The sequence below is a fragment of the Salinivibrio proteolyticus genome (assembly GCF_027286365.1).
Lineage (GTDB): Bacteria > Pseudomonadota > Gammaproteobacteria > Enterobacterales > Vibrionaceae > Salinivibrio > Salinivibrio proteolyticus.
In genome coordinates this window covers 288,175-403,517 of the sequence record NZ_CP114585.1, presented here as the reverse complement: position 1 = coordinate 403,517, position 115,343 = coordinate 288,175, and the positions used below count along the sequence as shown (strand labels likewise).

Here is a 115,343-nt window from a genome sequence, read left to right as displayed (position 1 = left end):
ATTGGCGACATTAAACGCGTAAAACCCCTCGTCTGTATTGACCACCGCTTTAATCCGTTGGGCGTTGATGTTGCTTAATAGCCCATATAAAGCATCAAAGGGAAAGCAACAATGCGCGGCGAACAACCAGCCGCAGCTGACATAACCCTGCCCTTGGTTTTCTTTGCGGGTATAGGTATCGTCCGGGCCCAGAGCGAGTGTGGTCATCGGCTCGGCATCGTTGTGATGGTGATGATAATGCGCTTGACGGGCATGACGCGGTAACGCAAGCCACGCGGTCTCGAGCGCCCCCTGCTCAACGCCGGTTACCAAGCTTTTCTCGCCATCAAACGCGGCGACATAATTATGAAAGGTGGCGATTTGCGCCTCGCTACACTGATCAAGCTTGTTGGCCACCACCACATCCGCGAGCGCGATTTGATCATGAAAGTTTTGATTTTCACGATAGCGCACATCATCAATACAACGCGGATCCACCAAAGTAATGGTCGCGCCCAGCGACAAGGTGGCATCGAAAGGCGGCTGAGTCAGCTTACCAATAATGTCTTTAGGATGACCGAGTCCGGTCGGCTCAATCAAAATCCGATCCGGCTGCTCGGCGAGTAAGGTATTTAGCCCCACTGTCATGGGTAAGCCAGCCACACAACACATGCATCCGCCCGGCACTTCCTTTACCAACGCACCTTGTTCAGAGAGGATAGCGCCATCAACGCCCACCTCACCAAACTCGTTCACCAAGATAGCCCAACGCTCATGATCGGGTTTATTCGCTAATAAATGACGAATCGCCGTGGTTTTCCCCACGCCAAGAAATCCAGTGATAATGTTGGCTGCGATCTGACTCATGTTTCTATCCGCTCCTTACTTGTATCGGCGTAGTGTAACGGATTGCGCCACACTCGTCGCCTTTTGGTCACACGCATGGAAAGTGTCCATGTGCAGGTCAGTGAATGGCACAAAAAATGATGAAATATCATGCACTCACTGCAAGTGGTGATCATTACCAATAAAAGCTTGGTAGAATGAAAGGTTCGCTAACACACTTCTTAGGAGGAAGTATGCTGAATCCATCAACGGCAAAGTCGGTGATTGACCATGCCCTGTTTTTAGGCGCGGATTTCGCCGAACTCTTTGTCGAACGCCATCACTCAGGCAACGTAGAGCTGTTGTCTGGTGAGGTGGATAAAGTGAGCTCAGGGATTGATTTTGGTATTGGTATCCGGTTGTTTTTCGGCCATAAAGTGCTTTATGGCTACACCAACAGCCGCGATGAAGAACAATTGAAAAAAGTCACCAGCTTGCTGTGCGCGCGTGACAAACGCGATCAAATTGCCACCGCGGGACCGCTCAATTTATCCCATTTAAATGACAAGCACCCGGTGTCTGAACCGTTATCGTCGGATCAACATGTCGCCGATAAGGTGGCGTTCTTACGTCAAGTGGATGCTCGCATTCGTGCCGAGAGCGATAAAATCGCCCAAATTATTGGTCGTGTCGGCCAACGTGAGCAACAGGTCGAAATTTTTAACTCTCATGGCCTGCATGTCACAGATACCCGCCACTACACCCGTATTGCCGCCACGGCGGTCGCCACTAACGGCGAGGAGCAATCAACGGGCTTTGATGCCCCCGGCGCGCTCACAGGCTGGGAGTTCCATCAGGATATCGATCCGGTTGAGCTTGGCGAGCGTGTCGCACGACAAGCGCTGGTTAAACTCGGTGCCCAAGCCTGCCCATCGGGCGAAATGCCGGTGGTGATTGGCAACGGCTTTGGTGGAGTGATTTTCCATGAAGCCTGTGGCCACTTGTTAGAAACCACCTCGGTTGCGAAGCAAGCTTCCGTCTTCCATGACCAAATGGGCGCAATGATTGCAAGCCCTGTGGTAAGCGCGGTGGACGATGGTACCTTGGCGAATGCATGGGGCTCAATCAATATCGATGATGAAGGCATGGAAACCCAACATACCCAGTTGATCAAAGACGGTAAGCTCACCTCCTTTATGGTCGATCACATGGGGAGCCTGAAAACCGGTTATGCGCGCACCGGCTCTGGCCGACGTGAGTCTTATAAATTCGCACCGACCTCGCGGATGCGAAACACCTTTATTGAGCCCGGTAACGACAGCTTAGACGCCATGATTGGCTCCATAGAGCGTGGCATCTACGCAAAGAAGATGGGGGGCGGCTCAGTACAACCCGGCACCGGCGAGTTTAACTTTGCGGTCCAAGAAGCTTACTTGGTCGAAGACGGTAAGATCACCGTGCCACTCAAGTCTGCCACCTTAATCAGTACGGGGCCTAAGGTGCTTAAAGAAATCAGCATGGTCGGCAAAGATCTTGCCCTTGCCGCCGGTATGTGTGGCTCGGTGAGCGGCTCAGTCCCCACCACCGTGGGCCAACCTGCATTGAAAGTCGATAACATCCTAGTAGGAGGCGGTAACGCATGAGTGAGCAAACCATTAAAGCAACCCTAAGCGATGCCGTCGATCAGGTCCTCAGCTTGGTGAAACAGCAGGGTGCGCAAGCAGACGTGATTGCCAACGCCAGCGAAAGCTTGTCACTCAAAGCCGACCAAGGCGATCTCTCCGAGCACAAAGTCACCGCCGGTCAAGTGATCGGCGTGCGGGTGGTCAAAGGGGATCAAGTCGCCACCAGCTATTCAGAATCACTCGATAGCGACAGCCTTGCCAGCATGGTGAACGCCGCACTCACCAACGCAAGCTTTACCAAGGCCGATCCGGATCAGCAAATTCGCGCTGAAGGGCAGCAAATTGATCAGCAAGATCCTAGCTTACTGCAAGCAGATAACACCCCGATTGAAGACAAGATCGCGTTGGCGCTGGCCCTTGAGCAAGAGGTGGTCAGCCAACCCCGCGCAACGGGTGCGCCCTATAATGGTTACAGTGAGCAAACCCAATATCAGTTGCTTGCCAATACCTTAGGCACACGCTGCTATCACAGCGAACGTAGCTTTAGTTGCTACACCGCAGCACTGCTCAATCACGACGGTAAGCAAGCGATGCACCTCGGCGCGTCAGTGTCACGCCGCTTTGCTGATCTAGATCTCGCCCATGCGACCCAACTGGCCTACCAAACCGCTGACGCCTTGCTTGAGGGTGGCCCAGTGAAAACCGGTTCGTATCCGGTGATTTTTGAGCATGATTGTCTCAGCGAATTGCTGGGCGCCTTCGGCAGCTGCTTCTCCGGTGATGCTGCCAAGCGCGGAACCAACCCGTGGCGTGAAAAAGTCGGCAAGCCCGTTGCAGATAGTGCGCTTACCATCACCGATGTAGCAAGGCTTGATGGCGGGATGCGTATTAAAGCGTTTGATAGCGAGGGCTTTGCCACCGCCGACACGCCTTTGATTGAAAACGGCGTCTTAGTCGGCTTTTTACACAACAGCGCCACGGCGCAGCATTTTGGTGTTCCCCATACGGCTAACGCGGGCCGCAGCCCCAAAGGCGGTTTGGATGTCACTTCTCGTCATGATGTGATTGCCGCAGGTAAGCACAGTGATGCGGACGTGCATGCCGGTGAATACCTTGAGTTGGTATCACTGCAAGGGGTGCATTCAGGCGCGAATGCCATCAGTGGCGACTTCTCTTTCGGTGCAAGTGGGTTTGTTTGCCGAGATGGCAAACGCGTTCGTCCGGTTCGCGGGATAACGGTGGCTGGTAACTTCTATACCATGCTCAATGAGATAGAGGCAATCGGCAATACCGTGTTACCCAACTATGATGGCGCCTTCTTTGCGCCACGCATTCGCTTCGCCCGCCTATCCATCGCCGGCGAATAATGGCGCATTCTCTAAAGGCATCGGTTTAAGCTGATGCCTTTTTATTCTCAGTTTGTGCTTCAACACTTTGTACCGCGGGATTCATCTTTGCCGCCAAGTCGGTAAATGCCTGCATCGCCACGTCACTGGTAAGAATACGCCCGTGCCCCAACCCTTCGGTAGCTAGCACAGTCACATGTGGATAGTCAGTGGCTTTTTCAGTGACGGTAAAGGAAGCAAAACGGTCGTTTTTATCGTGGGCAATCACCACCGGATGACGGCGACGTGACAATTTTTCGAGCGGCTCAATGGTCTCGATCGGATAACCATGTTGATCACCCACTTCTCGGACAATTTCATCAAACAGCTTCAGTGAATACCCCGATTTTCGGACTGTGGCATATAAATTCTCGCGATAATTCAGCACAGGTGCGACCAAAAAGAGCGGTAAATCATCCATCTGCGGATGCTGGCTCTCGAGTACCGCGGCAGCGCCCATACTATGTGCAATGATCCCAGAAACATTATCAACTTGATCTAATACATCATTGATTGCCTGCACAAAGCCGGGAATGTGGCTCTCCTCTCCACCACTTTGACCGTGGGCAGGATGGTCAAATGCCACCGCACGAAAGCCCAGTGACGCGATATGCGCCATCAGTGGAAAAAACTGGCTGGCAGACCCCGACCAACCGTGCGTCAGCAACCAAGTTGGCCCAGCGCCAAGGCTATACATTTGCAACACCCCTTCTTGGCTTTGTACTTGCGCACGCACCAAGCCTTCCGGTTCTGGGTTTGCCATTGGACTGCGGGTTGGAGTGAGAAAGAGCTTACGTGCCACTTTTTTAGCATGACGAGGTGCCAAGCGATGATGACAACGGCTTACCGCTCCCACGAGCGCGCGTTTAGCGCTAAAACGACCCGGCGTTGAAAAATAGACTTTTCTGCTCATTTGCGATCCTTTACGTCAATAACACACCACTCCTAATGTTTGCTACACCAATCATCACGGCGTCTGGGGATTAACACACGTCGCCACCTTACCGGAAGCCTTGTCGTATTAATAGAACGAACACCCGTTTTAGAATAGGTTGACCTAATGCATACTTTCTATTGGACACTATACCATCAATAGTCGCGCAATCGTTGCGCCATATTCGATTTAGTTTTAACAAGTGCTTTTTTTATCTAATTGCACTGTGACATATGTCTTCATTATGTGCACCAGTCGGCATAAGATGCGAGGCAATATCGATCCATTAGCGACATCCGCGGGATCTCACGCTCAAATTATTATAATTCTCTAGATTGGAACGCCGACTATGACAGTTATCCTTTTAAATCTGATCGCTTTTGCGCTGTTGCTGGCGGTGCTTGTCAAATTGCACAAGCAACAAAAATCCTTATCCACACGTGTGTTTACAGGCCTCGGCTTAGGGGTCGCATTTGGTGCTGCCCTACAAGCGCTATACGGTGCCGACGGTGCAATCACACGCGAAACCATTGGCTACATCAATATTGTCGGGTCCGGCTACGTCAGCCTGCTTAAAATGATCATCATGCCGCTGATCACCGTGTCAATTATCGGCGCGATTTTGAAAGTGAAAGACTCTGGCTCGCTGGGCAAAATCTCTAGCCTGAACATCGGCATCTTGCTTGCCACGACCGCCGCCTCTGCGCTCATTGGTGTATTCGTGAGCAACCTTTTTGGTTTGTCGGCGCAAGATATCGTACAAGGGGCGCGTGAGATGGCGCGCGGTGCTGCTCTGGAGCAACGCTTGGGCTCAGTCGAAGACTTATCACTGGCGGATATGGTTATCTCTTTCTTCCCGCAAAACCCATTTGCAGATCTCGCCGGCAGCCGCCCGACGTCAACCATCGCTGTGGTGATTTTCTCAGCACTCGTTGGTATGGCTGGTGTCACCTTGTCACGTACTCAGCCTGAACTCGGCGAGCGTTTTGAACGCTTTATGGAAGTGGCACAAGAGCTTGTTCGCGCCTTGGTACGTATGATCATCGGCCTCACGCCTTATGGTATTTTGGCTCTAATGACCAAAGTGGTGGCTGGCTCAAACGTGAGCGAAATTCTTGAGCTGGCGAACTTTGTGGTTGCCTCTTATGTAGGCTTGGGTGCCATTCTGGTGATGCATCTGGTATTGATTGGCCTTGTCGGCATGAGCCCGATTCAATATCTGAAAAAAGTGCTCCCAGTGCTGACGTTTGCCTTTACGTCTCGTTCAAGTGCGGCCACGATTCCTCTTAATATCGACTCGCAAATGAAGAACTTGGGCAATGATCCGGCCAGCGCCAACTTCTCCGCCTCATTTGGTGCCACCATGGGTCAAAATGGTTGTGCCGGCCTGTATCCAGCCATGCTAGCAGTCATGATTGCGCCAACCATTGGTATTAACCCACTCGATCCGGGCTTTATCGCCACCTTGGTTGCGATTGTCACTGTGAGCTCATTCGGCATTGCAGGTGTAGGCGGCGGCGCCACCTTTGCGGCACTGATCGTGCTCTCAGCATTGGATATGCCTGTTGCGCTTGCCGGCTTGCTGATTTCTATCGAACCCTTGATTGATATGGGCCGTACTGCTGTGAATGTGAGTGGCTCAATGACGGCCGGCACTCTCACCTCGCGTTTAACCGGTGGCCAAGATAAAAGTGTTTTCGATCACCATGAAGTGGTAAAGCAAGACACGGCTAACGCCTAACGTTACACAACCTTGATTGAGATAATGCCACGCGTTTGCGTGGCATTTTTGTTTTTGCGTTACTCGACATATATAGCCACTCTATTCGCTGACTCAATCCCTTATAACTTGTAAGAATTTATGTCAGCGATTACACTCTGCCTCATTGTTAATGCAGGGACCTCCCTGCCCGTTGTGAGATAAAACATGAGTATTGAACAAACGCTTCAGGCACGCAGTGGCGGCCAATGTGAACTTTGCACCAGCCAAGACAACCTCTCTGTGTATGAAGTCCCGTACTCGCCAGACACCACAGCCAACAGCTGCGTATTGGTCTGTGGCACTTGTCATGATCAGCTTAACAACCCGGAAAACATGGACGTGAACCACTGGCGTTGTCTAAGCGACAGCATGTGGAGCCAAGAGCCTGCGGTTCAAGTGGTTGCCTATCGCCAACTTTCTCGTCTTTCTAGCGAAAGCTGGGCACAAGATAATCTCGACATGATGTACATGGAAGACGATGTCCGTAAGTGGGCAGAAACGGGGCAAGATATCGAAGAAGTCAAAGTGCTGGACGCTAACGGTGTCGCACTGCAAAAAGGCGACGACGTGACCGTGATTAAAGATTTGCCTGTTAAAGGCTCAAGCCAAGTGATCAAACAAGGCACCGTGATCCGTGGCATTAACTTGACCGACGATCCGACCCATGTACAGGGTAAAGTAAACGGCCAAACCATGTTTGTGATTGCGGAGTTCTGCCGCCGTAAGTAATCGACTTTCGCGCCTGTCGAATTCTATACGTAACATGCAAACCGACGCCATCAAGGCGTCGGTTTTTTTTCGGCTGACAAACCGCTGACAGAGTCATACAAAATTCCGCTAGTCGGTATGTGTCTCACGCACTATGATACGCGCCTTTCTCAATCATCTTGGAGTTACTATGAAAACGCGCGGTTGGTTCTTCTTGTCAGTGTTGCTGTTGGCCGGTTGTGCAACGCCTTACTCAACCGAGAAGAACTTTTGGTCATTCGGCATGGGCTTTGATGTGATAGCGGTGAGCCAAGACACGTGGCACATCAGTTTTGTGGGTAATGACTTTACCGACCGGGCCATTGCCCATAAATACGCCCTGCGCAAAGCCGCAGAGCTGGCACAAAACGCTGGCTATCCATACTTCACCTTAAGTGACGAGCAGCTACACGTTGACAATAAAGGCAGCCACGCCACATATAGCGAGCGTAAAGATAAGAAGTGGGATTACGGCTACGGCAATACCTCCACCACCAGCGAAACCACCATCATGGTAATTGCAAAAGGTTATCATCAAGCGCCTAAAACCGACGCCATGGTTTATCAAAGCGCCTTTATTTTACGGAGCGTTACGGTCGAATAGCGCGTGAAAGTGTGCATCATGGTAAGGCACTTGTGTTATTTTCGCCTGCTTGTACACCATGATGCTTGCGCTAGGTCAGTATCGATGGCATGACGAAGGGTGTATACTGCCGCCTCTTTGCTCATTGCCTCGCTCGATTATGTACAACGACCAATTTTTAATGTTGCTGGCTGTGTTTGAACGCGCCGCCCTTCTCCTTATGGCGCTGTTTTGGCTCACTCGCACCCACCTGATCCAAACCATTGTGCAGAAAACCCAGCGCCATCCGATGGAAACGGCGCTGATTGCCGCCTTGTTTGTGTTGTTTGCATTGTTCAGCACCTACACAGGTGTCAATGTAGATGGATCACTGGTTAACGTACGAATCATCGCCATCGTCGCTGGGGGCATTTTGTTTGGCCCTTGGGTAGGTGTGACAGCAGGCGTCGTCTCAGGTATTCACCGCTACCTGATTGATATTGACGGACCAACCTCACAAGCCTGTTTGATCGCCAGCATTATTGCTGGGTGCCTGTCTGCCCTGATCCATTATCGCGCCGATAAACAGCACTATGCCCGTTATGGCATTTTAGCGGGAATGATCTGTGAATCGTTGACCATGTTGCTGATTCTTTTACTGGCGAGTGACCAAGCTCTGGCTCAACACATTGTCGCGACCATTAGCTTTCCGATGATTGCGGGTACCGTCTGTATTGGCCTGATCATCCAACTGGTACAGTACATCGATGATGAAAAAGAACACCTCGCCGCCCAGCAAGCCAAACAAGCGCTGGATATCGCTAACCGTACGTTGCCTTACTTTCGACGCGGTGAAACACGAGGCTTAACCAAAGCGTGCAGTATTATTCGTAAAGACACCGGTGCCGATGCGGTTGCCATTACCGATACCGCCGATGTGTTGGCGTATGTTGGCATTGGTGAGGAGCAATATATTGATGCCCACCACCAAATTAGTCGCCTGACTCAGCAAGCGGTAAAAACCGGCGAACAAATCATCAGCAATGATCTCAACGTGCATGACTTTCGCTCTTTGTTGATCATTCCGCTTTGGGAAAATGGCGTCGTCACCGGGACTTTAAAGGTGTTTTATCGTCAACCTCACCGTATTCGTCGCCCGATGCAAGAAATGGCGATTGGTTTATCGCAATTGATTTCAACCCAGATGGAAGTAGCGCGCATACAAAAGCTTAAAGAAATGGCCAGTAAAGCCGAATTTGCCGCGCTACAAAGTAAAATTAACCCACATTTTTTGTTCAACGCTCTCAACGCGATCTCCAGCTTGATCCGGTTACGTCCGGATGACGCCCGTGGCTTGATTGCCAATCTAGCCGACTTTATGCGTTACAATTTAGAGCGCACACAAGATCTCATCCCTATTACGGATGCCATCAAGCAAGTCAAAGATTATGTGGCAATAGAGCAGGCTCGTTTTGGTGACAAACTTTCCGTTCACTTTGATATTGAAACGACCGACATTAATATTGCGCCTTTACTGATACAACCGCTGGTAGAAAACGCTATTCGCCACGGTTTTCAACCTTCTCGCCGTCCTTGTGATGTCACCATTGCAGTGCGGGCAATTGAACGCGGCGCAGAAATTAGCATTACAGATACCGGCGTGGGCATCGACCCAAATATCGTTGAACAGCTTTATCATGGCACCATCGACAGCCATCATATTGGCTTGATGAACGTTCATCAGCGCTTGATCTTACTCTATGGTCAAGGCCTCACCGTCGAGCCTCTTCATCCAGGAACGCGGGTATCATTTACAGTCGAAAACAAGGAGGCATAATGCGCGCTGTCATTGTTGAAGACGAATATCTTGCTCAAGAAGAGTTGAGATACCTCATTGAAAAGCACAGTGCTATTACTATCACCGAGAGTTTTGATGATGGGTTAGCAGCGCTTAAATATCTGCAGACCCACAAAGTGGATGTGCTGTTTTTAGATATCAACATCCCCTCCATTGATGGCATGTTGCTGGCGCGCAGTTTACACGCGGATGCACGCCCGCCCTTTGTGATTTTTACCACCGCGTACAAAGAGCATGCAGCAGATGCATTTGAGCTTGAGGCATTTGATTACTTGCTTAAGCCGCTCAATGAAACGCGCGTGAAAGGCGTGCTCGACAAGCTTGCTATCGCAGCTACTCCTGCTGATACCCTAACAGAGCAACGCCATACCTTGCATTTAATGCGCGATAACCGGATCCGTATTACCGATACCGCCGACATTCTTTACGCCGCGGCTAACGAAAAGACCACCTTGGTATATACCCCAGATGGCGAGTTCTATGTGCCCTACACCATCAGTGAATTGATGACACAATTGCCAGCCAACTTTTTCCGTTGCCACCGCTCTTACTGCGTTAACTTAGATAAAATCACCGAGATTGCACCGGGCTTAAACAGCACTTACCACGTTTTTCTTCCCGGTATTCCTCATCCCGTGCTGGTCAGTCGCAGCAATCTGAAGGCGTTTCGCGAACGCATGCAGTTGTAATTCATGCCATCTCGCTGCAGTTCATGCCCGCTAACTGCAGCTCATTTTATCTTTTTCACCTACTCTTGATGTGGGGATTCAGGGTCGTATCTTGGGGGTGTTCCCAATAGATAAAACCCTGGAGCGTTACCATGAACGCACGTTTATCCCCCGGCATGAAAACCCTGCTTGGCACTGTATTAGCCCAATTTGCACTTGGCTCTGTCTATACATGGAGCCTGTTTAATGCTCCCCTTGCAGCCCAACTTAATGAGCCTGTCAGCCAAGTGGCTTTCACCTTTGGTATTATGACACTGGCACTGGCACTGGCGTCTTCCGTTTCCGGCCATCTACAAGCACGCTTTGGCGTGCGCCGTGTAACTATCGGCGCAGGCTTATTGCTTGGCACCAGCCTTGCGCTAACCTCTGTTGTCGGCCAACTATGGCTACTTTATCTGACCGCCGGCCTTCTGATTGGCTTGGCTGACGGTACTGGCTACCTCATGACGCTCTCCAATTGCGTACGCTTTTTTCCAAAAAACAAAGGGCTTGCCTCAGCTTGTGCCATTGGCGCTTATGGGTTAGGCAGCTTAGGTTTTAAATACATCAATCTATACTTTTTAGCCGCAGGCGGTGCAGCACTCAGCTTTCAAATGTGGGCGGTTCTGGCCTGTGTCATGGTCGTGATTGGCGGCGCGCTGATGCACGATGCACCACAACAAAAAGCAGCTACAAACGCGTCTGAGACCGATGCACCTGCCGATTACACGCTCTCTGAGTGTTTTAAAACGCCACAATTTTGGCTGCTTGCCACGGTATTCGTCACAATTTGTATGAGTGGGCTTTATGTCATTGGCGTCGCTAAAGATGTGGGTGAACTTTATGTCCACCTTGATGCTGCCACCGCTGCGGAAGCCGTTGCCATTATCGCACTGGCAAATCTAGGCGGCCGTCTGGTGCTGGGTGTGCTGTCTGACCGCATGGCGCGCAGCAAAGTGGTTGGCTTAGCGCTGTTGGTCTGCGCCGCCGGTGTCGGCATGCTCCGCTTTATGCCACTTGACCAATACAGTTTCTATCTATCAGTTGCTTGTGTCGCATTCAGCTTTGGTGGCGCAATTACGGTCTTCCCAACCTTAGTCAGCGACTATTTTGGTATGAATCACCTCAGCCAGAACTACGGGTTTATTTATCTTGGCTTTGGTGTGGGCAGCTTTATGGGCTCTGTCATTGCAGCGCTATTTGGTGGCTTTGTCGCCGCGTTCAGTGTCATGCTGGTGATGATCGCGCTCTCGCTATGCATTGCCTTTACTATCCAAGCGCCGAAGCGTGATAACCAACCGGTCAATCACAGCTGGCAGCTTGAATCGTCAACCCATTAAGCGCTCGCCATCTCGACACGTTACCTCGCTCTGAACGCTTTCCGTGAATCAGGGCGAGGTATTTCTCTCTCCAATCTTCATTCTTATCTCCCCAGAAGAGACTCCCTTATTCACATAAAACTAAAATGTGACAGTGTCACTAGGGGGTAATTATTTACACTGTAAAGTCCCAGAGTGTGGCCGATATCTCCTTGCTTTATTGATCATTCCTTAACCCTTGCCTATTTTCAATGAACGGCAGATCGCCACTCCTCGCTTTTATATTAGGTTTTTGCATGGCACGTACGTTGTTTGTCACCCTACACAGCAAAGCCGCACTGATTTTCCTTCTCGGTATTGTTGGGATCATCTTTAGCAGCTTATTAGTGACTCGCTATTTCTTTTTGTTTGGTATTAACCATTTAGAAGACATAGAGATAACCCGTGCCAACCAGCAGGCAAAAGCTGTTATCCAACGCGTGGTTGATAATCAAGTTGAGTACGCCGTCGATTGGGCCTATTGGGATGACACCTATACGCTACTCACCAACGGGAATACACAATATGCCAGCCGCAATCTCGAGGCCGATACACTGATTTCACTCGGGTTGAGTATGATGGGTTTTGCTGATTTAGACGGTCGCGTGGTGGCGGCTCGGGTGCTTAATAACGATGATGAACGTGAGTTTATCCAACGCATTTATCAATCAGCCGCTATCCGTGAGCATATTTCGCAATCGCTGCCTGATGATGCCCTGACGCCACTTTCCGGCCTGCTAGAGATAGATAATCGCCTTTGGGTGATCAGTCTCAACCCCATTCGTGATAGCTCAGGCACAGCGCCAGCGGTGGGTTGGATGGTATGGGGCCAAGCGCTCACCGGACGTTTCCCATCTGCCTATGAGAACATCCTTACCGGCGACAACAGCCTGCTTGAAGGTGCAATTCTGAAACAAATTGAAACCAGCGAGCATATTGTTCGTACCGACACCAAGCTGACTCGCTACACCCCTTTGTACGATTTAAATAATCAGATTGTTGCGACCCTGAAAACCACCGAACAGCGGCGTTACTATCAAAAAGGTAGGCAAGTATTCCAGTATTTGATCATGACGATGCTCGCTATCACATCACTGATCGGCGTACTCGTTTTTATACTCTATCGCCGGAAAATCGCGAAACAGTTTATTTCCTTTGAGCGCGATGTCAGTGCCCTCCTCGGCGACGGCCCGTTACCGCACAAACGCAAAGACACATTCACCCATATTACCGAGCAAATTAAGGCGCTAGCGCACGCGTCATCAAAAACAGAACGCCAGCTCAAGGAAACGCTGTCGCGCTTCGATGCCTTGTACCACAGCCAGCACTTGGGAATGATTATCTTAATGGATGATCAAATTATCGATGTCAATCAAGCACTATTGGATTTATTGGGTTACGAACGAGAACAAATTACCAGCTTATCCATTCGTGATCTCTGCCGTAACGATGAGAGCACGCTTGCACGTCTTACGTCGCTCTATCAACAAGGTCCCCGTGATGTGACTCACTTTGAGACGGCCCTGCGCTGCTATAAAGGAAACACGCTACCTTGTGCCATTGAGGCAGTCAGGCTCGATGACGGAGAAAACAGCTCGCTGATGCTTTCCGTGAAAGACATTAGCCAACAAAAACAACAAGCAGAGCTGATTGAAACCTTATCACACTATGACACCCTATCTGGATTACTCAATCGCCCATCAACAACAGAAGCGTTGAACGCGGCATTGGCGAACCAAAAGGGCGTATTCGCACTTTATTTTATTGCCACACGTCTGAGAGAGATCTACGAGATTTATGGCCATCATGCCTATGACAGCATGGTGAAACACATTGCCGATACCTTAAAAGGACAGTTTGTTGGTGCCACCATAGGCCGATTAAGCGAAAACGAGTTCATTGTCTTTACCGACAAAAGCAATGAGCGTGACCTTGAGGCTCATGCCTGTCTTGCCCTCAAAGCCAGTGATAACCATATTGCACTGACCGATGCCGAGTTTGATATTGGCTTGAAAGGCGCGCTGATCGGCCCACACCTGCAGTTCCAGCACTTTGAGACCTTGGTACATTGCGGTTTTTACGCTATTGAACAAGCACGTACCGGTAGTAAATACCGCGTGGAGATCGTTGACGAACATATCGCACAGGCAGCGCAAGAAACCTTGGTGATCAACCGCAACCTTGTCTCTGCGTTAAAAAACAATGAGTTCACCGCCTACTTCCAACCCATTGTCAACGCCACATCCAACCAAGTGATTGGCTTTGAAGCACTGGCACGATGGCATCACCCCTCACTCGGTTTAGTCTCACCAGGTGTTTTTGTTCCTTTGGCAGAAAAACACAAATTAATCATTGAGTTGGATGAGGTTGTTCTCGAAAAAGCTTGCGCATTCTTACAACAATTACAGCAGCATTGGCGTAAAAAATCACAACATCGTCTGACCATCCACGTGAACCTTTCCAGTCCCCACTTTGGCGCGAGACGATTAGTGGACAATCTAAAACGCTTGATCAATCGCTATCAGCTTGCCCCGGGGCAACTGGTACTCGAAGTAACGGAAAGCATTCTGCTAGGTGCCGATAAAGAAACCATCAAACGAATGCATGCGTTAAAAGCGTTAGGCGTACAACTGGCTCTCGATGATTTCGGAACCGGCTACTCTTCATTCAGTTCTTTATGCAATTTCCCGTTAGATATCGTCAAACTCGATAAATCTTACATGAGCGAAATTGAAACCAATGATAAAGCCAAAACCTTGGTCCGCAGTATCATTAACATGGCACAAGAATTGGGAATGACCACAGTTGCAGAAGGCGTCGAAACCGCCTCTCAATTACGCATTGTGAATGTATGGCGCGTCGATGAAATTCAAGGGTTTTATTTCTTCAAGCCAATGAGTGCAGAGCAAGCATTAAACACCTTTGGTGAAAATGGTTAATTGTAAGAGCGAGAATAAGCCCGACATAAAAGCTATACTACTCGGCCGCTTTCTCTTCTTCTTGCTGATAAACAGGGTGTTTATACAGGGCAAGATCACGAACGAATTTTGAGCAAAATAGACCAGTTTGACGATCACTTATCGCTGTGATCATATACTCCCTTTTTGACGGGAGTTCACGATGTCCATCGATGCTTTTTCTCAGTACTTTTCTGTTATCCAAGACACACGACAATCAGCCAAAATTTCGTACCCTTTGTTCGATATCTTATTCCTAACGGTGTGCGCCACCATTGCTGGCATGGAGGGATGGGAAGACATTGAAGACTTTGGCGAAGCACACCTTGATTGGCTGCAAGATAAAGGCCTGTTCCTTCAAGGCATTCCCGTTCATGACACGATTGCCAGAGTGGTTTCTTCCATCGAACCTGACCAGTTTCAGGACTGTTTTTTGAAATGGATGCAGGCCGTCAACGTGCACGCTAACGGCGCTCTGATTGCTATCGACGGGAAGGTGCTCCGTAGCTCCTATAACCGAGTGTCACCGATCATGCAAAACTGATCCACTAACGATCATCGAAAACTGATCCACTTGGTATCATCCGTTTATTTTTTGTACGGGTGATTTATGTTAACCAAGGAGACATTTGTGGATATTCATGTTCACTTTGCACAAGGCCAAAGTATTCGTAAAATTGCCCGTCAATTAGGCATCTCTCGTAACACCGTAAAGCATCATTTGCAGCAGCATCAGATGCCCAATTACGCGCAACGAGCACAACCCGCGACAAAACTAGCGCCCTTTAAACCCTATCTCGTCCAACGAATTGAGCAGGCCAAACCCGATTGGATACCTGCCACCGTCTTGTTTGACGAGGTCGTCCAACGCGGTTATCCAGGCGGTATTGCTCAGCTCCGACGCTTTGTGTGTCAGTTTAAGCTTTGTTCCACTCCTGAGCCGGTTGTCCGTTTTGAAACGCTACCAGGGCAGCAAATGCAAATCGACTTTACCACCATTCGTCTCGGTAAACGGCCGCTCAAAGCCTTTGTCGCAACGTTAGGTTACTCGCGCGCCACTTTCGTCAAATTCTTTGATAACGAGCGTGCGCATGCATGGCAACAAGGTTTAAAAGAAGCGTTTGAGTATTTCGGTGGAGTACCCGAGCAAGCACGGAAAACGCATGAACATCCGCGTCACGAAAGGCTTCCCAGCACGGTCGCCAGGTACTCTTGGTCCATCGCGCACATCATTCGCTTGCGTTGAATACCGGCTTTGAAACTCTTCTCTTGCTTTAATAAATTCAGAACCATTTGCCTTATTCGTGCAAAAACTTCCGCTCGGTCATCGACTCTTATTCGGCAAGCATCTTCTTTTAATCCAACATCAAGTTGCCAGTGCATTGATTCAATTAACCAGTGTGAGCGCGTGGCATCATGAAGCTCTTTCGCTGTCAGTGCTTTTGAGCTTATATAATAGCGCACTGAAATATCTGACTCTTCGGCGTGTTTTCCCTCTTGTCGAACACTCACCATGATGCCCATCGTTTTTAATTCAGGCCAATCGTAAGCCAAATCACCTAATACACTTAAATCCGTATTAATCAGTGCACATCGTGTTTCTAAACGTCCATGCGATTTCTCTTGTGATGCGTAGCTATCACCATCAAAGTTTTGAAGCATTGAAGGACGGTAATAATTATCAAACGCTTTGTCTAACTTGCCTTGGTTTCCTTTAACAGCAAGCAAATAGTCGGCATTTTTATTAATGATTTTTTGTGCGATTTTTCGCTGACAACCCATGGTATCTATAGTAATTAAACACCCAGAAATGTCGAGCAATTCCAGCAGCTTAGGTATTTCAGTGATCTCATTGGTTTTACTATTTACTTTTGACTGTCCGAGGCATACACCATTTGCGGTTGCGAACGCATTAACCATATGAATCGCAGCTTGGTCTGTTGCTCGGTTATATGAACCCCTCAGTGTTTTTCCATCAATGGCAACTACTTCACCATCCGTTAATTCATGACACGATTTCATCCATTCTATGAAGGCTTTTTGTAATGCTTTTGTACTGATGGTTCCCATCACTCTTGCAATCGTATCTGCCGAGGGTGATGTTTTACCTGAGAAGCCAAAGCGTAATAAAAAATCACGCTGCTTACGTCCATAATCACTCATACCTTTCCAGGTATCATGACCAGACAGCACCGCACAAATCGTTATCAAAATAATATCTGATAACGTATGTTCAACTTTACCTTCTTGACGAATGTCTCTAATGGAAACGAAATGCATAAATGGACTTTTATCTTCTGTCATTTTTAATCTCCTAAACGTTAGGAGACCATTAAATCGCACTGAAAATGATCAACAAATTGATCCTTTATTTTCACTCATTTTAATTAATAAACATGGTTCAACGCACGATTTTCAGCCTTAATTGACAATTAAGTCATTAAATCGCTAGCCCAGGCATGCCGCGGATCTTCATGCGTTTTCCCTGCCCGAGCAAGTGCTGTGTGACAACGCTAAAGCGCTCATCAGTGAGCGAGATGCTTATGCACAAGGCGAACATAAGTTGCATGATGAGATGCTACAGATGTCGAAAGACTACGGCTTTAAGCTGGTTGCTTGTAAACCCTATCGAGCTAAGACCAAGGGGAAAGTTGAGCGTTTTAACCACTACTTAAAAAACAGCTTCGTTGTGCCACTTAGCGCCGAATTGCGCGCGCAAAATCTCGAGCTGGATGTACAAATAGCCAACGCAAAAGTCGGCCCATGGTTACAACGTGTGGCGAATCAACGCATTCATGGCACCACGTTAGCTGTCCCTGCTGAGCGCTTGCGAGAAGAAGTGAAACAGTTACTTCCTCTGCCAAAGTTCGTACAGGGTGCAAGCCAACACAAGTGTGCCCCAGATATCCGTATTGTGCCGCCACGAGAGTCCATCAATCTACAACATCCCATGAACGTTTACGAAGCGTTGTTAGGAGGTGACCATGCTACTGCATGAACAAATAGGTCATCTCTGTGACTCACTGAAACTCAGCTCTGTTGCCGCCTCTTGGCCATCGTTGGCTGAGCAATGTATTGCTCAAGAAAAGAGTTATGGTGAATTTCTACGCGCGTTATTGGAAAGCGAGCAACAACAACGAGACGAGCGAACCCGACAGCTTTTCAGTCGTATGGCAGGTTTTCCCGCGCATAAAGAGTTAAGTACGTTTGATTTTAAGTTCGCCACCGGCGTCCCGAAACAGCAGATACAAGAATTAAGTGCGCTGACCTTCATTGAACGTAATGAAAACGTGGTGCTACTTGGACCAAGCGGTGTCGGTAAAACGCATTTAGCTATCGGGTTGGGACTAAAAGCCGTACAGGCTAGAAAGAAAACGCGCTTTATCACTGCTGCTGATTTGATGCTGCAATTATCGACCGCTAAACGGCAAAACAAGCTGAAGCAATACCTCTCTCGCTCCGTGATGGCCCCAAGGTTATTGAGCATTGATGAAATCGGTTACCTGCCATTTGGACGAGAAGAAGCGAACCTATTTTTTAATGTGATCGCTAAGCGCTATGAGTATGGCAGCATTATTTTGACCAGTAATCTATCGTTTGGCCAATGGCCAAGCGCATTTGCCGATGATGCGACATTAACGGCAGCGATGTTAGATCGACTACTTCACCACTCCCATGTTCTGCAGTTAAGTGGTGATAGTTATCGATTGAAAGATAAACAACGCTCAGGAGCAATACCTGACTAAAAGGGTGGATCAATTTTGATTGATCGTTTTTAAGCTAAAAGTGGATCAGTTTTCGGTGATCGTTGACACCGAGAAGATAGGCAATCCACTCTCCACATGGTCAGTGCCTTTGCGACAGCGAATGGCGTGGTAATGGGCCAGGTTAAGACTCTAGACAAGTCGAATGAAATCACAGCGATACCCGAACTCATCAACCTGTTGGACATCAAGGGATGCTTGGTTTCCATCGATGCTATGGGTTGCCAAACAGGTATCGCCAAGCAAGTTGTTGAGCAAGGTGGCGACTATTTACTCGCAGTCAAAGGCAATCAAAAAGGCTTGGAGAAAGCGGTTCAAAAAGCCCTGGCACCGTTAGTTAAAATAAGCCCAGAATGCGACATTGAGCACGGGCATGGACGCATCGAAGCACGCGAATATTACGTCATGCCAGCGCAGAAACTGGCGATAGATTTCCCCGACTGGCAAGCGCTTCAAACGGTCGGTGTTGCTATTAGCTATCGCATTGACTCAAAGGGAGAAGAATCACTGGAATACCGCTATTACATTAGTTCAGCGACACTGACACCGGAACGATTTGCCGAGGCAGTTCGCGGTCATTGGGAGATAGAAAACCGACTCCACTGGGTTCTCGATGTGACCATGAATGAGGATGCGTGCCAAATTTATCGTGGGCATGCGGCGGAGATTCTCGCTGGCGTGCGTCACATGGCTCTTAATATGCTTCGGTTAGAGAGCAGCAAAAAGGCAAGTATTAGACGCAAGCAGAAGATGGCATCGATGAATGTTGCTTATTTAGAGCAAATTGTACTGGCCGGAATCAAAGGGTTGACTGAAATTTGAGCATACGTAATCTCGCCCTGGGTCACCATCCCTGTCTGACGGTTTAAGCGATATACACGTTTGCTTTTCAAAAAAGGCGCTAAAAAATAGTAGCCTTTACATACCAACTTGTAGTGACCCAAAATCAATAGACATGGCAACGTCCCATAGAGTGTTAATACGTAAGTACCTGTTGACCAAGTTTCTAACCTATCATCCCAACTAGCATATCCGAATAACAATGGATAGAGATAAATCAAATAAAACAATGGTAAAAACAATATTAATTGTATTTTCGCCAACCCCACTATTAAAAAATACAGATGAGACAGGCCTGATAGAGATTCACTATCTAAGCTATCTTCGGTCCAGAATGAAGGCTTTTCACTTCCTTCTGTCTCTTTTATTTTCGATGGTAATGTTTCTCGAGCAAGTGATAAAGCAATGGTGTCATTTGCCTTGGTAAAGGGGAACACTTGCCCTTTGGTTAGTAGCTGCTGCAAAAAACCGTGCGGTGGTTTTGTGGGTTGTAGCGACAGTTGCTCAGTGTTGTAGGCCATATCAGCTATCTGCAAAGATATTGATTTTTGGACCGGTGGCGGGCGATGTTTTTTGTTTTTCGGCTATTTCCGCTAGCGTCTTCTTGTAGGTTTCATCGCTCATATCCCGCCAGTAACGGGGGTCGCGGCCAGTCTGTTGATCATGGGCAGCGGTTACAGGGTCTTTGGCTCGGGCTTCTTCCAACACCAAAAGATCTGGCATCGGTTGACTCGCATCCATATAACGCTGGATCATATTCCACAAGCGCTGGTACTCCACCACTCGCTCGTTGGTGCCAATTAAGTTACTAATAGGCACACCCACAGAGTAAGGCTGATAACGATGAACTAGCATTAAGTTATAGTTTAGGTGGCCTTGCGGACTCGGTGCTGACATCAATACACAATCAAATTCTATAAAAGGATGCATAAAGCGCACTTTATTGCCACGCTTATACAAGGTCACCATCCCTGTCTGACGGTTTAGAACCTATCTCAATAGGTGTTGTCTGAGTAAATCAACACCTATTGAAAATACTGTAAATGAATTCGACACAATACCTAATCTCTGACGCCCTTTGGGCAAAAATTGAGCCGCTTTTACCAATCCACAAGACGAACCATCCTCTAGGAACACATCGAAAGAGAGTCGATAATCGTGATGCTATGAACGGCATCCTCTTTGTTCTCAGAACTGGTTGTCAGTGGAATGCGCTTAACGCGACAGGTATTTGTTCCTCTAGCTCTGCACATCGTCGTTTTCAAGAGTGGCGAGATGCAGGAGTCTTTGAGCGATTTTGGCAAAATGGCCTGATTTACGAAGGGGTTGATTGGAGTTCCATATCAATGGACGGGTGCCAAACTAAAGCACCTTTAGCTGGCTCAAAAAAACAGGTAAGAACCCAACAGACCGTGCGAAACAAGGCGTAAAACGCAGTTTGTTGACGGATGCGAATGGATTGCCACTGGCTGTTGTTAGCGATGGCGCAAACGTCCACGACATTAAGCTGGTACTTCAAACATTAGATGCACTAGAGTGTTATCGGCCGCCGCTGAAAGTACCTTTGTACCTAGACAAAGGTTATACAGGCCAGTGGTTACATGATGAACTGGTTGCTTTGAACTACATTCCCCATGTTCAATCACGTGCTGAAGAGGCCGCGAGCTTGAAGCAATCGGATGATTTTAAGGCTCATCGTTGGGTTGTGGAGCGAACTCATAGCTGGCTAAACCGTTATCGTAGATTGCTTGTTCGTTGGGAAAAGAAAATCGAAAACTACGAGGCCATGTTGCATTTTGCTTGTGGCCTCATTGTTTGGAATAAATCCCTTTTGGGATAGGTTCTTAAGCTATATACACGTTTGCTTTTCAAAAAAGGTGCTAAGGAATAGTAGCCTTTACATACCAACTTATAGTGGCCCCATATAAGTAAGCAGGGAAGCGTAAAATAGATAGTCACAGTATAAAAAATAACGGACCAATCCTCTAAACCCTCTCTCCAGCCACCAGAACCAAAAACCAAAAACAAAAGAATTAGCATGTAAGCTACTGGCAAAAAAAACATTAATATTACTTTAGACATTGTTAGTAAAAATGTATAAAACTGGGACCATCCGGATAACGCTTCACTATTTAACCTTTCTTCATTCCAGTATAACGATTTATTATCACCTTCAATATCCTTGAGGTAAGAGGGCGTAACCTCTCCAGCCAAAGATAGAGCAATGGTGTCATTTGCCTTGGTAAAGGGGAAAACTTTCCCTTTGGTCAGTAGCCGTTGCAAAAATCCGTGCGGTGTTTTAGCGGGTTGTAGAGATAGTTGCTCGGTGTTGAAGATCATATCAGCTATCCGCAAAAATGTTGATCTTTGGACCAGTGGCGGGCGATGTTTTTTGTTGTTCGGCTATTTCCGCTAGGGTCTTCTTGTAGGTTTCATCGCTCATATCTCGCCAGTAACGCGGGTCACGGCCAGTCTGCTGATCATGGGCAGCGGTTACAGGGTCTTTGGCTCGAGCTTCTTCTAATACCAACAGATCTGGCATCGGTTGACTCACATCCATGTAACGCTGGATCATATTCCAAAGACGCTGGTACTCCACCACACGCTCGTTGGTGCCAATTAAGTTGCTAATAGGTACACCCACAGAGTAAGGCTGATAGCGATGAACTAACATCAAATTGTAGTTCAGATGGCCTTGCGGACTGGGGGCCGACATCAATACACAGTCAAATTCAATAAAAGGATGTGTAAAGCGCACTTTATTGCCACGCTTATACAGCGTCACCATCCCTGTCTGACGGTTTAAACTATAAACACGTTTGCTTTTTAAAAAAGGTGCTAAAAAATAGTAGCCTTTACATACCAACTTGTAGTGACCCCAAATTAATAGGCATGGCAACGTCCCATAGAGTGTTTGTCCATAGAAGGCAGCTGATAAGTCATCCCATCTTTCGCTCCAGCTTCCATGACTAAACAATAGTGGATAAAGCAATATTAAATAAGCCAAAGGCAAAAAAAACATTAGTATTATTTTTGTCATAGTTAGTAAAAATGTATAAAACTGAGACCAGCCGGATAATGCTTCACTATTTAACCTTTCTTCATTCCAGTATAACGATTTATTATCACCTTCAATATCCTTGAGGTAAGAGGGCGTAACCTCTCCAGCCAAAGATAGAGCAATGGTGTCATTTGCCTTGGTAAAGGGGAAAACTTTCCCTTTAGTGAGTAGCCGTTGCAAAAAACCGTGCGGCCTTTTAGGTGGCTGTGGAATGATATTTTCGGTATTATATGCCATTAATTGCTACCAAATAATTGTTTTACGAGCATTAGCCACGTGTGCTTATTATTAATGAGTCTTTCGCCCAGCCCAGATCGCTATCATCATCTAGATTAAAACTGGGAACAGGGGGTCTAACTTTTCCCTCTTCAAGTTGCTCCAGCGTCAGTGCTGGAAAAATAGCCTCTTCGACTTTAAGCTGAGCCCTTGTAATTAACGCTGGCGAGTAGTGATGTTCATAAACTCGCCCAGAAAAAAAACGAGACTCCATATTTGTTTTGGGCACGCGTTGTTCATACTTAATAAAAAACGCATAGCCTTCGTCAGTTTTTTCTTGCTTTAATAGTGTTGAATTAGCCGAACTTATGTTGATGATCTCTCTCTCTTCTTGCCTACCTACACGACTAATCGTCACCGTTTTTCTTTCAACTGCTTGACGTGCATAAAAGTCGATATCAAGACTAGTTGGGTTTAGCAATGAGGCTAGGTTCGTATTCACATGAATAATATGTGTTGCGCCAAGCGCTTGCATACGGCGTTTCAGTTGTTCAGAAAAAGCTGTTTGACTCTCGAGATGATAACCTTTTGTAGATATTGTTAAAAACAAGCCTACCAAACATTCATACGCCGTTTTAGGCCCTTGCAGGTGTTGATAGTCTTCATTAGGCTCTTTAGCAAAGGGACCATTCGTCATCCAGTCTTCCAAGGGAGTATTTTTCCAAAACGAATAGAGTACTAAGCCTGCTACTGATAGACCTATACCTAACCAAGCCACTGGGCCCATACCAAATAGTATTGGTGCGCTGGTAGTAAATAACCCTGTTGCAACTGTGGTAACTAAGGCTCCTGTTGCCACCATTCCCTTGGCAATACTGGCATCAATATCATTGTTTTGCCATAGTCGAATCGCATCCCAGCCAGCAATCGCCGCGGTTAAAAAGCCTGCGGCAAGGCTGGCAGCGCCCAGAACGCTAACTCTTGCCACTAGATGAGATCTTCCCCCATCGAAGGTTATCGTACGTGCTAGATCGTCATAAAGAGTAAACGCCGTGACATTTGATACAGTCGCAAGGCGAGAGGCATTTTGTGTGTAAAGATTTGAGGCATGTACTGTGGCGATCCCTAAGTCTGCTAGGACGCTGAGCACTTGCGCCCTAGAGTAACCCACGTCCTTCCTTTTCGCTAAATTACTAAAATGTTGAGCATTAACCATCAGATTAACAAGCTCAATAACCGCAATAAAATAAGGAACACGTAACCCCTCGTAGGCATTGCTGGCCGTCTGGTTCACATTGTTTAACGCTCGGCGGGTGTTGGCTTGATTAAAGGCTTCTGCCACGTGGCTGTCTTCTGCTACCACAACCACTTTAAGTGGCAACTTAGGCCCAACTGCTGCGCGATTAACGCCGGGTATATCACTCGGCCTAAACGCATTTTTACCGGTTGAGGCCACCAGTTTCCCTGACGCATTTTCATACATACGTGCCATGGGTGCATTTTTTTGCTTAGTTTTTATGTGCTCTCGATCGGTATTACTTAGGCCCCAAGTCAGACCATGCCCTTCTACGCCAACGACGGTCCCTCTAAACGCCTTTCCGCCAACGGGCTGATAGGTAATGTCCCCCCACACCTCGCTATTTGCTGCTTTCATTAGCCGCAAAACAGGTGCATAGGCACTGTTAAATTCAATCACCTTCGCTTCATCAGCCAAATCTTGGCTCAATTCCAACAAGATTTCGTAATAGCCTCGAAGAATGCCATCTAGAGTATTCGCAACCTGTCGCACGGGGCCAAATGCGCCCTCTTCGTTGTTATTGGCAGACGACATAAAAGCAAGATCGAAGATGCGTAAATCTTCATCTTGAATATCCTGACCCTTTTTAAACCACAACGCCAATGATTCAGGCGTTGCCAACCCGTCGCCTAGATTAGCCGCCTCTGGCGGCTGCTCCAAACATTCGTCCAAGCTAACACTTTGTTCAGCAGGGAAGAGTATCGAGTGCAAAGCCGATCCACTATTGGGTAATAAAATGGCTTTTGCCGTATCGAAATAGGGAGACATCCTCCGGCTATCACAGTGAGATAGTTGGTCAAGCTTTTTCGTATTCGCACAAAGCGCAGATGCCGCTTCCCCTATCAGCTTGTGGGCTGCCGCTGCATTAATATCGTTGAGTGAACTAATATCTCGTATCACCTCAGACAAACGCGGTTCATCAATAATACTCTGCACGTAGCCTTGCAAATTTTCTATATCGGTACAGCATATTTGACGTTCTACGGTGCGTAATGTTCGATGAAAACGTCCCCCTAAGAAGGTATCCATACTGTCGTACGCGGCATGCGACGGGTTTTCATTCTCGCCAAACTTGGAAGGGACCACTAGCTTTTGCACGAACTCCGCGGATCGGTAGTGTGGTTGTTGGCTCATATCAACGTAAACTTGTTGCATGTACGCCACACCACTTCGCGCGAGGTAAGTATGGTGTCTAAGGTCAAAAAGCGGATCATCCAGCACGATGGCTCTTAAGTGACGTTGCTTGGCTTGAGCGAGATAGTCGTCTGTCGATTCCGCCTCCCACATTTCGCTCTCCCCAGTGTCGGGAGAAAGAATATCCATCAGTGCAGAGTGTCTGAGCCCATACTCGTAGCGGTGAGGTTGATGATCATAATACCGAAGCATATTCGGCGCGGACTCACCATCTTCCCTCATGGATTCAAGCTCTCCCTTCACCGTTTGATAGGTTTGATTAACCCAAGCGCCAGATAGATCACGATTCAGCTGCATCGGCTCGGCAAGAAAGAACTCTAGTTCAGGCGCCCTCACTCGCATAGCCGGTAACGCTGTGACTTTCAGTATGTCTGACCTATCAACCGCATTAAGACTGTCTAGCGGTTTAGCACGTTGCATTAAATGCTCTGGGTGTGCCTCAAGATAGTTCAGACGGGGCGCACTCCATTGCACTTCAGAAAATGCAATATGAACAACGGATTGCTCGTTTTTTGCTTTGGCGGGGATCCAAATCTCACCTAAGGGCATTCCTGTCGCCACACGTTCTTCATCTTTAAAGGGTTGATCTCGCCCCTCTCGATAACGATAGAGATGAACGTCTTTTAAGCACATTTCCCCGTCTTCAGGTGTAATGTGGATCTCTCGCCATGCTTTGTGGTTATAGAAGACATATAAATAACCCGCGCGAACAGGTGCCACACGGTCCGCATTGGTAACGGATCCCTGATATGACGGCAAAAGAGTGAGCGGAAGCACTGAGTGAACCAAGTAATCTTGTTCGTCTTGCTTTCTCTCTGTCACTGTTACATTTTCAAATAACGGTAGCTTAATGGGCCCATCGTCGGCATCCACTTTCAACCAGACGTTACGGTTTTCTTTCTCGTCGCTCCAATCCCAGCTGTATATCGTGGTGTCATCGAGTTCGGGGTCTACCTTCTTCTTGGCTTCAAGAGAAGGTTGCTGCGTCATGTCTGTTAGATCATAAAATTCAAAATCCTGCTCTGCTCCATGTTGTATTCCTGTTACTTCAATAAGAAGCTTTTTGCCATCGCATGCAGGCGCTGAAGAAAACTTATCAGACATTTAAATACTCCCTAGACACCCATTTCTCTAATTGTTCCACAATGCTCGTTTCAGTCTGTCCTGGTGCGATTGTTAACAATGCTTCGTCCAAACTGATCGCATTTTCATGTAGGAGAGAGTGAACCTTATTGATTAACGCTTGGCTCTCTATTTGATGCTTTGCACAAAAGTGGCTAACTGCTTTTTGTTTGGGCCAGTCAAACACGTCAATGCCTTGCGTTTCAGCCCATTGCTGTATTTCTTGCTCTGTGTGCTTTTCGTTCAATGCATCTTTCTGTGAATCCGTCAGCTGCCACAATGACGACGATGCTTCTACGGTATTTGCTCCGAGGATATGCACCCACTCAGGTTGTCGACTGTGTATCTTCTGGTAAACATAAGCCCCAGAGAGAATACCGAGCCAATCAGCAGTATCACTTGGTTCAGCGAGCAACAAAAAATAGCTTGCTACTGCCGGTACGTAGTAATGTAAAAAGCCTTTTCGCGCTGCTGAAAACTGCACTTGAAGGCGATTTCTTAACTGCGCGAGAACAGCGTCGAACCCTACCGTGTTTGGAGCAGAAAAGTATAAGGTCCTATCTTTGCATAGCTTATCGACAATGGGGTCATGCGCTCTCAAAGGAATAACAAGTGGACTACGCTCTATCATCACTGATAGCGGCGTCGATAAATAAAGTGGTTCAATATTGTGACCAGCAATAAGTCCATAAACCTCTTGATGCATGCCGTCATAGTCACTCACTAACGCATACCAGTTTATCGGCTCATCACCGTGTGTGGATGCTAGATGTAAGCTCATACGTTATTCCCACAGGGGCAGTCTGACAGCGGGCAACTACCGTCAGGTTGTTTAAGGCACGCTTGCGTAATAGGTGTTTCAGATTTAACGTCGGCAATAACTTGTTGCACCAGACTCGCCGTCGCTGGAACAGCGATAAGCGTCGGTGCCCCTTGCTGTGTTTCTGATGTGGTCATTACATCAACCGCTTGGATATCGGGGAGTGGCGTGGCTTCGGGATCGGCCAAGGCGTCGATAGTTTTGGGACACTTCGCCATTTGGCCATTAAAGCCTGGTCCACTGCCTGCGCTGCCGCCTGAGTTTAAGTTCACCGCGGCACCAGAAGCATGCACGCCTGCCGCATCCACTTTCACAAAGCTACCGCCGGCACTTAAGGTAACTTCTGCACCGGCTTCGATCACCAGTTTGGCGCCCGTTTTTAGGTGAATGTCACTCCCTGCTTCCACCGCATGAACCTTACCGACTTTATAGTGCTCACTGGCTTTGACGAGATTGGAGTGGTTACCACCAATACGGGTGCGACTCTCTCCCTCCACGGTATGATGCGCATTGCCCATCACACGATGAAATTGGTCGTTGTGCACCTGATGGTGATTGTCATGACCTATCTCGGTCACACGGTCGTTTTCTACCTCGGTATGCCAGTCTTTTTGGGCGTGTAAATACACTTGCTCACTGCCCGATTGGTCTTCGAACGTGAGTTCGTTATACCCCTCGCCTTGGTGGCTCTCACTGCGCCAAACCGTCTTGGTTTTGTTCGCGGGTAAGGTATAAGGCGGTACATTGGTCGCATGATACGTGCGGCCGGTGATAATCGGTTGGTCCGGGTCACCGTGTAAGAAGGACACAATCACTTCATGGCCAATACGGGGAATGGCCATCATGCCGTATTGGCTGCCCGCCCAGCCTTGGGCCACCCGTATCCAGCAGCTGCTTTTGTCATCGCCGTTGGAATAACGGTCCCACGGGAAGTGGACTTTCACCCGCCCGTGTTCATCACAAAAGATTTCTTCGCCATCCGGTCCCACCACGGTGCCTATCATGGGGCCATCCACTTGCGGTTTAGGCGTGGGGGTTGCACGCCACGGGGTGATGGCAGGAATAAGCATAAACTGGTTGTTGTAGGTGGTGGCGCCTTGGCCGCCCTCTTCTTCCAGTGCTTGTGGTTGGCTGCCTTGATGATGCACCCGCACCACTTGCCACGCTTGGTTCACGCTCTCATCCAGATGGTCGCTGATGGTAAAGCGATAGCCCGCGCGTAATGCCGGCTCATTGCTTTGGCCGTTGGCATGCTCGGCCTCACGGCGTAAGTACTCTAAGCGGGTTTGGTTAAACGCCTGTCCGGTGGCGTCGTCTTTAAAGCGGCCCGGGAAGTCAAAGTGCTCGTAGCTGTCGGTACGCTGGTAATCAATGCCATCGGCTTGCGCCGCTTGTTGGAAGCTGTAGCTTGGCTTTTTAAAGCTGTAGTCTTTTAAGGCCGTGTGACTAGGGCGTGCCGCGGTGTGGCGTGTCAGCCCATAGATATACGGCGTATCCGTGCGACCGCCGCTGACAGCATTATAGGGCACCGGGCTCTCAAGCTGGGGCAAGCTGTCGGGCGCATCAGTCACTATCAGGGTATGGGTGGTGGCATCGTGCTCATGGTGATACACCAAGCCTTCTTCTGCCGCTAAGCGGTGGAAGAACGCCAAGTCACTTTCACGGTACTGCACACAGTATTCGCGCTCGGCATAGTCACGGGTTAGCGAGAAGTTAACCTCCGTCACCCCCATTTCCGTGAGCAGGGTTTCTAGAATAGTCGGCACGGTTTGGTGCTGGAAGGTACGACTGTTTTGGCGAAGCGACAGGCGATACAGGGCGGGCACCAAGGTTAAGCGGTAGCGGGTAAAGTGATGACCAATGTCACCTTGGCTAAAGGCACTGGCGATACCCTGCACCCGTTTGACCAGCTCGCCATTACGCCACAGTGTCAGCTGCACCGGCTTATCGACCACTTGCTCTGGCGTGATGTCGGTATGGCGGCTCGCCAAGGCCACCTCATACTGGAACCCATACACCGGATTGCCATTCAGGCCAGCTTGGTGAGAGAGGCACTCGTCCCCTTGGTAGTCCACCACCACGAACGGTTGCGGGTCCAGCCCCGCCACGGTTAACGCTATTTGCAATGTCGCCATCTGTGTATCCTTCGCCCTGCTTGTTTACCCTGATACGTTCAGCCAGACCCTGCCGTCTGGCTCAACGCACCACAGCCCGCCCGTAAAGGCAGGCTGTTTGTGTCTTCATGTCGCCATGAAAGATTAGGCTTCGATAGGCTTGCGCCAGTCGTCTGAGCCTGAAGTGCCTGCGTTGACGTGGTCCCACGTGATTTTGCGGTAAGACATCGACACCGTCAGGTTCTGCGTAAAGTCTGACTTCGCCGGGTCTTGGCAATGAGGCATCTCGCAGTGAATGTCCACAATCGAGGCGCTTTCCAGCTTGGTGGTAAAGAAGTTTTCTTGTTTACCTTCAATCGACGTGCGGTACCACTTCAGCTCAACCGTTGACATCTTCTCGCCTGACGCCAGTGCGTTATAAAGCAACGGCACCGCTTTGTTGAGCGCAACGGTGAATTTAAATGGCTTGTGCACACGTTGGCCTGATGGCTGACCTGACTGAGGGTCAGTTGGTACCGTTACATTGTGGTCAAACTGTTGTACCAGCATCTCGTCTTCGTGGCCTTCAACAAAAGCATCACCGATAGAATCCGCGGTGCAGGCACCGGCAGTAATCAAACCCTGAGTTTCACCTTCAATCGAGATATAACATGGCGTTGGCATAATCGCTCCTTTCTTATTAATGGAAGAGGCTTTCCAGTCGGTGCCTCTGTTCGCCATCCCATATAGCGAAATGCATGCCAGCTTTTTTAGCCCTAAAATTCAGTACTTTACTCTCCCATTGACCAATTTTTTGCACGCCACAAGCAAGTTTTTGCTCGGCGAGGCAAGAAGTTGCTTTGCCTGCTTAATTATCATTCTCCGTGGTCACCTTGGCGGAAGCTTCATTCAACGCTTCGTTTAGCTCAGCCACTTTCCAGCTCAAATGATTGAGACGTTCGGTCAGTACCATTAATTCGTTGTTTGCCTTTTCAAACTCACCTTGCTCAATCAACAGGGTGACGTAATCCGCACGACCATAAATAGGCGATAAACTGATCGCAAAATTTTCGAGTGAACGTGTTTGCTTTTGTAGCGCCCACCAACGATTTTGCTCGGCAAGTAGCGCGATATTCGCCATCTTGGTCCGTACCGCTCTGAATTTATCAATGTATTTATTAGTGCTTTCCAGTGCCTCTTCTCGCTGCGTGTTATAAGCACTTAACAATACGCTTGATGCTTCATGCTCTCCGTACAACGTCGTGAGCGCATTAAGGTGCTGCGCAGCCAACACTTTGGGCGTTTCAATAGATTGATCGAGTTCTGACTCAATAGCTTGTTGATACATAGCAACAAATGCATCTTGCCAACGTGTCAAAGAAGACGGGCTATATCGTTGAGTAAACTCTTTCAGTGCACGTTCAGAGTTCAAGCTAGGTTGAGGACTGTAGGTAATAAAGGGGGTTTGGAAATACGGAATATAAGGGTAAGCAAGCCAAATAATTACCACTAGGATCGCACCAAACGCGCAAGCGAATACGTTCTGGCGACGGCTTTTCTTGACCGTGATGGTAGGGTTTTCCTCCTCATCACGTTTCTGCTGTTTCACGGCACTGTGTAAACGGGTTTCTATCCGGTCTATGTGCTCAAATAAAACGTAAGCAAGCCCTTCATAATCGACAACATGATGAGGTTGCTGCCGCTCTAAAACATGAAAGAGCGAATCGCAAAGTCGTTCGCAGCGATAGAGGTCACGCAATGCCTGTTGATCGGGCTTGATTTGTTTTAATTCGCTTAACACGCGCGAATTCACCCAATCAAGGGCTTCTTTACGCGCACGCGCTCGTTTCTCATTGACCTCAGTTTCATTATTTAAACATGCAAGCAGCAACTCTAAACCATTGGCAAATTCTGCCAATCCGCTGGTTTTTAGTGCTGCAACGGTAAAATAGCCACTGAGTAATAAATCAATCCCCTTATCACGTGCCAAGGCTTGGCAAGAGTCCTTCACACATGCCCAATCTGTGCCGCCTGATAGCGGAGAATGACGCTTGTTAATTTGTTCCCTAACCGCGTCGTAACGTTCGTCATCACGAATGCTTGATGAATCGAGTGAAATCTTAAAGGGTTGGTTATCTATTGAGATAATAAAAGGCATGTTTGGCTTTCCTGATAATGCAGGGGCGAGTCCCCTCGCCCCATGATCAGTTAGTAAAGGTTGCGTGAGAGTTTAAAGGACTTAAACAAACGCTGAGTGAATGGGTTAGTCGCGGCTTGCGCATTAACGCGGTAAATCATTCCGCCACCATCAACGTTGAATTGATAATCAACAGATGTCGCACTTGCCGATACGACCGCACCTTGATCGAGAAGACGGAATAATGCCCACGGACCACGTATCACAACACTGCGTGGAGACAAATTGGTTTTTGTCGGTACCAACGTCAACTTCGATGTTGCCGAGTCTCGCAGTGTATTCGGCCAGATCAGCTCTATACTGTCTCGCGGGCCGTGGCTATAGGTCACATATTGCCCATCAATATTCAACACACTACGACGCTTATTACTGCTCAAGCGAAGAGGTTCAACGGAGAAGCTAACATCTAAGATACCTTTGCGGTTGAAGAATGCTTCTCGAATCTTTTGTGCTTGACGGATCTGAGCAAGCAAGTCTTGGCGGATCAATGAACCGTCAATGCCGCTGTTACCCACAGAGATGTTTTCATCAATAAACATCTTAAGCTGGTTGTTATAGAAGCTATCCAAAGTCCCACCCGGCGCAAAGAAGCTCTCAAAGTCACTGAGTGATGCATCTTTACTCGCCTGCGGATTGAACGGATATCGATTAGCCAGCTTTTGTTGATAAGGACGATAAACATCTTGATACCAGCGAACTTCAAGGTGTTGAATCGCCGCCTGTTTTACAACATGCCAACTTTCATCTGCCAGTTTGTCGACCATGCCATCCAGCGGTTCTGGTAGGCCTGTCGCAATACGTTTTAGCGTATAAATAGGATCGGTGTTTACCAGCTTCACACGCGCTTTAGTTGCATCGAGCGCGGCCGTGCCGACGTCAGGCGCATCCTGAATAGACTTAAGGTAGCTCTTGAGTTCTTGCACGGACGCCAGTACTTCACTCAAGTAGGCAGGCTTGTCATTGACCGCTTTAACAAGGCTATTTAAGTCAGAAAACGGCGCTTGGATCTGAGACGCGACGTTATATTTTGGATTCTCTGCAATCGCGTCCTGCGCGTCTTCATCCAATCCCAGCCCTGATGCAAGCTGAGTATTGGTTTCCAACGTACGCAATAGGCGCTGTAGCGGTCCAACGTGACCGGTAAAGTTATCCAATACAGTAACGGCATCGTTGATATCACTGAAGAATTTCACGTCAATCTCATTCAGTGCCGTTCGCCATGTATTGGTGTAATCCGCAACATAAAGATCGCGAATCTTGTTCCTTAGCGCTTTCTTATCTGCTTCACTAAACTCCGCAGTTTCGGCTTCACCGAGTACCCAACTGTCGATCAACGCGAGGTCAGAAACGGATTGCAGTTTTGGTACAAAATACTCTTCAAAGCCTTTTTTAGTCAGCATTTGTGGAATATACAGATTTTCGCTGTTAACTACTCGTTCTTCAAAAACCACATCAAAAACGGGCCCTACCGAATTACGCAAGTTCATTGGCGCACCGAGTACGGTCTGAGCGTCGAGTTTAAGATTACGATAAACACGTTGATCGGTTGGCATGGTGCGCAAATCAGCTTGCGCGCGCGCAATCGTCATATCATAAGGACGCATAACCCGTTCTGCGACCTCATCGCCTTGTCGGCGCGCATCCGTCAGATCGGTATGACGCATCGCATAATCTAAGTGTCCTAACAAACGTTCTTGGATAGTTTTTTGCCCGGCAAACTCTCGTTGCCATTGCTGACTAAAATAATCCATTACGTAATCATGATAGCGACCACTCTTATCCACCATCATGCGATACACTCGCAACGCCACGAGTCTTTCCTGATCCGTTGTTGCTTGGTTAAGATCAACCACAGTATCCGCCATCAGCAGGGGTAAGAAACGGCTCTTCAATAAGTTCAAGTACGTTTGTTCAACCTTAGGCCCAATTACATGTCCCTGATAGAGACCAAAGTCAGAGATATACTTCGGTTTATCTCGGAAAAAACCAAATTCCAACGTGGCTTGTCGGATCTGGTTCAGCGGTTTCAATACTTCTTGTTGCGATGCTCCTGCCGCATTACTCGGAAATTGCGTCTTATACTGGTCGACTTTTGTTAGCACCGCATCCGCATGCGCGACGTTGGCAAGATAATAGCGATGCCACGTCCCCGCGAGCAGCACGGTTGCAATTGAGCAAGTTAACACCGACATGCCGATGAGACGTCGCTTATGCTTCGCCACCCGGAAGTTATCAGACGCGAGTCCTGCTTCTGGATAAATAATGTTGCTGAAAAGCCGTTGCGTAAAATAAACGGTCGAGTTTTTCGACTTCTGCGCTCGGTTCACCGCATGCGAGAGCCCATAACGGCGAGAAGCCGCATCATCAAAGGCATTGGTTGGGACACCTTGTTGATATACCGATGTGAAATAGGCCCCTCGCACCAGTGCGGATGTCGAGAACTGATCGCTTGCCAACGCTTCGTTAAAGAAGGTGGCCAATATTTCTTTCAGCCCTGCAATTTGGCGTGAGAAGCTGTATATCGCTTTGCGATCCTCAAAGTCGAGCGGTGTTGCCAATGCGTGAGGCACGATCGCATTTACCCTGTCGATAAAGCCACTGTATGCCTCATCAAACTCTTTTAACCACGAGTCTAAGTCATCCACTGAGTTTAAAGAGAAAGTAAACCCAAGCACTTCATCGCGCTGCTGCTTCGAATAATGCTTAAAGAAGGGTTCAAACCCATACAGTAAGTCGAGCTTAGTTAAGGCAATATAAACAGGCAATCGCGTCGACAGGGTTTCCATCAACTCGCGCAACCTCGCACGCAGCAAGTTAGCGTAAGCTTTACGTTCAGACGCTGTCGCCGTCGCTAGGTGTGATGCGTCTAGCGTCAGCACGATGCCATTAAGTGGACGACGACTACGTGTTTGTTCCAGCCACTTAACAAAGTGTAACCACAGACGGCGCTCTAATTCACCGTCGTTATTTTCATCTTTGTTGCCCTGAGTGAGTAGCTCGCCATCAGGGTCAATCAATACCGATTCATCCCCTATCCACCAATCAAATGAATATGGGTTTTCGCTTTTTTGCCCAGAGGCTCGCATCACAGACGAAAACACGAAGTTCTGCCCAGAGCGATTAATAAGACTGGTTTTGCCGGCGTTTTCCAAGCCCAGCACTAAGTACCATGGAAGTGCGTAAAGGTGGTTTCGCTTGTTCAAGTTTTGCTTCATGTTCGCAACAACTTGATCAAGCTCAGACTGTTGGCGCTCTTCGTATACTTGGATAGGGTCTTCGCGTAGCCGCTCAGCGTGCTCTTGCTCCGCTTTGAAACCTTGTAGCTTACGCCATTGCCAAACACCCCAAATCGCCAACGCCCCGAGTGTAATAAAGCCACTGCAGATCGCACGCGCCGCGATAGATGCAAGAGGCTTTTGCTCACCGAGTGTTAGCCAAGGACCTGCCCACCATATGGCGACATTAACAAGGATAAATATCGCAACCAATAAAATAGGAAAAGCCGCAAGCATTCCAGGCTTCAGCTTTTTCGCTATTTTGAAAAGATGTTTCCACATGAATTTTCGCCCTTAATCACTCTGACGTTGTTTTGCGTTCAAGTTGTTCAACCAAGCTGGGCTCCCAGTCGGTGACACTCATGGTCTTAATTTCTTGGTTCAAGGTTTGATACTGCTCTTTTGCCATGCTGTTTAGCTGGTTCGCGTGCAAGAGGTCGGCCGAAAGCATACGCCAGTAAAAGTGGTCTCTTGGCTCGTTTGCTGCCTGTAGCCCATCGTTTAGCATGGAGAGTGCAACGGCAATTCCACCTTCTTTCGCCAAGGCAAGTGCCTCTTTCTTTTTCTCCTGCCAATCGCCACTGACTGACTGGCCCCCACCTCTCTGATTCGCGCTGCCACTGGCCAACCAGTCTTTCACTGCATCAGAAACAAAGGGCTCTCCACCTTTAAACTGCAAATCTTTCAGCCCAGGTAAGCGCTCTAAAAATTGCGCCACTTCGGATTGAATGGCATCGCACCAATTTTGATGGCCCAGTTTTTGGGCAATGGTGTAACTCATTAAGTGACCATCAAACCAATACGGTGCCATGGTCAAACTTTGCTCGACCTGACGCCATAAAGCTAAATCGGGATGGCGCATTTTATCTTGATAGTCTTTGACACGGTCTTGCTGCATACCTCGCAGCAGCGTTTCCCCACCGGGTTTATGGTCGGGCAAAGCAGTGATGCTGTACCAGACGGCGTAGCGCCTTAATCGAATCGCCAGCGCCACCCCATCGCCTTGTTCAGCTAAGAACGAAGCGACCTTAAGCAGTGTCTGTTTAGTGGCTTTATCACTGGAATGATCGACATCCACGGATGATGTTGTCGGCGTCGTGCTGGTGCGCGAAGGCGTTGGTTGCTCTTTCGCCACCTCGTTTACGCGCTGACGCTCTTCCGCTTTGCGCAGTTCTGACTTGATACTTCCAACCACACTGCCGACGAGGTCATTCGTCAGCCCATTGTCTTCAATCGCTTTTTCCCATGCCTCGATAGCCTGATTGAGCTGTTCTCTATCTTGCGCATCGAATTGGCCAAAGTCGGTTTTATCGACCGCCATAGAAAAGCGCTGAGCCATTTGGCTAAAGAACTTGCGCCGCGGTAGATTGCCGCGTTTGCCGGGCGCTGGATGGCTTTGCTCCCAATAGTTCGACATGAAGCTCGCCATCACATCAAACGAGAGGATGAATCTCGACGGAGACGGTTGGTGGTGCAGGCACTGCAACAGGTATGCAAGCAGCTTGATGTCTTTTGTTTTTTCCGACAGCAGTTTAAGAACGCTATGCTCAACCTCATCCCACTGCACATCGCCGTGAGACAAGGAGCCAACTTTCATCATTTGATCTTCAACAAAATCAAACAATGGATCGTCAACCAGTCGCTCTCCAACCGGGTTCGCCGCGTCAATAGGTTGCGCGATACAACGCTTGTACTCTTTTAATTCCATCTTTACCAACCGCAACGTTCGCGTAATGCATGTATGGTGTTATTTAGCGGCGCAGTATCAAAGCGAAGGCCGTCTACATATCGCGAGTTTGAACGAATAACCAGTTGATCTTGGCTAGAAAGTGATTTCATCAATCGAATAGCCGGAAGTCCCCGAGAAGACGATAACACTACACCTACATCATCACTTCTCCAGTACTGGGTTTGACCTTGAGGGAACGTCATCTTCACTCGGCCATCGTCAATCGGTTCCGGCAACATCAGTTCGATGCGACTGAGGTTGTCGATACAACTCAGCATCAGTACCGGTTGCTCGCTTGCTTTAAAGCGCGTTCTTACATTGTTTGCTTGAAGGGTAATCCAAGCGCTACTTCCGCGCCCTTCCCCTTGCTCCGTTAATGACCAAGTTTGAGGCGCTTTGGCATTCGCAGCATCCATCGCTCTTCGCCACTGCTGCGGCTTTTGGGTAGCGTGCTCTTCTGCCACGTCGCTTGCGGACAATTGCGTGTTAAAAACACGATCAAAACACGCTAAACGGTCGAGTCGGGAAGGCACAACGCGACATTGCTGAGCCTGCTCAAGTTGCTTAACAGAGGATATTTCTGCCGCAGTAGAAGAAAACGATGCACAGAGAAGTGTTACCGATGCGGCCATTGCTAAGGCGTGATTATGCGTATTCATGGCGCTTTTATCTCTAATTTTCGACATTTATAAGTCAATGTTCTTCTCGGGATACCTAAGCTTTCCGCCACTTTGGCGGTATCACCATCAAACTGCGACAACCTATCCGTAATAATGCGCTGTTCAAAATCCATCAATGCTTGTTTCAGGTCGCCAATCGACGCAGCGTCGATATTCAGCACGCGGCTCGATGTCGATAGCCCATTAGAGTCACAAACGGAGCGGACATCATCGGTTGCTGGAGCCGGGGCTGGGGAACTGCTTACCGACATATTCAAGCGCGCACCAAAGGTTGCCAGTTTTATCGCCTCGCCATTTGCCGTTTGCGCGCAGGCATACTCGATTAAATGTTTTAGCTCGCGCACGTTACCGGGGAAGCTATAGCCAAGTAGCGCATCCAACGCTTGGAAATGAATATCACGGATGCTAGTGCCATGTTGCCGATTAAACTGTTGAATAAAGTGGAAACATAGCTGCCGTATATCTTCCTTACGCTGCGCAAGTGCTGGTACATGTAGCGGGTATTGCAGTAAGCGATAATACAGATCTTGTCGAAACTCGCCTGCACGCACTTTTTCAAGTAGATGAACATGAGTAGCCGACACCAACCGGAAATCTGATTGTTGCTCTTGGTGTCCTCCGACAGGTCGAAATGTTCCAGACTCCAGTACCCTGAGTAACTTTGCTTGCAAGCTCATTGGCATATCGCCAATTTCATCCAAAAAGAGCGTGCCGCCATTCGCTTGTGAAATAAGCCCTTCTTTATGATTCACGGCACCAGAGAATGCTCCTTTCACATGCCCGAATAGTTCACTCTCGAGCAAGTGCTCCGGTATGGCCGCGCAATTGATAGGCACAAATGGCTGAGTATTTCGGCTTGATAGATCGTGAACCGCGCGCGCGACCAACTCTTTACCGCTTCCTGTCTCTCCTTGAACGAGCACAGAGAGATGCGATGACGCCGCATTAGCAATTTGGTCACGAAGACGCAGCATAGGTGCACTGTCACCGATAAGCGTGGCAGACAAGCTCGCTGCTTGCTTTTGCTGATGCGCCCTTTTTTCGATATCCGAAAGAGAGGCTCTTAACGCTCTACGACGGCTCTCCTCGCCTTCCATTTCACTAAGTAGAGACCACTGATTCACAAACACATCCACAAATTGACTGAAACCTGGGTCGTCGTGCCACAGCGAAGATAGAGCATCGCTATCTCCCACTAGACAAACAACAAGCTTTGTATTCGTGTCACGACGTACCAAAGGATAAATATTGACGGCTTCAAACAAACCAAGCTCACCGACAAATTCAGCGAACGCTCGATTTGATTGCCAATAAACAATATCTTCCGCACCTAAATGCATAGGGACGACATTTTGAAGAACATGAGCAAAGGGGGTGTCAAAATCCGTTACCGACCAAGACGTATCCAATGCGTGGCAGACAAGCTGTCTGCCATCGCAACTGGGTGTGAGTAGCATTCCTTCGCGTAGCTTGAGCTCACCAACAACGATTTGGATAAAGCGAGACTGTAGATCGACAGTCCGCCTTTCCTTCGCTAGGTCAGTCACATAAGCCAGCCAATTACGCATTCTTACTCAACCTCGCCTTTAAACTCACCCTCTTCGGCGTATAAACGCACATGAGAGATATCTGATTTCTCAGCCAGTTTGTTAAGCAGAGATAGCGAAACAGGAGGCAATAACTGACCTTCTATAATCGCTTCCAGCATACGTGCCCCATTTTCACTGCGAGTCGCGCGCTGCAATATCTCGTCAATCAGGCTTTCATGAATATCAACCGTTGCGCCATAACGCTGAGCAAATGTCTGTTCGAGGTGAGTGAGTTTACCTCGCACGATATCGGCGAGTACGTCCTGGCCTAGTGGCAAGTAAGGTACGACTTCCATACGTGCAAGCAGTGCCGGCTTAAAGAAAGCCGCAAGTTCTGGATACAAGGCATTATCAAGGTTCGCTTGATCATCAGCATGATCAACGATCGTTTGATAACCGAGGTTCGAGGTCAAAAAGAATACGGTGTTTTGACAGTCAATCACGCGGCCTTCGCCATCTGCCAGTTCACCCTTATCAAAGGCTTGATAGAAGATGTTCAATACTTCTGGGTGCGCTTTCTCGACTTCATCAAGCAGTACGACCGAATAAGGCATTTTACGAATCGCCTCAGTCAGTACACCACCCTCGCCATAGCCCACGTAGCCTGGGGGAGAGCCAATCAAACGTGAAACCGTGTGTTTCTCTTGGTACTCCGACATATTAATCGTGGTTAAAAACTGCTTACCACCGTAGAGCTGTTGAGCAAGCTGCACAACGGTTTCGGTTTTACCCACACCGCTTGGACCAACCAGTAAAAATGCGCCTTTCGGTCGGCCTGAACGACGCAGATCTGCACGTGCTGTCAGCAAGTGACGATGAACACGTTCGATGGCAATATCTTGCCCTTTGATCGCCTTTCCAAGCAGTGTTGTCAGGTTGGTGATCTTGTAAAGCTCATCACTGTTCATCTGATCAACAGGCACACCTGTCCAATCAGAAATCACTTCAGCGACTTGTTCCGCATCCACGTGCGGGTGCATAAGACGCTCATCATGAGGAATCGCGTCAAGTGCCGCATATTTTTCTGACAGCGTTTTCGCGAGTGCGTCATAATCACACGCTTCATCCGCATCGTCACTGACATCAGCACTATCTTTGTCTAACAGCTTGGCGCGTAAGGATACAATTTCTTCTACCAACTCGCGTTGCTCATTCCAGCGTGATGAGAGAAGACGCTTTTCTTCTTCATCCGCCTGCTCCAAGGTTTCCAATTCATCGAGACGTTCCGTGTCTACCGGCTGGCCAATAAACTCTGCGCGCTTCAGCATCTCGATTTCTTGTTGACGTTGGTGACAAAGCGTTTCAAGCAACGCTAAGCGCTTCGGTGGCGTCGTCATGTTAATAGCAATCCGAGCGCATGCCGTATCTAGCACATCAATGGCTTTATCGGGGAGCTGTCGTCCTGAAAGGTAGCGAGCAGAAAGCTCTGCAGCCGCTTTTAACGCGTCGTCAGCAATAATAACGCCGTGGGCTTTTTCATAGGCACTACCAAGACCACGCATAATATTGACCGCTTGATCAACAGAAGGCTCTTCCAATTTCACCAGTTGGAAACGACGAGTAAGTGCAGGATCTTTCTCGAAGTACTTTTTATATTCTTTCCAAGTCGTTGCAGCAATGGTACTTAACTCACCTCGCGCCAGTGCTGGCTTGAGCAAGTTTGCTGCGTCACTACCGCCTTCTTGGTTTCCTGAACCGATAAGCGTGTGCGCCTCATCGATAAAGAGAATGATTGGGTTGGGTGCAGTCTTGATGCCATCGATAACCCCTTTCAAGCGTTTTTCGAACTCACCCTTCACAGAGGCGCCAGCTTGAAGTAGGCCTAAATCTAAGCTGAATAACTCAACGTGCTTAAGTTTTTCCGGAACATTTCCGGCTGCAATGCGCAATGCCAGACCTTCGACCATCGCGCTTTTACCCACCCCTGCATCACCTACAACAATGGGGTTGTTCTTACGACGACGGCATAAAATATCAATCATCAGGTTAAGCTCTTCCTCTCGACATAAGACCGGGTCGAGCTCGCCATTTTTTGCTTGTGCCGTAATGTTTGAACAGTATTTGTATAACGGAGATTCATTGCCCTCGAGAGAAGGCGCATGTTTTTTCGCTGCCGCATTTGTATCAACCGCCGTTTCTGCGGAATCAGCCACAATCGCGTTAAAATGTTTCTTTAGACTTTCACGATTAATGCCATCCAACAGCTTGGCGGCTGGACGAGAAAGGTAACGATCGGCGCGGTTAAGTACGGCATAAAATACAATACCCGAGCGCAATTCCGATTGATCCAATTCAGTCGTCGACAGCAACCAAGCCTCTTGCAATACTTCAACCAGTAGTGGGGAAAAGGCAGGATACGTGTCTAGTGCTTTGTCACGCTCATAGCTCGAAGAAAGCGCCTGTTTTAGTGCTTCAACTTCAACGTTCGCTTGTTTTACGATCAAACGAACATCAGAAAGCGGATTGTCCAGTAACACTTCGATGAAGTGTTCAATCAATACTTCTGGATGTTGCCTTTCAATACAGAGCGAGGCTGCTTGCTCTAGGGCAAGTTTACTTTGCTCATTCAATTTTGAAATTAGTGTAGATAATTCAATTCGAATCACGGGGACACCTAGTTATCTAAATAAAATACGTTATTGGCTAAAGCAGTTGATTCAGCTGGCTTAGCACATTCTCAGACTTTTCATGGAGTAAGTACGAGTAACCCGCAAAAATACCTGCCCAAAGCACGACGAAACCAGCGAAGACTGCCCATAAAGGCACCTGCTTACTGAGCGCATAACGCGTGTTGACAACATGATCACTCGCGTCTGCCAAGGCTTTAGGTTGCTCATCATCAAGGACCAAATCATGTAACCTTTTGATCACTTTCTCGCGCTGAGCATGCCCGCCATCAATGACTCGATATTTGCCTTCAAAGCCCAGGCATAAGCAGTGGTAAATAAAGATCAACAGCGGCTGATACTTTTCAGGTTCGCTTTCAAGACGACCTAAAATGGTGAACACTTTTTCTCCACCCCAGGTCTCGTTGTGAAAACGGGACAGCATTGAGTGCTCAGCCCAACATGTCGATGCTCCCCATGCTGTTCCCATTACCGCTTCATCGAGAAACGTACAAAGAATGTAGCGATATGCCATCAGCACAGCATGCTCGAAACCTTGTTCCGATAGCTCGATTTCAATCGCTTTAATTTCTTCGATCGTTTGATGGTAAATCTGCTCAATATTGCTACAGCTTGAGAGTGAACGAACACGTAGCGCAAGACCAAACAGTGGCGTTGCTGCATCCACCAGCGCGTTTGGGTTATGGCCCCGTAATTGAAACCAATAGTCTTGGTCGCTATCTATTTTCTCAACATCATCAAACAAAAGATCGTTGAAAACACTGTCTTCGGTTGCCGCCATGATCAATCCCTTATTGCCCAGAACTGAATATCTAAATCATCAAATGCTGCTGCCACATGGAATGCAAACCCACTTGAGTTAGAAAGCATCGCCCATGCTGCACTTTCTTTATCCAGCTGATAGTAGGTGTATCCCGCATGGTAAGGCAGTTGCCGTGGCGCCACGGGTAATGGAATCAGTGGGATGCCAGGTAACTGAAGTGAAATAAGCTCCCGTATTTTTTCCACAGAAGACACTTTGGTTTGCTGAGTAAACAGCCGGCGCAACTCATCCAATGGCATGCGCGCTTTCACAGCAACGATGAACTCCGCCGAACCCATCAGCTGCGGATCCTGAATTGGCGCAACCATTAAGCCGTAATTACGCTTATCAAGCTGAATTGACACCGCTCGTGGCTCCAGTACAACACTGAGGCTTTGACGTAAATAACGAATCACCGGCCAAAAGGACTCGCTAGGCATATCGTGGTTGTAGGCCGGCAACGTCGGTGCCAAGCGGCTTTCATCGGTGAATGTTGCTAACTCACCACACACCGAGGACAAACATTCATACAAACGCTCTGGATGTAAGCTACCCAAGGATGCCAAATGCTTCATTTGTGGCTGCAAACGATTTAATGAATGCAACAACATAAAGTCCGAAACGTCCGCAACACCGCCTTGAGAAGGAGAACTGATACGTTGAGCGATATTTTTGGCACGTTCGTGCATCAATCCCGCCATTTCATTAATAAACCGATGCAATGTAGCGTTACCGGCAACATTAAAATGACAGGGAATAAAGTCAGGATCGAGAACGACACTTCCATCTGGACGCTTTTCTAAGATACGAGCAACCGGAATAGATGCATAAGCACTACGGTCCTCTTTTTCGAGCATCAGTTGCAAATGAATCGGAGAAACATCTAGCGTGGTTGTATCACCTTGAACACTATGGACATCGCGCACGTCAATACGGCGGCTTTCATAGCGCCCCGACCCTTTATCGTCGGGCCAGTTAACTTCCATGATCGATTCACTACGCAGCGGGACTGCGAGATAAATCAACTGGTTAGATAGGGAGCTATCTTCAATTTCCAAGGCATCCGGCATCACATCTTCCTGCGGAATACGAAACGCAGTGCCATCCGGCATAACCCCAACGGCTCGCTCAATCGCAATACGACCAAAAGCCAAGTATTCAGGGTTTAACGAAAGTTCCGATACGCCATACAAATACTTACTGACAGATGTCAATCTCTCTTCCAGTAAGTATTCGCTGTAGCGTTGCTGCTGTTGGAAGTGTTGTGGCTTAATAAAAAGCCCTTCACTCCATATCACCCGATTCCGTGCAAACATTAAATTTACTCTACCTTCTCTAATTTCACGTCGTAATCTTTGAAAAGCATTAGCAGGTGATATTGACGGCCTTTATTAAGCACCTTCACAGCCTTTTTCCATTCACCTAAGTTTGGCTCTGAAAAATGTGCCATCACACCAATGTAATTTGTGTCTTCATCTATTTTAAAGGCGTTAACGAACTTGAATTGTCCAGGGGTTAACACGTAATCGTAGTTATTAATAAAATTACTACTCAGTGCCCCTTTATAATCAGTACGCAACTGATCGAACCCTGCCGACATAAACATTGAGTCGTCTTCCAACTCAAAGATTTGCACCTCGATTGGGGCTGGATCACCCGCGATATTTGGGTTAACACCTGTATCGCTCACCAGACTGAAAGTCACCGTCGTGGGTTGCTCTTCAGGCTTGTATTCATCGGAAGAGCTACACGCCGTCAACAATAAAAGTGCACAGACAATACTCAGTTTTTTGATCACCGCTTTAGCCCTCCAATTGCTTTTCACGGATACGTTTGTCATAAACCTGCTCAAAAATTTCCCAGAACAGCTTTGAGAAACCTCGCTGGCGATTAGAAGTCAGCTCTTTGTAATAGTTACAATACATTTCCCACGCCCACGCTGATTCACCTTCAACCTGCTCATCGGTATTGCGGCGGCAGTGCTGGAAGCGACGCAGAAGAACGTCGGGAGAGAAAGCGTGTAAAATTTGGTCAAGCGCTTCCGATATCGCCTCTTGCGTCGCGTCGTTGTGATCTCTCACATTTTTTAAGCTTTCCGCGATCGCCGCTGGCGCAGATAAATGCACTAAGCTTTTGTCTGCGTCATACATGGTTCGGACGGTCTCTTCATACGTTAGGCCCAAACGAAGCGGGTTATCTTCAATAGGTTGCAAGTTGCGATTCATGGTACCGAAACGCCCCTCTGCGGCTTGTTCATGAAGCGCCAACAACCCTTTTAAGCATGCTTGCAATGACTGTCCCATCTCCTGTGAGAGGAAATGCATCTTCTGCATATCGTGGTCGTTCGTGACTCTCACGCCCAATCCATCCAGCATCGGCCCAGTCAGTAAATGTTGGCCATGATCATTATTAGACTGTGGTGGTGAAGTAGGCTCATGACTTAAGCTCTTCGCCACTTCTTGCTCCAACAACCCTAGTTCTTTTTCATCCATCGGTTTTCTCTCGCTCTGTTTCGTTTGATGCATCGTCTCAGGTGACATGACGCGATTCAGCGCTTCTTTTGCTTTCGATGCGTGAAATTCACGCTTTTGAGATTTCTTTTGCCCAAAGCCAAAAATACGCTTTAGTTTGACGGATGCCGACATGACATCTTCGCTATCTGCTTGCGGCGTAAACGAGGGCTTTCGTTCGACAATATTGTTTTTAGCTATCAATGAAGACTCAGCAAAGGTTTGTTGCTTCTGCTCTTTGTCTCCATTTAAGAGCCAGTTCGACGTTTGATTGTCTTTGTTTTGGGCGTCGAGCTCTTTTAACGGATCAATCGCTTGAGTGAGCTCGGGTTCTTCTTCGCCCGAATCAATCTCTTGACTAGGCCCATCGGCCAAAAGATCGTGTTGCTGCGTTTCAAATAAGGTGTCAACGTGCCCCCCATCAAACTCCGCGTCTTCGCCGGTAAGCACGCGAATTTGATAAGGACCGACTTGTATCTCGTCTTTGTGTGCCAACCGGGCTAACTGACCTTTCCCTAAAGGCATATGCGTGCCATTGACAAACGTTTCTCCACAGTCATCGCGCACACAAAATGCGCCATCAACAACAACGACTTCACAATGACGACCGCTCACACGACCCAATCGATCGGTTAACCGCCAATCAGCACTAAAGTCGGAGCCAATGACACCACCGGAGTCAACAAAACGGACCTGAGCTGACAAGCCAGATTCCAGCGCTTGCGCATTGGCGACAACTAGCGTTAATCCATGTTTATGTTCTGGAGCCATAACAATTATTGCCTTACTTGAATTAATACCCGCTTATCTCTTAAGTCATTCCCTAAGAATGATGTCCACCCCAATGCGATTTGTCCCCCCAGCTCAAACGCAGGGGTGTCTTCATCGGTCATCGAAAGCTCAAGATCAAACGCCATCTGTTCACGAAGAATAAATTCCACCAACTTGCAAAGTGGCTGATACTCTTTACCCAAAGGTAAAAAGTCGTTAAATCTGTCTCGCGTTAAGTCTTTAATACAAATGACAAACTTACCGTTACAGTCAAAAACAGACTCACCGATGACGGTATCTTCGCCTAACCGGCCATTCATGCATCCCAACGCCATTTGTTGCTCTTTGGCTATTTTGACTTTGCGCGTCACCCATTGACGAATCTCAACATTTTCAAGATCAAAACAATGGGCAATGATCCCAGCTACAACGGTTGGTGAACGACTCCGGCCCGCCAATGTGCCCGCGTATGCCAGCATCTTGCACCAATTGATTGGTGTTTCTCCGCGTAACTGCGGATCACCCAATCCAACCAGCGCAAACAACTGCGCTGAAAACTGATCTTCTGCCCCTGGTTGAAAGCGAATGTAATATCGATACTTGCGCCATATCCGGTAGACCAACGCAATCAAGCGATTGCTAAAAAAGTCGAGAAAGGGCCGTTTAATCCCTCCCGGTTCCTCATGAAGCAATTGCTCTGTGATAAAACCGGGTAAAGGGGACTGCGAGCCCGCAAGACCTAAAAAATTGGTGAGCATCACCGCATGACCATTCTGATCGTGCAACGACGCCACATCAGAAGCCGCAAACCCTAAGCTCGGGTTGGCACTAAAAACCAGTTTGCACTCTCGTTCCCAATCTTCTTGATCGGGATCAATGGCTCCATGCTTCTGTAGCAATGCCACTAATTGATAAAAATTGTAAGGCCGAACATCTGGCACTAAGTCAGTCATTGTGCGGCCATCTGTTTCATTTTTTATATCAGCGGCTGCATCCCGACTTTCGTCTGCCATGTATAAGTCTCGTTATTCGTTGTATTAATAACGGTCAGCTCATGGAAAGAGTTAATGCTCGCATACAGCGAGAAAAAATGGCTGAGCACCGTTCCAAACAGGTATAAGTCGCCCTCTGACCCAAACCCATCTTGATTTAAGTAAAGCGTTGATTTTAGGCCTCTCACTGGCATCCCTTTGAGAAGCTTGTCCATAGGCTTAGACTCAATTTTTTCAATGGCGTCTAGCCTTTTCTTACCTACTCGTTCGGCTTGTCTATCTACCAATGCCCTAAAATCATAAGCGGTTAAAACACAGCTCAGCGCATCTTTCGAGAGCAGCGATAAATAGTTCAATGACAGATTCGAGATCAACATCCACAATAAGCTGCCATCCAACACCGGGCGCAATGATTGCGTCGGGATGGTAATATTTTCGAATTCCGCAAACGGAGGCGATGTATCTGTGGGTTCACAGATATCGCCGACTCCCAGATCAAGAGGTAATTGTCGATTCGTACACGTCAGCTTCACTGACACCGCTTCGTCGACACCAATCGAGTCCGATTCATCCCCTCGTATAAAGGAGATAAAAGACTCAAATCCATCACCTCTAATACTGTCTTTAACACGTGCTCGGTAATAAAGCGTTTCTCGGTTTCTGACACGTTCTACTTCGTGTTGAAAACTTTCAAACGGGGTATAAACACGCTTTTGCCCACGTACCGGTTTCCCATCAACCAATCTATCTTGACGCCCGGTCACACTATCAATGCTAAATACTTCATAATGTGAGGGCTTACGACTCGACGGAATCACTTTGTACTCGGTATTTCTACCGCTCAAATCTATCGGGTCGGCATCATGGCTAAATAAATTGATAACAGGCGTGCAGAACAGCTGAAAACTGTCCTGTCTAACACGAACGTCGGCGGGTAACGTTTTCGACAAGTGCAACTGAATAGAGAACTGCCCATAAACATTTTGGGGTAATGCTTTATCTAGCCCACTTATATCAAAAAAGTGAAACGCTTCAGGAAAAGACAAATATTCCTGCAGGATCCGATAACCATCGTAAACATTTTGCGGATACGGAAGTAGGCTGTCTCCGGGATTAAACCCCACTGTCTGAAACGTATCTCGTGGTAAAGAAAACCGAGTGCCGTCCACGCTAACGGTCACTTTCTCTAGATAGTGATTGAGCCACAGATAAATCATCTGAGCACTATAATTGTCACCACCGATATAAAAACGTAGCGAATCAATCCCTGCATCACTGGCAGACATATCGCCATCTAGCATCATTTGGAGCTGGATGGTCGTCGCTTCACGTGTATGCTCTGCGTGCACTTTTTCGCATTTCAATGGATAAAGCTCGACATCGCGACAAGTCTGAAAACGACACTGAGTACCCATCACAGCAATACTGTCTAGCTCTGTCCCTTGGCCAATCACCTGTTTTTCACTCACGCTTCGATCGGGCGAAAATTGGGTGATGCACATGCTAGGAACAGGGCGCAAGTAATTAGGCCATAGCATATTGATAATGCTATGGGTTAGTTCGGGAAAGTCATCTTCAACTTTTTCACGCAGTTTGCCTGTGAGAAAAGCAAAGCCTTCTAATAACCGCTCTACATCAGGATCCGTATGTCTCCCATGTAAAAATCGAGATAACTGAGGATGGATCTCAGTAAAAGCTTTACCTTGCTCTTTAAGAAACGCGAGTTCTTCACGAAAATACTTATCTTGCGTCATAGCAATTACAACACCCGATACTGGCGATTTTGATCCAACAACAAACTTAACTGCACTTTTTCATGGAGTGCTTCACTGTTAACCGTTGCGATGATATTGAATCGTAGCGTCAATGGTGAATGTTCGTCGTAATCAGAACTCACTAATATATTAGTTAACCGCGGCTCGTAGGTTTCCAGACACTGTTTAATCGCTAGCTTCACACGCAATGAAAGGTCTAAGCTTTCAAGCGTCGCGTCGTTGAAATCTATCAGTCCAAGTCCTGGAGAGCTTTGTGCTCCGCCCGTACGCGTGTTCAATACATTAGCGATGTTCTTTTTTATCGAATTAACGACATCCCGAGTTTCTGGACCTTGGGTAATCGACACAGGCTTAGCGCCGGCTTCCAAGCGCTCAAGGAAGCCGACACCAAATACACTGTCTTCTAGTGCGATGTATGACATGATTACTGATCAAGCCTACCAACAAGAGACAGTTCAAAGTTCGCGCCCATATATTTGAAGTGAGGACGCACCGCAAGAGAAACCTGATACCAACCTGGATTCCCCTCAACATCAGCCACTTCAATTTTTGCGGCACGAAGAGGACGACGGCTACGTACATCTGCAGGCGGGTTCTCTTGATCGGCGACATATTGCTTCAACCAAGTATTCAGCTCACGCTCCAAATCTTGACGCTCTTTCCAAGAGCCGATCTGCTCGCGCTGTAGCACTTTAATATAGTGCGCTAAACGGTTGATAATCATCATGTATGGCAGCTGAGTACCCAGTTTGTAGTTCGTCTCTGCTTCCTTGCCTTCTTTGGTATTTGGGAACACCTTCGGCTTTTGAATCGAGTTTGCAGAGAAAAATGCAGCATTGTCGCTACCCTTACGCATGGTTAGGGCGATAAAGCCTTCTTCTGCCAGTTCAAACTCTTTGCGATCGGTGATCAGAACTTCGGTTGGGATCTTGCTCTGTAGCGCGCCCATTGACTCATAAACGTGAACCGGTAGGTCTTCAACCGCACCGCCACTTTGAGGACCGATGATGTTTGGACACCAGCGGTATTTTGCAAAGCTATCAGTCAGACGAGTTGCAAAGGCGAACGCAGTGTTACCCCAAAGGTAGTGCTCATGAGACTGACTCACATTTTCATGATAGACAAATGATTTAATAGGGTTTTCAGTCGGGTCATAAGGAACACGCAATAAGAAGCGAGGCGCGGTTAGACCCAGGTAACGCGCGTCTTCAGACTCACGGAGCGCACGCCATTTAGTATACTTTGGACTTTCAAAGATAGACTTCACATCTTTGATGTTAGGTAGCTCTTCAAAAGACTCAATACCAAAAAACTCAGGGCCTACACTCGAGATAAATGGTGCATGGGCCATAGCGCCCAACGCGCCCATGTATTGAAGCAGCTTCATATCTGGCGTCGACGGTGTAAAGGCATAGTTACCAATAATGGCACCAGTCGGTTCACCGCCGAATTGTCCATAACCAGATGAATAGACGTGTTTATAAAGGCCTGACTGTGTCGTTTCCGGCGCAAACTCAAAGTCGTCTAACAGTTCTTCTTTGGTCACATGAAGAATGTCGACTTTATTGTTCTCACGAAAGTCAGTGCGGTCGACAAAAAGCTTCAAACCGCGCCACGCCGACTCCATTTGTTGAAATGAGTCTTCGTGAAGAATTTCATCCATTTGCGCACTGATTTTCTTGTCGAGCTCGACGAGCATTTGGTCGACCAGCGACTTATTAACAGGCTCTTTGGTTTGATCGTTGCCAATCAGATTTTCAATAAATGCCGCAACACCTTTTTTTGCAACATCATAACCTTCTTCGCTTGGTGCGATGCGGGTTTGAGCCATGATCTCGTCAAGTAAGCCGCCTTCTTTGACTTCTGGCGACTCTAACACCGATTCATTTGTTGACATGTTTTATTTTCCTAGCGCTTAGTTAGTTGAAACTTATCCAATTACTCTTTAGAAGTATCTTCATCGCCGCTGACAATATTCAATTCAGCGAGAAGCTTCTCTCGAGAGTCTTCTGAATTAAGGAGATCTTGTAGTCGCTCTCTAAACGCTGGGATATTGCCGAGAGGGCCTTTAAGAGCAACCAATGCTTCACGAAGCTCGATCAGTTTCTTTAGCTCTGGGACTTGTGCAGCAACTGCATCGGGAGAGAAATCCGACAAAGACTTAAACGCGAGTTCAACAGGTAACTCCGCATCTTCGTCATCAGTTAACTTGTTTTTAACAGTGGTGGAAATACGCAAGTCGCTTTCGCGCATCACGTCTTCAAAATTGTTTTTGTCAACCGAGACAGTCGAGCGATCTTCAACGGGTGTATCTTCTGTTTGACCTTTAAAGTCGCCAACCACTAATGTTTTTAGAGGCAATTCGACTTCAGCTTGCTGATCACCTGTCGCCGGTACGTATTTGATATTTATACGCTCTTTTGGCGCAACACTTCCTTCTTTGGACACTTTGAACCCTCGATACCTTCACCAAAAAGACAACATGGCTCAGTGCCTCTCAGTCTGCACCGGCCAATGTTAACACTGTGTTACTGCTGAAAGGTGTTATCTACTACCTATCAACGGCGACTCAGCATACCGAACAGAAAGTTAGACATTAATTAAAGATCATCAAGCTTGGAGCAATGCCTCAAGTTTTATTTTTTTATAGGAAAAAGAACATTGATATAACAAATTGACATTTCTCTGACTTACCAAATTGTTTCAAATAAGTTAGCGAGTAAATACTCTATATTAAAATCAACAATTTAGCATTAGTTAATAATGACAAATGTATAAAATCAGACACTTTTTGTGGGTATTTACCAGTGTTATTTCCATCGCGAAGGCAGGAATACTGGGCAGGAGGAGTGGTTTTTACTCTATGATTTAATTATGTTTTTTATTTAATTATCAGCTAAATAACGATCACGATCCAAATAGATTTTTATTTATATTCATAGTGTTTCATTAACTCGGACTTCACTCGAAAAATTCCAAACAAAGTCCATGTAACTAATAGGTGTCTTTTTTGTGATTCTGGTTCATATTTTATCTTTAAAAGGCAACAATTCGCTGCCTTTTAGATGAACTCATTGTGCATCATTGAGCTGGTTTTCTATTAGCTCAATAAAAATCTTATCGGCACTTTCTATTTTCAATGCCTTGGCTTCGTTGAGTAAGGCCATTGCTTTGCTGATGTCCTTTTCACTGATGGCCGCGGCTATCGCTTGTTTATAAAAGTCCACGGTTTCCTTCTGAGCTTCGGGCTGTTTGACCCCTTGTGGTGTTACAGAGTCACTCACGCTTGTATTGTCACTGGATAGGACGGTCGCATACTCCTTGGTTACCACTGTGACGGATACTTGACCAGTCGGCGCATAACGGTAGGTCGGATCGGTCACCATCGGCATTGGCTCGCCTAACTCCTGAGCACGCAGCTTCGCCGGATGTGGCAAAGTAATCTTATGACCGAGAGTCGTCGCATTGGTGTACATGACCATATAGCGCGCTCCCTCGGAATCGAAAGATCCTGACAATTGAGAGGAATCAAGCAAGTTAGCCGTTTGCGGCGTAAACGTATCCGCTCCCAGTGTTTTGATCACCTGATAATGCTTATCCAATAGCAAGACTCGCGGCACGAAGACACGGCCATGTTGCATGACACTCTTTACGCTAATCTGAGCACGCGCGGTCCGATCGTTAAAACGAAATGCTTGGGTGTAACTCTTACCCTCTGAAAATGAAAATACCTCCGATTGAGGGCCAAGCGATACTGTCAATGTTTCACGCTCTTTCAACTGGACGTAAGGTAATTGCTGGAATGTCGCGCAACAGGCTTCACGATTGGGGGCGACAGGCATCTCTTCCTGCAAGTTAGACGCACACCCTACCAGCCAAACCGCGGAACTGACTGCCAGCGCCATTTTAAAGCGCTGATAATTTCTCATTATATTTGTCATTGACTCTATCCTAAAAAGGCGGCCGTCTCGGCCGCCTCGTTATAACACTGATAGTACTAACGCATCGGTTAGAACCAAATTTCGGTATGCACACCAATCACGGTTTCATCATCACTATTATCGATGCCGATTTGGCCACCGCTGGCCTTATCATCAGCTTTGATGTAGCTGATATAAGGCTTGATTTGAGGACGGCCGAAGAAATCTGCATTCACAGTCAAAGGCACAGCCACTTCAACGTTCCAAATATCGCTTTCCACGGCATCGCCTGAACGTCCCCAATAGCCATCAGCCCCTTCTTCATGACCATAAGACAAGGTGGTCTCGAGACGCATGTTCTCATTGACTTTATAAGAAGGACGTACGGCCGCAATGTAACGTTTTAGATCATCCGCGCCGAACAACTGATCGAGTGCAGCAAAATAGGTAAGCTCTGATCCCATTTGCCAATTGTCAGAAATATTCATCACCCCGTAAGAGGTTAAGAAGATCGACTCTTGATTTTCATCGCCGCCAGACCAGCCGCCAAAGTTGACGCCACGGTTTTGCGCCACACCTTTACCATAAGCGATGGCCGTTTGAGTCCAGCCGTCCATGCCGTAATAGCTAGAGTTAAGGGTGATCGCAGCACCAAAGCCATCATCAGAGTTACTGTCTTTGTTCGCCTGCTCCATGTATTTAAAATCAAAGTCTAGGCTACCGATCCCTACATCCACACCATAGTAATAAAGATCATAAGAAGTGAGTGTGGTGCGGTCATCACTACGCGACGCTTCGCCAGCATCTGGATCAGCGACAACGATAGCAGCACCGGCGGTGTGACCATTCAATTTGGTTTGTAAGCCTGCACCTACCCCAGATGACTGCTTCCAATATTCACCTGACAGTAAGCCAGCCGCACGGTTCAGATAACGCTGACCACCCCAAATAGAGGTATCCTTACCCATAAAGGACAGGCCACCTAATTCGACATACGCTTCCTTGACTTCAAATTGGGCTTCGTCGTTTTTCTTTTGGCTACCTGATGAGGTATAAGCGTAAGAGTTACCGTTACCGTATTCAGAGCGGACAACATAGTCAGCCCATGCACCGTTGTCGTAAGTGGAATGTTTTTTAACCGTGAACTCAACTTGGTTTGTACTCTGACCATGAGTACCGGCAGTTTTGTAGTCAGGTCTACCGAATTCCGTGTCGACTGTTTCACCATCAACCATACGGAAATTCATTGAGCCATAGCCGTGAACTTCCCAGCCATCATTTTTGTCCGCATTGTCAGCCAATGCGACACCAGAAGCTAAAGCTGTAGCCACTGCAGCGGCGAGTAAACTTACCTTTCTCATACCTTACTCCATTAGGACTGTTGTTAAACTGCATCATGAGATCACCGGCAGTAGGAAAGTGAGCACATCATGCATGGGCATTGCCCTTTTTTGTGTTAGAAACATCCTATGCTTCCAACTTTTTCTGCGCGTCATCCGTAACGGAAAATATGGGGGGAGGAGCCTTAAGGAGGAGTAAGAGGAAAGAATGTAATTTAGTCGATCTATCTCACTAAAACACGGCGTAAAGCGTTATTTACTTTCTTGATCACCCCCTACAAAACGCTATATGGATCACTATTAACAGTTTTATTCCTATTAACAAGAAAGTGAATTACAGCAGAATCGATATTAAGAACTGTGAGCCTAGATTGAATTTATTTTGTGGGGGAGGTGTAATAGCGTTTCTTCTTAATTAGATGGTGTTGTTTATGTCTCTCTGCCATCCGGCGCCTTATACCTTAGGCGCTCGATTATCCGATCAAGGCTGCCGCTTTAGCTTATATGCTCCTGATCGTGACGCTGTCACCCTACTGCTTTGGCAACGTAGTCACCAACCTACCCGTATTCATATGCAAGAATACAAGCTGGGCTATTGGACTGCGTATGTTCCGCACGTAAAAGCAGGCGACACTTATAGCTATGAAGTTCTGATTAACGGACAAGCGTGGTGCATTGCCGACCCCTATGCACAAGCCGTTGTCGGCCCAGTGCAATATCAGCCACCGTATACACCCAATCAAAGCTACAGTTTGGCTCGATGCCAAGTCGTCGATCATCAATTTGATTGGCAGGAGGTTTCACGCCCTGCACATACAATGAGCGAAACCGTCATTTTCGAAACACACGTTAAGGGGCTCACGCAGTTGCATCCCAATGTGGAAGAGCGCGCGCGTGGACGTTATCTCGGCTTAATAGCGCCCGACATGCTGCGCTTTTATCAGGACAACCAGATTAATTGCATTCAACTTTTGCCGATTGCTACTTGTTTACCTGAACCACATTTACTGAGCCAGCAAAAAACCAATTATTGGGGCTACAACCCCTACTTATGGATGGCACCGGATCCTCGTTACGCGCACCATGATGCAGTGACTGAACTTAAAACGGCGATTCGAGAGCTGCACCGACACGATATTGAAGTCATCTTAGATGTGGTATTCAATCATACGGCAGAAGGGGGAGATGGCGGGCCTATCCTGCATTTCAAAGCGTTAGATCACGCCATGTATTTGCATGATAAACATCGACTCGTCAATTACACTGGCTGCGGTAATACCCTAGACATGCGCCATCCTGCCGCGATTACCGCGGTATTAGACAGTTTGCGCCTGTGGGTCACTCACTACCAAGTTGACGGCTTTCGCTTTGATCTGGCCGCGACACTGGGCCGAGAAGGTGAGCAGTTCAACCCACACGCTGCGTTTTTTACCGCATTGGCACAAGACCCTGTGCTCTCTCAAGTTAAGCTTATTGCAGAGCCTTGGGATATCGGTCCAAATGGCTATCAATTGGGACAGTTCCCTTCCAATTGGTCGGAGTGTAACGACAAAATTCGGGATACTACCCGTAGTCTATGGCGCGGTGAAAAACATATTCTGCAAGATTTTGCGACGCGATTAATGGGCTCGCGCGATCGATTCAGTGCCGCCCATTGGCCCGATCACTTGTCAGTCAATTACCTGACCTATCACGATGGGTTCACTCTACAAGATGTGGTCAGTTACGCCCAGCGGCATAATCACGCCAACGGTGAAAATAATCGTGACGGACACGGTGATAATCGTTCGGCTAACTATGGTATCGAGGGCCCAACGCAGGATCCGGCTATTATTGCGGTGCGCGAGCGACAAAAGCGCAACCTTATCGCCAGTGTTCTCTTTGCTTTTGGCGTCCCTCACCTCCTGACGGCGGATTTACTGGCTCACTCCCAACAGGGTAACAACAACGCTTACTGTCAAGACAATCCAATCAGTTGGTTGAACTGGGATAACCTCGAATCGTCAATGCCTTGGGCAAACTGGCTGTCCACCATGATTAAGCGTCGCCAAGCCGTTATGCCCGCGTTTATCGATGCATTTAGCGGCCGAAAGCGCCATCAAAACCGTATTCGTTGGCGACATCCCGATGGTAACGCGATTCAACCGAATGATTGGCCAAACTTGTGCGCTGTTGTTTGCCATATCGAAATCGGTCAACATCATCGCCATGCGGGCGCTCAGTTACTTTATTGTTTCAACGTCAGCGATCAGCCGTTATCTTTTTCCCTCCCCGACGACAAGTCATGGCAGACGGTGTGTGTCACCGAAGAGGCCGACACCGCCACGCGAACGGTCACATCATCATTCACTCTGGCGGCCAAAAGCCTCAGCATACTCACCAATCACGCTTAACCGCGTCATCCACATAATAACTATTCGCACAAACAGTATTCACATAAAAAAGGCAACCTCATCAAGGTTGCCTTTCTTCTAGGTCATTGACTGACTTAACCGCGTTAGCCTTTCACGCCACCAGCGGTCAAGCCACCGACTAACCAACGTTGCGCGAGTAAGAATACCGCAGTAATTGGGAAAGCCGATAAGACAGCTGCCGCGGCGAAATCGCCCCATAAATAGTTTTGTGGATACAAATACTGTTGCATGCCGACAGCGAGTGTATATGAATCCACATCAGACAACAGCAAAGAAGCAACTGGCACTTCACCTACCGCGAAGATAAACGACAAGATGAAGACCACGGCAAGAATCGGCACTGACAATGGTAGCAATACCATACGGAACGCCTGCCATGGCGTCGCACCATCCAATGCGGCCGCTTCCTCCAAAGAACCATCAATGCTTTCAAAATACCCTTTGATGGTCCACACATGCAGGGCGATACCGCCGAGATACGCAAAGATCAAACCACCGTGGGTGTTGAGCCCTAAAAACGGAATGTAGTTACCCAACTTGTCGAAGAGTGCGTAAATCGCCACCAACGCGAGTACTGCAGGAAACATTTGAAAAATCATCATCGCTTTCAAAATAGTTTCCTTGCCTTTAAAACGCATCCGGGCAAAGGCATAAGCTGACGTCGTTGATAACGCAACAATCAAAAGTGACGTTACGCCAGCGACTTTTACTGAATTCCACAGCCATAATAGAACCGGAAATGGCGGTGGTGTCACCGAGCCATCAGGATTAGTGACAGGGAAGCCGAGTGCCAGCTTCCAATGCTCAAGAGACGGGTTTTCCGGAATCAAACTCCCGGTCGCAAAGTTACCTTCTCGGAACGAGATTGCGATAATCATCAACAAGGGGAAGATAATCAGCGAGAGAAAGCAGCACAGACCTATATGCGTCGCCCACACTCGGTATTTTAATGATTTTCCTTGAACCATAGCCATGAGAGACTCCTTAGCTTTCTGTCACTTTGGTAAGACGCAGGTTAATCAAGGCGAGCGCACCCACCAGCAAGAAGATCAATGTTGCGACTGCACTGGCGAGACCGAAGTCTTGGCCGCCACCACCTTCGAATGCAATCCGATAGGTATAGCTGACCAGCAAGTCGGTATAGCCCGCCGGCTCTGTGGTACCAATCATGTTCGGACCACCTTCTGTCAACAGCATAATCATTACGAAGTTATTGAAGTTGAATGCAAAACTGGCGATGAGCAACGGCATTAGGGGCTTGATCATCAACGGCAACGTAATCCGCGTAAAGTTTTGAATAAAGTTAGCGCCATCGATAGCAGAGGCTTCATAAAGATCATCCGGTATGGCTTTTAATAAACCCATACACAAGATCATCATGTAAGGGAAACCTAACCAGGTATTCACCAACACCACCATTACACGTGCCAGGAATGGATCATCAAACCAATTGGGACTGATACCAAATAAGGCTTCAAGTACCATATTGATTTCACCAAAACTTTGGTTGAATAACCCTCGGAAAATAAGAATGGAAATAAACGCAGGTACCGCATAAGGTAGAATGAGTAACACGCGATAAATTGCACGGCCTTTTAATTCTTCCCATTGAACGACATTGGCAAGAATAAGCCCAATAATTAACGTGAACACTACCGTTAATAGCGAGAATACAATCGTCCAAATAAAGATACCAATAAACGGTTCTTTTATCCCATCATCGGTCCAAACACGCTCGAAGTTGTCCGTACCAATTTGCACCACATAACCCGGTGCCACCGTATCACCGATAAATTGACCGGCCTCATCAATCGGTTGATAAAAACCAATTTCATCATTTGGCTTCAACGTATCGCCAGTTTTATTATTAATCAGTGTACGGCCATCATCTTGTAAGGTATACAGCGGTTGTTCTGCGGCAAACTTACGCAGCCCGCTCATACGGATGGTATCGCCATTCGGGAACTGAACATCCACCTGACTCAAGGTATCGCGGTTTTTGATCACATCGCGTAGCGTCGCTTTTTCACCCGACAGGCTTTCTACCGGCGAAAGCGCTAACGTTTCGTTCGACATCGACGCCATATCAAACGGCGCGGTCGCAAAGCGCTCACCCGCTTTATCAATCACTAAACGGGTACCTGATGGAGTTTGATACAAAGCAAACGGATAGCTCTGCCCACTTTGAAAAGTACGCTCAAGTAATACCGATTGCGCGCGCTCGAAAGACAGCTGATTTTTAGCACTATAGTTGGTAAGGGAGAGGCCCACGGTATACACCAAGGGGAAAATGATAAAGAGGATCATCCCAGCAATACCCGGATAGATATATCGCTGAGCATACATCTTCTTATTACCAAAAATGTATAACGCTAGCGCGGTTAGCACCACAGTTAGCATTGCAAACGCAGTTTCACCACGCGAATACATAAGTATGGTGGCGTAACCATTGATGATCGCCACAGTCGCCAACAACGCCCATTTAATGAACGCTTTTGAGCTACTTGGCAAGAAAGAGCCTGACGTTGTCATAGCTGGAGAACCTTGAACTGACTGCATAAGGAACGCTACTCACATTGTTCGGGAACTGTGCGGGGAGGCTGCCCTCCCCGCAGATAGAGCTTATTTCAGCATTTGTTTTTCTGCATCGTTAAGCGCATCGTCGATGGATTGACGGTCGCCAACCACATTAACAACGGCGTTTTTCGCAGCGCCCCAAAATGCTGTCATTTGAGGAATGTTCGGCATCACCTCACCATGCTTCGCATTCTCCATGGTTGCTGCAATACGGCTGTCTTTCGCCAATTGAGCTTGATAAGAATTCAGCGCAACCGCCCCTAAGGGTTTATCGGCATTGATGGTGGATAGGCCGTCATCAGTCAGCACATAGTTTTCGAGAAACTCAACCGCAAGGTCTTTATTCGGTGATGCGGTGCTAATGCCAGCACTGAGCACACCGACGAACGGCTTAGACGCTTCGCCTTGGAAGGTTGGTAGTGTTGTCACGCCATAGTTAATGCCGGATTTCTCGATATTACCCCACGACCAAGGACCATTGATGGTTATTGCCGTATCGCCTTGGTTGAACGACGATTCAGAAACGGAATAATCCATATCAGACGAAATCACGCCATCTTTTACCATGTGCTTAATAAAGCCCAGTGCGTCGTGAACACCTTGCTTGTTGATGCCGACATCTTTGACATCATAACCTGTGGCAGTTTGTTTAAAGGCATACCCACCATCAGCCGCCATCAATGGCCAAGTGAAGTAAGGTTCTTTAAGGTTCCACATAATAGCGGTTTTACCTTGTTCACTGAGCTTGCTGTTCAGCTTCGCCACTTCTTCCCAGGTTTTAGGTGGTGTAGGGACCAAATCTTTGTTGTAAATCAGTGATAGAGATTCCACGGCAATGGGGTAACCCACGTACTTGCCTTTGTATTTCACTGCGTCCCATGCAAAATCAACCATCCCGTCTTTCAAACGCGCAGAGGGTTTAATTTCAGCCAATAGACCCGACTCGGCATAGCCACCAAAACGGTCATGCGCCCAAAACACGATGTCTGGACCATCGCCGGTTGACGCTGTTTGTGGGAATTTATCTTGCAAGCCATCAGGGTGAGCCACAGTTACCGGAATACCCGTGTCTTGTTCAAAACGTTTTCCAACTTCAGCAAGTCCGTTATAGCCTTTGTCACCGTTAATCCAAATAGTGAGCTGGCCTTCTTCGATACTCGCCTGTGCCCCAAATGAGCCGAGAGCAATAAGGGTACCGAGGGCAACAGCACTGAGTGATTTCTTCATCTTTCTATCCTTCTTCTACTGAGGTGTAGCACGATTCCTTGGCGGATGAGCTGTATTTCACGGTCTATCATGGTTAATTCACCGCAATTCCTCATCATCCCGTCCTCTACGCCCTACGCCACTGCGAGCGAATTCGTGATCCATATCGCTCGCCGCAGATGATGCGGCTCACAAAAATAAACCTAACGTGATCAAGTTCAACTAATTGGCTGATAATTTTGTGACGTACGCCCTCAAATTAGTTTGGGGAGGAGTTCATCCTCCTCCCCGTCTACTCCCCCTGTAATAATTCTGCTTAGGAGGATGTATGACTGCCGTGATTCGCCCAAACTGAATACCATCAAAAAAGCATTGGTGAGCAATCACACGATATGCTTAAGCTTTAACCCGTTAACTATTCAACAAATAGGTTAACGGTTATTTAGGTCTTAAGTGACGTGCGATGAAATAACGCAAACACCTATAATGCGTATTAAGCCGAATTAATGAAAAGCGATTGAGGGCGAGCGACATGGCAAGTGTCACGTTTAAAAACGTTTGTAAAGCGTATGACGACGATGTAATGATTTCTAAGAACGTTGACCTAGAGATTAAAGACGGTGAGTTTGTCGTCTTTGTCGGACCTTCCGGTTGCGGTAAATCCACATTACTGCGCTGCGTTGCAGGCTTAGAGGATATTACCTCAGGTGATTTATATATCGATGACCAACGGATTAACGATGTTGAGCCATCCAAGCGCGGTGTGGGGATGGTCTTCCAATCTTACGCGCTATATCCCCACCTTAACCTGTATGACAACATGTCATTCGGTCTGAAATTAGCCAAAGCTAACAAAGCAGAAATAGATAAACGCGTCCATCACGCGGCAGAGATCTTGCAGCTTGGTCACTTGTTGGATAGACAGCCAAAATCACTGTCGGGTGGACAACGTCAACGTGTGGCTATCGGCCGTACTCTGGTTTCACAGCCAAAAGTGTTCTTGCTGGATGAACCGCTTTCTAACCTTGATGCCGCGTTGCGGGTGCAAATGCGCGCGCAAATCACCAAGCTCCAACGTCAGCTGGGCTGTACCATGATTTATGTCACCCACGATCAAATCGAAGCCATGACCATGGCCGATAAAATCGTGGTCTTGGATGAAGGGCGAGTCGCACAAGTTGGCCGACCACTCGAGCTCTACCATTATCCTAAAAACCGCTTTGTCGCTGGCTTTATCGGCTCACCTAAAATGAACTTTATGAGCGTGTTTATTGATGATGTCGAAGCCGAACGCGTTAAAGTGCAAATGAGCAATGGCACCACGTTCTGGATCCCCGTCGATGGCACCACAGTGACACGAGGCGATCGCATGTCACTCGGCATTCGTCCCGAGCATTTGCTAGCGGCGAAAGAGGGTGATGCTGTGATTGAAGGCGAAGCTACTATCGTTGAAAAGCTCGGTAACGAGACACAAATTTATATTAGCCTCGACAGTGCCGATGCGGATGTCATTTACCGTCAATTGGATACGGTTGAAATCGAAGCCGGAGACAAATACGCGATTGGTATTCCTGCACACCGTTGCCATTTGTTCCACAGCGATGGCCGTGCCTGTAAACGCCTGCACCGTGAAAACGGGGTAATTTTTGATGAAGAGGCGGAACAAGTCGCCTAATCACATCCTCCTTACCAAGGCCGCTCTCTTAGCGGCCTTTTTGATCCCGCTGGCTGCCAAAGACCCTCTCCTTGAGACAAGCAATCGCGATTGACAGGCACGTTCGACAGGCTCAAAAAAAGCGCCTCTCCGGGCGCTTTAGCTCAATTCATTGCCGATACAGACGATGTATCACCCCTCCCACCGATAGAACACGGTCGCTAATGGCGGTAACGTCAGTGATAATGATTGTGCTTGTCCATGAGCCGCGGTGTTTTGCGTATCGATCTCCGCGGGCAATGGATAGCCGCTCCCCCAGAATGCCGCATCATCGGTATTCAGCATTAGAGAATAATGTCCGGCATGGGGCATCCCCAAGATAAACGAGTCACGCGGTACCGGTGTAAAGTTACTGACCACCAGCACACGCTCCCCATCATCGCTGATCCGCTCATGAGCAATCACGCTCAACGCGTGGGCATCTTGTAAGCGCCACTCAAATCCAGCGGGATCGCAATCGAGTCGATAAAGCGCAGGCGTTGAGGTATACAAGTGATTGAGGGCCTTCACCAGCGACTTCACGCCCTGATGCCGTGGATATTCCAACCAATGCCACTCCAGTTGACCATCATGATCCCACTCGGCGGTTTGGCCAATTTCCGTACCCATAAAGTTCAGCTTTTTCCCAGGCTGACCGTACATATACCCCAAATATGCACGCAAGTTTGCCGTTTGCTGCCACTCATCTCCCGGCATTTTGTTAAGTAAGGCACCTTTGCCGTACACCACTTCGTCATGCGACAGTGAGAGCACATAGTTTTCACTGAAGGCGTATACCAACGGAAAAGTCAGCGTGTCGTGATGATATTGGCGATGGATGGGCGCTTCACGAATATAGCTCAAGCTGTCATGCATCCAGCCCATGTTCCACTTAAAGCCAAACCCTAGTCCGCCTAAGTAGGTAGGCGCAGACACGCCGGGAAAAGCGGTAGACTCTTCGGCGATCGTCATCGCATTAGGGAAGCGTTGGTAAATGGCTTCATTCACCCATTTCAAGGTCGCAATCGCATCATAGTTTTCGCGCCCCCCATCGGAGTTCGGTAGCCATTGATCGTGCGAACGCGAGTAATCGAGGTAAAGCATCGACGCCACCGCATCGACGCGTAACCCATCAATATGAAAATAATCCAGCCAATACAGCGCGTTACTGACCAGAAAACGACGGACATGTTCTTTACCCATGTCGTAGATATGGCATTGCCAATCATTATGCCACCCGCGGCGCGGATCGGGGTCATGATAAAGCGGCGTGCCGTCGAAATAGGCTAAGCCATGATCGTCACTCGGAAAATGCCCGGGCACCCAGTCCAAGATCACGCCAATACCTGCTTGGTGGCACTGGTCAACAAAGTACTTAAAGTCATCCGGCGAGCCATAACGACTCGTCGGTGCAAACAAACCAACCGGTTGATAGCCCCAAGAGCCATAAAATGGATGCTCACTGACCGGCATCAACTCGACATAGGTATACCCCATTTCGACTAAATAGGGCACCAGTCGCGCCGCCAACTCACGATAGCCCAGCGGATTTCCCATCTCGTCATGCTGCCAAGAGCCGATATGTAACTCATAGAAAGACAAGGCTTGTTGGTGCTTGGCGGTTACAGGCCGTGTCTGCCAAGCCGCATCTTGCCATTGGTAAGCCTGATGGTCGTAGGTTAACGACGCAAACGAAGGGTATTGCTCCGCATACGCACCGAACGGATCCGCCTTGTGAGGCAGTGAATGCCCATCGGGCCCGGTGAGCGCGTACTTGTAGCGACAATCCGCGCCCAAGCTAGGCACAAAGCCCACCCAGTAGCCGTCATCGAGTCGCGTCAGTGGATCAGCCTCTGACTGCCAATGATTCCAATCACCAATGACACTGACAGAACGCGCGTTTGGGGCATAAACCAGAAAACGGACGCCTTTGATGGGCGTACCGTTAACCGGAAGTGTCATTAGCTTGGCCCCCATCTGATGATAGGCCTGATGAGGATCGGATAGATGCGCAGCATTAAGCGCATAGTCGTCCGCGGCGATGGTGCCATGCGGTTTAGGATTGAGGGTGTCAGGCACGGTTGTCTCCTTATAAAAAACGCCCTACCCCTGAGGTGTTGGCTGTCACCGAGGATAGAGCGTTAAAACGTGGCATCGTGGTTACAGATAGTGAATCATGCGACCGACTGGCGGCTAGCGTGCTGTCGAACGCGGGTTAAATCACGCGCCAGTTGGTTCACTTCCTCTTTGCTAAATAAGGCATCGAGGTTCACCGAAAGCTTACGACGCCAGTTAGGATATTCATCGACCGTCCCCGGAATATTGACTGGCTTGTCCATTTCTAACCAATCCTCCAGTTGCACACTCAACAACGCAGACTGTCCTGCCGCTACATGCAACTGCAACGCACGGCTTAAGTAGCCATCCATTGGCACGTAACGCGCATCGTCACCGACCCCTTCCGGTAACATGCCATGCCAACGCACACTTTCTAGAATGCCTTGTTTGGCTTTTAAACGGCCATCAAACAAGGCTTGCAACTGTGACTCGTCCGGATAAAGCCCCAACTCTTGTCCCATTTTCAAATCGTCGCAATGCCAAAAACCTCGGATGGTTGGCATATCATGGGTACACAAGGTAGCCATTGCTTGCTCCGCATAATGGGCAGGGGAGATAAAGCCACCATCGTCTTTCGAGGTTTCAAAGAAGAAGACCTTGTAAGAATGCACCCCCGCATCACGCAGTAAATCGACAATTTCATCGGGAACCGTACCAAGATCTTCACCAATTACACTGCACTGATGACGGTGCGACTCGAGTGCCAAAATCGCCAGCATGTCTTTAACGGGATAATAGAGGTACGCGCCTTCGGTGGCATTTTTCCCTTTTGGAATCCACCACAAACGGAGCAAACCCAACACATGATCGATGCGCAGTGCGCCGCAGTGTTGCATGTTTGCGCGTAGCAGCTCGATAAATGCTTCATAGCCGGTTTCTTTCAACGCATGCGGGTCAAACGGCGGTAGTCCCCAGTTTTGACCTAATGGCCCCAGCACATCCGGTGGCGCACCGATACTCGCATCCAGCACCAATGGCGAATGATCGGACCACGTTTCGCTGCCCGCATCAGACACCCCAACCGCCAAATCGCGATACAAGCCCATCGCCATGCCTTTTTCTTCAGCCAGACGCTGTGCTTCTTCAATCTGTCCTTGTGCAATCCATTGTAAATACATATACAAGTGGACACTGTCTTGGTGCTGCTCAACAAAGGCCTGGGTCGCCGCACTTTCATAGCGTCGATACTTTTCGGGGAAGACTGGCCAGCCCCATATACTGTCATCATCCGCGCGCAAATGCTGATGCAATGCATCAAAGGTCGCTTGTTGCTTCAAGCTATCGCCTCCTTGCTCAACAAAGTCGAGAAAGGCACGGCCGCGGGCTGTGTCTTGGGTTAGGTGTCGCTGTTTAAACTCCTCGAAAAGCAAAGGTAAAACGGCCATCTTCAGTGCCGCGACTCCGCTGTAATCGACCCAATGCGTTTCGCGCACGGCCTGCAAACGACGCTGAAAGTCGGCACTGCCCACCAACTGCTGAGCCTTGGCACTTAATGCAAACTCCGACACGGCACTGACATCGATATAGAGTAAGTTCAACCAACGACGTGACGACGGGCTGTAGGGGCTCGCTGCTTCTGGGTTGGCAGGAAATAACGCATGAATAGGGTTAAGCCCCACGAAATCTGCGCCACGCGACGCCAGATCACTGACCAACTGCTTCAGATCGCCAAAATCACCAATCCCCCAGTTATGCGGGGTACGCAGCGTATAAAGTTGAATACTCGGCCCCCACATTTTTTTGTGTTGGTCGAGTTCAGGCTGCATGTAGCAGCGCGCAGGTGCCACAATTAGCGTCATTTCATAGGGGGTTTTGCGGCGTTTTCTCATTACCGACAAACGGTGGTATCCCCAAGGTAAGGTGCAGGGCAGATTGAAGACCAACGGCCCCCCTTCACGACGTTCATCACGCACAATTTGGGATTGTAGATAGCCTTCGAAGCACTCACCTTGCTCGGTATCGATGCGCCAGCTAAAGTCACTCTCTCTGGCACTGGTGCCTAAATGCAATGCGACCTCGAGCGGTTCATCGTCGCGAATGACTTGAACTGGCGACAAAACGCCTTCTTTGTGTTTTTTCTCTGCTGAGGCCAGTAGCGTTTCATCGTTACGGGTGTCATAGCCAAGTGACGTCAACAAATCATATAAGGTGCTGTCTGGCACAGAGGCTTCAGTGCCCCATGCACTGATGTAGCGGTCGGCTAAATTTGCCATTTGTGCGACTGTTTTAAGTGCAGGTTGTTTCATCGCATTCTCCGAGGGGTCCGCCCCCTTCTTTTATCGACCATTGCAGTTATTGTTATTGTGGGTGGCACCCTATGTCGTGCCACCCATTTAGCATGTCAGCTTGGTATCAAAGGCTTAGCGTTTTACCGCTTTCAGTTGCCAAATGTTAGTGACATAGTCTCGAATTGAGCGGTCAGAGCTAAATTTGCCCACCAGCGCGGTGTTCAAAATTGCTTTATGTGCCCACAGCGTTGAGTCACGATAATCGCTATCAATTTGATTATGAGCACGCACATAATCGGCAAAATCCGCTAAGCACAAATACGGGTCGCCACTGGCCATCACACTATCGAATACCGGACGGAGTAATCCTGGGTGTCCCGGCGTGAAGGTGTCATCCAACAGGCTATCAAGCGACGCTTTTAACAGCGGCTGTTGATGGTATTCGTGATCAGGGTGATAACCTTTCTCACGCAATGCATTCACGCCTTCCACGTCGAGGCCGAAGATATAGATATTGTCATCGCCGACTTCCTCACGAATTTCCACGTTGGCGCCATCCATGGTCCCGATAGTCAATGCACCATTAAGCGCCATCTTCATATTGCCGGTGCCCGACGCTTCTTTGCCGGCCATCGAAATTTGTTCAGACACATCGGCAGCAGGAATAATGATTTCCGCCATGCTGACTCGGTAGTCAGGGATAAAGACGACTTTAAGCTTGTCACCGACTCGTGGATCGTTATTGATCGTCTCTGCCACCTTATTAATCGCAAAAATGATCGATTTGGCGAGCGCATAGCCCGGCGCAGCTTTGGCAGCGAAGAACACCACACGAGGCGTCATATCGAAATTCGGCTCATGGATCAGACGGTGATACAGAGAAATCACATGTAACAAGTTCAGATGTTGACGCTTGTACTCATGAAGACGTTTGATTTGAACATCAAAGATAGCATCAGTGTTTAGCGTGATGTCTAGATGGGTTTTTACCCAATCAGCAAGACGCTGCTTGTTGCGCTTTTTCACTGCCATAAAGGCTTTTTGGAACGCTTTGTCATCAGCATACTGGGCAATTTGCTCCAGTTGCTCGAGATGAGCCGGCCATTGGTCACCAATTTTTTCACTGATAAGGGCAGAGAGATCTGGGTTACAGAACTTCAACCAACGACGTGGCGTGATACCGTTGGTTACGTTTTGGATACGGCCCGGATAAAGCGCATCAAATTCAGGGAAGAGATCGCGTTTTACCAACTCAGAGTGCAACGCCGCCACACCATTGACCGCGTACGAGCCAATCACACAGAGGTTTGCCATACGCACCATGCGCTCACCCTGATCGTCAATCACAGACAGCACTTGCTGTTTGCGGACATCGCCCGGCCATTTCGCAGCAACGTCTTGCAAGAAGCGGTGGTTGATTTCAAAAATGATTTCCATGTGACGCGGCAGCAAGTTCGCCATTAACGACTCGCTCCACGTCTCCAGCGCTTCTGGAAGCAAGGTATGGTTGGTGTAAGCAAACGTCTGGCTGGAGATAGACCAAGCGTCATCCCAGCTCAAGTGGTGCTCATCCAACAGCACTCGCATCAGCTCAGGAATGGCGATAGTCGGGTGAGTATCATTCAACTGAATGGTTTCATAATCTGGAAGGGCAGCCAGTGGGTGGCCAGCATCTAAATGGCGACGAAGAATATCCCCAACAGAGGCCGCACTGTGGAAGTATTGCTGCATCAAACGCAACGTTTTACCCGCATCATGATTATCGTTCGGGTAAAGCACTTTGGTCAGGTTGCCTGCATCAATTGCGGCTTGTTGCGCACGGGTATAGTCACCATCATTGAAGGCATCGAGCGCAAATGGCGTCAGTGCTCGACCTTCCCATAAGCGAAGTGGATAAACCGTATTACTTTGATAGCCCACGATAGGCAGATCCCAAGGCATCGCTTGAATATGAAGGCTAGGAACCCATTCACGGCGCGTGTGGCCGTTTTCTTCAATCACCGCTACATGGCCATAAAAGCCAACCGTTTGGGCAAGGTCAGGACGAACGACTTCCCACGGGTAGCCTTCTGGCTCACGCCATGCATCCGGTGCTTCTTGTTGGGCGCCATCTTTAAATGATTGACGGAACAGACCATACTCATAGTGCAAGCCATAGCCGACCGCTGGATACTGTTGGGCTGCCAGCGAGTCCATAAAACACGCGGCCAAGCGGCCCAAACCACCATTCCCCAACGAAGGATCACGCTCTTGCTCAAGCAAATCGGTCAGGCCAAACCCAAACTCGCTGACCACAGCCGCAATTTCATCGTAAAGCCCCATGCTGATCAGGTTGTTACCCGTTAAACGGCCAATCAAAAATTCAAGGGATAAGTAGTTCACACTCTTCGCTTGTTTGATGGCTAAATCGTTTTCTGTCGCAACCAGATCACTGGTGGTGTGTTCGGCCAGCGCGCGGCCTAAGGCGAGATACCAATCGCGCATCTCCGCGGTTTCGGGGGTGCGACCAAGCTGCGTCAAATGTTGGGTCATACTGGCTTTAAAAGCGCTTTTATCAAATGCGTGTTGCTGTTTAGGCGTCATGTCATCGCTCTCGTAATGGAAGAAAATCTCGATGACAGTCATCCTGCCCAAGCCTGTCGATACAAACATCCTCCCGAGACAGGAGGAGGAAAGGAGGAGTTGTCAGGGCGTAGAGAGCCACATCACAAGCTGTGAGTGAGCTTGCTCTCATCAATGGAGGAATTTCGTGATATTGAGGTGATAAGAATCACAATTTGAGGGAACACTGACCAAAATACGGCTGTGAAAAAAGAACAATCCCTTTTGTTAATTTTGTGCGCTAACGCAAATTGTGGGGGCATTCATCGTCTCTGGCGTGTAATACCTTCCATATTCCGTATCCGAACCAATAAAATTAGTGACTTTAATCACAATTAAAAGGCGTAGTTGCACCAAAATAGAGCAATTGCACCATTATCAGCGCTGGATCATAGTTTGTGACAGACCAGTTACATACACTTGCGTACAAGGATAAACGCGGCAAAGCCGCACTCGCTGTAAAGGACCTTCTCGCTATGTGGATCCCGTCAAAACTTACCCGTCCCGGCCGTCTCTACAATGCCATCTTGCGCCCGCGCGTATTGGATATCCTCCAACAAGCGCCAAATTACAAATTGGTGTTGTTCCGCTCGCCGGCAGGTTACGGCAAAACCACCATGGCCGCACAATGGCTCGCCGATCAAAACCATGTCGGCTGGTTCAGCATTGATGACAGCGACAACGACAGCTTCCGCTTTATCAACTACCTGTTGCAAGCATTAAATAAAGCGACCCACGATGGGTGCCCCAATACCGTTAAGCTAGCAGAAAAACGCCAGTTCTCATCCCTGCGTGCGCTGCTCTCCGATGTTTTCGCTGAGCTGGCTGGGTTACAGTCCACCTGTTATCTGGTATTAGATGACTACCAATTGATCGACAATGAAGACATTCATGAAGCAATGCGCTTTTTTATTAAGCACATGCCCGATAGCCTGACTTTGGTGGTGACCTCGCGCGCGAATCCGCCGCTAGGGACAGCAAATTTGCGGGTTCGCGACCTGATGATCGAGATCGGCAATGAACTGCTTGCGTTCGATAATGAAGAGACCACCCGCTTTTTTAATCAACGTGTCGCCGATGGTGTCGACGAAACTACCGCGAGCACCCTCTGTGCCTACGTCGAGGGCTGGCCATCTGCCCTACAGTTAATTGCGATTCAGGCTCAGCATCAAAAACGGACCCTGATGCAAAGTGCCGCCTCCTGCGCGAGTTTTAACCATGCCCACCTGTGGGATTATTTGGTCGAAGAGGTTTTTGATCTGCTGGACAGTGAAACCCGTCAGTTTTTAATGCAAGTTTCCGTACTGGAAATGTTTAATGACGAGCTGGTCTTTGCGCTAACCGAGCGCGAAGACGCGCTCGGCATGCTCGAATCGCTAAATCGCTACGGTTTATTCATCTATCCGTTGGAAGGAGACAATAACTGGTTCCGCTTCCACCATTTATTCGCAGAGTTTCTCGCCCATGAGCGTCAAGCACGGATCCCTCAACAGCAACAACACTTAAACCGACAGGCAGCATTGGCTTGGCTAAAGCTGAATACGCCTCATCAAGCATTGCGCCACGCCCGCTACGCCGAAGACGATACCTTGATGGCGGATATCCTCAATCAGCACGGTTGGCGTATGTTTAATCGTGGAGAGCTCTCAACCCTAGAGGCGGCTATCGGCCAAATCAGTACTCAGTTGCTATTCACCTACCCCAACTTAGGTCTGCTACGCGCTTGGTTAGCGCAGAGTCAACACAGATATCATGAAGTCGGCGAACTTCTCGCAGAAGCAGAGCAAGCCTACCAAGAACGTAATATCACGCTTGATATTGATTATCAGGGAAATGCCAACGCGTTACTGGCCCAAGTTGCCATCAATCGCAACGATCCTGACCAAGCGATGGCGCTGGCCGAGCTGGCACTTAGCCAACTCGATAGCGCGAACTATCGCAGTCGCATTGTCGCCACATCCGTGGTGGGAGAAGTAAATCACGTGGTTGGGCAGCTTGATCGCGCTCTGTCTATGATGCAGCAAACCGAGAAGCTCGCGCGCCAGCATCAAGTTTACCACCAAGCGTTATGGGCGATTTTACAACAAAGCGAAATTTTGCTCGCACAAGGCTACGTGCAAGCTGCATTCGAATTGTTGGATAGCGCCGATAAATTGATTGAAGATCAGCAGCTCCACCAAGTTCCTTTACATGAATTTGCGCTGCGCTTGCGGGCACAAATTCTGTGGTGCTGGCATCGATTGGATGAAGCCGAAGTCTGTGCGCATAAAGGACTTCGCGTGCTGGAAACGCAGCCGCCGAGCAAACACTTGCACAGTTATTCCATGCTGGCTCGCGTCGCGATTAGCCGTGGTGAGCTCGATAAAGCCTCAAAGTATATCGATCATATCGAACACCTTCTTCGTGAATCGGTTTACCACGTAGACTGGACCGCCAATGCCTCGCTGTCACTGCTCTTATACTGGCAAGCCAAACATGAGCTCACCAATATCGATGAATGGCTTCATCAAGCCGTGCGTCCCGACACTGCCTGCAACCATTTTTGCCAACTGCAATGGCGAAATATTGCCCGTGCGTACTTACAACTGGGACATCATGACAAAGCCCGCGAGGCGTTGGCCTTTTTACGTAAAGAAGCCGACCGCGCATGCCTAGTCACGGATAAAAACCGCAACCTGATTGTGGAAGCCGTACTCGCCAGCCGAGAGCAGGAAGAAGAATATGCGAAAACCTTACTGCAAGAGGCGCTTACGCTAACCAACCAGACCGGCATGGTGGGTAACTTCTTAATCGAAGGCGAGGCGATAGCGCCCTTACTGCACCAATTGCTTCAACAACAAGCGCTCGGGGCATTGGAGCGTCATCGCGCTCAGCAGCTGCTGAAAGAAATTGCCAGTCATCAACGCAGCCGCGCCGTTCACTTTGATGAAGATTTCGTCGAAAAATTAGTGAAGCACCCCAACGTCCCTGAGTTAGTACGCACCAGCTCGCTTACGCAACGCGAGTGGCAAGTTCTTGGGCTCATTTATTCGGGCTTGAGCAATGAACAAATTGCCCAAGAGCTCGATGTCGCTGGCACCACCATCAAAACCCATATCCGTAATCTTTACCAAAAGCTGAATATTGCAAACCGCAAAGAAGCGATTGTCACCGCAGAAAATCTACTGCAACTGATGGGAAGTTAACGGGTGAAGCCTACGCCTTTGGCTGTTCGCTAAGGGCGTAGGCACTGATTACTCTCCGCCTACCTTTCGTGATACGTTATTGAATTATTGAAATATTTTCTTATTCATTAGTTGATTTATAACGCGATCACAGTTGGTACATTTCACCTTTCAGTAAGCTTGGCCTCCCTACAAAACATAAAGGTCAACCTGATGAATCATCTGTTAAATAAACATCCTCTTGCACTGCCTTTTACGATTGCCTCGGCAATCGTATTAACAGGCTGTCCGTTAAATGACGATAACCCTGACGTCGATACCAACCCAACCGCCAGTGTTCGTGATGCGGGCACCAGCGATGCCAGTGTGCTGTTTGCTGACGCCGATACCCTGCTCACTCATCAAACAAACGCCACCTCGCTCACCTTGTATTACTCCGCTGATGGCACGATGCGCTATAACCCGGACACACAACAGGTGGAAAACGCCACCGCGAGTGTCGAATCCACCCTTGCCACGCGCGATCATTGGCAGACATCGTTTCCCCATTTGCAAGGTAACGTCAAAGGGTTCGATTTTGATTTTGTTAGCGCCAATATTGCCCTGAAGCAATGGCTTAAAGGACAGCTTCTCGCTATCGCCAAAGACGGTGATACCGTACTAACCGCAACCGATGTGCAACCGGCCCGCGCGCTTGATGCCTTGTACGCAGAACACGCCGAAAAACTTAACTATGGGGCCATCCCTGACGCTGGACACACTGAATTTCGTCTTTGGGCCCCTACCGCACAGCAAGTTTCGCTGGTGCCCTATCAATCGGCGAGCGAACAAAACGCGCCCAAACAGCGCCTAACGCCCATTAAAATGGACTTCGACGCCGAGTCAGGAAGCTGGCATATTGCCACCACGGCGCTGAATCATGGCGACTATTACCGTTATCAACTGTCGGTCTATCACCCTGCCACACACCGTGTCGAACGTCTCGAAGTTACGGATCCTTACTCACATAGCTTGTCGACCAACTCCAGCTATTCACAGGTGGTCGATCTGAATGCGCCCGCGCTTAAACCCAGTGGTTGGGATATGCTGAGTGCGCCTCACTCGCAGCAAAATCCCGCCAACAGCGTGATTTATGAGGCGCACGTGCGTGATTTTTCCGCGCTTGATCAATCCACTCCCCAAAATCTGCGCGGTAAGTACCTTGCTTTTACCCAAAACACCACTGAGCCGGTCAAACACTTAACCGCGCTTGCGCAATCTGGGGTTACTCACTTGCACCTGCTCCCCGTGTTTGACATTGCCTCCATCAACGAGGACGCGGCGCAACGTATCGATGTCACCGACCGCTTCTCCACGCTATGTGACAAAGTCCCCTCACTGAAAGATACCCCAAGGCTGGCCAGTGAGTGCGACAACAATCAAACCATCCAAGCGGCCTTAACGGATTTAGCCACCCAAGACAGTGCTGACACCCCCTATGTGCAAACGGTAATGGCGGCGATGCGTCAGTACGACAGCTTTAACTGGGGTTACGATCCTTTCCATTACACCGTGCCCGAAGGCAGTTATGCGACCGAGCCTGAAGGCACCGCGCGTATCCTTGAGTTTCGTAAAATGGTCATGGCCATCAAACAAGATATCGGCATGAATGTGGTGATGGACGTGGTCTACAACCACACCCACCAAGCAGGCTTAGGGCCCTATTCTGTGCTGGATAAAGTCGTGCCTTGGTATTATCAGCGCCTTAACCCCGTCACCGGGGACGTTGAGCAATCCACTTGCTGTTCCAATACCGCGCCTGAGCATCGTATGTTTGCCAAACTGATCGATGACTCGGTTGCCACTTGGGTGAAAGACTACAAAATCGATGCCTTCCGTTGGGATTTGATGGGGCATCACCCATTAGCGCAGATTGAGCATACGCTAGACGTTGCCCGCGATATCAACCCAGATGTGTATTTCTATGGTGAAGGTTGGAACTTCGGTGAAGTCGCCAACGATCGCCAGTTTGTCCAAGCCACCCAAGCAAACCTGGCAGGCACAGGTATTGGCTCATTCTCTGACCGACTTCGAGATGCTGTTCGCGGCGGCGGTCCGTTCGATGGCGGCGAGTACCTGCGTAAAAACCAAGGCTTTGGTAATGGTCAATGGGTCGCCCCCAATGATTTACAACAGCAAGACAGCGGGGAAAAAGCCAGTGCCCTGCATAATGCCGACCTAGTTCGTTTGGGTATGGCGGGTAACTTAAAAGATTTTCAGTTACAAATTGCCAATGGTGATGTCGTGCGCGGTGAAGAGGTCGATTACAACGGTCAACCGGCTGGCTACGCGCAAGATGCTTGGGAGATTCAAAACTATGTCTCCAAGCACGACAACCAAACCTTGTGGGATAACAATCAATACAAATTCCCTTACGCCATGCCACTTGCGACACGCGTCCGCGCCCAAGCCGTGTCACTCTCCACTGCCCTGCTGGGACAAGGGGTGCCTTTTATTCACATGGGCAGCGAACTGCTTCGTTCAAAATCCATGCAGCGTGACTCGTACGACTCGGGCGATTGGTATAACCGCGTCGATTTTACCCAACAAACCACGCAGTGGGACCAAGGGCTGCCGCGTGAAGATAAAGACGGCTACAACTGGCCGATGATTGAAACCGTGATTGCCAACCACAACAGCGAAGCCAAACCAACACCACAGGCAATCAGCAACATGAACAGCTATTTTAATGAGCTGGTGGCGCTGCGTGCGTCGTCAGGGCTGTTCCACTTAGGCCAAGGCAACGTTATTAACCAACGTGTCAGCTTTCACAACACCGGTGCCTCACAAATCCCGGGGCTGATTGTGATGCTTCTTGATAACAGTGGCAGTCTGCACGACAGCTCTATTGATGCAACGCGTGACGGGATTATCGTCGCGATCAATGCCTCTGGCACGGCGGTCAATGACTTTGCTAACATCGACGCCACCGGCTATCAGCTTCACAGCTTACAAACCAATGCGGGCAACCACTCGATAGCGTATAACCAACAGGCCGCTCAAGTGACCAACGGCAAACTCACCATCCCCGCGTGGTCCGTCGCCGTATTCGAGAAACCTCATCAACCTTAATCGTATTGGGGGGAGTGCAGTATCATTCCCCCATCTTGTCCTGTTTGGGTACACCGTGCTCGATATGCAAGGTTAAACACTCCGATTTACACGACCTCGATCATGTTCGAGGTCGCACCACATCCGACTTTCGCTCATCTTGTTAGCTTTTATCAACATGAGAAAAAGCGATGTATTATCAACGTGTCTTATTCACCATTTTCTGTTTATCCTCTCTTCTCCTACAGCCTGCGCTGGCCAACTCAGTCGGTTTTATACCTTTGTATATTGAGGCAAATGCTATCCGCCCACTTGAAGGTGCTATGTGGTATCCAACCGATGAAACTGAAGCGAAAGTACTAATCGGCGATAACCCTGCTTTTATAGGCGTGCCTGTCATCCAAAACGCCTCCATTGATACGAAAAATGCACCATTGGTCGTATTGTCTCACGGCTATCGAGGTAACTGGAGGAATCAAGGCTGGTTGGCTTATTCACTGGCCCAGAAAGGCTATATTGTAGCGGCAATCAACCACCCTGGAACCACGAGCTTTAACCATAACGCCTCTCAAGCCGCGCAGTGGTGGCAACGCCCAAAAGATATGTCACATCTCCTCGACCATCTATTAAGCAACAATAGCTATCGCAACAAAATAGATAAGCAGAATATCACGGCGATCGGGCATTCATTGGGTGGTTGGACAGTGATGCAATTGATCGGCGCACAACTCGATAGAACAGCGTTCAAACGTGATTGTCAGCAATACCCGAACTCGAGAACATGTGGATTAGCGGACGAACTAGGATTGTCCACACGACAAGATGCTGAACCCTCATCTCATAGCCTTAGTGATCCTCGGATAAAACGAGTGGTAAGCCTTGATCTTGGATTAGCACGAAGTTTTTCGACAACCAGCCTCGCATCAGTGTCTCAGCCCACTCTCATTTTGGCTGCAGGTGTCGATATTGGGGACCTACCACAAGCCATGGAGTCTGGCTACTTAGCGAAACATATGGGGCGCGCACATCGTCGCTATAAAGTCTATCAAAACGCTACCCACTTTAGCTTTATACAAGCCTGTAAGCCCAATGCCGTAACGCTGCTTGAGGCCGAAAAACAGGGGGACGGTATCATTTGCCAAGATGGACGAGGTGCACAAAGAAGTACCCTACACCAGCAAATAATCGATGATATTGTGCAGTTTTTAGCAGATTAAGCTCTACAGACGAGAAGTTATCCCGTTATTATGGGCTGCTTCTCGTTCACCGCTCCTTTTCTATATGCGCTCGGTGTTTGGCCTACAACACGTGAGAATTCACGATTAAAGTTAGATTTCGTATAAAACCCAGCGCTCAATAAAATATCCATGATGGTGTCGTCACTTGAGAGGAGTCGTTTCTTCGCGTATTCAATACGATATTCATTGATTACTCTGGAAATGTTTTGTCCGTAGTGCGCATTAATAGCCGAAGAAAGAGAACGCGATGGTACACCTAACTTACGTGCCAACCGAATGAGGGACAAATCTGGATCAGTGAATAGCGCTTCTGCATCCATGAGTGCTTTGAAACTTTCCACCACCTCAGACTCGACATCATTTTCAGTTACTTGGGCCTTTTTACTGACTTGTTCCTTGCTAGCTGGAAGTTGATAGCTCGCGATAATCATTGTCACGACAAGAGCTGGGATAAGTAACAAATAGCTCACCGAAACAATGGCCCGAACGTGCTCTCCTGATGCCAAAGAAAAGTCCCATGCGATCAGAACATCAATCAATGCTGAGTAAAGTAATAAACTCCCCGCAGTCCGTTCTGACAACACAAACAAACTCACACGATTGAAGCTAACCGATTGAGGGAGCCTCAATGAGTGTATAAGTAAACACACCCCATACCCTGCCGACAAAGTGGCTAGAAGCACATCGAGAACACCAAAGCTAATTAAGTACGGAAAAAACGCACAGGCTATGACCATAGCAGGACCACATAAATGCCAAATTAAGCGACCTCTCCGTGAGGATTGTTCAACAATGCCATACCAGGCTGCAATGGGAAGACAGGCTGCCAGAATGGTTTGTATAAATCGCAAAGTAGCTAAATCGAACGTCCAACGTAATCCGACAATACACGTCATCACCGCACAAAAAACGGTGAACGTAAAAGGCTTGTGCCAGTTTTGGTCACGACGAATTACGATGACGATAGCCGTCATTACCAAAATCAGAGTTGCAATATACGGAAGTGGCACAGCAAGCATATGTTTAGCCTAGCAATTTTTAAATAACTCAAGGATCATAGCCAAATTGTTAAACCAGTGATAGAAAAACCACACTTTACCTCTCACATCTCCTGCGGATTAACTTTGCCCTACCCCACAGGATGAATGTCGGTATAATGCGCGTCTCAGCTTTTATCGATGAATAGCATTATGATCAAGAACCTGATCTCAACTTACCTCAAAGGCATGGCGATGGGCGCTGCGGATGTGGTTCCTGGTGTCTCTGGCGGTACGATCGCATTTATTACCGGTATCTACACGCAGTTGCTTGAGAGTATTCGGCGTATCACGCCGCGCCTTTTTACACTATGGCGCCAAGAAGGTCTCAAAGCGGTCTGGCAACATGTTAACGGCACCTTTCTTTGTGTACTCTTAGCCGGCATTCTGACCAGCATTGCCAGTTTGGCAAAAGGGATCAGTTGGATGCTCACTCATCATCCCATTCCACTTTGGTCGTTTTTCTTTGGCCTTATCATTGCCTCGGCCTTTCACATGGCCAAGCAATTACCAACGCCTAAGTTCACCGTTAAAACCCTTATCGCCGGTGCGCTAGGGATTGGGTTTGCTTATTGGATTACCGTCGCCAGCCCACTTCATTTGACCGCAAGCCCGGCGACAGTGTTTCTCTCCGGCGCGATTGCCATATGCGCTATGATCCTGCCCGGTATCTCCGGCAGCTTTATTTTGCTTTTACTTGGCATGTACAGCCCTATTTTGAGTGCAGTTCATCAAGCGCAATTTGGCTTATTGGGATTATTCGCTGTTGGCGCGGTAACCGGCTTACTGACGTTTTCGCACCTATTGTCATGGCTGCTACGCCGCTATTATGCGCTGACCCTCGCGTTTCTGACCGGCCTAATGTTAGGTACCTTGGGTAAGATTTGGCCTTGGAAACATACCCTCACTTGGCGCACGAACTCATCCGGTGAACAAGTGCCTCTGGTGCAAGATAACCTCTTGCCCGGCGCCTACGAGGCCGTGGTGGGACATCCGGCACAAGTTGGCCTTGCGGTGATTGCCATGATAGCGGGCTTTGTGTTGGTATTGCTGTTGGAGCGCTTTGCCCCCAGTCAGGACTAAATCATGGACTCTTCTCTCACCGACTCACGTAGTGGTCATCGCCTGCTGACGATTGCAGGCATTGTCGCAGTATTTGCGCTCGCATTCAGCGCACCGACATGGCTAAACACTCTTGCCGATTGGATAGAGGGAGGCTCAACGGCCTCTCTTAACTATTGCTCATTAAACCAACAAACCTGCCATTATCAAGGCTATCAAGCCAGTTTATCTGACCCGACCGTCCACCCCATGCACGCTAACACGCTGACCTTCACAACCTCACAACCTCTTAATAGCGAAACCCTATTAGTTAAGCTAAAAGGTGTTGAGATGAACATGGGAGAATATCGCTTAGTGCTGAATCAAATAGACGAAACGCACTATCGCGGCGATTTGATGCTTCCAGTCTGTACTGAGCAGACCATGACGTGGGCAGGAACCATTACGGTACCGGATCAGGGTCAAACACAATTTCCGATCAAAGTGACCATGGAGCGACCATGAGCAAAAAAGCATGGCTAGTGGCATTATTTGCGGTTTGTTTGGGGTTAGGCGCACGTGCTTACTATGACAGTTATCAAGTGAAGCAACAGCAAGCACAGGCTGGCGCCTTACAATCAGATGGGCAGCCCTTCAACCTTTTCAATGAAGCCGATCCTCGGCCCCGAATTGTTTATTTTGGTTACACACACTGCCCAGATGTGTGCCCCACCTCACTGGCGGTATTATCGGCGGCGCTCAAGTCACTGCCGCAATCGACACAAGATGCGGTGGCACCTGTCTTTATTACGTTGGATCCAAAACGGGATACCAGCGAAAAAGCGGCCGAGTATGCCCATTTCTTTCATCCGGCCATCACAGGTGTGAGTGGCAGTAACGAACAAATTGATCAACTGGCGAAGCGATACGGCGTTTTGTATCAAATTACCGAGCTTGAAGATTCCGCCATGGATTATGCCGTTGACCATAGCTCATACTTTTATTTTCTTTCTCCGAACGGTGAGCTTTTAGAAAAGGTGCCCCACACCTTGAACCCTCAAATGATCACCGCCGCTATTTCTCGAGTGACTGACACCAATAAGGAACCATAATGTCGTTTTTTCGCCTTTTTATCTCAGCCATTGCACTTTTCACTGCATCTTTCAGCCATGCTCATGGTGAATTTTTTATCCATGACGCCTATGCGCGCGCCAGTGCACCGGGCGCCCCTAACAGTGCCGCCTTTATGGTGTTAGACAATCAAAGTGATGTGCTTAAACGTGTTGTTAGTGCCCAAACTCCTGCGGCAAAACGCGTTGAGCTACACGAGCACGCCATGGCAGATGGCATGATGAAAATGCGTCAAATCCCACAAATTCTGGTGCCCAGCGGCGAACAAGTTGTCCTTCAGCCGGGCGGCTTGCATGTTATGTTGTTCGACTTGGTGAAGCCTCTGAAAGTGGGCGAACAGATTTCCCTGACCCTGACCACTGCTGATGGACATTCACTGACCAAGCAAATTCCAGTGAAATCTGTCATGGGAGGCATGCAGCACCATAGCGATGAAGGAAATCATCACCACCAATAGCGTTTAACACGTCTTAATGGATGAGTCACACAGCGCGTTAAATGTTAACTGTGTCAAGGTATGGCCGCCAAGTTGAGGATTCAGCAGCAAAATCTCCTATCACCGTCTATGGTAAAAGGTAGTCGCGCTTGCGCGTGACCCTTTTGACGTGATTGCTATCTCCAACAACAATAGCGAGGTTCTCTATGAAAATCCGTCCAATGGCGCTAGCAGCAATAGCTTCAACCGTGTTGCTCGTCGGCTGTACTAGCAACACTGCACTACAACAAAGTGTTGATGATTTATCCGCGAAAGTCGATGCGCTGTCTAACGACGTTTCCATGATGAAAAATGACTCTCAAATGGCGTATGACGAAGCAAAACGCGCCAATGAACGCATTGATAACATGGCACAGTCTTATACAAAATAAGGCAAGATTGAAAGATAAAAACGGCGCCTTCGCGCCGTTTTTTGTTTATCCGTGATTACCTCATTCTGTCACTAAGGCGTATCCGCTTTCACCAGATCAGACGCGTTTGTCAGGCCTTGCTCATTGAGCGTATGCCACGCCTTTAACTGCAACGGGCTCAGCTCCGCCACTTCAATTGGCACCCCTTGTTGCACCGCCAGTGCGGCACGATAACGTCGCGTGGAAATATCCATTCGCTCAAGTTTGGCAATAATCGCAGGATCGGGGGGAAGCAGAATACGTTGCTGGGTTTCTTTCTCCGTACGCGACAGTGGACGATGAGCTTCTACCATAATTCGTCCATCTGGTTCAATGCTGACCTTGGTTGCCGTATCAATGATCCGCACGGGCGTGTTGACATCCACCGCCTCAAAAAGCCAAGCCACATCATCAGGCCGCAATCGGATACAGCCGGCACTGACGCGTAAACCAATACCGAATGACTTATTCGTACCATGAATTAAATACTCGCCATTCCCATAGCCAAGCCGCAGTGCATGGCGCCCTAACGGGTTATCGGGACCAGCAGGGACCACATCTGGTAACACAATATTGCGTGTCCGCTTATATTCCTCTCGAATACTTTGCGGCGGCGTCCACGTCGGGTTTTGGCGCTTTTGGCTGACGTAAGTTTGCATAACGGGCGTTTCACGGCCAATTCGTCCGATGCCAATCGGAAAAACATGAACCCGCCGCTCTTCCTCCGTCGCGTCATTATTCCCTTGCGGCTTGGGCGGATAATAATAGAGCCTGAGCTCCGCCAAGTTGATCACAATCCCTTCGTAGGGAGTGTCGGGCAACAGATGCTGCTGGGGGAGCTTGATCAGTGTACCGGGCTCTGGCAAGTAGGGATCTACGCTGGGGTTTAGCGTCAATAATGCTAAAAAGCCGATATCATACTGTTTTGCAATGGCTTCAAGATGCTCGCCTTCTTGCACCTCGTGCATGGAGGCATAGCCGACAAGCCGACTGCCATCCAAAGGTAACGGATAGCTCACCGCCCATGCAGGGGAAACGCTCAGTCCCCAACCGATGGCAAGCACCCAAAGCGCATGATAAAAACGTTTAAAAATACATCCTTGCGCCGGCTGCGCCTTCAAATTCAATATCGCCTTTCTCCTCCCAGTACCATGTGGTACCGGCTTCCGCAAACAACTCTACATCACCGGTGCCTACGGGAAGTGTCACCCCTAGCCCAGCTCTCGGTCCCCACTGATGGGTAGAATCATCTACCCACTGACCACCAGCATAGATATACATGGGCGCATATTCCATCCGGCCTAGCCATTCCCCTAAATTCCACGTCCCATCGATCGCAATCCCAAACTTATCGATCCCAGCTTGAATTTTAAATTGGTCTTGCTTGATGGTCACACCGGACATCGGCGACCCCAGAAAAACGCCTGCCGCCAAGCCATCGGCTGCTCGAGCCGGAAAAGAAATCGAAGCGGCAAGTAAACATGCCGAACCACATAGCCAAGCTATTGTTTTCATTATCATCCATCGAGTTCATGTCACAGAGACACCTAGCACTGCAATTACCGTTCCAATTTATAAGCTTCAATGCGCCCGAAACCGGTCATACTTCGACCAACATGGGTGTACTCATCATGGCTTTTGTCTTTCATCGGGTAAACATAGAGGCAAATCTCTGCCGCCACTATCAAGCCGACGCCTGCGTTGCCGATATCTCTTTTAGTGGCAGAACTAGACATACTTCGCCCAATCACACCGACTTGTGATGAGAAAGTGCGCACAGAGTGGCGTTTCTCTCTGATTTATTGGGCGATTTTGGTGATATAATGCATACTTTATGACGTGCGATAAATCAGTCGTGTTTTGGTAGGAGTGGCTCGTTTTTGTTAGATGATCTCGTCTCGCTCGCGCTTCGACAATTTCAACAAGATTGCGTCAAGCTTTGCGAACATCATTACCCCACGGTGCATAACCGCGGGATGCGTGACCCACACATGGGTAAAGCACTCGCACGTCGTTTAATGCGCGTGTTGGAAGCGCACGACCGCCCCGCTCAGTTTCACTTGCTTGACGACAGTCGTCCCCACAGCCAAACCGTTTATCAACTGCAACTGGATGGCGCCGCGGTTTACATTCTTGCTCACCGTCTGCTCAGTGGGAATTTGGCCTGTCGTGATGCACTGGTGCGCGATGTCGCATGGTTGCTCAACCACGGTATTACCAATCCGGCCGAGCCCGGGCGAGTGATCATTGTCAGCGACCACTGGATAGATAGAACCAATGCCAGCAAAGCGATTCCTTCTTGGTGGCTAGGCCATCAACCGATTCATGCCGACTCATACCGCGCGCAAGGGATTAAACTGACCAGTGCGACCACCAGCCTCGCCGAGACCATCGAACCATTGGGGCTGACCGACGGACGCTATCGCATTTTCCACCCTTTGTTTCGTAAAAAAGATGGCCTGCCGTTGCATAAGTACCTACTACTCACCGCCACCTTTCCGCTCGGTGTCGAAGAATAACCCTTACTCGCTTGGCTTGTACCACACCGATTGGAAATCGAACCAACCGACTGCGTTCGATGCCACATCTTGCAAGTCCGGCGTGGCAACCACACCCGTCCAGATATGAAATAACGGCACCACCTGCTGGGCAACCAGCTCACGCGCCAAGGCTTCAGCGCAATCTGGCTTAGCCTGCTCACGCCAACGGGTGGTGTAATGGGTAACTTTATTTAGCAACTCGTCGGTGAACGCATGCAAGAAAAGATCGTGATTGCCCAACCAATTAAATAATCCTTCTTCCCCGCGGATCCCAAAACTGATCGCCCCTAACCAGATGTCGATTTTTCGGCTGTATTTCCCGCCAAAATACGCATCTGGCGACAGCGCCATGGTTTCCACTTGAATGCCTTCTTCGGCCAAATGTGCTTCGATGGCAGATGCGATCAGTGGATAAAGAGGATGGTCCGCCAAATAAGCCACACTCAATCGCGTCGGGCCCGGTAGCTCTGGCATCGATACCGGTTGGGTGTGATGGATCCAACCGGGCATCAAACCATAAGCATTAAACAAGCGGTATTCACCCATCCCATTCGCGGCTAAACGCGGCAGCAATTGCAAGGAGGACAACTTGGCATGCAAGTAAGCACGCCAGCGCGCACTTTTCGCCAACCCATCACGACAATTGAGCATCAAATACCCTGCCCCTTGGTCCATTTCAAGCTTTTGGCTTAACGCAGCTGGCGGCTTAACCGCATAGTCCGGCATACGATCCGTACTCGGAGTGAGATAACACATGGCCGCTTCATCAAACACCATCAACTGGATTTCATCCGTTAACGCGCGATAACCAAAGTAATCATCAAATGCTTGGAGCACCAAGCGATGATCCTGACGCTCAGCCACACGATAGGGGCCTGTGCCAATTGGCTGATCTGCAAATCCTTTTTGCTGATCGCAATCGGCGGGTAAAATAACTGCTTCAGGCAAGGTTAACGCATGATCAAAACGCGGGTCGGGTGACGAAAGCGTTATATCAATGATCCGTGCGGCAGGTGATGTCACTTTAGCGATGTGGGCAAAAAACCGTCGAGACGATAGCGCAGACAAACTCGCCACCACATCGTCTTCACGCATCATACGGCCATCATGAAATCGCACGCCTGGGCGCAGATAAAAGCGCCAATGGGTATGACTAAGTGCCTCCCAATGGTGAGCTAAATCCGCACAGACTTGCTTATTACCCTCTTGGTATTTCACCAGCCCGTTAAAAATCTGCCCCACCAAGTGCTCTTCAGAACGGCGCAGAGGGGTACGCGGATCAAGGCTTTCAAGCTGACGATAATACGGCAAGCGCACAATCTGGCGACCATTTAAGGTGCTCGGCCCCAATTGCTTTTGGATCAACGCCGCAAGCTTGGTCGAATCGTTATCCAAACAAGCGAGTGCTTGGTCCATTTTGCCCTGCGCTAACCAATGGGCCGCTTGCTCGTCACGCAGGGCTGACTCGGTACGCAAAAAAGTCAGCCGTGACAATTTGCCTCGCCCAACGGATGGCGCCCACGTCAGCCAATGCTGCTCCTCCAATTTATTTAGGACCATCCGCGCATTACGCCGCGTACACACCAAAATATCGGCAATCGCCTGTAACGTGGTATCCGAATCTTCCCCGTTAAAGTGATGATAAAGACGGGTAAATTGTGCGCGTAGCCGCTGTCCAGACATAAAAGGGGAACCTAAAGGCAGTATCAGTTATTATTGATACTTCCTATTTTACGCGACAACGGACAGTCCGTCTGCCCAGTTTGAACGCAATCAGATCGAGGCTGTGATCTCTGGCAGGCTTTATTTTCGCGTGCTGTAGCGCAGCGATTGTTATTTCTGCTCACTCCGCTATGATGCCTGTTGATTGTTGTTATCGCATGTGGTGTTTATGGACGCGTCTGAAATTATTTCCCATTTTGAAGTCAAGCAACGTTGGATGGCCTGCCATGTTAAACAAGCCCAATATCCAACCGCCGAGAGCTTGGCCGGTTTCGAGCGCTACCATGCCGAAGAGACGTTACTCACTCCTGCGACTCGGCCATCTGCCCCAGCCCACGCCCCCTTGACACTTTATTGGGTCGATAACCATCCATTGATGCTGCAATACGCCAAGCTACAGGCGGCACAGTGGCCGGACGATGCCCGCCCCGACATGCTTGCTTACTTCGCGCAACTTGCCCTGCATGATGGTGTAGAAATTGCCGAAGCCACGGTCTCTTTGTGCATTGGCACCCAACACGGCGAAACCTGCGCCGCCGCCATGCGGGTAGACACCCAAGAAAACGGCCAGCCAATCAGCGGTATTTATGATCTAATTGCCCCCAGCGACGACGCCCGCACACAACTTCTACGCGCAATGATGGAGGCAACTGACGACAACCGCCAATGGGTAATTGCCGGTTAAATCTGACGCTTAAGCAGCTCGATGATGCTCGCCATTCAACGAGCGTTTCACGGGAAAGAGAGTGTTGTGTTTGGGAGAAGAAATCGGGATTTTCTGTGAGCACTTCTGAGTTAAGAAGTGCCCTCTATGAAGGTTCTGGACAAAGGCGTGTTTGCTGAGATCGGCGTCAGCACGTCTTTGGACAATTATTGGTTAGAGTAAAAAATCTACTAAAGTTCCATAGTGTCCATTGATTTGAATTAATACTCTTTAAAAATGAATAAAACTAAATATGCGTGTTATTGAATAGCCATGCTTGGTCATTAGGCCATGCAAGCGTCCGACAATATTGTGTTGAGTCGTATCGGAAGTATGTCGACTTTCATCGCAATAGACATTGTAAGTTATCACTAAAATTTCCTAAACAGAGGGCAATCCAAGCTTGTCAAAGAATGCACGGTTACGTTCTTTGGCCGCTTTTACTAACAGATCGAAACTGATCACCTCTACATATGCATGGGATGGCTCGTTGTACCCAAAATAACCCATCCCATCAGATGTGATTCGCAGATTAGCTCGACGGCAGCGGCGATGCATGGACTCAGTCAGGTCACAAAGCACATAGCAATACCCAGGGATATCGTTGTTGCCGGGTATTGGGCGACCAGATTTTGTCGTTACTTTACCTTCTCGTATCCTCTCTAAATAACCCAGCGCTTGATCAATTGGGTCTTTATCTTCACCTTCGCGCATATCGTTGCGCATTGGGCGTTTGATCTCGACCACGGTGATAGATGCTAAGGGAAAGCTATTTTGGTCATTAACAAGCAACGGGTTATCGAACACTCTTAGGCTGAGTAAATCCGGTTCCTTTGTTGAATCATTACCAGTAATCGGCATCGCATTCAGAGTTTTGTCGGAAGCCAAATAGTTGTGAAATGCCAAACGTTCATCGATCAGCCAAAGGTTGCAAGAATCCAGTAAAACCTCACTGGAATCTTTACGCATAGGCATGATTAACTCATGAATCATATCCTCACGAGCATACTTGCCATTATCCAGTCGTTCGATGGATTTTTGCAGCAGATCAATAATGACCTTTCGATGGGATACGTAATTAGCGAGGTCTGATTGTTTAAGGTCTTCAGCTTTTTGCAGATACTCACTCAGCCGTTCCTTGTACTGCTCTATATGCTCCTCATTTTGAGGTTGCATGATGTCATGCCCCTCACTGACTAAGTGTCTCTCGACCTCATACCACTGAGCATGTAGATGTAACTCTAAGTCTTTGTCCGACTTTTCTGGGTCAACAATGAGCTGTTCTTCTGCAACATAGTGAGCAATAGGCCGGTATCGGGGTGCATGGCTATTAATAAAATCATCTACACGTTTACGACCGGCTGAGACATTTTCTGCCAAAACATCTTGCAGATATTCTTTCGTTCGTGCGAGCACTGCATCGCGAATATCTTTAAAACTGACTTCGTTGAGTATGTCCTCTACGTTTTCGGCAATATCAAAAGAGGTTCGTTCGCTACGTACACGCTCATCTAGGTAGCCTGAAGACACGTAACAGGTATAGGTAAATTCCCCAGATTCGTCAGATATTTTGCCGTACAAGCCGGGAATTTTTCCTTGAATGGATTCTTCTTTAACCAAACGATTAGCTGCGCATAAAGCTAACTGATGCTTTTTATTTACCGATGCACGAAACTTGATGTGAGTTAGGTCGAACGCATAATCGCGGATCTTAATGGTTTCTATAAATGCACTCGCGTGCATATGCTCTGTAAGCAAGTCATCAAGATCGAATGCTTCATCTACATCCTCTACCAGTATCTTGGGAGCGCTGCCTTGACGAACAAAGTACCAGAGCACATGTTCAAGTAGCTGATTAGCTATTGTTAGCCCTTTGGTTGATACCTGCTTTCGATAGCTTTCATCAAATCCCACCAGTTTGATTTGAGTACCTGGTTGCTGTTCGGTAGCTATCTGAACATTTTCACTGTGGACGCCTGATTTATCGTTAAAGCGAAATACACGCTTTTTTAGCTGGCCATCCCCATCGACAAAATGGCTTTCTACTTCGACAAGATCAAACACCTTCAACCACATCAAGCGACCGACACCTCGGCAGCCTTTGTCAATTTTGTGGTCGGAATCCAGTGTTTCAAATGACTTAAAGTTGGTTTCATTAAAACCACAACCATTATCAGTGATGGTGAAACCTACTATAGGTGGCAGCGATTTGGCGTCGAAATCTAGGCTCTCCTGAGTAGCACGATTGATCCGAAGAACAACCTTACCGTTATCGCTATTACCTTTTTCTTCAATCGAGTGAATAGAGTTTACCACCGCCTCAAAAACCGGCATTAGGCCGTGGCTCTTAGGTAAAGAAGTGTTGCGCAAGCGGCCTTTGAGATTGGTTTGTAAACTCATATTCCCTCCTTAGAGCTCGCCTTTAAAGGCAGAATCGAGAATTGATGCCCTTAGACCTGTTAAAAAAGACAATTTGCTAGCTAACTCTTTACTCATTTCGTTGGTCTTCTTAACCAAAGAATCGAGAGAATTACATATAGACCTTTGTTCATCTATCGATGGCAAATGAAACTCGAAATTAAAAAGGTGATTGCGATTTACCTTTGGCATTCCAGCTCGACTGGAACCTTCAATTGCATATTGGGTAAATTGCTCAGATAGCAGTAGATAGAATAAAAAATCCCTAGTCATCCTTTTTTTGTCTGGTGTGAGCGGATAAATATCTGCACTACAGATACCAGATATAGTTGGCCTAGCAACCTTCATAAGATACGGTCGTATTTTACTGTACAAGACCATGCTGTTATCAAAAGGAAACTTGCCAGAAATAAGCTTCTCGTCTCTTGCTGTTTTCAGGTCAATCAGCTCTCCACTAAAAGATGTAATATTTGCTCCACCTATATGGAACATATCTAAATATTGCTCTTCTCTTGGGTCACATAATTTTGAGGTGATTTGGCAAACATCATTCAACCTAACCTTATCCCAATGCTCTTGCCTTGTAAGCATGGAGCTGAGTGAACTTTTAAGTAACGCATCTGCTAATGTGATGCTCTCCTGTAAATGCTCGATGGCGGTGTCGATGCGGGTGAGCAGTGCATCGAGTTTTTCGACGATGCGTTTTTGTTCTCTAAGTCCACAAACAGGAACACTAACATTTTTTAAAGCCTTTAAAGGTACTCGCTGACGACCAGTTGCACCTTCCATTTGATCTATTAAAAAGCGGCGAACCGATGGCGACCTAAAGAAGTGCAATAAATATTTTGGTTCAACACTATCCAATGCATGAATTGGAAAAACTTCTGTTGTTGCGAAGCCACAATTAACATTGTCGATTAAAGCTGTTTTGTTATTCTCTGTACAAGGTGTGATTTTGGCAAACAGTACCGCATTACGTTGAAATTTTGTGTATCCCTTTTTTACGTCATCAAATTTTCGTAGTTCGTAGGTGCTCTTTTGACCCGTTTCTTGGTCAATGTCTGTCATTCCAATAAATGGGACATTCCCTTCAGAATCTGGAGTTGGCACAAATCCTCTATCGGCTCCTATCTGCGCAACGTCTTCAATAGCTTGCCACTCCCACCCATACGGTAGTTTATATAAAACCTGCTCCATGATTATTTCTCCGCCAACAGGTCTTCAATTTCATCCAAGAGGCCAGACACCCGCTTTTCTTTGGTGCGGATCTGCTTAAGGATATCGCTGGGCGCTAAATGCTCGGATTCTTTCTGTTTGGCCGGATTTTTAGCAGATAGGTCATAGTCTTCAGCCAATTTACTGGCTGAAACTGTCCAGGAACGCTCAGTGGTTTCGCGGCTGTTATACAGCTCAACAAACTCTTTTAGGTGATTATCGGTGATCGGTTTGTTTTTGGTAAGCTTTTGCTCAGGCTCACATTCGTAATACCAGACCTCGCTGGTGCCGCCACTGCGCTCAAAAAACAGTACGTTGGTTTTAACGCCTGAGTAGGGCAAAAATACGCCAGCAGGTAGGCTTAAAATGGTGTGCAGATTAAAGTTTTCCAGCAGCTCTTGTTTGACTTGTTTAAACGCACTGTTGGTTTGGAACAGTACGCCTTCTGGTACTACGATGGCTGCCTTACCGCCACTTTTTAGTGCTTTCATAAAGTGCTGTAAAAACAGCAATTCAGTCGCATTACTCTGGATAGGAAAGTTTTGCTGAATTTGCGACTTTTCTTTACCACCAAATGGTGGGTTCGCCAAAATAATGTCGTAACGGTCTTTCTCCTGAATATCGCGGATATTTTGGGTAAGGGTATTACCACGGAACAGGTTAGGTGACTCGATGCCATGCAAAATCATGTTCATCATGCCCATCACATAGGCCAGCGAGGTTTTTTCAAAACCAAAGAAGGTATCACGTTGGATAAAGTCCCACTGCTCGGTAGAAAGCGCACTCCTTTTAGCTTTTAAGTGGTCAAAGGCTTCGACTAGAAAGCCGCACGAGCCAGCCGCTGCATCGTAAATGGTTTGACCAGCTTGTGGGTCAATGGCCTTGATCATGGCACGTACCACGGGGCGCGGGGTGTAAAATTCACCCGCATAGCCACCGGCATCCCCCATGTTTTGCAATAAGCCTTCATAAACTAACGAGAGCTCAAACATTTCATCACTGGATTGAAAGTTCAGCGTATCGATAATATCCAACACCTCACGCAAGGTATGGCCAGACGCCACCTTGTTGTCTAAATACTGGAAGATGGCACCAATTTTATAGGCGAAGGATTTTGGGTCTGCTCCCGTAACGGCGGCATTGGCAAAGCTCTTTAAGTACGGAAACAACTCGTTATTAACATAATCGGTTAAGTCATCACCTGTGCGAACTTTGTTGATATCTAGCTTGCCCTCAGCATTTTTCGGGCAGGCCCAATTTGACCAACGATGTTCTTCATCCAACACCGGTTGATAATCTTTACCTGATAGTACTGCTTCATCTTCTTTTTCAGATTCATAATCATCCAAAAACTTTAAGAACAGTACCCACGAGGTTTGCTCGGTATAGTGCATAGCACCACTAATGCCATCGTCGCGGCGCAGTATGTCGGTAATTCGGTCAATCTTTTGTTGTAATGACATGGCTTATAGTTTTCCGATAATAAAATTGTACATATTGGTGATGTCTTCGCTGATTTCGTCTGGCGGAATCAGGTCGATATAGTCTTGGAGTTTTGCTGGGTCTAAGCCTTCGCCATCGGTGTTAATCAGCGGGTTGATAATGTCTTTGACGTTCATCCTACGAATATCGTCGTTATCACCAGGATTATTGGACTGAAGGTGATTGCGCTGCGCAATATCACCATTGTTTATTTGGCCAAGCAGATTGTGGTGCGCCAATGCGGTGTATGAGAGCAAATAGTTTTTGATTTCACGGCGTTTCCAAGCCAATAGATATGGCGATACGTTGGTGCCACGAGGCCATTGAATGGCATTTAGCAACTCACGGTACACTTGCCCGTTCACTTGAACGCCATTGGCAGCATTCCAGTCCAATGCCGCCTCGTCTCGATCACAAATTAGGAAAATCTGTGTTGTTACAAGTGGTGATTCAATCTTGCTTAAGCCATGTAACCAATCTATTTTGCCCTTGCCAAAGGTTTCGTTAGCAGTAGCGTAGCTGGACGACTTTTTCATTGCATGCACAGTGGCTAATCGATTTACGTCTAACCCTGCACGTGAGGCGAGTTTGGTAAAGATAATCCAGTCGTTGTAGTCATCTAATAAGGCGATGTTAGGCAGCTTGCCACACACCTCAAATTCAACGGATTTGGCACGAGAAAGTACACTGAGTCGGCTGATTAGTTGCTTGATTTTGTTGTCTTCATTGATTCGGCCGTGTTCCACAACTTTCAAGTGTTCTATGCGGTTTTCTTTTGCAGAAATAGAGTCCAACAGGTGTGTCGTAGTAATCGCATGGCCTTGTATGCCGTGTAATAGAGACCATAGTTTCTCTACGTTTTTGTAGTGCAGGTGCGAATCTGCTTCATCAAACAGGAATAGAGTATTCGGTGCATCAAAAAGGTCTATCAACGCGTATAGAAAGAGCAGTTGGTATTCACCGTCGCTTAACTGGTCAAGCTCTATTCCATCTTTAAAAACGAGTTTGTAGCCTTGTTTGTCTATGAAGTAATCGTTGTCTGCCGCTTGGGTAAAAAAGCTCACTTCAGGCTCAAACGCTGTATTTTGAGCTTGGGCATTTACATCACCGGCCTCTATACCTTCTTCACCTGCTTGTGCTTGTCTTGGATAATCGAACGAAACATCTATAATTCGGCTTGCTAGTACTTCAATAGTTCGCTTACGTAGCGGTTGCTCAAACTCATAGTCTCTAGAGTGAAAGGTGCTAATAAAGCTGTCTAACGAACGGAAGTAAGGCGTATTTCGTAGTGTATCAACTTCGCCATTTTCTTCGCGCTTCAGGGCATCCTGAACTCGCTTGACGTAGTTTTTATCAATTTTGAATGCGCATTTTAAGCACGTAGTTTGGTCATCACCTTCAAATGCTGATTCTGTAACATAGCCTCGTTCGCGCAAAAATGAACGAACTTTGCCACTACGCTTAGTCGCCGTTGCGAGGAAAATGAGTAATTTTGACCAGGGCTTGTCAAAGTAAAGGCACTCTAAACCCAACCCTCTACCAGCTTGACGTTCGCGTTTTAAGTAAATACCAAACTTTTCAGAGTAGTTTTCATTCTGCCCTGAAGAAAAGCACACCACATTTAGGTGGTGATGTGCGCGTTTGTTTAACCGCTCTTCAAATACTGACTGCAAGATGCTGGATTTACCGCTGCCATTTTCACCAATCAAGGTCGCTACTTTGTTGATATATAGGGTTTGGCGCTGGTCGTGCAGCGGGTTAGGCGCTAGTGTTAGTTCCATTTCAATTCACGTGATATAGCTGTTGTTGTAATTGTTTAAAAGCCGCCAGCAAATAGGCTGGTTTTCCACCGAATGCTGTTGAGGCATCTTTGACAGTACCCAACCCTGATAGCTCGATAAGCGCTGGCAAGCGCTCGCGCGATAGCTCGGTGCTGCCAGTTTGCTCATACCTGTTAAGCACAAAGTGCAAAAACCGCTGTGCCTTTTGTTGTTGGTACTGATTAAAGAAGGTGCTGTTAGTGCGTACTTGATCGGCACGAGCTTTACGGGTTGCCATTGGCTGTTCAAAGGCTAAAAAAGCCAACAAATCGAAAATATCGCACTCTTCTGCTTCAAACATGAGTCGTAGTGTGGCGAGTTGCTCTTTATCAAAACCTGCTTGTACGAGTTTACCGAGCAAGGTTTCGCGCTCGTCTGGGTCTGACCATATCTGCCGCAATTCCTCAACCGATCTAAACAACCCTGGTAATTGGGTGATCAAGCGCTCAACAAATTCTTGCACAGTGAGAGGTTTGCCGTTTTCATCGATATAACGAGTTTCAACGTCAATGACTTTCAGTTCTCGGTGTTTGCCGAGCTTTACTTTCAACCGAGGTTTTGTTTCACCCGGTTCAGGTTCTGGGCCATCTGTTCCTCCGGGTGGTTCTGGTGTGTATGGCGGTGGTTTAGGCTCCCCTGTGCCACCGGGCTCTGGTGCTTCAGGCTCGCCATCCCAATCTTTGTCATAAAACTTATTGGTTGCACCGCGAAAATCGACAATCGTGAAATAGTCTTTGCCATCAAAAACACGGGTTCCGCGACCGACAATTTGTTTAAACTCCACCATGGAGCCAACGGTTCTATCCAGCACTACGTTACGCACGTTACGGGCATCTACCCCCGTGGTTAACATTTGCGATGAGGTAATAATGGTGGGGATATCTTTGTCATTATCTTGGAATTTTTCCAGTAGCTCGCGGCCAACTTTACCTTCGTCACTGGTTACACGAACGCAGTAGTGTGGGTCTTTAACTTTTTTATGTTTATTGATCATGTCGCGCATGGTGAGAGCATGATTTTGGTTTTCGCAAAAGACGATGGTTTTTTCTAGTGGATTGATATTGTCCAAAATGGCTTTTGCGACCAGCTCGGTACGTTCATCAACAATGATCTTCTTGTCGTAATCTTCTACCTGATAGACGTCTTGCCCTGATTCACCTTCGATCACTTGGTCATCTTTGGTCAGCACGAGCTCGTCTAAGTTGGTACGTACCCGCTTAACACGATATGGCGTTAAAAAGCCATCGTTGATACCGTCTTTTAATGAGTATTCAAATGCAGGAGTTCCAAAGTAATCATAGGTATCCACATTAGCTTCACGTTTTGGTGTGGCTGTTAAACCTACATGCACTGCACTGCCAAAATGATCGAGTATGGCTCGCCAAGAGCCTGTCTCATTAGCACTGCCACGATGACACTCGTCAATCATTACAAGGTCATAGAAATCACTTGGATACTCTTTGTAATAGCCTTCAATGTTTTCACGCTCAGCAATGGCTTGGTAGATAGCAAAAAAGATATGTGCATTGGTTGGCACTACACCGCCACGCTTGCGTACCTCTTCCCCATTTATCTTAATAAGGTCTTTTTCATAGGGGTTAAAAGTATTGATAGCTTGGTCGGCCAAAATATTGCGATCAGCCAAAAACAATATTCGTGGTCGTCGACTACCTGGTGTTTCTTTGTTCCAACGGGACTGAAACAGTTTATGGACGATTTGGAAGGCAATAAAGGTTTTACCTGTACCTGTCGCCAGCGTTAACAGTACGCGAGGCTTACCTTTACCAATGGCATCTGTGGCAGCATGGACAGCTAATTCTTGGTAATAACGCGGCTGCATTGCGCCTTCTAAATGAAAGGGCACATTACGAAGTTGCTGGCCTAGATCCGAATTAACACCCGCGTAGCGGTTTTCAAGCTCTTGTGGTGTTGGGTAAAACTCGATGTAGTCGCCTTTGCCAGTTTCTAAGTCGAACTCATAGGTTTGTATACCGTTGCTTGAATAGACAAAGCGAACGAGTAGCTTCTTGGCATAGTCGATGGCTTGTTGAAGGCCTTTGGTTGGATGTTCTGATTCTTTTTTTGCTTCAACAACTGCAAGGTAACGATTGTCTTTGTGGAGCAGATAATCGACGAAGCAACGACGACCACGGACACCGCCAGCAAGCTTACGGCCATCGGTAAAGTAATGTTCCCGAATGATGTTGCCCGGTTGCCAATGTGCGGCTTTTAACGCTGGATCGATGTAGTTTGCTCTGGTATCTGCTTCTGACGACATATATCAACTACTCCCTCAACGCTCTAGTTCTACTAAAGCTTTTTCTGCGATAGTCCATGGTAAACGCCTACCATTGGCTTGCATCTGCCTGTAGGCCTCTCGCGCTTGTTCTGTGTTAATTTGCTGATGTACTACCAGCTGGCTTACTAGCCAAATTGTGCCTTTGACAATAGCAGCTTCTTTCTCAGCTGCTTTTCTAAGTACCATATCTCCCGTTAGCAAAGGGCACTGCTCTTGCTTAGCTAAAGCAAGGGCAAAGCAATCGTTTCTACTTGCTTGGGTATAGGTGCCTGTCAGCTGCATGGCATACATCATTGATTCTGAAGAAACCTCTTTTAACGCTAACCCTAAATTGGGTAAGTGGGAATGTTCTTCTTCTAGCTCTTCGAAAAAAAGAATATCTGGCGTTGCGAAATCAAAAGGTAATTGAAACATAGCTTCCAACAGGCCGCCTTCTTCCATATCAATGAGGATATTGGCGTCACTAATTAAAAGTTGCTGCACTCAACACCTCCAACTTTCGTTCTTTATGAAAGCTAGAGACAGACATGCCAAGTAACTCAGCGGCTTTTGATTCCCCTATGTACTCCTCACCTAAAGCACGGTAAACCAGTTGCTTGTGTAGATATGTCGACTCATGAGGGTAGGCCTTCCCAGGCTCTTGAGTGCGCCATCCATTTTTACTAAACAGCATAAACAAGTTTTTCTGAGTCGCTGGCGTAATAATCCCACATTGCCCAGCACGAAACAGTGCTGCCAACATGCTAATACCATATTCATGCTTAATCATGAATAATTCACGTGGTTCGATGTGACGGCGTTTTTCGCCCAAGTGTTCAATAAGTGTTTGAGCAGGGAGAAGAAACGCACCAGCAAACGTATTACAAGCCTTCTCTTCATCAAGACCTTCAGCCAAACGCCCATGCACAACCAAATGACCGAGTTCATGAGCCAAGGTAAAGCGCTGTCGATCGCCGCTTTGAGCCGTAGAGATAACCACTACAGGCGTGTTCCCGATTTTCCCCGCAAGACCGTCAAACTTTTTATCCGTTGCCACATCAGTGGTAATGATCATCACTCCTTTAGATTCGAGGGTATCGATCATATCGTGGATTGGATTTAAACCAAGATCCCATACATGGCGCATTTGAACCGCTAAGTCTTCGGCTTGATCCAAGCGAGTTATTTGCTCAGGAAGGTCATCAGGTAGCTCGAAATCAGGGATAGGTTTCACGGAATCTGGATAAAGCTCTAAAAGCTCTTGCCAACGTTCAGCTTGATCTAAGACGTCACCATTGATTCGATCTAGTACTTTCTTTGGGGTGCTAGCACGCTTGCGGTACTCAACACCTTCTAACTTCACCTTGGTCGGTCGAAAGAAGTATTCGGTGCGTACATCTAGAGCTTTCGCAAGCTTAAGCAAGTTTGAAGAAGAGGGCATAGTTGTACCATGTTCGTACTTTTTAATGGCGTTAGCGGACAGGCCAACCTCACTAGCTAATGCACTCATTGATAGCCCGGCAGCCTTGCGGGCTCGTTCTAGGCGTTCTGCAAACATGGTATCCTCTCAAACAACGGATTGGTTTATAAAAATGGAAAAACAAAGTAAATTATAAACCCTGTTGGTACACTTTTCTATAAGTTTCATAGTGCAGAAGTCACATTGGTTGAATGTTTGACCTTATTACACCTATATATGGACGCTGTCATATCAGAACAAAGTCACAGTTCTAAACTTTCAGATATGTTGAGTGCGTCTTCCATCTCTACTCCTAAATAACGAATGGTATTATCCAACTTAGCGTGACCTAGTAGTAGTTGAACAGCCCGAATGTTTTTGGTTCTAGCATAAATTAGCGTCGCCTTTGTTCGACGCATTGAGTGCGTACCATACAGATAGGGATCGTAGCCGAGTTCCGTTGCCCAACGGCGAATAATATTGGCATAGCAGCTATAACTCATTGGTTTACCTTGTTTACGAGGGCTCGGGAAAAGGTAGTCTGACGCAGATAACTGGCTGTGCATTAACCATTGAGTCAATGACTGTACGGTGCGTGAGGTGATCTCAAACTGTACCTCTCTGCCCGTTTTACTTTGACTGTAAAGCACGCGTTCTTGAATCACACTACCAGAAGAGATATCCCTCACTTTCATCCTGAGCAAATCACATGAGCGCAACTTGCAATCAATGGCGAGATTCAGCAAGGCCAATTCCATGATGTTACCTTCGATTTCGAGTCTAGTACGAATTCGCCAGATATCTTCAAGCTTGAATGGCTTTTTTTGCCCAGTTAGATGACCTTTTTCGTCCACATAATTGACCTCCAGTCTTACTTTAGAAGTGGCCTTATAAAATTTAGATAAGGGGAGTTGAATGATTATGCAGTAAGGGGGCTGAGAAATATTGCAGGTCTAAGCGCGCTAGAGTATTTAGTCTAACGAATTTTGGGGCAAAAACAATTTAAGCAGCCTATAGCTTGCTCCTCGTTACCAGCTTGAGATAAGGGAAAAACAGCCAGGCTGGTGGCCTGACTGTTTGGGTTGAGGCAGGTTAAATCCGCTTTAAAGGCTTAACCACGCTTTCTAAGCCTTCAACTTTTAATGCTAAGCACAATTGCATCAGCTCCCCGAGCTCGCCGTCGGGGAATTCTGCTTTGTTTTGAAACCACAGTAAGTATTCTTCAGGCAGATCAATCAATACACGGCCTGCGTATTTGCCAAACGGCATGCGCATATTGGCCAATTTAATCAGTTGCTCTTTGTCCATGAAGCATTCCTTGTCGATTACGCCGTGGCTTGTTGGGGGTTCTCACGCTGCTGAGCAATCATTTCGAGCAACATGGTTTCACGGATCAGCGATTGCCCGGCTTTGTCGCTGTTTGCCATCACCGCTTTGTTGTGCGCGATCGCGTGAGACAAATTCACCCACACAGGTCGCATGCCGTTATGGATCTCGTAGTGCTCAAACGTGGGAGTACCCAGCTCTCGATCGACTTGGCAATAGAAGCAGTAAGAAAACATGTGCATCACATCGGCACCGTCACGATACCAAGGGCGATATTCTTCAAAGCAGCCAAACGGGCGAATATCACGAATATGTTGTGCGCCCGTTTCTTCTTGTAGCTCGCGGATCATCCCCTGCTCTGCGGTTTCACCCTCGTCAATACCGCCACCGGGTAACGAATAATCATCATAGCGTGCTGTGTACATCAAAAGGATCTCATCCCCTTGCAGCGCAATCGCGCGGGCCGCATGGCGTGTGATAATGGTTTTGTTGTCGAGCGGTAACACGCGCTCATCGGTGTGTTGGGCGATAATTTGCATAAAGAACTCAGGCAATACAAAAGCAAAGCGCGCGAGTATAACACACTCGCACGATTCGCCGCAGCGCGTTGCAAACCGCGAACGCCGTTACGCCAAGGCGGTGCCTTTTTCTGGTACATAGCCGCTCGCCACAAAGTGAACAAACGCTTCTTTATCTAACACCACCGCGCCTTCAGCGTGCGCTTTTTCTATCATTGCGTTGCTAGCGAAATCACCAAAGCAGAGCACATCAACCGCCTCTTGCGTGTGATCGTTAATCGTCATACCGCTTTGCAGTGCCATCTCTGATAACTGACTTTCTTCATCGTTTGGAAAGCCTAAGAAGCTAACTTTAAACCAGCCATGTTTAGGGGTGGCAAGTTTGATCAAGCCCTCAACCGAACGCGCCGAGTCGGTGTTGCTCACGCGAGTATCATTAGCTTGAGCGGGCGCGTGATGCTCAGCAGATGCCGAAACAGACTCAGAAGCCACCGCGTCTGACCACGTAAAGGGGCCGAAGTCCGATAAACCTTCACAGAACTGAATGACTTTATCTTTCGCTGGGCCAGACATATCAGCGGGAAACGTGAAGTGAATCGTGCCATCGGCGTTTTCACTCACGTCGATATCTTTCACAAGCCAAGCCGGCAGTCTTTTTGTCACCGCTGGCTGGGACGGTGTCTGCATGCTGGCGGCTGATGTGGTTTCCTTGCCGGTTGGTTTTAATTGCTCAATGGCATTTTTCCACCCCCACTTGAGCGCTTGGCGGACTAAATAAAACCCAAAGCCCAATGCGCAAAGGGCCAACAAACTTAACGTCGCTGACCATATAGACTGCGGGTTAGTGGGGCCATTAACAAATAACATAAATGCAATCACCATATAGCCAAAGCCGAGAATACGGCTAAACGCGCTATACTTTTTGTCCAATAAGGTCCAAACACACAGGTAAGGAATAAAAAGGATTCCTACGATTAAAAGGCCACTCGGCTTGGTGGTGGCGCGTGCATCAGTATTCATGATGGTTGTCTCTGCGATGAATAATCATACGGCGAAAGGAAACGCGCGAAGCCGCTGGGGTTCCGCACACGGAGCGCGCATAAAATTACGCCAACGTCCAGAATAATGCGAGCTATATGTCTTATTTTATCGACCTTCTTCCCGAACCCATTGCTCTTGGCTATCCAGCGTGGTGCTAGAAAACCCGTATGGACGAATTTATCGGCATTATTGACAGACTCGCCCGTGCAAGTAAGGTTAATCCTGTGACGACGCGAGACCTTTTGCGTATACTGCCCGCCCTTACCGATTAAGACAGAGAGATCATCATGAGAGTTTGTGCTGTTGATTTAAAAGCCAATGAAGCGAACATTGTATTGCTAGACAGCGACAACGGCTTGTTTTCTGTGCCTGAGTGCCGCGCAAAAAAGATCACCGTTGCCAAGCCTGAAGCGCAAGAAAGCATCCAACACTTTCATCGCACCATGAGCAAGCTGGTCGAAGACTATCAGGTAGAAAAGATTGTGATCCGCGAGCGCCCAACCAAAGGCAAATTTGCCGGTAGCAGTGCTGGATTCAAGCTAGAAGCCGCGTTGCAGCTAATTGAGGGAACAGATGCTGAGGTGCTGCCAAGCAGCGTAATGAAGCAAACCCTAAAACGTCACCCTGTTGATGTGAGCTTAAAAGAACTCGGCCTTAAGCAGTTCCAAGAACAAGCGTTTTTAACCGCTTGCGCGTATTGTAATCAGCACACCAACTAATTAAGTGACAACCACAAGGATGTGTTATGAGCCAAATCACTTATGCATCACCACTCGGTGAGTTAACCTTAACCGCGAATAGCGACGGACTCACCGGGTTGTATTTGCCTAAACGCGCACCGCAACCCGTTGATGCATCGTCTCACTCCGCCCAACGAGTACTGGATGAAGCATGTCGTCAGCTAGATGGTTACTTCAATGGCACGCGCCAACAATTCTCTTTGCCCCTCGCCCCACAAGGCACGCCCTTTCAGCAACGGGTATGGCAAGCGCTACAAGCAATTCCGTATGGGCAAACGGCCAGCTATCAGACCATTTCCACCGCTATTGGTAACCCAAAAGCCAACCAAGCGGTAGGCGGCGCGAATGGCAAGAATCCAATTTCTATCATCATTCCTTGCCATCGTATTATTGGTCGCCAAGGGCAGCTGATTGGCTACGGGGGCGGTCTTGCGGCCAAACAAGCTTTGTTGATGTGGGAAGCAACCGGCGAATGGCCAACCACGCTCCCCAATCCGCAAAGTGGTAAAGAAAAAGCCTTTGTCGCTTAGCTATGCTGCTAACGCTTTTATCAGTCGCTCTGGGGTAAGTTTAAAACCGCAGTGCAGGTAAAAGCTTTGCGCATCGGCTTTGTGATAACTCGGGACCACTTCAATCTGATCACACCCTCTTGCCTGCAAACAGGTCTCCGCGGCACTGAGTAACTGGCGGCCGAGTGTCATGTCTCGAAAGTGTTCATCCACCATAATGGTGCTGATGCGCCCGACATGGTTGGATTTATCCAGTTGTAAGATCACATTGAACGCCACCACGCCTGCGACCAACCCACAAAGCTCAGCGACTAATACGTTGGCATCCTCTGCGTGAATCAAATCGGTGAGCGTTTTCTTCATTTGACGCCACGGAAGTGGGTCAGGCTGACAGCGCTCACACAAAGCGCAAATGGCATCGATATCGTGAAGGGTTGCCTGTCGAATCATGGTGTCTTCCTTGGTTGCCGAAGATAAGTCTCTAACATTTGCGATGGGCTAGGCCGTTGCATGGTAGCCCAGCCCCTGAACGATAAAGCGACGACTATTGTGCCTGTGCCATTTGCCCGCCTTTGACACGTGAAAGGGTGACGCGACGGTCAAAGAAGAAGCCTTCATTGTCAGCTTGGTCGGCCAATGGCTGGCTGTCTCCATACGCAACCGTATCTAGCTGCGCCGGATCGACCCCAACCGAGACCAAGTAGTCATAAACCGCTTGCACACGTTGCTCTGACAGCGCTTGGTTATAGGCTTTGTGCCCCCGTGGGTCGGCATACCCGGCCAATTGCCATTGCGCATCCGGCATTTGCTGGATAAACCCTGCCAGCTCATCAAGCTGAATCATAAAGTGGGGTTCAATCTCGGCCGAGCTGGTTCGAAACTGAATATTCATCGCTAAGTCGATATCCTCGATAGAATGTTGCTCGGTGCGCAAGCGGGCAAGCTCTAATTGAGCTTCGTTGTATTTTTGCGTGACAAGACTCAGCTGCTCATTTTTCGCATTCATCGTTTCAATCGTATCTTGCTGCTCCGTCGCAAGTGTTTCGAAGCTCGCGTTTTGCCCCATCACGGTGCCGATAATCGCTCCCGCGACTGCGCCGACCGGTCCGGCCACTAACGCGCCAGCCACCGCGCCGCTGCCCATACCAATCAATTCTGGTTTTTTGTCTCGCTCAACATGTGTGGCGGCCATCCCTTGTGGGGTTGCCACGACAAACATAGAAACCGCGAATACAGAGTGTGTGAGTGCTTTTTTGATATCCATAATGTCCTCGAAAGTGTGTTTGTTGTGCCGTGCTGGCGATGAGGACATTAAAACAAGCCGATCAGGCATTTTGCGGGAGAAAACATGGCAATGTGGCGATCAATTGTGGCAAAAAAATGGCAATTGCGCGGATTCCAGCAAAAGGGGTTTTCTCTGCGCTGAGTTTGGGTATAGTCACTGCAACACTCGTTACCTATCCCGTACCATGAAGCAGATAGCAATTGTTGAAGATGAAGCCGCCATTCGCGATAACTATGCCGATGTGATTCGTCGCCAAGGCTATCAGGTTAATACCTACGCCGATCGTCCATCCGCCCAAACCGCTTTTGAGCAACGTCTACCCGATTTAGCCATTATCGACATTGGTCTGGGGAATGAAATTGACGGCGGCTTTGCGCTATGCCAAGCCCTACGCGCGATGTCTGCAACAGTGCCGATTATCTTCTTAACCGCTCGGGATAGTGACATTGACACAGTGGTGGGGCTGCGAATGGGCGCCGATGATTACTTGACCAAAGACGTCTCACTGCCTCACCTGATGGCGCGCATTGCCGCCTTGTTTCGCCGCAGTGATCTCTTGGCCCAAGCGCCGGCTAGCCAAGTAAAAAGTCTGCATTGCGGCCCGCTGAATCTTGATTTGGATCGGATGCGCGTTTATTGGCATGACACCTTGATCGATCTCACTGTGACCGAGTTTTGGATGGTCCATGCCTTGGTTAAACGTCCGGGCCACGTCAAAAGCCGTCAAGCATTAATGGATGAAGCGCACGCGGTGGTGGACGACAGCACCATTACCTCACACGTGAAACGGATCCGTAAAAAGTTTCTCGCCGTCGATAGCCAATTTAATTGCATTAGCACCGTCTATGGCATGGGGTATCGCTGGGATGAGGAACACCCATGAGCCTGAGTCGACTGCGTCGTTATGGCTTAAAAGGACGTCGCTGGGTGCGAGAAGGGCTGGCCGGGATCCGCACCAAGATTGTGATTCTCTCGAGTTTTCTACTGCTGCTGCCCTATTTGGGCTACCAGTACGTGTGGGAAATGGAAAGTGTTTTACGCCAAGGCCAAGAGCAGACGCTAATGGGCACTGCTCGGGCCTTTGCGATGGGGATGAACGATCGCCCCAGCTTATTTACCCAGCATGCCCCCCCCTCTACCTTAGAGCCGGGCAAAGATTTGCATGCATTTCGCTTAACCCAGCCTATTCGCTTAGATGGCAACTTAGAGGATTGGCAACCCTATCGCCATCATCAGCGCTTTTATCAACGCAACGGACTGATCTTTAGCCAAGGAGCATACAACAGTGACACGCTTTCTTTGGCGATCATGAGTGGCAGCACCGACACTGCGGTGTATTTCGCGCTCGATATTATCGATAGCACCCCTGCCACGCCACAAGCGACAGGCGATATCGACAGTCAAGATCATCTCATATTGGCACTCACCTCACCGCAAGGGGCGTTTTATCGCGTCGCCATCGGACAAGCCCGTAATTCTGACAATGCAAAAATCATCCATCTCGATAACGGTCTTGCCGACAATGCCACCGGCGTAAATATCGAAGGCCCGCCCCAACCACTTCCCATTGCCGCTAAGTGGCGCGCCACAGAGCAAGGCTATCAAGTTGAGATCAAACTGCCAGCGGCGTGGGTCGGCCAGCAGCTCGGCATCGCTTACTACGATGTGGACGACAGTTTTAACCGCGGTCTACGCGCGATTATTGGCACCGCATCGACACGTTCAGCGGCAACGCTGGGCAGCTTTATGATGCCCTCGGCCCCCATTCAAGCATTAATTGAGCGGATGAATAATGGGGCCTCCAGTGTATGGGTGGTTGATCAACACAGTCGCGTGCTAGCAAAAGCGGGTGACATCCAAACTTCCACCGGTGTCTGGCAACCTCGCCAAGCGATCCCAGAGCAGCAAAGCGTCATGGACTGGATAACACAAACGCTGCTACGCCCTTGGTACGATAAACTGCTTGTAACCCCGCCTGAGCATTTTGTCGATGCGATGCAACAAGCCTCAATTTATAAGGGCGTACAGGCGCAACAAGCCTTACAAGGGCGGCCTTACGCCAGTTGGCGCAGCTCAGATGACAACCAAGCGATGATCTTAACTGCAGCCTACCCGATTTGGTTGGACGGTAAAGTTGCGGGGGCCGTGATTGTTGAAGAGACCACCAACGGGATCCGTAGCCTGCGTAATGAGGCCCTTGAAACCCTCTTTTCCGTGATGCTCGCGGTGATTTGTACCGGCGTGCTCTTGCTGCTGTTATTCGGCTCGCATATCGCCAAACGTCTGCGTCGCCTCCAACAAGAAGCTAATCATGCTATCGATAGCCAAGGGCGCGTCACGGGCACAATCACACCGGCAACCAGCCACGATGAAATCGGTTTACTAACCCAAACCATCACCGACATGGTTGGCCGCATTGCTGGCTATAACCAGTATCTTGAAAAAATGTCATCTCGCTTATCCCATGAGCTGAGAACGCCCATTGCGGTAGTGCGATCGTCATTGGAAAACATGGCGTATACGCAAGCGGATCCTGACCAGCTCACCTACATCAACCGCGCCCAAGACGGGGTGCAACGCCTTGCGGGGATCTTATCAACCTTAACCGAAGCCACACGCCTTGAACAAAGCTTTGATAATGCCGATAAAGAGCCGGTGAATCTCAATGCACTGATAGAAGGCTGCGGGCAAGGCTATCAACTGGCGTATCCGGATCATCGGTTTAACGTCATGCTACCGGCGCAGACCATCCGAGTATTCGCTGTGCCCGACTACCTCGCGCAATTATTGGATAAGCTCGTGTCCAACGCGGTTGAGTTTGATGATGGCGCCACCCCGATTGATCTTGCGCTGAGCCTTGACGCTGAGCATATTACTATCACAGTAAGTAACGCCGGGCCGCTACTGCCCGAACACATGCGTGATCAGCTGTTCCAATCGATGGTCAGCGTGCGTTCAGAGTCGCATAAATCGGATAAACCGCATCTCGGTTTAGGCCTTTACATTGCACGTTTGATTGCAGACTTTCACCAAGCGACACTTGTGGCCAGCAATCGCGCCAGCCAAGATGGTGTGACAATGTCACTTATATGGCCCAGCACACAGCAGCTTGGGGAAGATTGATCTTCCGCTTTATCGTGTCGATACTGAGGGTTCACTGACAGGGAGAGCTAACATGATTGACTTTTATTCAGCCGCCACCCCCAATGGCTACAAAGTTGCGATCGCCTTGGAAGAAATGGGACTGCCGTATCAATTGCATGCACTCGATTTAATGGCGAACGAACAGAAACAACCGGAATTTCTGGCGATTAACCCCAATGGACGTATTCCTGCCATTGTCGATCAGGACAACGACAATTTTGCTGTGTTTGAGTCCGGTGCCATTTTGCTCTATCTCGCGGAAAAGACGGGGCAGTTTCTACCGTCAGACCCTAAAGCGCGCTCGCAAACTATCCAGTGGCTCATGTTTCAAATGGGTGGGGTTGGGCCCATGATGGGCCAAGCGAACGTGTTTTACCGCTATTTCCCAGAGAAAATCCCAGCGGCAATCGAACGCTATCAAAAAGAGGGGCGACGCTTACTCGAAGTGGTTGATGGCCAGTTGCAAAAACATCCGTTCCTTGCCGGCGACGAATACACCATTGCCGATATGGCCACCTGGCCTTGGGCGCGCATTCATGAATGGAGCGGCATTGATATTTCGGGCCTTGATGCTTTAAAAGCGTGGCTAGATACGCTAGCGGCAAGGCCTGCCTGCCAAAAGGCGCTACTCACGCCCGCCCCCTCTGACGCAACAGATGAAGAGCGTGCCAAACAAATTCGCGGCATGGTCACACGCTAGGCTGAGCGGTATACTAGACGGGCAGGCACATCATTGGCCTGCCTTTTTTGTTCTGTCTATGCTGTCGAGGTTTTGTCGTGTTAACGCCCTGTATTGGTTTGTGCCGCCGTGAAGAAGATGTTTGTGTAGGGTGCAAGCGTACCCTCGATGAAATCATTGCGTGGGGCAAAATGACCGACGATCAGCGCGCCGCGATTATGGCTGAGCTCCCACAGCGTCCTGACCCCAAACCGCCTGAGCCCATTCGCCCCTCACGAAACCCGTTCAAACGACGATTCAGCTGATGCCACCAGTGGTTTACGGTATTCAATAATCACTTGGTTACCTTCGTAGTACACTGCTTCAATGTCGCCGTCGACAATGACTTTACTGGTTACCAATACATCTTGGTACGCTTGTTCGCGCTCGCGCAGGCTGGGTAAGATTTTGTTGGGCTCAACGCCCATCGCTTGACAAAATGCGAACACAAAACGGCTGTCGAGTGTGGCATCGCCATGAATACAACGTGAAAAGGTAAGATGGCTGACTTCTAAGCGTTTTGCCATTTCAATTTGCGTGATCCGTGCTTTGGCTTTGTACGACATCCACGTGTCGTAGAGGGCTTGTCGATCCTCTTGGTTAAACGTCATCCTAGTGTCCAATCGAAAAAAAGAGCATTGGCTGCAAGGGTAACAAGCCACGACCGACGAATGTCAGCCTGCCGTTAAGCGCGAGTTAATCTTGCCGTGTGGCATCGACTTCGCTAGGATCGCGGCTACGCGCCCAAACACAAGAGCCCCCTATGGACATTAATTTGGCGAACCTGCCTGCCGATGAAAAACAAAAAATAGAACTCGACAAACAAGCCGCCTACGCAGTTTGGAAAGTGGTCAATAACAAAGCAGAGTCGAGCTTATTCGAGCAAGAAGCGCATGCGCTGGGTGAGTGGCAACGGGACTTCTACCTCGAATGCGTCGAAAAGTATCGAGCCCAACCCGACGCCTTCATCATTCCCGAACAAGACCCCCCTGTCAGCTGATCCTCTCGCGCCTATTAAGGCGCGTTTACACAAAGCGCTCCGCACGGATAAAAGTGACCGACTTTAAACCAGTTATTCTCCCTGCCAATAAATCACCTGTTTAAAACAGTAAAAGTGCCTGCGTTTTATGACACCACCAGCACGCAAGTTACGCCAAATTGTCATACACTTTTTTATCATTTCGACTAGCCAAATCCACCAACCCGCTCTACTGTTATTCTTATCAAAAAGCATTCATTATTTGGCGAGTTGCCGAACATTTAACTAACTTTAAACCGATGTTGGCTGGGTGACTCCGCGGTAAACATAATAAAAACCGCACAGAAAAGCGGGCAATATACGATTACCGCCAGTAGGAAGCACCCTTACTTTTTAGACAGACAAGCGTTAACTCAGTAAGGGGTAAAAACTATGACGTTGGGGTTTAAATCACGCATTATGGTTGGGGTCGGCCTATTGGTTACCGTCTCTCTCGTGGTGTTGGGAACACTCAATACGCTCTCACTGAGAGACAAAATGATCGAGTCTCTCACCACACAAACACAAAACAAGCTTGAACACCATGTCGCTGAGTTAGAGCAACTCGTGACATCTCAGCTATCAGCGATAGAAAAAGGTGCAAATCACTTTACGACGAGCCTCACGGCACAAGAAAACGTTGCACAAGTGAGGATGTTGGCAGATACCGCTGATATCGCCAATGTGATCATGACGTATGAAACCGGTGATTCGTTTATGTCGAATCATTCAGGCGATGGCGTCACCACCAACCAATACAACTTCCGCGATCGCGACTGGTATCGGCAAGTCAAAGCCGATCAAGCCATTCACTTAACCGGTATTTACACCGACAAAGTGACTGGCGGTAAGGTGATCAGCGCGGTCGCCCCCGTGTTTGAAAACGGCCGCTTCATCGGCGCGTTGCTTGGTGACATTCCACTGGAGAGCGTGATCACTCAGGTAAGCAACATGCGCTTTGCCGGTGGTGCCGCGACACTGACCGATCAAAACGCAGTCTTTTTTGCCAGTGATGATCCGAATGATATCGGCAAAACGCCCTCTCAGGTCAGTGCCACCTTCAGTGATATGGAAAACATGTTCCGCACCGATGAGCGAGGTCACTTAAGCTTTCCCTATATGGGCATTAATTTTGATGGCTATTTCCAGCGCGTTAACCTCACGGAAAATCGCTATTGGACACTGATGGTGTTTGTGGATCAGCAAACGGCGTTGGCGGACATTCGCAGTGCTAAAATTGAATCTTTAGTGACGGGGCTCATCCTGCTAGCACTGAGCTTGGCGGCGATCTATCTGGTCATCAGTTACTCATACCGTCCACTGCTCAAGCTGAAACAGGCGGTGTTAGATCTCTCCAAAGGGAGCGGCGATCTCACCGCACGACTTGAAGTCAATGGCAACGATGATTTAGCCCAAATCAGTCACGGCTTTAATACCTTTGTTGAGAACCTGCAAAATATGATGCTGAAGGTATCCCAAGCCAGTCAAATGATTTCCAGCAACATCACCCAGCTGTCGCAAAACACGCAAGAAAACGAGGCTATCCTAGAGGCGCACTCGGCAGAAACCGAACAAGTGGTGACCGCGATTACTGAGATGAGTGAAAGTGCGCGCAGTATTGCTCATAACGTCTCGCAGTCGAATGACATCACAGAATCGGCCAGTAAAGAGGCCAGCCAATCGCTTGGAGTGGTCGACAATGCTGTCGTCACCGTCAGTGCACTGGTAGATGAAGTGGAAGATATGTCAGCCCGAATCACCAGTATGAATCAGGATGCAAACAAAATCAGCGACGTGCTCAATGTGATCGGGGAAATTTCCGAACAAACCAACCTGCTTGCACTCAACGCCGCGATTGAAGCCGCGCGGGCCGGTGAGCAAGGCCGTGGGTTCGCGGTGGTCGCCGATGAAGTTCGTGCCCTCGCCGCACGCACGCAAAGCAGTACAACCGAAATCTCTGATATGCTTACTGCCCTGCTTGATGGTACATCGAGCGTGGTTGAGGCGATGGGAAAAACCAAAGAGCAGTGTCAAAGCACGGCGGATAAGACGTCGGAAGTCTCAAACAGCTTGACCATCATGAGCGCCTCCGTGCGTGAGATTGATGATGTCAGCACACAAATCGCGACCGCGACCGAAGAACAAAGTGCCGTGGCGGAGGAGTTGAGTAAAAACATGCTCTCGATTCGCGACATGGTGAGCAACTTAGTTGACAGCGGCAAGCAAACCGTTTCCGCGACCGACTCATTATCACAATCGAATCAAGAGCTTGATCGCTTAGTGTCGAATTTTAAACTGCAGTAGTTTTGCACGGAGCCCGTTTCAAGGGGCATAAGCACCCTTACGCTTTATTCGGTTGTTGTTATCGTCAGGCAGGGCCCCCTGCCTGACTTCGCAGTTGGAGATGTAGTTATGTCTAGTGCCCACCCCGACGGCTATGCCGTCACCCCCACGTTCGCTAAACATTACCAAACTATGCGGGCGCATTTTTTTAACCGAGACCCGAACCGCTGGCCCATTTATCGTACGCCGGGTTTAGCCCAGTGGCTCGAGCAAGGTATGCTCCCCGCGCCAACGTCACCCGATATACATTTGCTTGAGCAACAACACGTGCCAAGCCACAGCGATCTGAGTCATCATATTTTTCCGCCGCTTGCTTTACACGCGGCAACACACTCCAAAGATTGGACTGCACCGCAAGCGGTCGAAAATGTGATTACTGCGCCCTGTGACCCTGCCATTCATGGCGCACTACTGGCTACTTTGGCCAATCCAAACTTGGTGTATAGCGAATACGCGGGGTTGTCGGTAGAGCTTGAGCAAACTATCGTCCGCCAAGTCGCCAACTTGATTGGTTATGATGACCAACGCGCCACGGGGCTTTTTACCCAAGGTGGCACCTTTGGCAACCTTTACGGTTACTTGCTTGGGCTGAGAAAACAGTTTCCACTATCCGGTCAGCGAGGTCTGCAAGGGCAAGACTTTCGGATGATTAACTCATTAGCCGGTCACTATTCCAACATGACGAACCTCGGCCTGTTAGGGACAGATATTCCTAATCAAGTGCTTCGCGTCAAAGTCGATGCGCGTAACCGCATGGATTTGGATGATTTTGCCTACACCTTAAACGGCTGTTTGGCGCAAGGGCTAGCGGTTCCTACCATCTTGCTCACCTTTGGGACCACAGACACCTTTGCAATTGATGACATTGAACGCGTGTATCAGATCCGAGAGCGTGCTTGCCAGCAATACAACGTCGTCAGCAAGCCTCATATTCATGTGGATGCGGCCGTCGGTTGGCCATTGATCATGTTCAATGATTACGACTTTAACGACAATCCGCTCGGCATTAACAGCGTGACTACGCAAAAACTCGCCGCCTTGCTCCCGCGGATCCGTGGTCTGCGCTATGCCGATTCCATCACGATCGATTTCCAAAAATGGGGGTTTGTCCCTTATACCTCCAGTTTGGTGATGTTCAAAAATAGCGACGATATGGAATGCCTCAAACAAGACCCTCACTATTTCTCCTATTTTGAAGCGAGCAAAACCACCCATACCCATCTGCAATCCACCATTGAGTGTTCTCGCGGTGCAGCGGGGGCTTATGGTGCTTACTGTGCGCTTAATATGCTGGGCAAGCGAGGCTACCAGACCATGATTGCGCATGGCTTACAAAACGCGGAGTATCTGAAGGGACGATTGAGCGATTTACCTTATTGCAAGGTGGTCGCGCGAGATAACTTGGGGCCCACAGTAGCTTTTCGCCTGTATCAACCCGCTGATGACCTCGATGTAGATACCCTGTTCGAGCGTGAACAACAACTACACCAATTAGGCGCGCGTATCGACAGTATTACGCAGCACAGCTTATTTCACCGCGAGCACTTTTTAGCTCGGCAAGGTCGAAAGCTTCATACCAATTGGGTTGAATCCATTGCCCACACGGAGTTCGACACCGATGGCCAATGCTTGTTTATTCCCGGCGAAAAGGCCGTGTTCCTTAATCCGTATACCGAACAGCGCCATATCGGTGAATTTATTGACACCTTAATGGCAACGGAGACTGAACAGCCCGCCTGAGCACGGGCTTACCAACGCCAAAAGTGCGGCATAAACAGGGCCAAAACGGTGAAATACTCCAAACGGCCTAAAATCATTGCGGCGTTCAGGAACCAAATACCGGTATCACTCACCGGCTGGAAGTTGCTGCCAACCTCACCAAAACCTGGACCCAATACATTGATACACGCGACGACCGCGGTGAATGCAGACCAAAAATCGAGACCTGTCATCATCATTAACAAGGTGAAAACGCCCGTGGTCAGCGCAGCTAGCGACATAAACGCCATAACCGCTTGCGTCACGTCGTTGGACACGACTTTGTCCTGATAGCGAATAGGCAGCATCGCTGAGGGATGAATCAATTGGTGCAGCTGGCGACGAATAATTTTAAACGTGATGATATCGCGAATGATTTTATTCCCGCCAGCGGTTGAACCAGAGCAGCCGCCCAAATAGGCACAGAACACCAAGAACAGTCCGGTGGCCGCAGGCCAAGAGCTTAAATCAGCAGCACCGAACCCCGTGCTGGTAATAAAAGACACCACATGAAACGCGGCAAAGCTTAGAGAAACCCATACCGATTCATAGCGTGCCTCACCGTATAAATACAATCCCAACATCAGGGATAAGCAAGCAACGACAATGAGAAAGACCCGTGACTCTTCATCGTCGAAATACAAACGCACACCCCGCCAACCGATGCGAAAAATGCGAAAGTGCAAACCGAAGTTAATCGCGCCAAGCAGCATAAAGACATTGGAGATCATCAACATCAAATGGCTTTGAAATTGCCACATACTGGCATCATGCGTCGAGAAGCCACCGGTTGAAACGGTTGAGAAACTATGGGCAATGGCATCGTAAGCACTCATCCCCGCCAAATAATACGCAAGGGCACAAGCAAGCGTGATCACCACATACACGCCCCATAAATAGTGGGCCGTTTTAGAGATCCTCGGGGACAATTTCTCGTCTTTGATGGGTCCGGGGGTTTCTGCTTTTAACAGCCGCATCCCGCCCACGTTCAACATGGGGAGCACCGCGACCACAAAGATAACGACGCCAAGTCCGCCCATCCATTGTAAAAACTGGCGATACAACAGGAAAGAGGCGGGCATGTCATCTAGCCCACTGAGTATGGTGGCACCAGCGGTGCTAAGTGCACTGATCGACTCAAAGGTGGCATCCGAAAAATTCACCCCAGTCACCAGTTTAATCGGGATCCCACCCAATATACCGACCAAAATCCACGTAAAGGTCGAGAACAATAAGGCATCACGGAAGGTGACTTGGCTTAACTTACTTTTACGAAATAGCCAAGAGATAACCAAAGAGGCCATCATCATCAGTAAAGAGGGATAAAAAAACTGTGTCGACACATGATCGCGAAATAGGAATAGCGACAGAAGTCCAAACACAAATTGAACAATACCCATCCATAAAACAGGCATGCCCAATAGACGCAGTGTGTTTTGAAAGTTAATCATGACATGGGAAACTCATCATTAACGCGCCAGTGGCCTGCAAGCCCTTCGAACCACTCGCGTTATCACGCCATTAAAGGCGACAACGGTAAAAGTATATAGCTGGCACATCGGGAATGTCCCACAATGCCACAGGCATATCAGCGTCGTTAATACCCTGCCAACAAGGCATTACGTCGCAGACATGGATCAAAAAAGCCGGGCATTGCTACCCGGCTTTCTATTATTTACTGCGCTTGGCGACGCTCACCGCGGAATGAGCCGCGATCATTGCCACGGTCACGGTTGAAGCGACGTTCGCCACGACCACGGTTGTCACGGTCTTGACGACCACGGCCACCACCATTGCGATCGCTTGGACGACGGTCACGGATCACATTGCCTTCAACGCGTTGTGCGTTGGTTTCTTTCTGGCGAATACGTAGCTTCTGAAGCTGCGCAAAGACTTCTTTTGGCATGGTCTTTGGCAACTGTACGTAAGTGTGTCCCGGTGCCAGTTTGATCGCACCAATGTTGTTTTTGTCTAGACCTAGCTCGTTAGCAATCGCGCCCACGATGTCTTTAACTTGTACGCCTTGCTCACGACCCACGCTTAACTGATAGGTATCCCAATCTGCCGGGTTAGTATCACGGCGGTCACGACCATTTTGGCGATCATCACGACGACGCTCACGACGTTGGCTTTCACGTTCCATCGCCGCAATCATAGGATCAGGGCCTTTGTAGAACAATGGACGCTTGCCTTGCTGACGCTGAAGTAGCATCGCCGCTAAGGTAGTCGCATCAACTTCGATGTCGTTTTGGAGCTGTTCAATCAAGGTGACGAAAGGAGCGATTGAGTCAGCATCTTTTTTCTCAGCCAGTTCGCTAGCCAAACGGGCAACACGAGATTCCGCTACTTTATCGCGGTTCGGCAACTGGATTTCGTCCATGCGCGTCTGAGTGACACGCTCAATGGTACGCAGCATACGCATCTGGTTGGTACGTACCAACAAGATCGCTTTACCTGCACGTCCAGCACGACCGGTACGACCAATGCGGTGAATGTAAGATTCAACATCAAACGGAATGTCATAGTTAAAGACATGGGTGATACGTGGCACATCAAGACCACGCGCAACAACGTCAGTTGCTACCAAAATATCAATCACACCACGTTTGATGTGGTCAACCGTACGCTCACGTTGAGATTGTGGAATATCACCGTGCAGCGCAGCGGCTTTAAAGCCACGTGCAGACAACCAGTCCGCAAGACGCTCGGTATCTTGACGAGTGCGAACGAACACAATCGAGGCGTCTGTGTCTTGCGTTTCCAAAAGACGGCTCATCGCTTCGTCTTTTTCTACGCCTTTCACGACCCAGAATTGTTGCTCAACTTTCTCAACCGTACGGTTGCTTCCCGCAACGTCGATGCGAGCAGGCTTACGCAAGAAACGATCAACGATTTGTTTAACGATTGGAGGCATGGTGGCAGAGAACAACACGCGTTGTGCTGACTCAGGCGCTTGCTCCATGATCCAAGTGACGTCGTCTACGAAGCCCATTTTGAGCATTTCGTCAGCTTCGTCGAGAATAAAGGTATGTACTTCATCCAGCTTCAAACGATCGCGGTTAATCAAATCTTTCACACGACCAGGGGTACCCACGATAATGTGCGCGCCGCTTTTCAGCGCCTTCATTTGATCAACGATCGAAGCACCGCCGTAGATCTCAAGAATTTTGAGGCCTTTGATGTTTTGCGCCAAGGTCTTCATCTCAGCAGCAACCTGAATGGCCAACTCGCGAGTCGGCGCCATCACGATGGCTTGAGGTTTATGCTGGCTTAAATCAACTTTGTTCAACAGCGGCAAAGAAAACGCCGCGGTTTTGCCCGTCCCCGTCTGCGCTTTACCTAGCGCATCACGGCCTTCTAGCAGCACAGGAATAGACGCAGCCTGAATCGGTGTTGGCGATTCAAAGCCCATGGCGTCAAGTGCAGATAAAAGGGTGTCGGCCAGATCTAACTGGCGAAATTTGGTTACAGATTCTTGCATTGGGATCCCAATCTATGAGTGTAGCGAAACGGGGCCCCTTCAGCGTTCTGCTCAACCAGCTACACTGCTCTTTCACAGTGTAAGTCACCAGCGCCACGGGCCTCGGTAATTAAGGGTGTGCATTCTGCGCTATTCAGGCGAAAAAAGCCAGAAAAAGTTGAACAACTTCACAAATTTTGCCGCTTTCGCGCACTCATGTGGCACATTGTTTATCTCGCATACAATCCCTGTATGGTTACGCATCAACCGATTACTGGCGATTCACTCGGATCCACGCCTGACCACACCATCGATAGCAATTTCCGGTCACGGGTTGGTTTTGCGTGACCGAATACGTATAGTGTGGCGATTCGAAAACCGAGACCGATGTTATGTTTCAAGACAATCCCCTGCTAGCGCAACTTAAGCAACAGATCCAAGAAACCCTGCCCAAGAAAGAGGGAACGGTGAAAGCCACTGAAAAAGGCTTTGGCTTTTTAGAAGTGGACGATAAAACCAGCCTCTTTATTCCACCACCGTATATGAAGAAAGTGATGCACGGTGATCGTGTTGAAGCCTTCGTTCGCACAGAAAAAGAGCGTGAGGTCGCAGAGCCGGATGCCTTGGTTGAGCAAAGCATTGACCGCTTTATTGGTCGCGTTCAGTGGATTCGTAATCGTCTCAATATTGTCCCGGATCATCCGCAAATCAAAGATGCTATCCGTGCCAAAACCCAGCGCGGCTTATCGCAAGACGAACTCAAAGATGGCGACTGGGTTGTCGCATCCCTGATCCGTCACCCACTCAAAGGCGACGACAACTTCTTCTGCCAAGTCAGTGAAAAAATCACCGATGCCAATGACAAGATTGCGCCTTGGTGGGTCACGCTAGCAAAACATAACTTACCAAACCAAGAGCCTGCGCCTAAAGAAGCATGGGCGATGTTGGAGCAAGGTTTAGAGCGCCGCGATCTGACCGCGCTCCCCTTCGTGACCATTGATAGCGAATCGACCAAAGATATGGACGATGCGTTATATGTAAAAGCCAACGAGCAAGGCGGCTTTACCATGACAGTCGCGATTGCCGATCCGACTGCGTATATCGATGCGGATGACGACCTTGACCAAGTGGCCCGCAGCCGCGGCTTTACGATTTACTTGCCCGGTCGCAACATCCCAATGTTGCCTCGCGATCTGAGTGACGATTTGTGTTCACTACGTGCCCACGAGAAACGTCCGGCGCTTTGCTGTACCTTCAATATCGCTGCCGATGGCACCATTGCCGATGACGCCGAGTTTTTCTCAGCATGGATCCAATCACACGGCCAGCTAGCCTACGACAAGGTGTCTGACTACATCGAGCAAGGCGAACAAGCAGCATGGCAGCCAGAGAGCAGCGACATCGCGGATCAAATCCATCAGTTGCATCAATTTGCACTTGCTCGCATTGAATGGCGTGAAACGCATGCGGTGACCTTCCCCGATCGTCCAGACTATCGATTTGAACTCAGCGAAGATAACGATGTGATCGCGATTCACACTGACGCGCGCCGCATCGCTAACCGTATCGTTGAAGAGGCGATGATCAGCGCTAACATTTGTGCGGGTCGCAAACTGCGTGAATCGTTCGGTTTCGGTATTTTTAACACCCACGCAGGCTTTAACAGTGACAAGCTGGACGATGTAGTCGAGTTGGTCAAAGCCCATGAAGGAGAAGCCGATAGCGAGAGTTTGGCAACCGTTGAAGGCTTTAGCGCATTGCGTCGTTGGTTAAACAGCCTAGACAGCACGTATCTCGACAACCGCCTGCGTCGTTTCCAAGCGTACAGTGAAATTGGTCATGAGCCTGCTCCTCACTACGCGATGGGCCTTGATGTCTACGCCACATGGACATCGCCTATCCGCAAGTACGGCGATATGATTAACCACCGCTTACTCAAAGAGATCATTCGCGGCGAAACCGAAGCCAATGCCCCTGCGGATACGGTCGGTGAAGAACTGGCTGGTCATCGCAAACACCACCGCATGGCCGAGCGCGATGTCGCTGATTGGCTGTACGTCCGTTTGTTGAAGCCAGAAGTGGAAGCACAAACCCGCTACACAGCGGAAAT

General features: G+C 48.5%; 88 protein-coding genes and 3 pseudogenes (2 of these 91 only partly in view). 37 read left to right on the top strand and 54 right to left on the bottom strand.

The features are described from left to right. On the bottom strand, window positions 1–846 hold the 5' portion of the coding sequence (locus tag N7E60_RS15730; protein ID WP_269598617.1) for a CobW family GTP-binding protein. It extends 129 nt beyond the left edge of the window; the window shows 846 of its 975 coding nt (coding positions 1–846); the start codon lies at window positions 844–846; its stop codon lies beyond the left edge, outside the window. Between the two features lie 212 nt (window positions 847–1,058). Here N7E60_RS15730 and N7E60_RS15725 point away from each other — a divergent pair, with 212 nt between their 5' ends. Together N7E60_RS15725 and N7E60_RS15720 are read left to right on the top strand one after the other, a co-directional pair. Continuing rightward, a complete protein-coding gene (locus tag N7E60_RS15725; protein ID WP_269598616.1) occupies window positions 1,059–2,447 on the top strand; it encodes a TldD/PmbA family protein in 1,389 nt (462 codons plus the stop codon). After that, window positions 2,444–3,796, top strand: a complete 1,353-nt coding sequence (locus N7E60_RS15720) for a TldD/PmbA family protein (protein ID WP_269598615.1) — start codon at window positions 2,444–2,446, stop codon at window positions 3,794–3,796. Before N7E60_RS15725 ends, N7E60_RS15720 begins: the two co-directional genes overlap by 4 nt. A gap of 25 nt (window positions 3,797–3,821) precedes the next feature. Here N7E60_RS15720 and N7E60_RS15715 read toward each other — a convergent pair whose 3' ends face one another. Continuing rightward, on the bottom strand, window positions 3,822–4,727 hold the full coding sequence (locus tag N7E60_RS15715) for an alpha/beta hydrolase (RefSeq protein ID WP_269598614.1): 906 nt from the start codon (window positions 4,725–4,727) through the stop codon (window positions 3,822–3,824). 370 nt (window positions 4,728–5,097) lie between these two features. Between N7E60_RS15715 and N7E60_RS15710 the strand changes: the two genes are divergently transcribed. From N7E60_RS15710 to istA, 9 genes and pseudogenes are all read left to right on the top strand, one after another. Next, window positions 5,098–6,489, top strand: a complete 1,392-nt coding sequence (locus tag N7E60_RS15710) for an L-cystine transporter (RefSeq protein ID WP_069586930.1) — start codon at window positions 5,098–5,100, stop codon at window positions 6,487–6,489. A 186-nt stretch (window positions 6,490–6,675) separates the two neighbouring features. Continuing rightward, window positions 6,676–7,239, top strand: coding sequence for a PhnA domain-containing protein (locus N7E60_RS15705; protein ID WP_069586931.1), 564 nt, complete (start codon window positions 6,676–6,678; stop codon window positions 7,237–7,239). A gap of 169 nt (window positions 7,240–7,408) precedes the next feature. Beyond that, a complete protein-coding gene (locus N7E60_RS15700) occupies window positions 7,409–7,861 on the top strand; it encodes a CC0125/CC1285 family lipoprotein (RefSeq protein ID WP_269598613.1) in 453 nt (150 codons plus the stop codon). Window positions 7,862–8,000: 139 nt separating this feature from the next. Continuing rightward, a complete protein-coding gene (locus N7E60_RS15695) occupies window positions 8,001–9,656 on the top strand; it encodes a LytS/YhcK type 5TM receptor domain-containing protein (RefSeq protein ID WP_077765339.1) in 1,656 nt (551 codons plus the stop codon). Continuing rightward, window positions 9,653–10,366 (top strand): LytR/AlgR family response regulator transcription factor, encoded by a 714-nt coding sequence (locus N7E60_RS15690; RefSeq protein WP_269599022.1) that lies wholly within the window; start codon window positions 9,653–9,655, stop codon window positions 10,364–10,366. The genes N7E60_RS15695 and N7E60_RS15690 overlap by 4 nt, the downstream gene beginning before the upstream one ends. 131 nt (window positions 10,367–10,497) lie before the next feature. Then, a complete protein-coding gene (locus tag N7E60_RS15685; RefSeq protein ID WP_269598612.1) occupies window positions 10,498–11,724 on the top strand; it encodes an OFA family MFS transporter in 1,227 nt (408 codons plus the stop codon). Window positions 11,725–11,999: 275 nt separating this feature from the next. Beyond that, window positions 12,000–14,681 (top strand): EAL domain-containing protein, encoded by a 2,682-nt coding sequence (locus tag N7E60_RS15680; RefSeq protein ID WP_269598611.1) that lies wholly within the window; start codon window positions 12,000–12,002, stop codon window positions 14,679–14,681. A 181-nt stretch (window positions 14,682–14,862) separates the two neighbouring features. Then, window positions 14,863–15,219 (top strand): annotated as a pseudogene (locus N7E60_RS15675) (ISAs1 family transposase); the annotation flags it as partial. A gap of 111 nt (window positions 15,220–15,330) precedes the next feature. Beyond that, entirely contained in the window at window positions 15,331–15,945 is a 615-nt protein-coding gene (gene istA / locus N7E60_RS15670) for an IS21 family transposase (RefSeq protein ID WP_269598610.1), read from the top strand. On the opposite strand, the gene N7E60_RS15665 is transcribed toward istA, so the two are convergent. Beyond that, on the bottom strand, window positions 15,876–17,003 hold the full coding sequence (locus tag N7E60_RS15665) for an ISAs1 family transposase (protein ID WP_269598609.1): 1,128 nt from the start codon (window positions 17,001–17,003) through the stop codon (window positions 15,876–15,878). The genes istA and N7E60_RS15665 overlap by 70 nt on opposite strands. 193 nt (window positions 17,004–17,196) lie before the next feature. Here N7E60_RS15665 and N7E60_RS15660 point away from each other — a divergent pair, with 193 nt between their 5' ends. From N7E60_RS15660 to N7E60_RS15650, 3 genes and pseudogenes are all read left to right on the top strand, one after another. Beyond that, window positions 17,197–17,697, top strand: a complete 501-nt coding sequence (locus tag N7E60_RS15660) for a hypothetical protein (protein ID WP_269598608.1) — start codon at window positions 17,197–17,199, stop codon at window positions 17,695–17,697. Then, entirely contained in the window at window positions 17,684–18,445 is a 762-nt protein-coding gene (gene istB, locus N7E60_RS15655) for an IS21-like element helper ATPase IstB (RefSeq protein WP_269598607.1), read from the top strand. Before N7E60_RS15660 ends, istB begins: the two co-directional genes overlap by 14 nt. 69 nt (window positions 18,446–18,514) lie before the next feature. Next, a pseudogene (locus N7E60_RS15650) lies at window positions 18,515–19,285 on the top strand (ISAs1 family transposase); the annotation flags it as partial. On the opposite strand, the gene N7E60_RS15645 reads toward N7E60_RS15650, so the two are convergent. Beyond that, window positions 19,234–19,824: a hypothetical protein gene (locus N7E60_RS15645; protein WP_269598606.1), complete on the bottom strand. Its 591-nt coding sequence runs from the start codon at window positions 19,822–19,824 to the stop codon at window positions 19,234–19,236. The pseudogene N7E60_RS15650 and the gene N7E60_RS15645 overlap by 52 nt on opposite strands. Window position 19,825: 1 nt before the next feature. Next, window positions 19,826–20,233, bottom strand: coding sequence for a hypothetical protein (locus N7E60_RS15640; RefSeq protein ID WP_269598605.1), 408 nt, complete (start codon window positions 20,231–20,233; stop codon window positions 19,826–19,828). Between the two features lie 113 nt (window positions 20,234–20,346). Here N7E60_RS15640 and N7E60_RS15635 point away from each other — a divergent pair. Next, window positions 20,347–21,143, top strand: a protein-coding gene (locus tag N7E60_RS15635; protein ID WP_269597063.1) for an IS5 family transposase whose coding sequence is annotated in 2 segments (ribosomal slippage) — window positions 20,347–20,685 and window positions 20,688–21,143 — 795 coding nt in all. Because the reading frame shifts where the segments join, the coding sequence is not laid out codon by codon here. A gap of 501 nt (window positions 21,144–21,644) precedes the next feature. Here N7E60_RS15635 and N7E60_RS15630 read toward each other — a convergent pair. The 22 genes from N7E60_RS15630 to N7E60_RS15525 all read right to left on the bottom strand — a co-directional run bounded on the left by N7E60_RS15630 (window position 21,645) and on the right by N7E60_RS15525 (window position 53,334). Next, window positions 21,645–22,601: a hypothetical protein gene (locus tag N7E60_RS15630; RefSeq protein WP_269598604.1), complete on the bottom strand. Its 957-nt coding sequence runs from the start codon at window positions 22,599–22,601 to the stop codon at window positions 21,645–21,647. Between the two features lie 31 nt (window positions 22,602–22,632). Next, window positions 22,633–26,175: a toxin VasX gene (locus N7E60_RS15625; RefSeq protein ID WP_269599012.1), complete on the bottom strand. Its 3,543-nt coding sequence runs from the start codon at window positions 26,173–26,175 to the stop codon at window positions 22,633–22,635. After that, window positions 26,168–26,974 carry a DUF4123 domain-containing protein gene (locus N7E60_RS15620; protein ID WP_269599011.1) on the bottom strand — a complete coding sequence of 269 codons (807 nt, stop codon included), beginning with the start codon at window positions 26,972–26,974 and terminating at the stop codon, window positions 26,168–26,170. Before N7E60_RS15620 ends, N7E60_RS15625 begins: the two co-directional genes overlap by 8 nt. Beyond that, window positions 26,971–29,148, bottom strand: coding sequence for a type VI secretion system Vgr family protein (tssI, locus tag N7E60_RS15615; RefSeq protein WP_269599010.1), 2,178 nt, complete (start codon window positions 29,146–29,148; stop codon window positions 26,971–26,973). The genes N7E60_RS15620 and tssI overlap by 4 nt, the downstream gene beginning before the upstream one ends. A gap of 123 nt (window positions 29,149–29,271) precedes the next feature. Further along, the gene (gene hcp-2 / locus N7E60_RS15610) at window positions 29,272–29,790 is read right to left on the bottom strand and encodes a type VI secretion system effector Hcp-2 (protein ID WP_069590456.1); all 519 of its coding nucleotides are present in this window, start codon (window positions 29,788–29,790) and stop codon (window positions 29,272–29,274) included. A 184-nt stretch (window positions 29,791–29,974) separates the two neighbouring features. Beyond that, window positions 29,975–31,264 (bottom strand): type VI secretion system ImpA family N-terminal domain-containing protein, encoded by a 1,290-nt coding sequence (locus N7E60_RS15605; protein WP_269599009.1) that lies wholly within the window; start codon window positions 31,262–31,264, stop codon window positions 29,975–29,977. A 50-nt stretch (window positions 31,265–31,314) separates the two neighbouring features. Beyond that, a complete protein-coding gene (gene tssM / locus N7E60_RS15600) occupies window positions 31,315–34,860 on the bottom strand; it encodes a type VI secretion system membrane subunit TssM (RefSeq protein ID WP_456300289.1) in 3,546 nt (1,181 codons plus the stop codon). A gap of 16 nt (window positions 34,861–34,876) precedes the next feature. Then, window positions 34,877–36,286, bottom strand: a complete 1,410-nt coding sequence (tssA, locus tag N7E60_RS15595) for a type VI secretion system protein TssA (protein ID WP_269599008.1) — start codon at window positions 36,284–36,286, stop codon at window positions 34,877–34,879. Window positions 36,287–36,288: 2 nt separating this feature from the next. Then, entirely contained in the window at window positions 36,289–36,966 is a 678-nt protein-coding gene (gene vasI / locus N7E60_RS15590; RefSeq protein ID WP_269599007.1) for a type VI secretion system-associated protein VasI, read from the bottom strand. After that, entirely contained in the window at window positions 36,963–38,555 is a 1,593-nt protein-coding gene (locus N7E60_RS15585) for a sigma-54 interaction domain-containing protein (RefSeq protein ID WP_269599006.1), read from the bottom strand. Before N7E60_RS15585 ends, vasI begins: the two co-directional genes overlap by 4 nt. A 2-nt stretch (window positions 38,556–38,557) precedes the next feature. Next, on the bottom strand, window positions 38,558–41,182 hold the full coding sequence (gene tssH, locus N7E60_RS15580) for a type VI secretion system ATPase TssH (protein ID WP_269599005.1): 2,625 nt from the start codon (window positions 41,180–41,182) through the stop codon (window positions 38,558–38,560). 37 nt (window positions 41,183–41,219) lie between these two features. After that, on the bottom strand, window positions 41,220–41,984 hold the full coding sequence (gene icmH, locus N7E60_RS15575; RefSeq protein WP_069586837.1) for a type IVB secretion system protein IcmH/DotU: 765 nt from the start codon (window positions 41,982–41,984) through the stop codon (window positions 41,220–41,222). Window positions 41,985–41,986: 2 nt separating this feature from the next. After that, the gene (tssK, locus tag N7E60_RS15570; protein ID WP_269599004.1) at window positions 41,987–43,321 is read right to left on the bottom strand and encodes a type VI secretion system baseplate subunit TssK; all 1,335 of its coding nucleotides are present in this window, start codon (window positions 43,319–43,321) and stop codon (window positions 41,987–41,989) included. A gap of 5 nt (window positions 43,322–43,326) precedes the next feature. Beyond that, entirely contained in the window at window positions 43,327–43,800 is a 474-nt protein-coding gene (gene tssJ, locus N7E60_RS15565) for a type VI secretion system lipoprotein TssJ (protein WP_371414254.1), read from the bottom strand. 7 nt (window positions 43,801–43,807) lie between these two features. Then, the gene (gene tagH / locus N7E60_RS15560) at window positions 43,808–45,286 is read right to left on the bottom strand and encodes a type VI secretion system-associated FHA domain protein TagH (protein ID WP_269599003.1); all 1,479 of its coding nucleotides are present in this window, start codon (window positions 45,284–45,286) and stop codon (window positions 43,808–43,810) included. 5 nt (window positions 45,287–45,291) lie between these two features. Next, window positions 45,292–46,299 (bottom strand): type VI secretion system baseplate subunit TssG, encoded by a 1,008-nt coding sequence (tssG, locus tag N7E60_RS15555; RefSeq protein WP_408642356.1) that lies wholly within the window; start codon window positions 46,297–46,299, stop codon window positions 45,292–45,294. Continuing rightward, window positions 46,263–48,032, bottom strand: coding sequence for a type VI secretion system baseplate subunit TssF (gene tssF / locus N7E60_RS15550; RefSeq protein WP_077675730.1), 1,770 nt, complete (start codon window positions 48,030–48,032; stop codon window positions 46,263–46,265). Before tssF ends, tssG begins: the two co-directional genes overlap by 37 nt. Window positions 48,033–48,037: 5 nt before the next feature. Next, window positions 48,038–48,475 (bottom strand): type VI secretion system baseplate subunit TssE, encoded by a 438-nt coding sequence (gene tssE / locus N7E60_RS15545; protein ID WP_269599002.1) that lies wholly within the window; start codon window positions 48,473–48,475, stop codon window positions 48,038–48,040. A gap of 2 nt (window positions 48,476–48,477) precedes the next feature. Then, a complete protein-coding gene (gene tssC, locus N7E60_RS15540) occupies window positions 48,478–49,950 on the bottom strand; it encodes a type VI secretion system contractile sheath large subunit (RefSeq protein ID WP_077458386.1) in 1,473 nt (490 codons plus the stop codon). 41 nt (window positions 49,951–49,991) lie between these two features. Further along, window positions 49,992–50,501, bottom strand: a complete 510-nt coding sequence (tssB, locus tag N7E60_RS15535; RefSeq protein ID WP_077640031.1) for a type VI secretion system contractile sheath small subunit — start codon at window positions 50,499–50,501, stop codon at window positions 49,992–49,994. A 623-nt stretch (window positions 50,502–51,124) separates the two neighbouring features. Then, complete coding sequence (locus N7E60_RS15530) at window positions 51,125–51,994, bottom strand: MalM family protein (protein WP_269599000.1); 870 nt, start codon at window positions 51,992–51,994, stop codon at window positions 51,125–51,127. A 68-nt stretch (window positions 51,995–52,062) separates the two neighbouring features. Beyond that, entirely contained in the window at window positions 52,063–53,334 is a 1,272-nt protein-coding gene (locus tag N7E60_RS15525) for a carbohydrate porin (protein ID WP_269598999.1), read from the bottom strand. A 410-nt stretch (window positions 53,335–53,744) separates the two neighbouring features. On the opposite strand from N7E60_RS15525, the gene glgX reads away from it, so the two are divergent. Beyond that, window positions 53,745–55,706, top strand: coding sequence for a glycogen debranching protein GlgX (gene glgX / locus N7E60_RS15520; RefSeq protein WP_269598998.1), 1,962 nt, complete (start codon window positions 53,745–53,747; stop codon window positions 55,704–55,706). Window positions 55,707–55,810: 104 nt separating this feature from the next. On the opposite strand, the gene malG is transcribed toward glgX, so the two are convergent. From malG to malE, 3 genes are all read right to left on the bottom strand, one after another. Next, on the bottom strand, window positions 55,811–56,701 hold the full coding sequence (gene malG / locus N7E60_RS15515) for a maltose ABC transporter permease MalG (RefSeq protein WP_069590363.1): 891 nt from the start codon (window positions 56,699–56,701) through the stop codon (window positions 55,811–55,813). A 10-nt stretch (window positions 56,702–56,711) separates the two neighbouring features. Next, window positions 56,712–58,286 (bottom strand): maltose ABC transporter permease MalF, encoded by a 1,575-nt coding sequence (malF, locus tag N7E60_RS15510; protein WP_077457376.1) that lies wholly within the window; start codon window positions 58,284–58,286, stop codon window positions 56,712–56,714. Window positions 58,287–58,349: 63 nt separating this feature from the next. Then, on the bottom strand, window positions 58,350–59,531 hold the full coding sequence (gene malE / locus N7E60_RS15505; RefSeq protein WP_077457374.1) for a maltose/maltodextrin ABC transporter substrate-binding protein MalE: 1,182 nt from the start codon (window positions 59,529–59,531) through the stop codon (window positions 58,350–58,352). A 511-nt stretch (window positions 59,532–60,042) separates the two neighbouring features. Between malE and malK the strand changes: the two genes are divergently transcribed. Continuing rightward, window positions 60,043–61,185 (top strand): maltose/maltodextrin ABC transporter ATP-binding protein MalK, encoded by a 1,143-nt coding sequence (gene malK, locus N7E60_RS15500; protein WP_269598997.1) that lies wholly within the window; start codon window positions 60,043–60,045, stop codon window positions 61,183–61,185. Between the two features lie 171 nt (window positions 61,186–61,356). Here the strand turns inward: malK and glgB are convergent. The 3 genes and pseudogenes from glgB to N7E60_RS15485 all read right to left on the bottom strand — a co-directional run. Further along, window positions 61,357–63,210 (bottom strand): annotated as a pseudogene (gene glgB, locus N7E60_RS15495) (1,4-alpha-glucan branching protein GlgB); the annotation flags it as partial. A 167-nt stretch (window positions 63,211–63,377) separates the two neighbouring features. Continuing rightward, on the bottom strand, window positions 63,378–65,567 hold the full coding sequence (gene malQ / locus N7E60_RS15490; RefSeq protein ID WP_269598996.1) for a 4-alpha-glucanotransferase: 2,190 nt from the start codon (window positions 65,565–65,567) through the stop codon (window positions 63,378–63,380). A gap of 114 nt (window positions 65,568–65,681) precedes the next feature. Then, the gene (locus N7E60_RS15485; RefSeq protein ID WP_167315080.1) at window positions 65,682–68,132 is read right to left on the bottom strand and encodes a glycogen/starch/alpha-glucan phosphorylase; all 2,451 of its coding nucleotides are present in this window, start codon (window positions 68,130–68,132) and stop codon (window positions 65,682–65,684) included. A gap of 494 nt (window positions 68,133–68,626) precedes the next feature. Between N7E60_RS15485 and malT the strand changes: the two genes are divergently transcribed. The 3 genes from malT (at window position 68,627) to N7E60_RS15470 (ending at window position 75,621) form a co-directional block, all read left to right on the top strand. Beyond that, entirely contained in the window at window positions 68,627–71,335 is a 2,709-nt protein-coding gene (gene malT / locus N7E60_RS15480) for an HTH-type transcriptional regulator MalT (RefSeq protein ID WP_269598995.1), read from the top strand. Between the two features lie 192 nt (window positions 71,336–71,527). Beyond that, window positions 71,528–74,425 (top strand): pullulanase-type alpha-1,6-glucosidase, encoded by a 2,898-nt coding sequence (gene pulA / locus N7E60_RS15475; protein ID WP_269598994.1) that lies wholly within the window; start codon window positions 71,528–71,530, stop codon window positions 74,423–74,425. Window positions 74,426–74,595: 170 nt separating this feature from the next. Beyond that, window positions 74,596–75,621 carry an alpha/beta hydrolase family protein gene (locus N7E60_RS15470; RefSeq protein WP_269598993.1) on the top strand — a complete coding sequence of 342 codons (1,026 nt, stop codon included), beginning with the start codon at window positions 74,596–74,598 and terminating at the stop codon, window positions 75,619–75,621. A 17-nt stretch (window positions 75,622–75,638) separates the two neighbouring features. On the opposite strand, the gene N7E60_RS15465 is transcribed toward N7E60_RS15470, so the two are convergent. After that, complete coding sequence (locus N7E60_RS15465) at window positions 75,639–76,661, bottom strand: helix-turn-helix domain-containing protein (RefSeq protein ID WP_269598992.1); 1,023 nt, start codon at window positions 76,659–76,661, stop codon at window positions 75,639–75,641. Between the two features lie 171 nt (window positions 76,662–76,832). Here N7E60_RS15465 and N7E60_RS15460 point away from each other — a divergent pair, with 171 nt between their 5' ends. The 5 genes from N7E60_RS15460 (at window position 76,833) to N7E60_RS15440 (ending at window position 79,718) form a co-directional block, all read left to right on the top strand. Continuing rightward, complete coding sequence (locus N7E60_RS15460) at window positions 76,833–77,762, top strand: DUF368 domain-containing protein (protein WP_269598991.1); 930 nt, start codon at window positions 76,833–76,835, stop codon at window positions 77,760–77,762. 3 nt (window positions 77,763–77,765) lie between these two features. Continuing rightward, window positions 77,766–78,245, top strand: a complete 480-nt coding sequence (locus N7E60_RS15455) for a hypothetical protein (RefSeq protein WP_269598990.1) — start codon at window positions 77,766–77,768, stop codon at window positions 78,243–78,245. Next, the gene (locus N7E60_RS15450; RefSeq protein ID WP_077765334.1) at window positions 78,242–78,832 is read left to right on the top strand and encodes an SCO family protein; all 591 of its coding nucleotides are present in this window, start codon (window positions 78,242–78,244) and stop codon (window positions 78,830–78,832) included. The genes N7E60_RS15455 and N7E60_RS15450 overlap by 4 nt, the downstream gene beginning before the upstream one ends. Continuing rightward, window positions 78,832–79,308, top strand: a complete 477-nt coding sequence (locus tag N7E60_RS15445; protein ID WP_069590381.1) for a copper chaperone PCu(A)C — start codon at window positions 78,832–78,834, stop codon at window positions 79,306–79,308. Before N7E60_RS15450 ends, N7E60_RS15445 begins: the two co-directional genes overlap by 1 nt. Window positions 79,309–79,493: 185 nt before the next feature. Continuing rightward, the gene (locus tag N7E60_RS15440; protein WP_069590383.1) at window positions 79,494–79,718 is read left to right on the top strand and encodes an LPP leucine zipper domain-containing protein; all 225 of its coding nucleotides are present in this window, start codon (window positions 79,494–79,496) and stop codon (window positions 79,716–79,718) included. A 71-nt stretch (window positions 79,719–79,789) separates the two neighbouring features. Here N7E60_RS15440 and N7E60_RS15435 read toward each other — a convergent pair whose 3' ends face one another. Genes N7E60_RS15435 through N7E60_RS15425 form a run of 3 tightly spaced genes read right to left on the bottom strand, consistent with a single transcriptional unit; the run spans window position 79,790 to window position 81,472 of the window. Then, window positions 79,790–80,800, bottom strand: a complete 1,011-nt coding sequence (locus N7E60_RS15435; protein WP_408642359.1) for a L,D-transpeptidase family protein — start codon at window positions 80,798–80,800, stop codon at window positions 79,790–79,792. Window positions 80,801–80,822: 22 nt separating this feature from the next. Continuing rightward, window positions 80,823–81,251, bottom strand: a complete 429-nt coding sequence (locus tag N7E60_RS15430; protein ID WP_069591194.1) for a hypothetical protein — start codon at window positions 81,249–81,251, stop codon at window positions 80,823–80,825. 44 nt (window positions 81,252–81,295) lie between these two features. Then, window positions 81,296–81,472, bottom strand: coding sequence for a hypothetical protein (locus N7E60_RS15425; protein ID WP_269598989.1), 177 nt, complete (start codon window positions 81,470–81,472; stop codon window positions 81,296–81,298). Window positions 81,473–81,616: 144 nt separating this feature from the next. On the opposite strand from N7E60_RS15425, the gene N7E60_RS15420 reads away from it, so the two are divergent. Continuing rightward, a complete protein-coding gene (locus tag N7E60_RS15420; RefSeq protein WP_077457360.1) occupies window positions 81,617–82,255 on the top strand; it encodes a hypothetical protein in 639 nt (212 codons plus the stop codon). Window positions 82,256–82,258: 3 nt separating this feature from the next. On the opposite strand, the gene N7E60_RS15415 is transcribed toward N7E60_RS15420, so the two are convergent. Beyond that, window positions 82,259–83,959: an SgrR family transcriptional regulator gene (locus N7E60_RS15415; protein WP_269598988.1), complete on the bottom strand. Its 1,701-nt coding sequence runs from the start codon at window positions 83,957–83,959 to the stop codon at window positions 82,259–82,261. A 208-nt stretch (window positions 83,960–84,167) separates the two neighbouring features. Between N7E60_RS15415 and N7E60_RS15410 the strand changes: the two genes are divergently transcribed. After that, window positions 84,168–84,683, top strand: coding sequence for a hypothetical protein (locus N7E60_RS15410; protein WP_269598987.1), 516 nt, complete (start codon window positions 84,168–84,170; stop codon window positions 84,681–84,683). A gap of 399 nt (window positions 84,684–85,082) precedes the next feature. Here the strand turns inward: N7E60_RS15410 and N7E60_RS15405 are convergent, their stop codons facing one another. The 11 genes from N7E60_RS15405 to N7E60_RS15355 all read right to left on the bottom strand — a co-directional run bounded on the left by N7E60_RS15405 (window position 85,083) and on the right by N7E60_RS15355 (window position 98,237). Then, window positions 85,083–87,101, bottom strand: a complete 2,019-nt coding sequence (locus N7E60_RS15405; protein WP_269598986.1) for an ATP-binding protein — start codon at window positions 87,099–87,101, stop codon at window positions 85,083–85,085. Window positions 87,102–87,110: 9 nt separating this feature from the next. Further along, window positions 87,111–88,316 (bottom strand): restriction endonuclease subunit S, encoded by a 1,206-nt coding sequence (locus tag N7E60_RS15400; RefSeq protein ID WP_269598985.1) that lies wholly within the window; start codon window positions 88,314–88,316, stop codon window positions 87,111–87,113. Window positions 88,317–88,318: 2 nt separating this feature from the next. Then, complete coding sequence (locus tag N7E60_RS15395; RefSeq protein ID WP_269598984.1) at window positions 88,319–89,797, bottom strand: type I restriction-modification system subunit M; 1,479 nt, start codon at window positions 89,795–89,797, stop codon at window positions 88,319–88,321. A 3-nt stretch (window positions 89,798–89,800) separates the two neighbouring features. Continuing rightward, on the bottom strand, window positions 89,801–91,597 hold the full coding sequence (locus N7E60_RS15390) for an ATP-binding protein (RefSeq protein ID WP_269598983.1): 1,797 nt from the start codon (window positions 91,595–91,597) through the stop codon (window positions 89,801–89,803). A 1-nt stretch (window position 91,598) separates the two neighbouring features. After that, window positions 91,599–93,914: an EcoAI/FtnUII family type I restriction enzme subunit R gene (gene hsdR / locus N7E60_RS15385; RefSeq protein WP_269598982.1), complete on the bottom strand. Its 2,316-nt coding sequence runs from the start codon at window positions 93,912–93,914 to the stop codon at window positions 91,599–91,601. Window positions 93,915–93,929: 15 nt separating this feature from the next. Further along, window positions 93,930–94,418, bottom strand: coding sequence for a PIN domain-containing protein (locus N7E60_RS15380; RefSeq protein WP_269598981.1), 489 nt, complete (start codon window positions 94,416–94,418; stop codon window positions 93,930–93,932). Beyond that, window positions 94,399–95,472 carry a helix-turn-helix domain-containing protein gene (locus tag N7E60_RS15375; protein WP_269598980.1) on the bottom strand — a complete coding sequence of 358 codons (1,074 nt, stop codon included), beginning with the start codon at window positions 95,470–95,472 and terminating at the stop codon, window positions 94,399–94,401. Before N7E60_RS15375 ends, N7E60_RS15380 begins: the two co-directional genes overlap by 20 nt. Before the next feature lie 164 nt (window positions 95,473–95,636). Continuing rightward, a complete protein-coding gene (locus N7E60_RS15370) occupies window positions 95,637–96,227 on the bottom strand; it encodes a tyrosine-type recombinase/integrase (RefSeq protein ID WP_269598979.1) in 591 nt (196 codons plus the stop codon). Between the two features lie 238 nt (window positions 96,228–96,465). Continuing rightward, entirely contained in the window at window positions 96,466–96,681 is a 216-nt protein-coding gene (locus N7E60_RS15365; protein WP_077457216.1) for a DUF3820 family protein, read from the bottom strand. Window positions 96,682–96,698: 17 nt separating this feature from the next. Further along, on the bottom strand, window positions 96,699–97,238 hold the full coding sequence (locus tag N7E60_RS15360) for an NUDIX hydrolase (RefSeq protein ID WP_096631691.1): 540 nt from the start codon (window positions 97,236–97,238) through the stop codon (window positions 96,699–96,701). A gap of 87 nt (window positions 97,239–97,325) precedes the next feature. Then, on the bottom strand, window positions 97,326–98,237 hold the full coding sequence (locus tag N7E60_RS15355) for a hypothetical protein (RefSeq protein ID WP_269598978.1): 912 nt from the start codon (window positions 98,235–98,237) through the stop codon (window positions 97,326–97,328). Between the two features lie 308 nt (window positions 98,238–98,545). On the opposite strand from N7E60_RS15355, the gene N7E60_RS15350 reads away from it, so the two are divergent. Both N7E60_RS15350 and N7E60_RS15345 read left to right on the top strand, forming a co-directional pair. Next, window positions 98,546–98,977, top strand: coding sequence for a DUF3010 family protein (locus tag N7E60_RS15350; protein WP_077480849.1), 432 nt, complete (start codon window positions 98,546–98,548; stop codon window positions 98,975–98,977). A gap of 26 nt (window positions 98,978–99,003) precedes the next feature. Further along, window positions 99,004–99,528, top strand: a complete 525-nt coding sequence (locus N7E60_RS15345; protein WP_269598977.1) for a methylated-DNA--[protein]-cysteine S-methyltransferase — start codon at window positions 99,004–99,006, stop codon at window positions 99,526–99,528. On the opposite strand, the gene N7E60_RS15340 is transcribed toward N7E60_RS15345, so the two are convergent. Beyond that, window positions 99,529–99,957: a GNAT family N-acetyltransferase gene (locus N7E60_RS15340; protein WP_069588709.1), complete on the bottom strand. Its 429-nt coding sequence runs from the start codon at window positions 99,955–99,957 to the stop codon at window positions 99,529–99,531. It lies immediately after the preceding gene. 94 nt (window positions 99,958–100,051) lie between these two features. Continuing rightward, the gene (pdsO, locus tag N7E60_RS15335; protein ID WP_269598976.1) at window positions 100,052–100,771 is read right to left on the bottom strand and encodes a sortase-associated OmpA-like protein PdsO; all 720 of its coding nucleotides are present in this window, start codon (window positions 100,769–100,771) and stop codon (window positions 100,052–100,054) included. Window positions 100,772–100,976: 205 nt separating this feature from the next. On the opposite strand from pdsO, the gene pdsR reads away from it, so the two are divergent. The 4 genes from pdsR to N7E60_RS15315 all read left to right on the top strand — a co-directional run bounded on the left by pdsR (window position 100,977) and on the right by N7E60_RS15315 (window position 104,920). Further along, the gene (pdsR, locus tag N7E60_RS15330; RefSeq protein ID WP_069588746.1) at window positions 100,977–101,675 is read left to right on the top strand and encodes a proteobacterial dedicated sortase system response regulator; all 699 of its coding nucleotides are present in this window, start codon (window positions 100,977–100,979) and stop codon (window positions 101,673–101,675) included. Beyond that, window positions 101,672–103,915 carry a proteobacterial dedicated sortase system histidine kinase gene (pdsS, locus tag N7E60_RS15325; protein WP_269598975.1) on the top strand — a complete coding sequence of 748 codons (2,244 nt, stop codon included), beginning with the start codon at window positions 101,672–101,674 and terminating at the stop codon, window positions 103,913–103,915. The genes pdsR and pdsS overlap by 4 nt, the downstream gene beginning before the upstream one ends. Window positions 103,916–103,967: 52 nt before the next feature. After that, complete coding sequence (locus N7E60_RS15320) at window positions 103,968–104,636, top strand: glutathione S-transferase family protein (protein ID WP_269598974.1); 669 nt, start codon at window positions 103,968–103,970, stop codon at window positions 104,634–104,636. A gap of 77 nt (window positions 104,637–104,713) precedes the next feature. Then, a complete protein-coding gene (locus N7E60_RS15315; RefSeq protein WP_198532242.1) occupies window positions 104,714–104,920 on the top strand; it encodes a DUF1289 domain-containing protein in 207 nt (68 codons plus the stop codon). Here the strand turns inward: N7E60_RS15315 and N7E60_RS15310 are convergent. Then, on the bottom strand, window positions 104,888–105,265 hold the full coding sequence (locus N7E60_RS15310) for a helix-turn-helix domain-containing protein (protein WP_077480861.1): 378 nt from the start codon (window positions 105,263–105,265) through the stop codon (window positions 104,888–104,890). The two genes, N7E60_RS15315 and N7E60_RS15310, sit on opposite strands and share 33 nt — an antisense overlap. Window positions 105,266–105,417: 152 nt before the next feature. Here N7E60_RS15310 and N7E60_RS15305 point away from each other — a divergent pair, with 152 nt between their 5' ends. The 3 genes from N7E60_RS15305 to N7E60_RS15295 all read left to right on the top strand — a co-directional run bounded on the left by N7E60_RS15305 (window position 105,418) and on the right by N7E60_RS15295 (window position 109,755). Beyond that, window positions 105,418–105,654, top strand: coding sequence for a DUF3283 family protein (locus tag N7E60_RS15305; protein WP_069588717.1), 237 nt, complete (start codon window positions 105,418–105,420; stop codon window positions 105,652–105,654). A 411-nt stretch (window positions 105,655–106,065) separates the two neighbouring features. Next, complete coding sequence (locus N7E60_RS15300; RefSeq protein WP_269598973.1) at window positions 106,066–107,976, top strand: methyl-accepting chemotaxis protein; 1,911 nt, start codon at window positions 106,066–106,068, stop codon at window positions 107,974–107,976. Window positions 107,977–108,084: 108 nt separating this feature from the next. Next, window positions 108,085–109,755 carry a pyridoxal phosphate-dependent decarboxylase family protein gene (locus tag N7E60_RS15295; protein ID WP_269598972.1) on the top strand — a complete coding sequence of 557 codons (1,671 nt, stop codon included), beginning with the start codon at window positions 108,085–108,087 and terminating at the stop codon, window positions 109,753–109,755. An 8-nt stretch (window positions 109,756–109,763) separates the two neighbouring features. On the opposite strand, the gene N7E60_RS15290 is transcribed toward N7E60_RS15295, so the two are convergent. Further along, the gene (locus tag N7E60_RS15290; protein WP_269598971.1) at window positions 109,764–111,224 is read right to left on the bottom strand and encodes a TrkH family potassium uptake protein; all 1,461 of its coding nucleotides are present in this window, start codon (window positions 111,222–111,224) and stop codon (window positions 109,764–109,766) included. A gap of 224 nt (window positions 111,225–111,448) precedes the next feature. Continuing rightward, window positions 111,449–113,254 (bottom strand): DEAD/DEAH box helicase, encoded by a 1,806-nt coding sequence (locus N7E60_RS15285; RefSeq protein ID WP_269598970.1) that lies wholly within the window; start codon window positions 113,252–113,254, stop codon window positions 111,449–111,451. 371 nt (window positions 113,255–113,625) lie between these two features. Here N7E60_RS15285 and N7E60_RS15280 point away from each other — a divergent pair, with 371 nt between their 5' ends. Continuing rightward, window positions 113,626–115,343 carry the 5' portion of an exoribonuclease II gene (locus N7E60_RS15280; protein ID WP_269598969.1) on the top strand. Its footprint extends 265 nt past the window's final position, so 1,718 of the gene's 1,983 nt are visible here — the first part of the coding sequence; its start codon is at window positions 113,626–113,628; its stop codon lies off the right edge, out of view.

Bases quoted from the DNA above. Each gene is read 5' to 3' on its own strand.
- tssF (WP_077675730.1), bottom strand. From the start codon at position 48,032: ATGACGCAAGATAAGTATTTTCGTGAAGAACTCGCGTTTCTTAAAGAG.
- N7E60_RS15605 (WP_269599009.1), bottom strand. From the start codon at position 31,264: ATGCCTTTTATTATCTCAATAGATAACCAACCCTTTAAGATTTCACTC.
- pdsS (WP_269598975.1), top strand. From the start codon at position 101,672: ATGAGCCTGAGTCGACTGCGTCGTTATGGCTTAAAAGGACGTCGCTGG.
- N7E60_RS15695 (WP_077765339.1), top strand. From the start codon at position 8,001: ATGTACAACGACCAATTTTTAATGTTGCTGGCTGTGTTTGAACGCGCC.
- N7E60_RS15725 (WP_269598616.1), top strand. From the start codon at position 1,059: ATGCTGAATCCATCAACGGCAAAGTCGGTGATTGACCATGCCCTGTTT.
- N7E60_RS15700 (WP_269598613.1), top strand. From the start codon at position 7,409: ATGAAAACGCGCGGTTGGTTCTTCTTGTCAGTGTTGCTGTTGGCCGGT.
- malE (WP_077457374.1), bottom strand. From the start codon at position 59,531: ATGAAGAAATCACTCAGTGCTGTTGCCCTCGGTACCCTTATTGCTCTC.
- N7E60_RS15300 (WP_269598973.1), top strand. From the start codon at position 106,066: ATGACGTTGGGGTTTAAATCACGCATTATGGTTGGGGTCGGCCTATTG.
- N7E60_RS15405 (WP_269598986.1), bottom strand. From the start codon at position 87,101: ATGAGTTTACAAACCAATCTCAAAGGCCGCTTGCGCAACACTTCTTTA.
- tssM (WP_456300289.1), bottom strand. From the start codon at position 34,860: ATGTGGAAACATCTTTTCAAAATAGCGAAAAAGCTGAAGCCTGGAATG.
- N7E60_RS15375 (WP_269598980.1), bottom strand. From the start codon at position 95,472: ATGTTTGCAGAACGCCTAGAACGAGCCCGCAAGGCTGCCGGGCTATCA.
- N7E60_RS15710 (WP_069586930.1), top strand. From the start codon at position 5,098: ATGACAGTTATCCTTTTAAATCTGATCGCTTTTGCGCTGTTGCTGGCG.
- N7E60_RS15685 (WP_269598612.1), top strand. From the start codon at position 10,498: ATGAACGCACGTTTATCCCCCGGCATGAAAACCCTGCTTGGCACTGTA.
- N7E60_RS15305 (WP_069588717.1), top strand. From the start codon at position 105,418: ATGGACATTAATTTGGCGAACCTGCCTGCCGATGAAAAACAAAAAATA.
- N7E60_RS15410 (WP_269598987.1), top strand. From the start codon at position 84,168: ATGGACGCGTCTGAAATTATTTCCCATTTTGAAGTCAAGCAACGTTGG.
- istB (WP_269598607.1), top strand. From the start codon at position 17,684: ATGCTACTGCATGAACAAATAGGTCATCTCTGTGACTCACTGAAACTC.
- malG (WP_069590363.1), bottom strand. From the start codon at position 56,701: ATGGCTATGGTTCAAGGAAAATCATTAAAATACCGAGTGTGGGCGACG.
- N7E60_RS15295 (WP_269598972.1), top strand. From the start codon at position 108,085: ATGTCTAGTGCCCACCCCGACGGCTATGCCGTCACCCCCACGTTCGCT.
- N7E60_RS15450 (WP_077765334.1), top strand. From the start codon at position 78,242: ATGAGCAAAAAAGCATGGCTAGTGGCATTATTTGCGGTTTGTTTGGGG.
- N7E60_RS15400 (WP_269598985.1), bottom strand. From the start codon at position 88,316: ATGGAGCAGGTTTTATATAAACTACCGTATGGGTGGGAGTGGCAAGCT.
- N7E60_RS15625 (WP_269599012.1), bottom strand. From the start codon at position 26,175: ATGTCTGATAAGTTTTCTTCAGCGCCTGCATGCGATGGCAAAAAGCTT.
- N7E60_RS15395 (WP_269598984.1), bottom strand. From the start codon at position 89,797: ATGTCATTACAACAAAAGATTGACCGAATTACCGACATACTGCGCCGC.
- vasI (WP_269599007.1), bottom strand. From the start codon at position 36,966: ATGAATACGCATAATCACGCCTTAGCAATGGCCGCATCGGTAACACTT.
- N7E60_RS15665 (WP_269598609.1), bottom strand. From the start codon at position 17,003: ATGACAGAAGATAAAAGTCCATTTATGCATTTCGTTTCCATTAGAGAC.
- N7E60_RS15705 (WP_069586931.1), top strand. From the start codon at position 6,676: ATGAGTATTGAACAAACGCTTCAGGCACGCAGTGGCGGCCAATGTGAA.
- tagH (WP_269599003.1), bottom strand. From the start codon at position 45,286: ATGGCTCCAGAACATAAACATGGATTAACGCTAGTTGTCGCCAATGCG.
- N7E60_RS15425 (WP_269598989.1), bottom strand. From the start codon at position 81,472: ATGTCTAGTTCTGCCACTAAAAGAGATATCGGCAACGCAGGCGTCGGC.
- malK (WP_269598997.1), top strand. From the start codon at position 60,043: ATGGCAAGTGTCACGTTTAAAAACGTTTGTAAAGCGTATGACGACGAT.
- N7E60_RS15355 (WP_269598978.1), bottom strand. From the start codon at position 98,237: ATGAATACTGATGCACGCGCCACCACCAAGCCGAGTGGCCTTTTAATC.
- N7E60_RS15440 (WP_069590383.1), top strand. From the start codon at position 79,494: ATGAAAATCCGTCCAATGGCGCTAGCAGCAATAGCTTCAACCGTGTTG.
- N7E60_RS15460 (WP_269598991.1), top strand. From the start codon at position 76,833: ATGATCAAGAACCTGATCTCAACTTACCTCAAAGGCATGGCGATGGGC.
- N7E60_RS15530 (WP_269599000.1), bottom strand. From the start codon at position 51,994: ATGACAAATATAATGAGAAATTATCAGCGCTTTAAAATGGCGCTGGCA.
- tssI (WP_269599010.1), bottom strand. From the start codon at position 29,148: ATGGCGACATTGCAAATAGCGTTAACCGTGGCGGGGCTGGACCCGCAA.
- N7E60_RS15640 (WP_269598605.1), bottom strand. From the start codon at position 20,233: ATGCATCCTTTTATAGAATTTGATTGTGTATTGATGTCAGCACCGAGT.
- N7E60_RS15645 (WP_269598606.1), bottom strand. From the start codon at position 19,824: ATGGCCTACAACACTGAGCAACTGTCGCTACAACCCACAAAACCACCG.
- N7E60_RS15285 (WP_269598970.1), bottom strand. From the start codon at position 113,254: ATGCAAGAATCTGTAACCAAATTTCGCCAGTTAGATCTGGCCGACACC.
- N7E60_RS15680 (WP_269598611.1), top strand. From the start codon at position 12,000: ATGGCACGTACGTTGTTTGTCACCCTACACAGCAAAGCCGCACTGATT.
- N7E60_RS15445 (WP_069590381.1), top strand. From the start codon at position 78,832: ATGTCGTTTTTTCGCCTTTTTATCTCAGCCATTGCACTTTTCACTGCA.
- tssK (WP_269599004.1), bottom strand. From the start codon at position 43,321: ATGTTTGCACGGAATCGGGTGATATGGAGTGAAGGGCTTTTTATTAAG.
- tssA (WP_269599008.1), bottom strand. From the start codon at position 36,286: ATGGAATTAAAAGAGTACAAGCGTTGTATCGCGCAACCTATTGACGCG.
- pulA (WP_269598994.1), top strand. From the start codon at position 71,528: ATGAATCATCTGTTAAATAAACATCCTCTTGCACTGCCTTTTACGATT.
- N7E60_RS15620 (WP_269599011.1), bottom strand. From the start codon at position 26,974: ATGAGCTTACATCTAGCATCCACACACGGTGATGAGCCGATAAACTGG.
- pdsR (WP_069588746.1), top strand. From the start codon at position 100,977: ATGAAGCAGATAGCAATTGTTGAAGATGAAGCCGCCATTCGCGATAAC.
- N7E60_RS15340 (WP_069588709.1), bottom strand. From the start codon at position 99,957: ATGATTCGACAGGCAACCCTTCACGATATCGATGCCATTTGCGCTTTG.
- N7E60_RS15430 (WP_069591194.1), bottom strand. From the start codon at position 81,251: ATGAAAACAATAGCTTGGCTATGTGGTTCGGCATGTTTACTTGCCGCT.
- N7E60_RS15715 (WP_269598614.1), bottom strand. From the start codon at position 4,727: ATGAGCAGAAAAGTCTATTTTTCAACGCCGGGTCGTTTTAGCGCTAAA.
- N7E60_RS15470 (WP_269598993.1), top strand. From the start codon at position 74,596: ATGTATTATCAACGTGTCTTATTCACCATTTTCTGTTTATCCTCTCTT.
- N7E60_RS15465 (WP_269598992.1), bottom strand. From the start codon at position 76,661: ATGCTTGCTGTGCCACTTCCGTATATTGCAACTCTGATTTTGGTAATG.
- glgX (WP_269598998.1), top strand. From the start codon at position 53,745: ATGTCTCTCTGCCATCCGGCGCCTTATACCTTAGGCGCTCGATTATCC.
- N7E60_RS15290 (WP_269598971.1), bottom strand. From the start codon at position 111,224: ATGATTAACTTTCAAAACACACTGCGTCTATTGGGCATGCCTGTTTTA.
- malF (WP_077457376.1), bottom strand. From the start codon at position 58,286: ATGCAGTCAGTTCAAGGTTCTCCAGCTATGACAACGTCAGGCTCTTTC.
- tssG (WP_408642356.1), bottom strand. From the start codon at position 46,299: ATGGCAGACGAAAGTCGGGATGCAGCCGCTGATATAAAAAATGAAACA.
- N7E60_RS15455 (WP_269598990.1), top strand. From the start codon at position 77,766: ATGGACTCTTCTCTCACCGACTCACGTAGTGGTCATCGCCTGCTGACG.
- N7E60_RS15720 (WP_269598615.1), top strand. From the start codon at position 2,444: ATGAGTGAGCAAACCATTAAAGCAACCCTAAGCGATGCCGTCGATCAG.
- N7E60_RS15345 (WP_269598977.1), top strand. From the start codon at position 99,004: ATGAGCCAAATCACTTATGCATCACCACTCGGTGAGTTAACCTTAACC.
- hsdR (WP_269598982.1), bottom strand. From the start codon at position 93,914: ATGTCGTCAGAAGCAGATACCAGAGCAAACTACATCGATCCAGCGTTA.
- N7E60_RS15485 (WP_167315080.1), bottom strand. From the start codon at position 68,132: ATGACGCCTAAACAGCAACACGCATTTGATAAAAGCGCTTTTAAAGCC.
- N7E60_RS15390 (WP_269598983.1), bottom strand. From the start codon at position 91,597: ATGGAACTAACACTAGCGCCTAACCCGCTGCACGACCAGCGCCAAACC.
- N7E60_RS15365 (WP_077457216.1), bottom strand. From the start codon at position 96,681: ATGGACAAAGAGCAACTGATTAAATTGGCCAATATGCGCATGCCGTTT.
- N7E60_RS15415 (WP_269598988.1), bottom strand. From the start codon at position 83,959: ATGTCTGGACAGCGGCTACGCGCACAATTTACCCGTCTTTATCATCAC.
- hcp-2 (WP_069590456.1), bottom strand. From the start codon at position 29,790: ATGCCAACGCCATGTTATATCTCGATTGAAGGTGAAACTCAGGGTTTG.
- N7E60_RS15525 (WP_269598999.1), bottom strand. From the start codon at position 53,334: ATGAGAAAGGTAAGTTTACTCGCCGCTGCAGTGGCTACAGCTTTAGCT.
- tssC (WP_077458386.1), bottom strand. From the start codon at position 49,950: ATGTCAACAAATGAATCGGTGTTAGAGTCGCCAGAAGTCAAAGAAGGC.
- N7E60_RS15310 (WP_077480861.1), bottom strand. From the start codon at position 105,265: ATGACGTTTAACCAAGAGGATCGACAAGCCCTCTACGACACGTGGATG.
- N7E60_RS15350 (WP_077480849.1), top strand. From the start codon at position 98,546: ATGAGAGTTTGTGCTGTTGATTTAAAAGCCAATGAAGCGAACATTGTA.
- malT (WP_269598995.1), top strand. From the start codon at position 68,627: ATGTGGATCCCGTCAAAACTTACCCGTCCCGGCCGTCTCTACAATGCC.
- N7E60_RS15320 (WP_269598974.1), top strand. From the start codon at position 103,968: ATGATTGACTTTTATTCAGCCGCCACCCCCAATGGCTACAAAGTTGCG.
- malQ (WP_269598996.1), bottom strand. From the start codon at position 65,567: ATGAAACAACCTGCACTTAAAACAGTCGCACAAATGGCAAATTTAGCC.
- tssE (WP_269599002.1), bottom strand. From the start codon at position 48,475: ATGTCATACATCGCACTAGAAGACAGTGTATTTGGTGTCGGCTTCCTT.
- pdsO (WP_269598976.1), bottom strand. From the start codon at position 100,771: ATGGATATCAAAAAAGCACTCACACACTCTGTATTCGCGGTTTCTATG.
- N7E60_RS15630 (WP_269598604.1), bottom strand. From the start codon at position 22,601: ATGGCATATAATACCGAAAATATCATTCCACAGCCACCTAAAAGGCCG.
- N7E60_RS15585 (WP_269599006.1), bottom strand. From the start codon at position 38,555: ATGCGTAATTGGCTGGCTTATGTGACTGACCTAGCGAAGGAAAGGCGG.
- icmH (WP_069586837.1), bottom strand. From the start codon at position 41,984: ATGGCGGCAACCGAAGACAGTGTTTTCAACGATCTTTTGTTTGATGAT.
- N7E60_RS15360 (WP_096631691.1), bottom strand. From the start codon at position 97,238: ATGCAAATTATCGCCCAACACACCGATGAGCGCGTGTTACCGCTCGAC.